Origin of the sequence: Nocardia sp. NPDC057272, assembly GCF_042668615.1 — a bacterium.
GTDB lineage: Bacteria > Actinomycetota > Actinomycetes > Mycobacteriales > Mycobacteriaceae > Nocardia.
In genome coordinates this window covers 228,560-343,902 of sequence record NZ_JBHUYK010000002.1, presented here as the reverse complement: position 1 = coordinate 343,902, position 115,343 = coordinate 228,560, and the positions used below count along the sequence as shown (strand labels likewise).

The window sequence follows — 115,343 nt, the reverse complement described above, 5'->3', positions numbered from 1 at the left end:
CCGGGCGGACAGCTCGAGGAGATGGGTGATCTGGTCGAGCATCACCGCGTCCCCGCCGTAGGTGCGGCGCAGGCAGGATTCGGACAGGATCGCGTGGAACTCGGGTGCGCCCCGCGCGAGAAGGATTCGCTGACGGGCGATGCGGGCGTGGACGTAGTCGTCGACGGTGACCGCGTCCGGATCGTCGGGGTCGGGTTCCAGTGGCTCGTGCAGCGCGCGGATGTAGCTCTCGTGCTGGAGTAGCCCGGGAACGATCTCGGCGGCGGTCTCGCGCAGCCGATCCGCCACGGCCTCGAGGTCGACGAGCAGTCGCAGTTCCTCGATGTAGGCGCGGCGGTAGCCGGAGTTCCAGAATCCGCGGCGATGGCTGTCTTCGCGCAGATCGAGCAGGATCGAGATGTAGTCCTGGTCGGTGACGCCGAGCTGCCTGACCAGCTCGTCGAGCGCCTGGGCGCTCAGATTGCCGGTGCCGCTGATCACCGCCGCGATGCGGGACTGGCTCACCCCGATCATCTTTCCCGCGTCGGCCTGGGTAGTGCGAGACCGGCGCAGGAGCGCGTCGATCTCTCGACCTAGCAGCACTTTTCGTGCGGTTCGTGCCATGGATCCCACCGTATCGGGCTGCTGGGCGGCGGCTGCCACCTGTTTCGCAATCCTGATTATCAGGTTAGATTATCAACCACGATTATTTGGCGAACAAGTCAGAGGGTGTATCCGAACTGCGACATACCCTGCGGCGCAAGAAGAGTGGGGCCCACTCATGGACGTCACCGACCCCGGAACCCTCCGCGGCACTCTCGATGCCGGAGCCGCGAACAGCTGGGGACAGCGGCTTCGGACCTATCGTCGCGCTCGATTAGGGCTCAGCCGTGGGGATTTCGCCGAGTTGATCAACGACCGAGCTCGCCGCGACAGTGTCAATGTCGCGTGTTCGGAACGACACGTCGCGCGCTGGGAACTCGGTGAGGTTCGCAGGCCCAGCAAGTCCTATCGCGTTCTGCTGGCCGCGCTCGGCGCACCGGTTCCCGAGATCGACTCCGTCCTGTCATCGCCGGGCCTGAATGTCGGGTTCGCTCGTGAAGTGGTGTCACGGTCTGCCGAATCCGTCGGTGCCGGTACGCGTCGCGGCGCGGATGCGACTCTGCTGGAGGCTCTCGCGACCGCGGTTGTCGGTTCCGCTGACATCCTGACGCCGTGGTTGCCTTCCCTCGATGTTTGCGAGATGCCCTGCGACGCAGAACTGCTCGATATCGATGCGGTGCGCAGCGCCACCTCGGGATTGCGGGAACGCGACCAGCGACACGGTGGCGGCTCGGTCGCCCGCACCGCCGTCGATCTCCTGAAATCGACGACCGCGCTGCTGGCCGGATACCGCGGACATACGACGCTCGCGCACGCGCTGCTGGTCGCCACCGCCGATCTGGCCCGGCTGATCGGGTGGGCATACCACGACATCGGTGATCAACATCGCGCCCGCCAATACGCGACGATGGCCTTGGTGTCCGCGCGGCGAGCGGGCGCGGACAGCCTGGTCGCGTCGACGCTGTACGTGCTGGGGCGGATCAGCTTGATCGAACGCGACCCGCGCGCCGCTCTGCGGATGTTCCAACTCGGCCAGCTGCCTGCCCAAGACGCCACCGGCGGTGGGGAATCGGCGCGCTTGTATGCCAACGAGGCGTGGGCACACGCGATGATGGGCGACGTCGGCCGGATGCGGACCGCGCTCGCCCGCGCCGAAGACGAGATCGCCCGGGTCGCAGACCATCCCGTCGATCCGTGGACCCGGGTGTTCTTCACGCCCGGAGAGTTCACCGGGATGCGATCGGTGATCTACAACGAGTACGCCCTGACAGCCCGCGGACAGACCGCGCAACACTACACAGCCGAAGCCGTCGACGCCGCTCGCGCTTCGTTGGCCGCGTCCACGCCGGGACGACCTGCCCGCAGCATTCTGTTCGACAACATCACGATCGCCACGGGCACCTTCCGTCTCGGCCAGATCGATGACGCGGTCTCCTTCGCGACGGCTTCGCTGGCAATGACCGGTCAGGTCGACAGCGGGCGAGTCGGCGACCGGCTGGGGCAGCTGGTACACGCCGCGACCCTCGCGTCCTCGCGATCCGATGTTCGCGATCTCTGTCAGACGATCCGGCGGGCAGTCCGCACCACCCGGCACACTCCGCACCAGCTGACCGAACATCGCCTCGCGACCGCGTAGCAATGTCGACGCAACCCGACGATGTCATCCTCGCACAGCGACATTTACGACATGCCCTGTCGAATGTCATTGTCGCAGAGGTTATTCGGCGATGTACTCGGTTCATGACTACGACGACGCCGAGACGTGGCCATCGGGCAATGGACAGACGCCGGTGAGCCGGGTGTGTGTAGCTGTGACGCACGCAGGCGGCTCCGCCGCGAAGCCCGACAGCCGCGCTGGGGAGAACACACGCGTTCGGACCGCGGAGGGATTACTGGAGGCCCGTCAGCTGCTGCTCGCCGTCGCCGGGAACCTGCAGGGCGGGTCCCCGCTGATCGGATGGGCGCGCGAGCTGGCGGATCTGCACGCGACTCTGTTCACCGCGTCGGTGTCGACCACCCGACGGCCCGCCGACTTCGACGCGCCCACCACCAGCGGCCGGATCAACACCGTCATCGGCCTGATCGACGAGTGGTCGGCCTGTCATCTTCCTCGCCCCACTTCGGGCCGCCGCCACACCCATTCCCTCGGCGAGGTGATCAGCCACGTGGCGGACACTTACACCCACGTTCAGTGGACACTGCGCCACACCAAGAGCGCCGAACACCAGCACCACGCCGCACTGCGCTTTGCTCAAGTCCAGGAAGGTTATGCCGATCTGGTCGAGGAGATTCGAGCCTTACGCGTCGCGCTACCGCTGGGCCGGGGCAACCAACCTGCCTTATAGCGGGCCAGGCGATAACTTACGCGGTGCGCGGGGCGTTTCGATCTGCCCTGTCGACCGACTCGGCGATCTCGTCGTCGAGACTCGACCACAGCGCACGCGGCAGGTTGTGCTCACAGGGACAGGTTCGGATCATCTCGAGCTGGAGCGTGTGGTGCGCTGGGTGGGATTGTTAGCGTCGGCGCATGGATCTGGGACTGGTTGGAAAACGGGCGATCGTCACCGGCGCGAGCAAGGGAATCGGTCTCGCTATCGCGCGGGGGCTCGCGGCAGAGGGTGTGGATGTGGTGCTCGCGGCGCGATCGGCGCAACCGCTGCGCGCAGCTGCGCAGGAGATCGCTCGGCAGTCGGGGCGGCGGGTGATCGCGGTTCCGACCGACACCGGCGACGACGAACAGGTGAAAGAACTCGTCGCGCGCACCGTCGCCGAGCTCGGTGGCGTGGACATCCTGGTGAACTCCGCTGCCACACCGTGGAGCGCGGGCGCCGGCGGCGATCTGCAAGCCACCACCGACGAGATCGTGCGCAGGGAAGTCGAGATCAAGGTGCTCGGGTACCTTCGCACCGCGCGTGCTGTCGCACCCCACCTGGTGGAGCAGGGGTGGGGTCGCATCATCAACATCAGCGGACTCGGTGCGCGGCAGGCCAATTCGATCGGGCAGACCATCCGCAACGTGAGCGTCTCGGCGTTGACCAAGAACCTCGCCGACGAGCTGGGGCCGCACGGGGTGAATGTGACAGTCGTGCACCCGGGTCTCACCCGCACCGAACGACTCACCGAACGGCTCACCCGCCAGGTCGAACAAGACGGTGGCGACGTGGCCGAGCTGGAAACACAGCTGGTCAAGAATTCGATTCGTCGGATCATCGACGCGGGTGAGATCGCCTACGTGGTGACGTTTTTGGCCTCGCCACGCAGCATCGCCATCACCGGCGATGCCATCGCGGCCGGGGGCGGCGTTCCCGGGCCGGTCTACTACTGACGTTCGGATGTGATCGGGCCGATTCTATTGCTTCACCGCGGCCGGGTCGGCCCGCGATACAACCCATCGATCTCGCCGCTCCAGGCGAACCCGGGAGACCAGCGATGACCAGCACCGTCATACCCACCGTCGTTGCCAGCACCACCTCCCCGTTCTCGGCGACTGCTGCGCCGAGCGCCTTCTTCAGCAACGAGGACTACCACCGGTTCCACGCTCACGCGGGCACCTACGACGCTGGAAACACCTTCTTCACTGAGGATTTCGAGGAATTGCGCGACGCTGGGTACCTGCGCGGCGCAATACGGTGGTCCGGGATTGACACTCAGCGAATTGTCCAGGGAGCAAAAAAAATTGGCGTATTGTGCGCCCGTGACCGCGCTGACTGTCTCCGGCGCCGAGGACTTCAGCTGGCTGCTCGCCGCGGTCCGCGACGGTGAGGTGTTCGCGGCCGGTCACGGTGAACGCGGAAACGATGTGGGGCTGGATGATTCGGTGGTGAGCGCCCGTCCCCAGCCCGACGGCTCCTACCTCGTCGACGGCCGCAAGACCTTCACTTCGCTCGGCCCGGTGTGGACCTCGGTGGGCATCCACGCCCGCGACGACTCCGACCCGGCCGACCTCGACGTCGTCGGCCGCACCGGCCTTGGTCTGCTTCCCTGACACCGCTGTGACCGGAAGGTTCGCCCGCGACCGTCGCGACACCGAATCACACCCGCACGAATATGGGTGTGATTCGGCATGTGTCGGGGGTGTCAGCAGTCCCCGGTGCCCGCATTTCCGGGAGCGCCGTTGACCAGTCCTGCGCCGCCGCTGCCCGCGGTGCCGCAAGCGCCGAGGGTACCGTCGCCGGTCTGTGCCCCGCCGTTTCCGCCGTTTCCGCCCGCCCCGCCTGTTCCGAGGATTCCGGTGCCACCGTTGCCGCCGTGCGCGCCCGCTCCGCCGCTGTTGTTGGCGCCCGAGGCGTCGCCGCCGTTGCCTGCCTTGCCGCCCGCGCCGCCGGTGTCGACAGCGAGAGCGTTGCCGCCGACGCCACCGTTTCCGCCGGGTGCTCCGTCCGTGCCGGTTGCGCTGGTCGCGCCTGCCCCGCCGTTGCCGCCTTCGCCACCGGCGCCGCCGGATCCGCCGTTGGGACCACCGAGTCCGCCGTTGCCGCCCAGCCCGCCCGCACCCAGAACGCCGAGTCCACCACTGCCGCCGTTTCCGCCCGCGCCGCCCGCGCCACCGCCGTAGCCGATGCCGCCGTTCCCGCCGTCGCCACCCGGACAGTTCTCGGTGCCCTGGCTGCCGTTGCCGCCGCTGCCGCCGGCGGGCTGCGAGGCGGTGCCGGGAGCGCCGTCGGCGCCGTTCATGGTCTGGCAGGCAGCGAATACCGGCGGCGCCACGGCGATCATGGTGCTGGTGGTCAGGACGAGACCGCCGAACAGTGCGGCGATACGGGTGCGTGCGCTGAGAGTTCCGGTCACAATAGTGCTCCTCTATTTATGTGCACTGCGGCCGATGTAGCGAAATCGGCCATGGGGCGCGCTTCACCGATCATTCGATTCGGTCGGATCAGATATGAATGCGCCAGCGCGTCGCGGCTCATTCGCAAGCTCATGGTGTAATGGAGAGGAAATATCTCGCTCGTCTTGATCGACGATGAAGGCAGAAAACTGCGGTAGATGTGGTGGGTTGCCGGGCTCAGGTTGTTAGCCGTAATCCATTGCTACCGAGTTATTTACGTACGACGGAATCGGGTGGTCGCCGGCCTGTGAAGACGTTTCGGCGCCGACAATGAAGCGCTAGCATTTGCGAATATGATCCGCGCTCTGGCTTGTCTGCCCGGCATGTGATTGCGATGACATTGTCGCTCATGCTGGAGCGCCGAATGGAGCCTACGCGTATTTCGTGACGTTTGCTACCACCTGTGGCCCGATGTAAAGCTGAGCTTCATTGTCGAATTATATTTCTCTAGAACAGGTCGGACTGGGACAAGGTCGTGTGTAGGCGGCGGCCATATCAGTTGTCCTTCGCGGGTCCGGTGGCGGGCGCGACGAGGTGCGCTGCCGCGACCGACATGCAGTGGACGGATCGCAGACCGGGATGCCGACATCGTTGGGGCCGAGGATGTTCGACGGCGATCAATGGGGAGGAAAATAAAAGACTGTTTCTTGCCTGGTGGGCTGGCTAGGGTCCGTGTCCATGAGTGGTGAAGTGATCATCGTGACCGGTCCACCTGCTGCGGGAAAGACGACCGTTTGCCGCCTTCTCGCCGACGCGGCGAGCGCCCCGACGGTTCATCTCGAGACCGACCTGTTCTACCGGTCGATCCGCACAGGATTCGTCCTGCCGTTCCTTCCGGATGCGCACCGGCAGAACGAGGTGGTGATCGAGGCGATCGTCGCGGCCGTCGCGGCATACGCGCGCGGCGGGTACGACGTCATCGTCGACGGGATCGTCGGCCCGTGGTTCCTCCCGCCGTTTCGGGCACTCGCCGACCGCGGCGGGCCGACCGTTTCCTACGTGGTCCTGCGACCCGACTTGGCCACCACCGTGTCGCGCGCGAAGCGACGCGTCGGAGACGAGCTGAAGGATCTGGCGGCGATCACCGGCTTGCACGGCGCATTCTCCGACATCGGCGACCTCGAGCAGTACACGATCGACACCGGCGGTCTGAATCCGAACCAGACTGCCGACCGGACGAGACTGCTCCTGGCTACCGGCACGCACCGGCTGACCTGATGTGAGACAGCCTGATTCGGCCGGCCCTGCCTGCGTGACGGTCAGGGCCGGCCGAGGGGGAGAAGGCTTGCACCGGAGGGGGCAACGCCGGGCAGCCGGTAGCCCCGTCGATCTCAGAGCTGCGATTGCACCTCGGCGGCAATGAGTTCCAGGTGGTCGAGATCGGCGAGATCGAGGATCTGGAGATAGATCCGGCTCGCGCCGATCTCGCGGTACCGGGCGATCTTGTCGACGACCTCGGCAGGCGTGCCGGCCAGGCCATTGCTCTTGAGTTCGTCCACCTCGCGGCCGATCGCGGCGGCTCGGCGCGCCACGTCGGCATCAGTACGCCCGACGCAGGCGACCAGGGCGTTGGAGTAGATCAGTTCGTCGGTGCGCCCGGCCGCGCGCACCGCGGCGCGCACCCGGTCGAACTGGGCGGCGCTGTCGGCGATCGAGGCGAACGGCATGTTGAACTCGGTGGCATAGCGGGCCGCCAGGCGCGGGGTGCGGACCTTGCCGTTGCCGCCGATGATCACGGGTACCGGGTCTTGCACGGGCTTGGGTAGGGCGGGGGAGTCGGTGAGCTGATAGTGGGCGCCTTCGAAGCTGAACGTCGCCCCCGGCTTGGTCTCCCACAGACCGGTGATGACGGCCAGCTGCTCCTCGAGCAGGCCGAACCGGTTGTCCGGGAACGGGATTCCGTAGGCGGCGTGTTCTGCGGCGAACCAGCCGCTGCCCAGGCCGAGCTCGATTCGCCCGTTCGACATCTGATCCACCTGGGCGATCTGGATGGCCAGCGGCCCCGGCAGCCGGAACGTCGCGGCGGTGACCAGGGTGCCCAGCCGGATGCGGGAGGTGTCCCTGGCCAGCCCGGCCAGGGTGATCCAGGCATCGGTGGGGCCGGGCAGGCCTGAAGCATCGCCCATGGCGAGGTAGTGGTCGGAACGGAAGAACGCGTCGAATTCGAGCTCCTCGGCGGCGCGCGCCACCGACAGCAATGTGTCGTAGTCGGCGCCCTGCTGAGGTTCGGTGAAGATGCGGAGGTCCATGATCACCATCGTGCCCGATGCGCACAGGTCCGGCGCGGCGGTGGCCTGATCTCCGGGAACGGTCGGTGCTAGCGGCTGTCCTGCGGGTCGGCCGGGTGGCGGTGGCCCGGTGGCGGGGTGAGTTCGTCGACCACCACCAGGTTCCCGCCGGACTGTTTGGCCTGGTACATCGCCGCGTCGGCGGATTGCAGCAGCCGGTCCGGAGTCGGGCATGGACATCGCGGACAGATCGATGCGTCGAAGACCGCGACACCGACGCTCGCGGTGACCGCCACCGTGGTCTCCGCTGGTTCGGCGATCACCCGGCACAGCCGTTCGGCTTCCTTGCGCGCGGCGGGCGCGGCGATCGGAGCGGCAACCACGAACTCCTCGCCGCCTGTGCGTGCCACCACCGCCATCTCTCCGGCGGCATCGCGCAGCCGCCGGGCGGTCCGCATCAAGACGATGTCGCCGATCCGGTGGCCCCAGGTGTCGTTGACGGTTTTGAACCGGTCGAGATCGAAGCAGATGACGCAGATCGTGGGATTGCGGTCCATCAGCTGGGGTAGCCGGTTCTCGAGGCCCCGGCGGTTCAGCAGGTCGGTCAGCGGGTCCGACAGCGACTCGGTGCGCAGAAGCGAATACAGGAGCTGGAAAGCGGGCACCGCGCTGACCACCGATGCGAGAAGCAACGCGACCGCGAGGGCCAGCTCGATGCTCCCACCGCCGGTGACGATCCGCACCGAGAACAGCACCGCCGACAGCAACGACCACATCGAATGCAGGGCCAGTGCCCTGGCGCTGTGGAAGAAGCTCAGGTAGCTGCCGGTACCGAGGAGCAGTACGGTGCCCATCGCCCCGAACAGCCTATCTTGCAGCTGGAGGAATTCCACTGTGAACAGCACGTCGGCGCAGGCGATCAGTACCAGCGACTCGGTCTTGCTCGGCCAGGGCAGCAGCCACCAGCGCGCCGCCCACAGGGTTCCGGCCAACACTCCGACCGTCGAAGCGATGCCGGGATGACCGGGCGGACCCACCGGGGTTCCCGCGATCACCGCCCCCATCACCGCGATCCCGGCACCGGCGATACCGATCAGGATCTTCAGCGGAACCAGCGCCGACCTCGCGGCCAGCGTGCGTACCAGCCATCGGTAGTCGACAGGGTCTTTCCACCAGGCCCGCAGCGTCTTGCCGTCGTTCATCGACTCACCCTCGGTCCCGATCGCATCGCCTACCTCGCTGGTTACGCGTGTGAGATTCCAGGAAATCCCACCAGCTGATCGGCAGTAGTCTAGGTCGGACCGTGTCGGGAACTTGACGGGCCGGTCGAGCCGCCGCGTTGCGATTGATGCGCGCTTCGGATGGATACGGGGTGGCGGTGCGAATGATTGTGACGCGCCAGCAGTCAGTGCACCGAAGGAGTCTTGGTGCGTGCGGCGAGGAAGTCGTCGACGATCCGGGCGCAGTCTTGCGGAGTCGAAGTCCGCAAGCCGATGAGCTTCGCGAAAACGAGTGGACCGAGCAATTGCGACAGCACGAAGTACGTGTCGAATTCGCCCAGTTGCCGGTGCGCCTCGGGGGTATCGAGCACCTGGTCGAACGGCACCCGATAGTGGTCGATGATGCGCTGGCGCAGCGAGCTGATGGCGGGGTTGTCGGCGTTGTGGTCCGAGCCGGTCGCCAGCCACGCCAATGTCGAGACCTGCAGTGGCGTGTCCCGGATCGCCTCGGCCTGGCGTTCCAGCAGGGCGACGAGGCGCTCGCGCAGCGGGCCTTCGGGCGGGGTCTCCACTGCCGAGGGCAGCAGCCGTTCGATCGTGGCGGCGCGTAGCTGCATCGCGTTGTCGAAATGCCGGTACAGGGTGGTTCTGGCGACCTTGGACAATCGGGTGACGCCCTCGACTGTCACCGCCTCCAAGCCGCCGTCCTGCAGCAGCGCCGCGGCGGCGTCGAGTAGCCGGGCGCGCGAGCGCACCCGGCGCGGGTCGACCTCGACGGCGTCAGTTCCGCTCATATCGCCCAGTATTCCTCTGTCGGTGGACTTTCCCCACGGCCTACCTCCCGCTTCATACTTATGCTACATATAGTAGCGAAGCGATACTAATAGTAGCGGAGGCCCGATGGTTCCCACCGGACGCGAACGATTGTCCGCTGCCCAGCGCTGGCTGCTGACATTGTCTTGTCTCGCGGTAGTTCTCGTCACCTCCTCGATGGCGGCGCTGTATACGGCGCTGCCGGAGATCGCGGCCGATACCGGCGCGAGTCAGGCCGAACTCACCTGGATCGTCGACGGCTACACGCTGGCACTGGCTTGTCTCGTACTGCCCGGGGGTGCGATCGGTGACAGGTACGGCAGGCGCGTAGTTCTCATCATGGGACTAGTCATCTTCTCGCTCGCCTCAGCTGCCCCCATGTTGCTGGACAGCCCGACGTGGCTGATCGTCGCGCGGGTCGTGACAGGGGTCGGCGCGGCTCTGGTGATGCCGTCCACGCTGTCGCTGCTGACCGCCGGTCTTCCGGAGGAACGGCGAGGCAGCGCCGTCGGCTTGTGGGCCGGCGTCGCGGGCGTCGGCGCGATCCTCGGTATCCTCGGCTCGGGTGTTCTGATCGAAAACTGGTCCTGGGCTTCGATCTTCGCCGGGATGGCGGTCGCGGGCGCGATGCTTGCGGTGGCAGCCTTCACGCTGCCCGAATCGGTGGATACATCGAGGCCCGCGATGGACCCGCTCGGCGCGGTCACCAGCGCTCTGGCAATCGGTGCGATCGTGGTCGCGGCGATCGAGGTGCCCGTACGCGGCTGGCTCGATCCGGTAGTGATCGGCGCGACCGCTGTAGGGCTCACCGTGACAACAGCTTTCGTCGCTATCGAAAGACGGGTCGCGCACCCGTTGATCGACATCCGGCTCTTCGCTCATCGGGGCTTCGGCAGCGGCACCGCGATAGTGACAGTGCAGTTTCTGGTCACCTTCGGCCTGTTCATGCTGATCGTGCAGTATTTTCAGCTGATTCTGGGCTACCGTCCGCTGATCTCGGCACTCGCGCTCGCTCCCATGGGCCTGCCGATGGTGGTGATCTCCGTGATCGCGCCCCGGGTGGCGGAACGGGTGGGCCTGCGAATCCCCGCCTGTGCTGGTTTGCTGGCGATCGGGGGCGGGATGCTGATGATCGCGCAAGTCGACTCGCACACTTCCTATGTGGACCTCCTCGGCCCGTTGCTGCTGATGAGCACAGGGATCGGGTTGTGCACCGCGCCGGCTACAGCCGCGATCGTCGACGGCACACCCGTGCAGAAGCACGGTGTCGCCGCCGCGGTCAACGACGCCGCCCGCGAGATCGGGGCCGCCATCGGCATCGCGATCGCGGGCAGCGTGCTCGCGGCGGGTTACGGCGAGCGCATCGCCCCCGCCCTGCCCAGCCTCCCCGTGGCAGCGCGTGAACCGGTCGGTGACTCGCTCGCGGCCGCGCTCGAGGTGGTAGAGCGCGCAGGTCCGCCTGCACAGCCGCTCGGCGATTTCGCGAAGTCCGCGTTCATTCACGGCATGCAGGAGTCCGCCACCGTACTGGGATTCCTGACTATCGGCGCGGCCGTACTCATCGCTATGTGGGCCCCGGGCAGACGCCGTACCGACAAGAAAGCCGAAACCGTGGCATCGCGGGCGTAGGTGAGTGTAGGACGATGAGGGCGTGAATGCTCCTGCGCCCGGACCTGTTTTCGATGTCATCGCCGTGTTGAACGGTGCGGTGGACCTCAGGTCCTATCCGCGTCGCAACCTGGTGCTGAGCTCACCGCAGACCGGCGGGTTGGTGTTCGGTTCGGCCGCGTATCAGCGCGCGATCTTCGAACCTGTCGTGCACCTGCTCAATGGTGTCGAGATGCTCGAATCGCAGGGGTGGCAAATGGTCACTGTGGTCGAACGGAACATCGACAACGTCTACTACATGCTCGCTTTCATGCGCCGGGTCTGACGCGGGTCCGGAGTGGACGCTCGCGCGATGTCGCCGTGGCCGGTGAGCTTGTGGCGAGCACTCCGGCCGACGTCGTGGCGATACGGTCATTCGGGGAGAGGTTCCGCCTCGCCGATGTGGCCCATGATCACCAGGGCCTGCCTCAGCAGGGTGGTCTGCTCGTCGGAGAGCTTGCTCAACTGCCCGGCGAGCCAGGCATCACGGGCCGAGACCTTGTCGGTCAGCAGTGACCGACCAGATCGCGAGACCGAGACGACGACCTGTCTGCCGTCGGACGGGTGGGGTTTACGCTCGATCAGTCCCAGCGCCGCCAACGCGTTGATCGTCCGCGTCATCGATGGTGGCCGCACCCCTTCTCTGATGGCGAGCGCGCCCGACGACATCGCGCCGTCGCGGACGAGCGTGGTGAGCGCTGAGCGTTGGACCAACGAGATCGGCTGGTCGGTGTGATGCAGGCGCAGTAGGCGATCGAGTCTCACAGTCAGCAAGGACAGCGCCCCGGCCACAGCCGCGGTATTCGAGTTCGGTGACACAATCATGAACTTTACGAACAAAATTGCCCGCTGTCCCGGCCTGCGGCGGTCCTCAACCGGGAGGGACAGCTTCCCGAAGCAGCTGTGCCAGTTCAGGACAGCCAATCGTCGAGGTGGGGGAGCTCGGTGGCCACTGTGCCGGTGAAGTGAGGTGGGCGCTTCTGGAGGAAGGACATGATGCCTTCGCGGAGGTCGGCACTGGAGAAGGCACAGGAGATGAGGCGGGCGTCGAGGGTGAAGACGTCGTCGGGGGTCTTGTCGCCGGACATGGCGACCAGCCCGCGACGGATGGCGGCTACGGAGACAGGGGCGACCTGGGTTGTCAGTTCCGCGGCAAGGGCCCGAGCGGCGGGCCGGAGGTCTTCGGGGGCGTGCAGGCTGGTGACCAGGCCTGCGGCGAGGGCCTCGTCGGCGCCGAAAACGCGACCGGTGATCATCCACTCCTTGGCTTTGGCCAGGCTGACGATGCGCGGCAGGAACCAGAGCGAACCACCCTCGGGGAACAGGCCCCGGCGGGCGAAGACGAAACCGAAGCGGGAATCGGTTGCGGCAAGGCGGAAGTCGGCGGCGAGGGTCATGGAGAGGCCGACGCCGATGGCAGCGCCCTGCATGGCGACGATGACGGGTTTGTTGAGGTCGGTCATCGGGCGCACGACCCGGGTGGACCATTCGACCCAGTCGGGATCGGTGACATCCTCGTCGGACCCGTCCGCTGTGAGATCCATGCCGACGCAGAAGTCACGCCCCTCGCCGACGAAGATCACCGCGCGAACGGCGTCGTCGCGGTCGGCTTCGGTGAAGGCAGCGCCGAGTTCGTCGGCCATCGCAGTGGTGAAGCCGTTGCGCGCCTCGGGACGGTTCAGCGTGATGGTGGCGACAGCCGCATCAACGCTGTAAACGATGGTTTTGTAGGACAATTCGACTCCTCGGTTCAGCGTTTGCCGGATGCGGCGGACACGAGCAGCTCGACCATGGCGGTGGCCTTGCCGGACTGTGGCGGGTCGCCGGTGATGATGTCGCTCCAGACGAAAGCTTCGCCGACGCGCACGATCGCGTAGGCGAGATCGCGGACTTCGATACGCGGATCGAGATCGGGCAGGTCGGTCAGTCGTGACGCGACCCAGTCGATCATGCGGCCCTGGACGACGGAGTATCCGGAAGTCAGTACGCGCAAGCCGTATTCCGGGTCGTCGGCGACGAATCGGGTCAGCGGTTCGAAGGTGCGGACCGTATCGGCGAGGGTGCCGAAGTGGCGGACGAAGCGCTCGGCGGGATCCTCGGACACGCTCGCGTCACGTGTCTCGACGCGACCGATCGCCTCCGCGATGATCCGCCACACCACTTCACCGATGACGACTTCCCGACTTCCCCACCAGCGATACAGCGTGGCGCGGCCGATCCCCGATGCACGGGCCAGCTGCTGCATATCGATCCGGCGGCCCTTGAGAAACCACCGGTGCGCGAGGTCGATCACGCTCTCACGCACCGGTTTCGCAGGCGTGCTCGATGCTGGGTCGTCCGGATCCGGCGACGACCTTTCGCCACTGGTCACCGTTACGGCCTCGTCAGCTCGGCGTAGCGGGCGAGGTGGTGGTCGGTGGATCCGAACTCGTGCTCGATCGCGGTCAGCCGTTTGAAGTAGTGGCCGACAGCGAGTTCCTCGGTCATGCCCATCGCACCGTGGAGCTGGACGGAGTTCTGGCCGATGAATCGCGCCGCACGGCTGACGGTGACCTTGGCCGCGGATGCCGCCCGCGCTCGAACCGCCGGTGCCGCGTTCAGTGCGTGGATCGCCAGATACGCTGCGGCGATCGCCTGCTCCAGCTCCATGTACATATCGACCATGCGGTGCTGCAGAACCTGGAAGCTGCCGATCGGCTGACCGAATTGCCGGCGTTGCTTGGCGTATTCGACGGTATCCGCCACCACCTTGCGCATGCATCCGACCGCTTCCGAGGCGATCGCCGCGATCGCCTCGTCGGCTGTGGCCTCGATCGACGACCATGCCTCGCCCTCCGCGCCGAGCAGCGCGGCCGCGGGCAATCGGAAATCGGTGAAGGTGATATCGGAGCCGACCCGGTCGTCGATCGTCCGGTAGGAGTGGATCTCGACCCCGGCCGGCGGATTCGCCGCATCGAACTCGCTGAGGAACAACGAGATACCGGATCGGTCGCGCCGGGCACCCGAGGTGCGCGCGCTGATGATCAGATGGGTCGCTACCGGCGCGCTGGTCACGACGGTCTTGCTGCCGTCGATCACCCACGAATCGCCGTCGCGGCGCGCGGTCGTCGAAAGATCGTGCAGCGCATGACCCGACGTCGGCTCGAGTGCGGCGAACGCGGTGCGCGCCGTACCGGCCACGATCTGCCGCACCAGTGCGTCGGCAGCCGCACCACCGCAGCGCTGCAGCAGACCCGCCCCGATGACGACCGTGTCGACATACGGTTCGACGACAAGCGCGCGCCCGAGTTCCTCGGCGATGATCATCATTTCGACCGGCCCGCCGCCCATACCGTCGACATCTTCGGGCAGGGTCGCACCGAGGATGCCCAACTCCTCGGCGAAACCGCGCCACACAGCGGGCTGCCACTCCGCGCCGGACTTGACCGCGCTCCGACTCTGCTCCAGGTCGTACCGGGCACCGAGGAATCCGGCCACCGAATCACGCAGGAGTTCTTGCTCTTTGGTGAAGGTGAAGTCCATCAGAGCCCCAATGCTGCCTTGGCGAGAATATTTCGCTGAATTTCGTTGCTGCCCGCGTAGATCGAGCCTGCCCGGTCGTTGAAGTAGCGCAGCGGTGCGACGGCCTGCCACTCTTCGCCGCTGCGGTAGCCGTCGGCCGGTGGCTGGAATCCGGCGATCGGGCCGCCGGGTTTCGTCGCGTGCGGTTGGTACACCCGCCCGCGCGGTCCTGCTGCCTCGAGTGCCAATTCGGTGATCTTCTGGCTCAGTTCGGTGGCCAGGATCTTGAGCATCGACGAGGCGGGGCCGGGGTTCTTGCCCTGCGCCAGCACCGACAGCGTTCGGTACTCGAGGATCTCGAGTACTTCGGTGCGAATCCGTGCCTCGGCCAGCTTCGCGGCGAAGGTGGCGTCATCTATCAGCGGATTGCCGTCCGGGCCGGTCTGCCCGGCTGCCGCGGTCGCGACTTCCTGAACCATGACCTGCAACATCGGCGACAGTGCCCCACCACGTTCGTGAACGAGCAGATACTTCGCCACGGTCCAGCCGTCGTCGATCTGGCCGAGCACGTTGCTTTTCGGCACTCGGACGCCGTCGAAGAAGACCTGGTTCTGTACCTGCTCGCCGGAGGTCATCACCAGCGGGCGGATCTCGATGCCCGGCGAGGTCATATCGATGAGCAGGAAGGTGATGCCCTGCTGCTTCTTCCCCTCGCGCGACGTGCGCACGAGGCAGAAGATCCAATTCGCCTCGGTCGCGTGGGTGGTCCAGATCTTGCTTCCGGTGCACACGAAGTCCTCGCCGTCGTCGACGGCGGCCATCGTCAGCGATGCCAGATCGGACCCGGATTCCGGCTCCGAATACCCCTGGCAGAAGAACACCTCACCGGTGAGAATCCGCGGCAGGTAGTACGCCTTCTGCTCGGTCGTGCCGAAGGCGACGATCGCGGGCGCGACCATTCTGATGCCCATCGGCGACAGCGCGGGCGCCCCGGCCTGCATCAGTTCCCGGCCGAAGATGTAGTGCTGGGTGAGGCTCCAGTCGCAGCCGCCGTATTCGACCGGCCATGCCGGTGCCGCCCAGCCGCGAGCGTGAAGAATGTGCTGCCACTTCATGCTGGCTTCGTGATCCGGATAGACGCTGGTCGCCAAGCGTCCGGCGCGGCGTAGATCGGGTGTCAGCTTCTCGTCGAGAAAGGTGCGAACCTCGTCTCGAAAGGAGAGATCCGCCTCTGACCAGTCGTAATCCATCAACCCTCCCGGAGGGATGTGCTCCATTGCGCCCATGCAGACCTGCGGTCGCGTGAGACACAATGTACTTCTGTCTCAGTCCGCAATCAAGGGATGTTGAGGCGTCAGAACCGAGAATGACGAGTCACTTAATCCCGCTGTCGCCGGTGTGGGGGCCGAGATATTCGTGGACTGCGCCGACGGCGCGGACCGCGCTCTCGACAGCGGCCTCCATCGTCGAAGGCATGCCGGTCTCGGTCCAGTCGCCCGCGAGGAACAGGCCCTCGATCGGCGTGCGCTGCGGCAGGCGCAGCTCGTCGAAACCGGGCTGCGCCGAGAAGGTCGCCTGCGGCTGATGGATGACGTGGGTGCGCAGCACCTGCGCCTCGGCGAACTCGGGGTAGTGCTCGGCCAGCGATCGTAGTGCCGCCGTGGTGAATTCGGCGTTGGGCAGATGGACGACATCCCACGAGGCGCTGACCGCCAGTGAATAACAGTGCCCTGCCTCGGTCTCGACGCCGTGCATGCCCGTGGTGTCGAAAACCCACTCGATGGTGGTGTCGCGCAGATTCTCCGCGAGCCTGCGCATCCTGAGTGGACGATCCAGCCACACGTACACGCTCGAGATCGGGGCGGGCTCGATCTTGCGCACAGGAGTGAAATGGTCGTACTGCCCGAGCCGGCCGCGATCGAGCAGTGTTGTCAGCGACCACGGCGGCAAGGTGAGAACCGCCGCGTCGACCTCGATGACCCGCCCGTCGGAGAGCTGCACCGCGGTGAGCCCGTCGTCGACGATCTCGATATCGGCGACTCCGGCACCGATGACGATCTCTGCGCCGTGTGCCTTCAGATAGCGCTCGGCGGGTGCGACGAACAACTCGTGCAGGCTCACCCTCGGCCACACCGCGTCACCGGCCCTGGTGTTCCCCGACAGCGCGCGCTTGCCGATCCAGTGCAGGGTCTGGACGAACATGGAGGCCGACACTCGCTCGGTCTTCTCGTTGAGCAGGCCGATGACGAACTGATCGAGCACCAACGCGCGCAACGATTGCGGCGCGCCGATCTGCCGGAACCAGCGATCGACGGTCAGGTCGTCGAGTTCCGGTGCCGGGCGCAGCGCGGCGCGGGCGATCCGCGCCCAGGTGCGCAGGGCGGCGGGCCGTTCGCGCAGCGGGATCGGTGGCCACACCATCCAGGACAGCCCGACGGCGCGGCGCAGCGTGCCCGGCAGCCAGGCGGGCGCGCGCAGGGTCAGCAGCCGGTCGGGCCCGGTCCTGATCGCGAAAGGCGGTGCGTCCCAGAAGAGTTGCTCGCGCGTGCCGATGGTGTCGACGTAGCGCAGCAGCGCGTCGTAGCAGCCGGCGAACAGGTGCTGACCGTTGTCGACCCTGCCTTCGATGCCGGGCACCTCGAACGAGATCGTGCGACCGCCGAGGCGTCCTCGCTTCTCGACGAGGGTGACGCGGTGGCCTGCTTCCGCGAGCCAGACCGCCGTGGCCAATCCGGCCAGGCCCGCCCCCGCGACCAGGATGTGTGGGGATTCTTGCTGCCCCATCGGTACCTCCGGGCAATCGATGAATGTGAGAATGAATGAGAGAATTTTTCAGTCATACTCGCACAACGTCGATGTGTTCGTACAGGGTGGAAACCGCTCGTGCGGAACGGAACTCGCTGCCCGGCCGATCGCGGCTGAGGCGTAAAGCGCTCTCGTTCGAACGGGGTCAGCGCGTGCGCGGCGGTAGGAGTGTGCCGCGCGGTTGATCGGGGCGTCGGGCTAACTCCGGCGCCTCAGGAGGCTTTCGGGTCCCAGGATCTGCTCGACGACGGCGAGGAAGATCTCGGTCGATTCGTCGACGAGCTCGTCTCTGGTCAGGTCGAGTGCTCCGTTGAGCCAGCCGTACACGGTCTCGTACAGCCCACCGACGAGGTGCATGGCGGCGAGCTCGCCGTATGCGCCCGCGGCACCGGTGCTTTCGGGGCTGAGTTGTTTGTTCACCGTCGCCAGCACCAGCGCGGCGAAGCCGCGGATCGTTGCCGTGCGGCGTGCGTTGAGGGCGGGATTGAGCTGGGCTTCGGTGAAGGCGATGCGGATCAGCCGTGGATCGTCGGCGACCGCTTGCAGGCCCGCGGCGATGGCCGCGTGCACCTTGTCGCGCAGGGGATCGGGGGCGGCGCGCACACGGACGGCGATCAGCTCGGTCAGCTCACCGATGACCTGGTCGTAGACCTCGGTGACGACGGCGTCGAGGTTGGTGAAGCTCTCGTAGAAGTATCGCTCGGTCAGTCCGGCTTGGCGGCAGAGGCCGCCGACGGTGAGCCGGGCCGAGCCCTGGGTGCCGACGATCTCCCTGGCGGCCTCCAGGAACGTGATCCGGCGCTGCGCGCGCCGCTGTTCGGCAGGCACACCCGCGTACGCACGATCCTTGACCATGCGCCGAGTCTGCCACAAAGCCTTGTCAGATTTCCAAATCTGCTGCATCCTGTTGTCAGATTCGAGCGAGGAGAGAGAATCATGACCGAGGCATTCATCTACGAGGCGATCCGCACGCCGCGTGGGCGTGGCAAGAAGACCGGCGCCCTGCACGGCGTCAAGCCGCTCGACCTGGTGGTCGGGCTCATCGGCGAACTGAAGACCCGCCATCCCGGACTCGATCCGGCGGCGATCGATGACATCGTGCTCGGCGTGGTGTCGCCGGTCGGCGATCAGGGCGCCGATATCGCCAAGACCGCCGCCTTGGCGGCCGGGCTGCCCGACACCGTCGCCGGTGTGCAGCTCAACCGGTTCTGCGGCTCGGGCCTCGAAGCCGTCAACACCGCCGCCCAGAAGGTGCGGTCGGGCTGGGAGCAGCTCGTCATCGCCGGCGGCGTGGAGTCGATGTCGCGGGTTCCGCTGGGCTCCGACGGCGGCGCGTGGGCGATGGATCCGGTCACCAACTACGACACCTACTTCGTGCCGCAGGGTGTCGGCGCGGACCTGATCGCCACGATCGAGGGTTTCACCCGCGAGGACGTCGACGCCTTCGCGGTGCGCTCGCAGCGTAAGGCCGCCGCCGCCTGGTCGGGTGGCTACTTCGCCAAATCCATTGTCCCGGTGCGTGATATCAACGGCGCGGTGCTGCTCGACCACGACGAGTTCATGCGCCCCGACACCACGGTGGAAAGCCTGGCCGGGCTGACCCCGTCGTTCGCGGCGATGGGGGAGATGGGCGGCTTCGATGCCGTCGCGATGCAGCGCTACCACCACGTCGAGAAGATCACCCACGTCCACCACGCCGGCAACTCCTCCGGCATCGTCGACGGTTCGGCGCTGGTGCTCATCGGCAGTGAATCCGCCGGTGTCGCCGCGGGTCTCACGCCGCGCGCCCGCGTGGTCGCCTCCGCGGTGAGCGGCGCCGATTCCACGATCATGCTGACCGGCCCGGTCCCGGCGACCGAGAAGGTGCTGGCGCTGGCCGGGCTCACGGTCGACGACATCGACCTGTTCGAACTCAACGAGGCCTTCGCCTCGGTGGTGCTCAACTTCCAGAAGAAGCTGAACATCCCCGACGAGAAGCTCAACGTCAACGGCGGCGCCATCGCCATGGGCCACCCGCTCGGCGCGACCGGGGCCATGATCACCGGAACCATGGTCGACGAGCTCGAGCGCCGGGGAGCGCGGCGCGCGCTGATCACGCTGTGCATCGGCGGTGGCATGGGCATCGCCACCATCATCGAGCGCGTCTGAGCGTCGGACTCCGATACCGAAGGAAAAACGAAAAGCAATGACTGACAACATGATTGCCTGGGAACTCGGCGCCGATCGGGTGCTCGTGCTCACGATGGACGACCCGAACCAGTCGACCAATACGATGACCGAGGCGTTCGCGCGTGACCTCACCGCGACCGTCGACCGGCTCGAGGCCGAGCGCGACAGCTTCGACGGGGTCATCCTCACTTCTGGCAAGGACACGTTCTTCGCCGGGGGTGACCTGAACCTGCTGATGAACGCGACACCGGAGACCGCCCCGCAGATCGCACTCGGCCTCGACACCTACAAGGCGGCGTTCCGTCGGCTCGAGACGCTGGGCAAGCCGGTGGTCGCCGCGATCAACGGCACCGCGCTCGGCGGCGGTTTCGAGGTCGCGCTGGCCACCCATCACCGGATCGCACTCGACGCCAAGGGCAGCCTGCTCGGCCTGCCCGAGGTCACCTTCGGTCTGCTGCCCGGTGCCGGTGGTGTCACCCGGACAGTTCGGCTGCTCGGTATCACCAGCGCGGTGCTCAACGTCGTCGGCCAGGGCCAGCGGATGAAGCCCGCGAAGGCGTTGCAGGTCGGCATCGTTCACGAAGTCGCCGCCACCCGCGAGGAGATGTTCGACAAGGCTCGCGCCTGGATCGCGGCCAACCCCGAGGCCGCGCAGCCGTGGGATGTGAAGGGCTACAAAGTCCCCGGCGGCACCCCGTCGAGCCCGGCGGTGGCGGCCAATCTGCCCGCGTTCCCGGCGAATGTGCGCAAGCAGCTCAAGGGTTCGCCGATGCCCGCGCCGATCGCGGTGCTCGCGACCGCGGTGGAGGGCGCGCAAGTCGATATCGACACCGCGTTCGCGATCGAGACCCGCTACTGCACCAACCTGATCTGTGGCCAGGTCTCGACGAACATGATCAAGTCACTGTTCTTCGATCTGGGCACGATCAACAAGGGCGGCAGCCGCCCCGAAGGCTTCCCCGTGCGCACGCCGGAGAAGGTCCTCGTGCTCGGCGCGGGCATGATGGGCGCGGGCATCGCCTATGTGCAGGCCCGCGCCGGCATGCAGGTCGTGCTCAAGGACGTCACGATCGAGGCGGCCGAGCGCGGCAAGGCCTACTCGGCCAAGCTGCTCGACAAGGCCCTGCGCAAGGGCGCGATCACCCAGGACAAGTACGACGAGATCCTCGGTCGCATCCACCCGTCCGCGGACCCCGCCGATGCTGCCGGTTGCGACTTCGTCGTGGAGGCGGTGTTCGAGGATCCGGGCCTGAAGAAGAAGGTGTTCGGCGAGATCGAACACCTGGTGAACGCGGACGCGTTGCTCGGTTCCAACACCTCGACCCTGCCCATCACCGACCTGTCCACGGGCGTGCAGCGGCCGAAGGACTTCATCGGACTGCACTTCTTCTCCCCGGTGGACAAGATGCCGCTGGTCGAGATCGTCGTCGGCGAGCAGACCAGCGACGAGGCGATCGCCCGTGCCGTCGATTACACCCTCGCCATCAAGAAGACCCCGATCGTGGTCAACGACAGCCGCGGTTTCTTCACCAGCCGGGTGATTGGCCAGTTCATGGACGAGGCGATCTCGCTGGTCGCCGAGGGCGTGCATCCGGCCTCGGTCGAACAGGCCGCCACCCAGGCCGGGTACCCGGTCGGAGCGCTGGCGCTGGCCGACGAGATCAATATGAAGCTGGCGCAGAAGATTCGGCGCAGCCTGAAGGAGAACCTGCTCGCCGAGGGCAAGAACTGGGTCGACTCGAAGGCCTACCCGCTCGTCGACGCGATGGTCGACGACTTCGAGCGCCCGGGCCGGCTCGAGGGCCGCGGCTTCTACGAATACGATGCCGACGGCAAGAAGCTGGGCCTGTGGCCGGGACTGGTCGAGAAGTACACCCGCGACGATCACGGCATCGCGTTCATCGACATGCAGGAACGGATGCTGTTCGCCGAATCCCTCGATACCGTGCGGTGTTTCGACGAGGGCGTGCTGCGCACCGTGCCCGACGCGAACATCGGTTCCATCTTCGGCATCGGGTTCCCCGCCTGGACCGGTGGCGTCATCCAGTACATCAACCAGTACGCGGGTGGTCTGGCCGGCTTCGTCGCGCGCGCCGATGAGCTGCGGGCCGCCTACGGCGACCGGTTCGAGGTCCCGGAGTCGTTGCGAGTCAAGGCCGCCGCCGGGGAAACTCTCGGCTGACGGTCACCGCGACGAACAGAACCCCCCGCCGCCCGGGATACCAGGCGGCGGGGGGTTCTGTGCTGGAACGGGCTACAGCGAACGGGCGATCAGTTCCTTCATGATCTCGTTCGTGCCCGCGAGAATACGAAGCACCCGCGCACTGGTGAAGATCTCCGAGATCGGGTACTCGGTCATGAACCCGTATCCGCCGAACAGCTGCAAGCATCGGTCGGCGACCACGCTCAACTGATCGGTGAGCCAGTATTTGGCCATCGACGCCGTTGCCACGTCGAGCTCGCCCGCGAGGTGGTCGGTGAGGCAGTCATCGAGGAAGACGCGACCGATTCTGGCGATCGTGGCGCACTCGGCGAGCTCGAACTTGGTGTTCTGGAAGCCGAGCAGCGATTTTCCGAACGCTTGCCGATCCTTGGTGTAGGCGATGGTCATCGCGACCGCGGCCTCCATCGACGCCACGGCCATCACCGCACAGACGAGTCGCTCCTGCTGGAGCAGTTTCATCATCTGATAGAAGCCCTGGCCCTCGGCCTCGCCGAGCAGGTTGCCGACCGGCACCCGCAGGCCGTCGAAGAACAGCTCGGCGGTGTCCTGGCCGGTGCCGCCGATCTTGGACAGGGTCCGCCCTCGGGTGAAGCCGGGGGTGTCGTCACCGACCTCCGCGACGATGAGCGACACCCCGGCGGCGCCCTTGTCGGGGTCGGTCTTGGCGGCGATGATGACCGCGTCACAGAGCGCGCCGTTGCTGATGAACATCTTCGAACCGGTGATGACGTACTCGTCGCCGTCGCGCACTGCCCTGGTCTGAATGTTCTGCAGGTCCGATCCCGTTCCCGGTTCGGTCATCGCGATCGAGAGCAGGCACTCGCCGCTGACCACCTTGGGCAGCAGGCGTGCCTTGAGCTGTTCGGAGGCGAACTCGACGAGATAGGGCGCGATGATCCCGGAGTGGATCGCGAGGCCCATGGAGGTGTCGCCTGCCTTCGATTGGGCCTCGATGATCGCCGCCTCATGGGCGAAGGTGCCGCCTCCGCCGCCGTACTCTTCCGGAACAGACGGGGCCAGCAACCCGAGCTTGCCTGCTTTGAGGTAGAGGTCACGGTCGGGGTGCCCCTGCTGTTTGTACCGCTCGGCGCCAGGAAGCACCTCTTTCTCGAAGAACTTCGTCGCGAGTTCGCGAACGGCCTCGATCTCATCGTCTACCCAGCCCGCGTGTGCGGTCATCAGTGCCTCCCAGGACGCAATCTGCCTCAATCTGCGGAAACAGCTTGTCAGATATATTGGCACGACGTCAATAGGGAATCCTCGGCGGTCGGGGTGGCTGTGATCAGCGGCGACCCCGGGTGCGCCGGTAGGCGGCCGGGGTGGTGGCCGTCCAGCGCTTGAAGGCACGGATGAAGGGGCCCGCCTCGGTGTAGCCGAGCCGCACGGCGATCTCCTCGACCGAGAGCGCGGTGGCGGTCAGCATGTCCTCGGCCAGACCGCGCCGCGCCTCGTCGAGCAGGACGCGGTAGCTGGTGCCGTCGGTGGCGAGATGCCGCCGTAGCGTGCGGCCGGTGGTGCCGAGGTCGTGGGCGACCGCGTCCAGGGACGGCGGTATCGCGATCCCCGCGATACCGGTGCCTGCCAGCAGGTGGTCGCGAACCTCGGCCGCTATCCCGGTGCGGGTGGTCCGGCGGTCGATCAGTTCACGGCATTGCGCCAGGCACAGGGCCAGCGTGGCCTGATTCGCCTGCGGCAGTGGCTGATTCAGGGTGTCGGCGGTGATCGTGATGCTGGTTTCGGTCTGCCCGTATCGGGGGTTCACGCCCAGGATCGCGGCGATGTCGTCGCCATAACCGGGTTCCGGGAACGCGAACCGCGCATGGTGGATATCCACCGGTCGGCCGAGCAGGTCTTCGAGCACCCGATGCATCGCGAAGGTGTCGCGTTCGACGAGGAACTGCTGGACGTCATCAGGGATCTGATCGTGTCGGATCCGGGCAACCATCTGCTGGTCGTGGAACTCCACGACCGGTGTGCAGAACGCGAAGCTCAACTGGAAGTAGCTCAGCGCCAAGGAGATCGCCTCGCCGAGAGTGGGACTGGTGATCCAGGCGTAGCCGTAGATACCGAAGGCGCTGATGCGGTAACTGCGTCCCACCTCGATGCCGAGCGCGGGTCGGGGTCCGAGTTCGCGCAGCAGATTACGCACCACCAGCAGTTCCGTGCGGGCATCGATCTGGCGGTCGGCGGAGTCGAGGTCGGCGACGGTCAGGCCCGTGCCGGCGAGGATCGACGTGGCATCGGCACCGTGTTCGACGGCGAACCGGTGCATCACGGCGACGCTGGCGACACCCCGGGGGAAGTCCCACGTGTCCACTGCTGGCTCCTGTCGCGCGCGCATGCCCTCCATTATGGCCTGAAATGTCAATTTTCTGTCCGCGGGCATCCTCGTTCTCGCGTCGACGGCGACCTACCGTTGACCGGAGAGATCACTGACATGAGGAGCTGGGCTATGCGCACTCGGACAATGCCGTCCGCTGTCATCATCGGCACCGGGTTCGGCGGCCTCGGCATGGCGATGGAACTGCTGCGCCACGGCTTCGACGACCTCGTCATCTTGGAGCGAGCGTCGGAGGTGGGGGGAGTGTGGCGGGAGAACACCTACCCGGGCGCCGGATGCGATATACCCTCGCCGCTCTACTCGTACTCGTATGCGCCGAAATCCGATTGGCCCAAGCGATTCTCGGGACAGCCCGATATCCACGCCTATCTGCGGGACGTGGCGCGCGACAACGGCCTGCGCGAGCGGATCCGGTTCGGGTCCGAGGTGACCGAAGCCGAATTCGACGATACGAGCGGGAAATGGACGGTGCGTACCGCCGACGGTTACGAGGCAACCACCGACGTGCTGATTTCCGCGGTCGGTCAGCTCTCGCGGCCCGCGCTGCCCACCATCGCCGGCATCAGCTCGTTCGCCGGACCCGCCTTCCACTCCGCGGAGTGGGACCACAGTGTCGACCTGACAGGCAAGCGGGTCGCCGTTGTCGGCACCGGTGCCAGCGCGATCCAATTCGTGCCCGCGATCCAGCCGCAGGTGGCGGCCCTGACACTGTTCCAGCGATCGGCGGCGTGGGTGCTGCCCAAGCCCGATGTCGAGTACAAGGCGTGGCATCACCGGATGTTCGCGACGGTGCCGCCGGTCCGCCTCGCCGAGCGATTCGCGGTCTGGGCACTGTGCGAGTTTCTGTCGCTGGGCATCGCTGATGTCACCGCGATCAGGGGTCTGGTCACCAGGATCGCCGTGAACCATCTGCGCAAGCAGGTCACCGACCCACAATTGCGCGCGAAACTGACGCCCGACTACCCGGCCGGCTGCAAGCGTGGGCTGTTCTCCAACAACTATTATCCGGCACTCACCCAGCCGAACGTGCGGGTGGAGACGACCGAGATCGCCGAAGTCGTGCCGACCGGGGTGAAAACCGCCGACGACGTGCTGCACGAGGTCGACGTGATCATCTACGGAACCGGATTCAAGGGCACCGAATTCCTGTGGCCGATGGCGATCCGCGGCGCGAACGGACGCAAGCTCGAGGACGAGTGGCAGGGCGGTGCTCGCGCCTACCACGGCATCACGGTGCCCGGATTCCCGAACATGTTCATGGTGTACGGACCCAATACGAACCTGGGTGTCGGCTCGATCGTCTACATGATCGAATCGCAGGCTCGCTACATCCGCCAGGCGCTCCAGGAACTGTCCCGCCATCCGGCGCACACCCTCGATGTCCGGCGTGCGGTGGCCGAGGAATACGACGTGAAGCTGCAAGCCCGGCTCGCCCGTACCCCGTGGGGTCTGTGCTCGAGCTGGTATCGCAACGCCGCGGGCCGGATCACCAACAACTGGCCGGGCGCGGTCCTGAGTTATCGACTACAGACCCGATCCCTGCGCCCGGAGCACTATCACCTGACCACCAACACGACAACACCTGCGGGCCAGTGATATTCGCGGACCGGAATTCGAAAGAGGCTCATCGATGAAGCTGACGAACGGCACCGTGGCCGAGGTAGGCGAGAAGGTGCGGGCGGTGCGCCGGCTGCACCAGACCGGCCTGATCGACCTGTGGCGACCGCGCCGGATCAAGCGCATGATCGCGCTCAACAACTCCTACGGCCCACAAGCGGCGATGATCAGCGCCGGGGCGGCCGATCGGCCCGACGAACCCGCGCTGGCAGACGAGCGCGGCGTGCTGACCTACCGCGAGCTCGACGAACAGTCCAACGCCCTGGCCCACGGTTTGCTCGGGCAGGGCCTGCGCGGCGGCGAGGTGGTCGGCGTGCTGGCCCGTGACCATCGTGGCCTGGTGCTGGCGATGGTGGCGGCCGGCAAAGCAGGTTTGCGGCTGGCCATGCTGAACACCAGTTTCGCCAAGCCGCAACTCACCGAAGTCGCTGTGCGGGAAAAGGTTCGCGCGATTCTGTTCGACAGTGAGTTCGCCGGGCTCGTCGATGCCCTGCCCGAGACGATGCCGCGGATCCTCACCTGGGTCGATGCGGAACACACGCTGCCACCGCGCGCGGTGACCATCGACATGCTGGTGTCGGCGAACAGCAGTGACCCGCTGCCCCCGCCGGATCGGCCCGCGGGCTTCATCATCCTCACCAGCGGCACCACCGGTCTGCCCAAGGGCGCGCCGCGCACCAAGGTCTCGCCGTTCGCCACCGCCCTGGTCGTCGACCGGGTGCCGTTCCCTCGCGGTGGGGTCGTCATGATCGCGACCCCGGTTTTTCACACGACCGGTATGGGGACCTGGACGATAGCCAGCGCGCTCGGTGCCGAAATCGTGCTGCGGCGCCGTTTCGACGCGGAGGCCACCTTGGCGGCGATCGAGCGGCATTCGGTCGAGATGCTGGTCGCGGTGCCGACCCAGTTGAACCGCATTCTCGCGCTCGGTCCCGAGGTTATCGCCGAGTACGACACCTCGACGCTGCGCACGGTTTTCGTCGGCGGCGCCCCGCTGCCGCCCGACCTGGCGATCCGATGGCAGGACGCCTTCGGTGACGTGTTGTACAACGGGTACGGCTCCACCGAGGTCGCGATCACCGCCGTCGCCCAGCCGCACGAATTGCGTCGTGCGCCGGGCACCGTCGGGCGGGCACCGGTCACCGCGCGCATCGCGCTCTACGACAGCGACGATCGCCGAATCACCGCAGCGAACGTCTCGGGGCGAATCTTCGCCCGCACCGTCGCCCCGTTCGAGGGGTACACCGACGGGAAGACCAAACAGATCATCGACGGATACATGTCGACCGGGGACATGGGCCATTTCGACGCCGACGGGCTGCTGTTCATCGACGGCCGCGACGACGACATGGTGGTCTGCGGTGGCGAGAACGTCTATCCGCTGGAGGTGGAGAATCTGCTGGCGGGTCGCGCCGATATCGCCGATGTCGCGGTGATCGGTGTCGACGACGCGGACTTCGGACAGCGACTGCGCGCCTTCATCGTTGCCGCCACAGACGACAAACCGGACGCGCAGGAGATCAAGAACTACGTCAAGGACAACCTCGCCAGGTACAAGGTGCCCCGTGACGTGGTGTTCCTCGACGAGATGCCACGCAACCCCACCGGCAAGATCGTGCGCAGGGCGCTGACCGAGTACGTCGTCGACGGACACGTGGGGCGGTGAGCGTCATGACCGACTACGACTACGACGTGATTGTGATCGGTTCCGGCTTCGGCGGCAGTGTCACCGCGCTGCGGCTGACCGAGAAGGGCTACCGCGTCGGCGTTCTCGAATCCGGGCGGCGATGGAATCCGGAGGATTTCCCGAAGTCCAACTGGAACCTCCGCAAGTCGCTGTGGATGCCACGACTCGGCTTGACCGGGCCGCAGCGGATCAGCGTTCTCGGCAAGTGCGCGGTGTTCAGCGGGTCGGGTGTCGGTGGTGGCTCGGTGATCTACGGCAACACCCTGTACGAGCCGCTGCCCGCGTTCTACGAAGACCGCGCCTGGTCACACATCACCGACTGGAAATCGGAGCTGGCGCCGTTCTACGACCAGGCCAAACGGATGCTCGGCGTGCAGACCAATCCGCGCGTCGGTCCCAAAGACGAAGTGCTGCTGAAGATTTCCGAGCGCCGCGGGGTCGGCGAGACGTTCCACCGCACGAACGTCGGGGTCTTCTTCAACGAAGGAGCGCAGGGCACGGAGGTGCCCGATCCGTATTTCGGTGGTGCCGGGCCGACGCGCGCGGGCTGCATCCGCTCCGAATGCCTGACCGGCTGCACGCACAATGCCAAAAACACCACCACGGTGAACTATCTGTACCTGGCCGAACGCAACGGGGCCGAAGTACACCCGCTCACCACGGTCACCTCGGTGCAGCCGGACGGCAACGGCGGCTACCTCGTCGAGACCATGCGGTCGGGCGGTATCGTCCGCCGGAACCGGCGCCGGTTCACCGCGGGCCAGGTCGTCTTCGCCGCGGCTGCGTTGGGTACCCAGAAGTTGCTGCACCGCATGCGAAACGATGGTGTGCTGCCCGGTTTGTCTCCCCGGCTCGGGGAGCTGACCAGAAGCAACTCCGAGGCAGTGGTCGCGGTATGCAGTCGTAGTCGATACGACCTGTCCCAGGGGGTGGCGATCACCTCCTCGATTCATCCCGAGCCGCACACCCATATCGAGGTGTGCTCATACGGTAAAGGGCAGAACGCGCTGTTCACCCAGGGCCTGCCGATGGTCGACGGCGGCGCGTTCCGGGTGCTGCGGCTACTGCTCATGGTGGCGGCACATCCGCTCGAGTTCATCCGGCTGAAGAATGTCCATCGTGCTGCCGAGCGCTCGGTCGTGCTGCTCGTGATGCAATCGCTCGACAACTCGCTGACCTCCTACTTGAAGGGGCGGCGTCTCGTCACCAGACAGGGCTCGGGGGAGCTGAATCCCGAGTGGATCCCGATCGCGCACGACATCGCTCGCGAGTACGCCGCCGAAATCGATGGTGACGCGGGAAATCTGGTCACCGACCTGCTGGGCATTCCGGCCACCGCGCATTACATCGGCGGCGCCACCATCGGTGACTCCGCCGACACCGGCGTGGTCGACCCGTGGCAGCGGGTCTACGGGTATCCAGGCCTGCACATCGCCGACGGCAGCGCGGTCACGGCCAACCTCGGGGTGAACCCGTCGTTGACCATCACCGCTCAAGCAGAGCGCGCGATGGCGTTCTGGCCCAACAAGGGTGATGTCGACCCCCGTCCCGCACTGGGTTCTGCCTACGTCCGCCTCGCACCGATCCTGCCCAAGCGGCCCGCTGTTCCCGCCACCGCGCCCGCGGCACTGCGCTACTCGGTTCGGGGTTGACCGCACCATCGCCCAACCACCACGACGCCCCGCAGCGCTTCGGCGCTGCGGGGCGTCGGTGCGTAGCGGCACTGACCGAAAGCCACCCGCTGAGTTGATTAGTCGAATATCATCTCACTGTATCATTGCCTTAGTGGCTCTCAGAAGAAGGAGGCGCAGCACTATGCGTCAAGTGTCAACGGTGACCGATCCTGTGACGGCGAGCGATCGCGACGGAGTCCTGCGGTGTCGATACGGCACCGTCGAGGACTTCGATATCGAGCGATTCCTCGACGGGATCGGCGCCTTCGCCGGGGCGGGCGCGAATGTGATCGTGCAGCTCGCGAACCGGCCGGTGGGCTACGGCGTCGTCGAGAGCACCGTCGAGTCCGGCCGCGCCGACGTCCATCCGTGGAAGCGGTTGCGCACCACGCTGACCTACATCGCGGTGGCGATGCTCGGCACCGAGGAGGACCGGGACGTGTATCGACAGGCCGTCGGTAGCGTCCATCGACGCGTTCGTTCGGCGCCGGGCGCCGAGGTGAAGTACAACGCGTTCGACCCCGAATTGCAGAAGTGGGTCGCGGTCTGCCTGTGCTGGGGAGTCATGGACACCCACGAGCGCCTCTACGGGCCACTGGACAGGGCCACCAAGGAGGTCTTCGTGCAGTACGGGGCCAGGTTCGGCACCGGATTGCAGATGAGGCCCGACATGTGGCCTGCCGACCTGGCGGCTTTCGAAAGCTACTTCGAGGCGGGGCTGGCGAGGATGCGGATCGACGACGTGGTCGCCGAGTATCTGCGCAAGCTGGTCGGTTTGCGCAATGTTCCCAGGCCGCGTCGGCTGGCCGATTTTCATCGTTTCGCCGTCACCGGACTGCTGCCCGAAACCATGCGCGCACAGCTCTACCTTCCGTGGACCGACGAACAGGAGCGGCGGCACCGGCTGATGTTCCGTGCCATCGGGGCCGTCTACGGACGGCTTCCCGTCCGTGCGCGGATCGTGCCGTACTCGACGGTGCTCCGGGACATGCGGCGGCGTCAGCGGCTCGGCCGCCCACTGGTCTGACAGAGTCGAGGTTGCGGGCTACCGGCAGACCACATTATGTTCGGGCTCTTGTCAGCTGAGGGGAATGGGATATGGCCGAGTCGATCAGGTTGCTGGCACGTATTCGCGGACACGGCGGTGTCGAGCGCGATAACGCCGATGTCCTGAACGGCGCCTTGGCCGCGTTTCTGGACTTCGGGATCAAGCGAACCAGCATGGCGGAAGTAGCCCGCCGTGGCGGTCTGTCCCTGGCGACCCTGTACCGCCGGTTCGGGGGGAAGACCGACGTGGTCCAGGCGGTGGGGCTCTGGCAGGTTCGCCACCTGCTGGAGCAGGCCGACGCCTCGATGCGCCGGCAGGCCGACGAGGGTGCCAGTGCCGAAGACCAGATCGTCGAACTGTTCGTCGCCTTCGCCCTCGGCTTGCGGAACAACCCGTTGCTCGACCGCCTCCTCGCCACCGACGCCGCCACCGTACTGCCCTACCTCACCACCGGTGGGGCGCCGGTGATCGAGCTCGGTCGTGACTTTCTGGCCGAGTTCATCACTCGCTTGCAGGAAGCGGGCAAGCTCCCCGCCTACGACCCGCTCCCCGTTGCCGAGTTGGTGGCTCGTACCGCGCTGTCGCTGGTGCTGACGAGGCCGACGGTCATCCCACTCGACGACGAGGCGGCGGCGCGCCGGTTCGCCCGCGATCACATCGCACCCGGGTTCCGTCCGCTGGACGTGCGCACGGTGACCCAGGACACCGGCGCACCTCGCTGATTCCCTCGCGTGGGGCAGCGATCACCGCTTGCCGCGGACGGATGAGTCACCGGCTGGTGAGACATCCGTCCGCGGCGAGACCCGCCTACCTGCCGAAGCGGCGCCGACCGCGAGCGCCGGTCGCGCGCATCGCGTTCCGCATGAACCCGAAGTTCTTGAGGCTGTACGGGTACCAGACGAGTTCGGACTTCTGTGTCGGCAGTGCCGGAGCTGTGATCGCCTGCTTGCGGCAGTACTTGCGTACGCCGTCGGCACCGCCGAATCGGTACCCGGTGCCGGACTGGCCCCAACCGCCGTGGGGGAGCGCGAAATTGAACAGATTGATGGTGGCGTCGTTGATATTCACCGCGCCGACGGCCAGTCGCCGCGCGATTGCCTGCCCGCGGGACTTGTTGCCCGTCCACACCGAGGCCGACAGTCCGTACTCGGAGTCGTTGGCGAGCCGGATCGCCTCGTCCGCATCGGCGACCTTGATGACCGGGATCGTCGGGCCGAACGTTTCCTCGGTGATGCACGACATCGAGTGATCGACGTCGACCAGCACCGTCGGTTCGAAGAAGTTTCCCTCGCCTGTCGCCTTGCCGCCGGTGAGCGCTCGCGCGCCTTGGGCCAGCGCGTCATCGACGTGGCGGGTGACGATGTCGAGCTGGGCCTGGTTGGCGAGGGGACCGACATCGATGTTTCCGCTGCGGTCGTCGCGGCCGAGCCTCAGCGTCTTGACATGGGCCACCAGCTTGTTCACGAACTCGTCGTACACCGCGGCCTCGACATACACCCGCTCCACCGACACGCACAGCTGTCCGGCGTTGGTCAGTGCGCCGAAGGCGATGCCGTTGGCCGCGCGGTCGAGGTCGGCGTCGGCCAGCACGATCGCCGGGTCCTTGCCGCCCATCTCGAGGCTGTAGGGCAGCGTGCGTTCCGCGCAGGCGACCGCGATGCGGCGGCCGGTGTTACCGGAGCCGGTGAACTGGATGAAATCAGCGTTGTCGACCACCGCGGCACCGGTGGCGCCGGATCCGGAGACCACCGTGAACACCGGCGGCGCACCGATCTCGGCCCAGCCGCGGGCGAGGGCGAGCGGCGTCAGCGGGGTCACCTCCGAGGGCTTGAGCAGCACCGCAGTGCCTGCGGCGAGCGCCGGAACGAGGTCGGAGGCAGGCATGGCGAGGGGAAAGTTCCACGGCGTGATGATGCCGACCACCGGATACGGCGTGTAGGTGGTGGTCAGCTTCTTGACCCGCATCAACGGGGTGTGGGGGCTCACCGCGGTATCGGCGAGAAACTTCGCGGCGTTTCGCGCGTAGTAGCCCAGGAGGTCGACAGTGAACGCGACCTCGACTTCGGCCTCCACCCGGGGCTTTCCTGACTCGTCCTGAATCGAGTCCGCCAGCTCGTCGCTGTGGTCGAGCACCCAATCCTGCAGCTTGAGCAGCCACTGCTTGCGCCCGGACGCGCTGATCGAAGCCCACCGCGGCTGGGCTGTGCGCAGCGCGGCCGCGGCCGCGGCGACCTCCTCCGGGGTCGACACGGCGACGGTGCCGACCAGTTCTCCGGACGCTGGGTTGCGAACAGCCAGTTCAGTGGCATCGACGGTGGGTGTGGCGGAATCAGACACATTTTCTCCTGGATAGCCGTATCGGACTACCAACCACCTTAGACAGAGTGAGATGTTTTGTATATCACTCTGTCATTTCGATGATCGGCTCCGATCTGCGGGTCGAGACGGGTCCGCCATGTTCATCCGCTATTTGTCCGTGTTCGCAAATATCCAGACCGGTGGAAGCCGTGTTTGACTGCTTTATGTTACCGAGCATTCTCTCACTGGTGAAGAGGAAGAGGAATCGAAATGGTGATCAGGAAAGCTGTGGCGGCCTGTGCGGGGTTCGCGGCTGTGGTGGCCTCGGCAGGTGCCGGTATCGCTGACCCGAATATTCAGCTGCCCGGTGTGGTCGACGATCAGATGACCAACTGTGGCGCCCTGGGACCGCGTGCACTGGCCGGCTGGATCGGATCCGACTACCAGCTCCCGGCCCGCACGATGGACGAGACCTTCGGGACGGCTCCCGCGCAGGAGTGGTGCACCACCGACGTCGGCTACTCGAGTCTCGGGTTCGGTCCGGAAGGGGTGACGTTCGGCGTACCGCGGACCACCGATGGTCTCTTCCCCTACAACAACGCGGAGTTGGTCGCCCGGCCCACTTTCACCTCCGGTCAGACCATGACGATGAACATCAAGGGTGCTCCCGACATGGTCGGCCACAACGGGACGACCGGGTGGGGTGTATCGAACCGGCTGATCGACCCACGGGCATTGCTCGATCTGGAGATCGCCTGGTTCATGTACAACGGTTCCCATGGCGCGCTGGGTGCCACGGCCGACGCGTTGAGTCCGGTGGCGAACTTGCTCGGTGCCGATATGCCGCACGGCTTCTTCCTGATGGTCAAACAGGCGGGCACCTTGGTCCCCCAGATCAAGCTGCTCGACGAGAGCATCATGTCGCGCGATCACGCCTACGCGGTCGAGGTGGGCGACGAATACGTCGACTTCTTCGTCGACGGCGAGAACGTCGGCACCTTCCGGAATCCGCCGTCGGGCAAGGCCATCGATGTGCTCGGCAACCCCGCACCGCTGGCCGGTCAGGTGTGGTTGGACGGCAGTTTCTGGTTTCCGCTGCCCATTCCCGAATACAACGCGCAGCCACAGACTTTGACGGTGACCAGGTATCGCCAGGGCCCCTCTGAGTCGACACCGCTGTTGTAGCGAGGGGCCGGGCAGGCGGGCGCCGTCTCCGTCTGCCCGGACCCTGCGGAGTGGTCCGTGGATCATGCGTCTACGCGGGCCGCGGTGACCTCTCCGCGCGCGCCGACGCAACGTAGCGAATCCTCGGCGGCGCTATCGTCGCCGCCATCCGGAGGCCGGTGGCGTAGGAACGGAACGCGGCCCGATCTCCCGGTCGTGCCGGCACGCCGAGTAGTTCCCTGGTGCGAGGGTGTAGCAACTCGCGCACGGCGACGGATGGCAGCAGTCGCGGGACCCAGCTGGTCGGACGCAAGACCTCGGGTGCGAGCGTGCGACCAGCCGGGGTGAGACGCAGTTGCTGCGCGCAGGTCCGGTCGAAATAGTCGCGGAAACCCGCCCAGTCCGGTGGCATGGCCCGCGCGGAGACCCCGAACCGCAGATACCATTCGCAGCACTCCGCATAAAGGCGTTCGTGGTCGCGATCGGACATCGGCGCCATGAAGGTATTGATCGCGACTACCAGCGTCTCCACGTAGGTCGCGTGCTGGAAGTGGAACAACTCCGGATTCAGCGCGTGAAAGCGCGTGCCGTGGTCGTCGCTTCCACTGATGTGCCCATGAATGTTGACCATGCGGTGGCGCTGGTCCCGTTCGTCATAGGCCATGGCGATCGTCTGCGAGACGGTCCGCGCCTTGTGATACCACAGTCGCATCGCCATGTGCTCGTCGAGAGCTGTCGCGATGGCCGGGTGAAGGATCTGTAGCCCTACCGCACGCGGTAAGGCGAGCAGGAATCGTCGATCGCCGACGTACCGGCGAAGCAGTGAGGTTCCTCGTTGGCGGTGCACCGACGACTTCCTCAACCGTGCGTCGGGCAGTACGGTGCGGCGGGTGCGGGTGGTGTGGGTGGTGTGGTCATCGTTGACCCCGTTCGAAGACCGGCGGCTACCAGCGCGCCTATGAGAGAATGATTCCCAAATCCTCTCATTACCTCTATGGACTGTCAACGGCTGATGAGCCTCCAGGTATGCGTGAGGAATCAACCTTCCGCCACGCGATGAAAACTGTTGTGACACAAACCATATGACGATCGGTGTTCTTCGACGTGGTGCCTCCGATTCCCGGAAATCTCGCGCGGTTCATTCCTGCCCGGCGCTCCGCGAGTTCGTTCGCGCCGTCCCCGGACTACGATTTCGACGCGGTGCTCACCGAAGCGTTCGACGGCGCCGACGCCGCGCTGCGCGGGCTCGAACTGCGATGGCCGGTCGTCCACGTCCGCGGCGCATCGGCCTTGCCGGCCGGCGACCTGATGGAAGGTCTTGTCCCACAGGGGCATCTGCTCGAAGCCCAGGGCTATGTCGTGTTCAGCGCACCGGTCGCCGATGACGACGCGGTGATCGACAGGGCGCGCACGGATGATCACCGTGCCCGCTGAGAAGGGGAGATGAATACATGCAACCGACATTGCCGTCGAGCGTCGAGCGCGGACAGCGAGGACAGTGCGCGCGTGTGCTGTCCGACGCGTGCACCGACGACGCCATCTGGAACGAACTCCGTCCACGCTCCGCGTGCCGGGCGAGATCGGCCCTGTACCTGTTCCCGGGCGATCGCGGGGTCCTGCGATGATCGAACGGTTCGCCATGATCGCGATCCGGACGCCGAAACTGGTTCTCGCCGTGGCGGGTATCGCGTTCGTGCTGTGCGGTCTGCTCGGTGCGCAAGTGACCGACCGCTTGTCGGTGGGCGGGTTTCTCGACCCCGACGCGGAGTCCTCACAGGCTGAGCAGGCGCTGGCCCGCGACTTCGACATCGCGGGAATGCAGCTGATCTTCACCGTCGAAGCACCCGGTGAAGTTCTCACCGGCGCCGGGGCCGATCGTGCGAACGACATCGTGGACGACCTGCGCGTCGACGACCGGGTGTTGTCGGTCGATTCGCCGTGGACCGACCCGAACAGTCTCGCCCGGCTGATCGACCGGGATGGACACGTCGGACTGATCGTGGCGGGTCTGGCCGGCGACGACAACCAGGCGCAGAAGACCGCGGCCGACCTGGCCACTCGGCATACCGGGACCACGGGCGAGATCACCGTCACCGCGGGCGGACAGGCGATGGCGTTCCAGGAGATCAATGAACGCGCCGAGCGCGACCTCGCGTTGGCGGAATCGCTCGCGATCCCGCTGACATTTCTGCTGCTGATCTGGTTCCTGCGCAGTGTGGTCGCCGCGGCGATTCCGGTCGCGGTGGGAGTAGTGGCCATCGTCGCGACCACCGCGGTGCTGTTCGCGCTGACCTTCGTGTTCGACCTGTCGGTCTTCGCGCTCAACATCACCACCGCTCTCGGGCTGGCGCTGGCGATCGACTACTCACTACTGATCATCGGGCGGTTCCGCGAGGAGATCGCTCGTGGTCACGACCAGCACACCGCCATCTCGCTGGCCATGCGGCGCGGTGGGCGGGCCGTGCTGTTCTCCGGTGTGACGGTGGCGATCGCGTTGATCGGAATGTCGTTCTTCCCGATGAACTTTCTGCGTTCCATCGGGTACGCGGGCGTCGCCGTGGTCGCGCTGTCGGTCGTGCTGGCGCTGACGTGTGTGCCCGCCCTGCTCGCACTCCTCGGTGAGCGGATCACCCGAAAGCCGTTGCGAGAGGCGGCCGCGGTCGAGTCGATGTTCCTGTACCGACTGGCGGTGGCGGTGCAGAAGCACCCCGTTCTCATCGCGCTGCCGGTGCTGGGAATTCTGCTGATCGCCGGCGCGCCGGTCCTGGGACTCCAGGTCGGTTTGCCCGACGATCGAGTCCTGCCTGCCGCCGCGCAGGCACGCCACGTCGGTGACACGATCCGAGAGCAGTTCGACGCCAACGCCACCGGCACCGTTCACATCATCGTCCACCGCGAAGGTGCCGACACGGCGACGGCCGAGTACGCGGCCGCGCTGTCGCGGGTGCCCGATGTGGATGTGGTGCTCGCGCCGTCGGGGACCTATGCGGGCGGGCAGCCGGTGGGGCCCGGCGATCCCGGCGCTGCGCGCGCCGAGAGTACCCATCTGACGATCGCCACCTCACTCGATCCGTACTCACCTGCCGCCGCGCGGCAGCTCGATGAGCTCGACGCGGTCGCCGCACCCGGCGACACGGTGTTCGGTGGTTTGGCTCAGCAGAAGCGCGACACGGCAGCCGGGATCGCAGCGGCCTTCCCGAAAGCCCTGGCCTGGATCGCTGTCACCACCTTCATCCTGCTGATGCTGCTGACCGGCAGCCTCCTGCTGCCGTTGAAGGCGCTGGCGCTCAACGTTGTCTCACTCACGGCGACCTTCGGTGCGATGGTCTGGGTGTTCCAGTCGGGACACCTCGGTGGATTCGGCACCGAGATCACCGGTTTCACCGTCGCCACGGTCCCGGTCCTGCTGTTCTGTGTGGCGTTCGGGCTGTCCATGGACTACGAGGTCTTCCTGCTCGCGCGCTTCACCGAGGAATGGGAGACCTCCGGGCACACCAGGGCCGACAACGATCGGGCAGTCGCCGTCGGGCTTGCCCGTTCCGGGCAGGTGGTGACCGCGGCGGCGGTGATGATGATCGTGATCTTCGCGGCGATCGCGACGAGCGGGGTCGCGATCATGCGCATGCTCGGCGTCGGATTGGCGCTGGCTGTGCTGGTGGACGCCACGTTGATCCGCATGATTCTGGTCCCCGCCTTCATGCGACTGGCAGGCACCTGGAACTGGTGGGTACCGCGTGGGGTGCAGCCGATCCTCGAGAAGGTTCGGCTGCGCGAATAGTGTCGATCGCCCAGGTAGCGCCGGCCTCCTGCGCTACCTGGGAGCGACCCGTATCGAACGAGGGTCAGGCGCTCAGCGCCTGCCAGATCATCACGGCCGTCGCGGCGTCCATCACCAAGTGCGGGAACAACGCCCGCGCCGGTCGCCGATGGGCGATCTGCCACGTCAGTGCGCCGAGCGTGACGACAGCGTCGAGGGTGAAGATCGCCACGAATGCCCAGCCGAGCAGCGGGACCGGCAATGAGTTCTCCGCTCCAGCATGGACATGATGGTGGTGCTGCTGCCCGAGGGCCGCGTAGAGCATCGCGAACGCGGCCACACAGTGGTAGATCGCGGCGCCGACGTCGTCGATGCGGCGAGCGATCGTGACCGCGACCCAGGCCGACATCGCGATCGCCAGCACCGAGAAGACGGCACGCCAGACCGTGGCGGGTAGGTCACCAGCTGTCGGCGTCCACATCACCGCCATCGCGACGAGCATGACGACATGGGCGAGTTCGGTTGCCCGACCGTCATATCGACCGGTCGCCGGTGTGCCGGAACGGGCGTCGACCGCGGCGACGAGCGCCGCGGCCGAACACAGGCCGACCGCGATCCACCCCACCGGTGCGGGCAGTGCGTGGTTCACGCGCTCAGACGGGGCTGACGCGCACCACGTGGCGTCCACCGAGGTCCACTTCGATCACAGCGGTACCGTCGGCATCGGCGATCACCGCGGCCTCGATGGCACCGGTGACCTGGTATGAGCGTTCAGGAATCAGCCGTTGCAGCCCGAGCCGAACACGCCGCGGGCCGTCGCCCGGCCGCAGCACCAGATCGAGCGAGGTGCCGTCGGTCACCGCTTTGGCGACCAGGACATCCGGGTAGGCGGCATCACTGAGGATCGGACCGGTTCGCCACTGTCGCGGGACTTCGCCCCGGATCAGGTCGCGCAGCCCGTCCGGGCGGGCGAAGCGAGCCAGGACGTGATGCGCGTTGGTCACCGTCGACGCGCCGGCGTAGCGCTGGGCACCCGCTCGGTCGACGAGCCGATTGTGTTCGGCCAGAGACCGATTCAGTGCGTCGGCGAGGTCGGTCTCGCCCATTTCGGCAGCCGCGGTCGCGACGAACACCCTGGTCATTCCGTCGCCGTTGACCACGTTGTAGTTGCCGAGGTCCACGCGCGATCGAGAAGAACCGCGCAACTGTACTTCGGTGCCGTCGAACCGGACGAAGCGCTGCCGGATGGTGTTCCAGGTATCACGGGCCAGATCGGGCATGGTCGCGTTGAGCCACGCCACCATGCCCGCGTCGTAGGCGAGTACCGGTGCGCTGATGGTGAGCTTGGGACCGAGCCTGCCCGGGATGAACCGTCCGCTGCGCGTGCGCCAGCCGTCGTGGAGGTAGCTGTGCCGGATCCGGTCGACCAGGTCGCCGGTGAGTTCGGTGCCGTGCAGCCGGTCGTGCATCACCAGGGTGTTGAACGCGAAGGCATTGCAGATCGGATAGATGAGGTGGGGCTCGCAGGGGTACTGCGGACAGTCCTTGCGAACCAGCATGTTCGTACGAATCGCGCGGGTGAGCCGCTCGAAGTCGTAGTCGTGCACGCGAGACTTGCTCCACCGCAGGCGAAGTGAACCGGGCTGGTCGAAGGTGGTGTCGGCGTTGAGCGTTTCGTAGAGGCCGAGCATCACCCCGAAATAGCCGGTGTACATGACGTTGGCATGGCGGATCGGGTCGGTGTTGAGCCGGGCGTACCCCACCAGGCTCTCCGTCGCCCAATAGGACCACACGCGCTTGTCGCACATCTTCACGATGGCATTGCGCTGGGCCTCGGCGAGATAGCCGGTGAAGGCCGGGGTGCGCGTGTACTGGGCCATCGCGAGTCCGTAGCCGATGAAGTTGAGCTGATAGCGCAGCGCGCTGGCCGCGATCTGCTCGATCCGGTCGAACCCGTCGAAACGGTCGAGCGGTTGCAGGGCCAGATCCAGGACGAAGCGCTGGAACGCCAGATCCTCCGGACTGGATTCGGTCACCGTGGGCATCGTGATCGCGTCGCTCATCGCGCCGCCTCCGTTCGTTGAGCCGGCCCTCGGCGTCGCGCGGGAGGAGCGAAACTCGCGGTTTCGGTCTCCGTGGCCGGGCGACGGCGCAGGCGCCGGAATCCCGCGACGAGGTAGCTCGCCAACAGACAGCAGGGCATCGTTACCTCATCCGATTCTGTGCGGGCGGCCTTGATTCATTCTGGTGCACATTGACACCACAATGATGTGGTGTCAATGTGCACCAGAAATCGCGGACGGTCAAGGGTCAGCCGTCGAGCAGGTGAGGTAAACCGGCGTGAAAGCGGTCCGCGTCGATGGCTTTGGCGGCAGCGAATGCGGGCAGGGAGACCAGCGGGAAGATCTGGGCGCGGGGACTCGGGTCGTCGGCGGCGTCGAGGATGGCGTTGGCCGCCGCGCGACCGGATTCGTTGGCGCCCTCCATGGTGGCCAGATCGATGTGGTGTCGGACGTGATCACCGCCGAAGTAGAGGTTGGGAATCGCGCAGTGTGCGTCGGGGCGATCGTCGTAGGACCCGACTGTGTTGACCAGCAGCGGGGTTTCGTTGTGGATGGTGGTTCCCGACCAGGTGATGCCGGGGTCCAGATGCCAGGAGTGGATGTCTTCGTCGCGTAGCCAGTCGGTGCCGGTGTTGAGCCAGGCTTTGAGCTGCGCCCAGGTCTCGGTGGCGATCTCGGCGGCGGTGCATTCCTTGGCGGTGCGGCCGAAGTGGATTCCGGGTGTGTCCCAGTCGGAGATGTCGACCGACAGGCATTCCAGCACCGAGCCGTCGCCGTAGGTGGCAGGGAAGTCGCCCACCCACATGGGGGCTTGGCGCAGGGCGGTGAGGGCCCAGGGGGAGCCCAACGCGGCGATGTGTCCCTCCGGGATGTCGGTGGGGCGGCGCAGGTAGTACTGGATGCCGACCATCCAGTCGGTGACCAGGTTTCGCATCCCGCCCAGGCGCGGATCTGCCTCGATGATCGTGTCGTCGAGGAGATCGACCGCGCGGTCGACCGGCATGGCGCACAGATAGTGGTCGGCTGTCACCGTCGTGGTCCCACCTGATCCGCTGATCGTCGCGGCGGCGATGCGACCGCCGGCCATCCGCAATGCGGCCAGGCCCTGCCCCATGACGAAGCGGACGCCGAGTGTGCGCAGGTAGTCGACCCACGGATCGATCCAGGCGATGTTGGTCGGGCGGTTGAGGATTCGGTCGACGCCACCGGCGAACTGCGCAACCGTGCCGGAGGCGGCGAGCACCAGCGCCTCGCCGATCGTGCCGATGGTTCGTGCCGAGCTGGTCTGCGGTTTCGCGGCGACGGTGATCCGGGTGAGCGCGTTCACCAGGTACTTGCGGTAGGCGGGCGACTTTCCCTCGGCCTGCATGATCTGTTCCCAGGTCACGTATTCCCACTGGCCGAAGCGTCGTTCGGTGCTGGAGGTGAACCACACGAGCATCTGCTTGGCGAAGAACGCCAGCTCGTGTGGTGGCAGGTCAGGGATGAAGCCGAGCGCGCCGATGATACTGTTCTGCACCAGTTCCGGCGTCAACTGGCTCAGTCCACCGAGCTCGACCGGGGCGAAGACCGGCGGAAGGTCCTGGAATCCGGCGACCGTGCCCTCGACCCGCACCAGGTTGTCGAGCACACCGTTCGGATTGCCGGGAAACGGGATTCGGCTCATCGTGTCGGGAACATGCTGATAGCAGCCGGGGAAGAAGCGGAACCCGTGTTCACCTGGCAGAGGCTGACGGCCGGGCGACGCGGTCCCCGGCACGCCCATGCTGCGGGCCTTTCCGCCGAGGAAGGCGGGCTCGTAGACGGTGATGTCGTAGCCTCGTTCGGCCAGCTCGTGCGCGGCGCTGAGCCCGGCCATGCCGCCACCGAATATCGCCACCGACTTACCTCCGGAGCGCAATAGTGGCGAACGCCGGCCGGTCGTCGCTGCCGCGAGGGCCGGGGGAGTCGCGGCTAGTGCGGCTCCTGCGATGAGCCCGGCGCGCAGCGCGGTGCGGCGGGTGATCGGTGCTGACAACGGTGTCGGCTGATCAGGCATGGTGTTCTCCTGGACCTGCGGTGGTGAGGGTGAAAGGCGGGCTCGGCGGTGGGCGGTCATCGGATGCTGTGCCGCGCAGGGTTGTTCGCGTGGTTCGCCATTCGCTGGTCGAGTCGCGGATCTCGCGTGCCATGTCGGCCAGGACGGCGGGCAGATGTGCCCACTGATGGACCGAGGCGCGCAGCGCGAGGCCCAGTGCGCGGGACGGGGTATACAGCTCGGCGGGCCGGTGGGTGCGGGAGAAGATGCCTGCGGTGATCTCTGCCAGTTCGGGGTCGTCGGCGGCGGAGCGGTAGAGCTCGATCTCCAAGGGCCGCAGCGTTTCACCCCGTGCCAGCCGGTTCGTCCAGTGGAAGATCTCGCGGCATTCGACGACGCGGCGGTGCTCCCACTCCGACAGGGCGGCGTCGAGAGCCCGCGGGTCGTCGAGAACCTCGTCGACCGACTCGGCGAGCGTGCGTCCATAGTGCAGGGCGTCGCGGATGCCCTGCGCGGTGACGGGATCTTTGAAGTGTCCGGAGTCGCCGGGTAGTGCCCAGCCCGGCCCCGCGGAACGGCGGAAGTACGAGGAAATGCCGGTGGCGGAACGGATCCGGCCCACGCGCTCACAACCGCGCAGCCGGCCGGTCAGATCCGGAATCCGGGCGAGGGCTTCGGCGTAGCGTCGTTCGGCCACACCGGGACCCCGTCCGAGGTCGCTGACCGAGGGCGGCTGTACCAGGCTGAGCACCAGGCCGTCGTCGCACGGGAAGGCGGTGCCGAGGTCGGCACCGACCCGCCACTGGGCGGCGATGTGCCGGGGAGCGTCGGCGGCGTCGCGCCAGTAGGCGAAATAGCAGTCGCGCCCGCTCGGCACGCTCAGAAACGGTCGCTCGGCGCCCACCGCGCGGGCGATCGTGCTGCGCCGCCCGTCCGCGCCGACGACGAGCGCGGCGCGGATCTCCCTGGTCTGGCCCGCGGCGTCGAGGTATCGCACACCGGCGCAACGGTTCCCGTCCCAGATCACCGAGGTGACCCGGCAGCGCGGCCGCACCTGCGCGCCCGCATTCACCGCGGTGCGCGCCAGCACGGCGTCGAGTCCGGTGCGGCGCACGCACATCGCGTAGTCGATGCCGTCGACCGAGGGAAAGCCGGAACCGACACCGTGGCCCGCGGCCTGTGCGTAGGCCCTTGTCAGTCGTGGTGCACCGAGTGCCTCGACGGCGGTCAATGCGTCGAGGCGCTGGAGCTCGGCCAGCCCGGCCGGCCAGAGCAGGTGGGTGGACAGGGTGTCCGACGGCAAGGTGGCGGCGTCGAGCACGACCACCGCGCGACCCGCCCTCGCCAGCGTCGCCGCGGTAGCCGATCCCGCGCAGCGCGCGCCGACCACGACGACGTCGGTCCGTTCGACCGCAGCGACAGGGGAATCGACCATGAGAACCACCTCGGTCACTGAGTCTCGGACAGTGTGTCCGATTGATGATGAGGCGGGCCGCGTTCAGGTGTCAACAGTCAACCGGGACAGGGGGATTGCCGCGGCCTGTACCCCGCCACCATGGCGGCCCGCTGGTCTACGGGCACAATGGGTCGCATGGGCAATGCCAGCGCACCCGGTGCGGCATCGGCGACGGATAGCCGATGCCCTCACTGACCCGTGTCCCGCGATCGGCGCGCAAACCCACCGATGACCGGCGGGCAGAATTCGAACGGCGTGTCCTGATCGCGGTCGAAGACCTGCTGGCAGACGGCACGCCGTTCACCGAGATCGCCGTGCAGAAGATCGCTGCGGCGTCCGGGTCGGCGAGATCTACCTTCTATCGCTACTTTCCGGACAAGAGCAGGCTGCTGATCCGGATGGCGGAGTTGGCCACGGCCGATCTGTTCGCCGCGGCGGAGACGTGGTGGAGTGCCGAGCACACCGATCAGCAGGCCGGAGTCGTGCTGGCCATGCGCGCGATGATCGGCGGCTTCCGCGACCATCGCTATCTGCTGCTCGCCCTGACCGAAGTGGGTTCCTACGACCGGGAGGTCGGTGCGTACTGGCGTTCCCGAGTGGCGACCTTCGCCGAACTGGTGCGTGCCCGGCTGGCGGCCGAACAGACAGCGGGCCGCGTCGGGCCGAAGCTCGATCCCCGAGCCACCGCCCTGATACTCACCTCGATGGTCGAACGCACGATCTCCGTTGCCTTCGCCGCCGAAACCGGTATCGGCGAGGAGGAATTGGCCGAATCACTCGGTCGCGCGATCTGGCTCGTCATCTACGGAGACGCGCCTTAGTCGCTTTCCTTCGGTGAGACAGCATCCTCGGCTGCGGGGGTGGAGCGTTTGCGGCGCGGTGTCGTTTGTTCGATGCGGGGATCCTCGGTCACCGCATAGTGTTTCACGTATTCGGACAGGAACGCCTGGACCGTGGCGGTGGCCGGGATGGCCAGCAGCGCGCCGACCGCTCCGAGCAGCGCGCCGCCGGCCAGCACCGACAGCAATGCGATCGCGGCGTTGACGTCGACGGTGCGCGCGGTGATGCGAGGCTGCAGTAGGTAGTCCTGGAACCACTGGTAGACAACCGCGAACACGATGATCCATACCGCGTCCATCGGGTCGACCGTCAGTGCCACGAAGACCGGAACGATCGCGGCGATGTAGGTGCCGATGGTCGGGATGAACGCGGAGATCACGCCGAACCAGACACCGAGGGCGATGGGGTTGGGCAGGTGCAGGATCGACAGGAATACGCCGTGCACGATCGCGGAGATGATCGCCAGCAACAATCGAGAGAACAGGTAGCCGCCGGTCTTGTCGATGGCGAGGTCCCAGGCGTGCAGGAAGGTCTGCTGGCGTGTCGGCGGCAGGAGCGAGCACACCGTGCGCCGCACCTTCGGGCCGCCCGCGGTGAGGTAGACGCTGAACAGCGCGATGGTCAGGACCTGGGCCAAGCCGCCCAGGACCGTGGTCGACACGCCCCAGGCATTGTCGGCGGCGGTGTGCGCGTAGCTCTCGAGCAGGTCGGATTCGCGCAGCAGCCGTTGACTCAGGTCGTGCGTCGTGAAGTGCTGTCCGAAGGTGTGATTGACCCAGTCCACGCCCTCGTCGAGCAGCCGTGGCGTCTCATGGACCAGGTTGGTCGCCGTCTCCACGAGCAGGGTCACCAGTGCGGCGAGAAAGGCCAGCACGCAGAGGAAGGTGGCGATGAATACCAGGCCGGTGGCGAGACCACGCGGCACCCCCCGCCGCACCAGCAGTGCGACGGGCGGCTCCATCGCCAGTGAGATGAAGAACGCGACGAACAGGATGATCAGGATGCCGGTCAGCCGGTGGAACGCCCAGTCCGCGAGCAGGAACAGCCCGAAGAACACCAGTGCCAGCACCATTGCCCGAGGTAGCCACGTCGGCATTCTGGTTCGCGCGGGCGCCTGCGGAGCGCTGTCCTCGGGGTCGATGTCCACGACTCTCAGTGTCGCCCCGGGTCGGTCCTTTTCCCGGGATCAACGCGGCGTCGACCTGCCGGAAGAGTCGGCCCGCTACCCGGGGGAAATAGTTGCAGTTCCTGAAAGATTGCAGTGTGTGCAAAGTGTGGACGTGACTCAGGAGCCGGTCAAACAGGTCGCAGTCGGTCTGCGTGAACAAAAGAAGCAACGGATCCTGCTCGATCTATGCCTCGCCGCGCGGCGGTTGGCGGTCGAGCACGGGCTGGACGCGGCGAACGTCGACGACATCGCCACGGCCGCGGGCGTCTCGCCGCGCACGTTCTTCAACTATTACGAGACCAAGCTGGACGCGGTGGTCGGCCCGATCGGTGAGATCGGTACGTCCGAAGCCAGGCGCGAATTCGTCGCAGGCGGTCCGACCGGTGTGCTCATCGAAGATCTCACCTGGCTGCATGCCGCGGGCTTCCAGCCGGAAAGCGAAGTGCGCGACGGTATCTCGCTGGTCACGAAGCTGGTGATTGCCGAGCCGAGAGTGCTCGCCGCCTTCATCGCCTCCGGCGCCCGGATGGAAGCCGCCATCGCCGAACTCCTCGCGGCCAGGTGCAGGGCCGAAGTCGACCCCGAATTCGCATCGCTCACCGCGGGAATCATGACAACCATCACCATGCGGGCGGCGATGTCGCTGGCCATCGCGGCGAACGCGACCACCTTGCTGATCCTGATCACCGACTGGGGCGGAAAGCAGTACGCCTGGGGCTCCACGGTGATGGTGTCGATGATCGCCGCCCTCGTCAGCGTGGTCGCGGCTTTCGTGCTCACCTCGCTGATCGGATTCCTCGTCGGCCTGGTGATGTTCGCGGCGATCGGCTTCATCCCGACCTACCTGCAGATGGCCAGCGGTACCTCCGCGTCGGTGTCGGGGCTGCTGCTGATCCCGATGATGACCGGCATGATGCTCACAAATGGGTGGCGCGCTGGGCATCGCGATCTTCGGTTCCATCTTCACCGGCAGGCTGACCGAGAACCTCACCGGCGCGTTCCAGGCGAACTGGCAGGAAGCGGCGGCGGCGAAAATCGATCCGAGCGCACTGATTCCCTCGGTGGTCAAGAACCTGCCGGACAACCTGCACGACGCGATCGTCAGCGCCTACGTCGACGCGCTGGTCCCCGGGTTCTGGTACCTGATCCCGGGTGCGGTGCTCGCGTTCGCGATCGCGTTGTTCATCCCGCATCTGACACTGTCCGACGAAGCGGGAATGGTCGCGCGTGGTGAAGCGGTGATGGCCGAGACCGAGCCGGACCTGGTCAAGGAGAGCTGAGCGGGCCACCCGCCGATCTGGCCGACGCTGCGGCGAATGTACAAGGCCCGCTGACGATTCCGTTAGTACGGACTTATCATTCATGTCGGACACCGTGCGACGTCGCAGCGCCGATCAGAGGAGCGAGTCAGTGACTACCTATACCGAGCAGTGGTCAGAACTGTTCGGAATGACGCTCGACGACTGGCTGTGCACCGGGACCGTGAACGAGGTGCATCCGGACCTGAGCTGGGATCGGGTGCGCCGGCACGCGGTGGCGGAGATGAACAAGCGGCTGGCGGACAGCTGGAGCGCCGGCGTCGACGAGGCGGGGGCGATCAGTAGCGCCTCGCTCGAGCTCTTCGACGAGGGGCACATGAAAGCGATCGCGACCGAGGTGCGGATCGCGACGATCGACAGCGTCGCCTGGATGTCGCAGCTCAGCGTCAGGCGTCAGGCGGACAGGTCTGCGGGAGCTCGCTGACGGGGGCGGCAGAGGATGCCGATCACCTGTTGGTCGTGGGGGTTTCCGTCGAGGTATCGCCGCGGCGATGCGGGCGGTGAAATCGCCGCCGCGCTGGTCGGGCTCGCTGCGGTGTTGATCGTGACGATGCTGCGCAATCACACTCGAGAAACCTAATAGTTGTATCGTGTGGTGCGAATAGGTACTCCAGGGCGGAGGGGAGGAGGCGCGGTGGGCGACAATGTGGAGCCCGTCGATGCGTCACCGCCCACGCAGCGTGTCGTTTCTGTGCTGGAACTTCTCGCCGACGCGGATGAGCCGCAGACCTCGGCGCAGATCGCCGATTGTCTCGCGCTGAGCCGGTCGACCGTCGGCAACGTGCTCTCGGCGCTGCGGGCGCGCGGGTGGGTCAATCGCCGCGGTGATCTGACCTACGAGTTGGGTCCCGCGTTCATGCGGACCGCCGAGCGGGAACGAAGCAAGCTCACCGAGGACTCGTCGTTGCACGCCGCCCTGCAGGGCTTGGCGGAGGACGTCGATTGTGGTGTCGCGCTGGTTGTTGTCGACGGCGCCGAGATCCTGTTCAGCGCTGTCGTCGAGAATCGTGGACGAATTCCCGCCGGAATCTCGGTCGGCACCAGATTGCCGCTCATCCCGCCCGCCGCGGCGACGATCGTGGCCCATTCCTCCGACCTGCTCCGGCAACCATGGCTGGCGGCGGCCGAGCCGGGAGATCGCGTGAAATTCGAGCAGCTCCTCGGCGACATCCATGTCGTCGGCGCCGCGGTCTGGGGGGTCGACTCCCGCAGCGTCGCCACCCTCGATGTCCTTGCCGACGTGGTCGACCATCTCGCCCACGATCCGGTCAGTCGAACGCTGCGCGAACGGGTGCTCGCTCTGCTCGGGGAGATCAGCGGCACGGCTTATCGTCCTGCCGAGCTCGACACCGATATGGCACTGCCGATCAGTTACGTGTCGGCACCCGTCTTCGGCTCCGACGGGGATGTGCTGGCGGAGCTGATCGTCGGCCCGATGCGGGCCGCGGTGAGCAGGGCCGAACGCGACCGTTACCTGGCTGCGGTGATCGCGGCGGCGAAAGTGATTCCCGGCCTGCGTTGACGCCGCCGAGGGCTGTCGCAACCCCCGTGATCGTCGTATGAGCGGGGAGCAGCGTGCTGATCGGTACGTCCGGCGATCTCAGGTCTTGCTAAGTGACACACGTTCCACTTATGGTCGTGGTATCGCTATCTGCATCGGCGGATACAAATATTTGCATCAGGAGGCCCTGTGTCAACGCCGACGCTGCTGGACCGGACCGACATCGAGGGTGTCGACTTCGCCTTCCAGGATGACCCCGACGTGCACGCCACACTCGCGAGGCTGCGGGCCGAGCGCGACTACGCCGTCGTCCCCTTCGCCGGCGTTCGTGCTGTCCTGCTGCTCACTCATGACCTGGTCAGCGCTGCCTTCAAAGACGAATCGACCTTTCCCGCCGCCGCGATCTACCGGATGACGACCGGACCGGTGCTGGGCAAGACCCTGCAGTGCATGGAGGGACAGGAGCACCGGATCGCGCGCGGTGTCGCGACACCGTCGTTTCGGCGCAACAGAGTCGCGGACTTCGTGCAGCCGCTGCTGGAACCGCTGGCACACGAGTTGATAGACCGGTTCCAGGGCAACGGTTCAGCCGATCTGGTCGCCGATTTCACCACCAAGTACCCGGTGCTGGTGATCAGCCGACTGCTCGGGCTCCCGGTCGAGGACGAGGCGACGGTGCACCGCTGGGCCCACGACCTGTTCTACTTCCCGCTCGATCCCGAGGCGGCCATGCGCGCCTCGCGGGAATTCACCGACTACGTCACGCCGATCCTCGAACAACGGCGACGCGAGCCGGGCGACGACCTGAACTCGAGGCTGGTCACCGAGTCGGCCGAGAGTGAGTTCCTCGACGACGAGCAGATCCTGTCTTTTCTGCGGCTGCTGTTTCCGGCCGGCGCCGACACGACGATGCTCGCCTTGGGTAATACGTTGTCCGCCTTGCTGACCCACCCCGATCAGCTCGCACTCCTGCGGTCGGACCCGGAGGAATGGACGCAGTGGGCGATCTGGGAGGGCATGCGCTGGGAGCCGCCCGTCGGGCTGTTGCCGCGTGCGTGCCCGGAAGCGGTGGACTGGCACGGCATTTCGATTCCGGCGCTGACACCGATGATCTTCTCCATCAACGCCGCCCATCGCGATCCGTCGGTGTACGAGCGACCCGACGAGTTCGACATCACCCGCAAGAAGATGTCGATGCTGTCGTTCGGGCAGGGTGTGCACAGCTGCGCAGGGAACTGGCTGGCGATCGCCGAACTCGACACCGCGTTGCGTGTCCTGCTCGAGCGTTTGCCGGATCTGCGGTTGCAGCCCGGCGCCGAGGACGCGGCGAAGGTGACCAGTCAGGTCGGGGTGGCGCTGCGTGGACCGAACGCGCTGCCCGTGCGGTGGCGTCGATGATCACAGGCGCTACCTCGGTGCCGGTCGCCGGCTGACGATCTCCGATTTCGCCGATGGAAAGGACTACACCACAATGACATTCAACGCCGAAGCGCACTCTCCCGATACTCTGATCACCGAATTCTGTGCGAAGTGGGGCCACGGTAACGCAGACGAGCTCGCAGAGTACTTCACCGACGACGCGACCTATCACAACATTCCACTCCAGCCGATCACCGGCAGGGAGGCGATCCGGGAATTTCTGCGTGGATTCCTCGACACATTCGGCGGCATCGACTTTCACGTCGGCCACCAGGTGTGTTCCGGCAACATCGTCTTCAACGAGCGCGTGGACACCTTTACCGTCAACGGGACGACGATCGATCTCCCCGTAGCCGGTGTATTCGAAGTCGTGGACGGCCGAATCCACGCGTGGCGCGACTATTTCGACATGGCGCCGATCACGGCCATGCAGAATCAGTGAAGGCGGGGTGCTAGCGGCCGCTCTCCATCGTCTGCTTGAAGATGGTCAGGCCGTGGTCCATTGCTGCGCCCATCGGGGCGGCGAGGTCGTCGGGTTGCACGTCGTGGATCCAGACGAATCGGCTGTGGCCGTCACCGTGGGAAAAGACCTGCATCGACGCGTTGTCGTGGGTGGGGCGCATGGTGTCGCCGATGACGGAGTAGGCGATTCGGCGTGCTTGCTCGTCCAGGGCGATGAGGCGCTCGCGGACGACTGTTCCGTCGGCGAAAGTAGCGGTCCTGACCCCGGGCTCGACGAGTTGGCTGTCGGTGACGAATCCCGGCGCCATCCGGACGGGGCCGTCGGTGAAGTCGCTGATGACCGCCCACACCTGTGCGGGGTCGGCGTCGATGAGGATCTCTTTGTGCACGGAGGCCATGCTCTGTGTCGCTTTCTGTCGGGGGTGTCTGTGAGGAGGCGTTGTCAACGGAAGTCGCGGAAGCCGGCGCGCAGGTCGTCGGTGATCAGGTCGGGTTCCTCCATGGCCGCGAAGTGGCCGCCGCGATCGAATTCGGTCCAGCGCACGATGGTGTGGTTGCGTTCGGCGATGCGACGGACCGGGACACCGAGGTCGTTCGGCAACACGGCCACCGCGACCGGCACCTCGGTCGCGGGCTCGGGCAGGCCCCACGTCGCGGCGCCCTCGTAGTAATAGCGCGCCGAGGAACCAGCGGTGCCGTTGAGCCAATAGATCATGACGTTGGTCAGCATCGTGTCACGGTCGACGGCATCCTCGGGGACATCGGTCGAATCGGTCCAGTCCTTGAAGCGCTCGACGATCCAAGCCAGTTGCCCCACGGGGGAATCGGTGAGCGCGTAGGACAGTGTCTGCGGGCGGGTGGCCTGCAGCATCGCGTACGCGCCGAGTTCGTACTGGGCGCGCTGAGCCAACTGGAGGGCCCGCTTCTCGGCCGGGTTGTCGAGATCGGCCGTCTCGGGAGTGACGGTGGCCGAGGCGATCATGGTCACGTGCAACGCCACGAGGTGGTCGGGATCGATCACCGCCAGTTCGCGCGAGATGGCAGCACCGGTGTCCTCGCCGTGGGCGGCGTAGCGCTCGTAACCGAGTCGGCGCATCAGCTCGGCCCAGGCTCGCGCGGCCCGGCTGGTCGACCAGCCGATGGCGGGACCGGACAACCCGAAGCCCGGAATCGTCGGCACTACCACGTCGAACGCGTCCTCGGCCCGGCCGCCGTGCGCGACCGGATCGGTCAGCGGCCCGATCACGTCGAGGAACTCCACGATCGATCCGGGCCATCCGTGGGTGAGGATCAACGGCATCGCACCGGGTTCGGCCGACCGGACATGGAGGAAATGCACAGCGTGACCGTCGATCTCGGTTCGGAACTGCGGGAACGCGTTGAGGCGTGCCTCCTGCGCTCGCCAGTCGTAGGTGGTGCGCCAGTACCGCACCAGTTCCTGGGTGTAGTCGAGCGGAATACCCTGCGCCCAGCCGACTCCGGTCACACCGTCGGGCCAGCGGGTGTCGTCCAGACGTCGATGGAGATCGTCGAGCTGGGACTGCGGGACGTCGATGCGGAAGGGAGTGATTGCTTCGCTCATGAAAGCCACGCTACGAGACAGCTAGGACAGTTTCTGCCCTAGCAGTGGGGAAGAATGCGAACTGTGTTGGAAACCTCGGCTCGCCTCCTCGAACTCCTGTCGTTGCTGCAAACGCCCCGCGCGTGGACCGGTGCCGATCTGGCCGAACGCCTCGAGGTCGACGCTCGCACGGTCCGTCGCGACATCGACAAGCTGCGTACCCTCGGCTACCCGGTGCACGCGGTGGCCGGCACCGCCGGATACCGGTTGGGCGCGGGCACCAAGCTGCCACCGCTGCTGTTGAACGACGACGAAGCGGTCGCCATTGCCCTCGGACTGCGCACGGCCGCGGGCGGATCGGTCACCGGCATCGAGGAGAGTTCGCTACGAGCGCTGGCGAAACTGGAGCAGATTCTGCCGTCACGGCTGCGACACCGGGTCTCGGCGTTGCACGCCGCGACCGTCACCGTGCCCGACGGAACCGCGACGGTCGACCCCGAGGTACTGACCGCGATCGCCGCCGCGATCCGCGACCACGAACAGCTCCGGTTCGACTACCGCACCCACGACGGCACCGAGGTCCGGCGAACAGCCGAGCCCCATCGACTCGTGCACACAGGGCGGCGCTGGTACCTGGTCGGCTGGGACGTCGAGAAGCAGGACTGGCGCACCTACCGCGTCGACCGCCTCCGCCCGCGAATCCCCACCGGGCCACGCTTCACCCCACGCGAGGCGCCCGAAGTCGACCTGGGCGGTTGGGTATCGCGCGGTGTCAGCACCTCCGCCTACCGCTATCAGGCCCGCATCACGCTGGAGGTGCCGGCGGCCGTGGCGGCCGATCGCATCCCGCCGACTGTCGGGGTGATCGAAGCGATCGACGAAGGGCACTGCCTGCTGCGCACCGGCTCGAACTCGCTTGACGAAATAGCGGTCTACACCGCGCTTTTCGGCTTCGGATTCCACGTACACGAACCGCCCGAACTGATCGAACACCTGCGCGCGCTGGCCGACCGAGTCACCGCGGCCATCACACCACGCGACGACCCGCGGGGTTCCGGGCACAGCGCATCGGGCTGAGCGACGGTGTCGTCCGTTTTCCGCCGGATCCGAAGCGGCGCGATTCCTATCGTCGGTGCCATGGAAAGCGAACGGATTCCGGAGATTCCGACCGCGGCGTTGCGCGCGCCCGTCGTGTGGTTCATGGCGCTGGCCGCCGCGCTGGCGACCGCGAGTGTGTATCTGCTGCAACCGGCCGTCGCCGAGGTCGCCGGATCGCTGGACACCTCCGCGGCGGCGATCGGCACCGCGTTGGCATGCGGCCCGATCGGCTATCTGGCGGGGCTGGTGTTGCTGGTGCCGCTGGTGGACCGGTTCGCACCCCGGACTGTGGTGGCGGCGCAGTTCGCGGCGCTGGCGCTGGCTTCGGTCGCCGGTGCGGCGGCCCGTTCGCCGTTGACCTTGGGGATCGTCATCGGTGTGGTCGGCGCGGGATCGGCTGTCGGAGCTCAGTTGAGTTCGGTGGCAGGGCGGTTCGCGGCGCCTCAACGGCAGGCCACGGTTCTGGGGATCGTCACCGCGGGCATTTCGGCCGGAATCCTCGCCGGGCGTATCGTCGGTGGCTGGCTCACCGAGGTGATCGGTTGGCGGGCAATGCTGCTGGTGTTCGTGGTGCCCTGTGTCGTGGTGGCGGCAGTGTCGTATGTGGTGCTGCCCGCGGTGCGTGGGCGGACAGCTGCCGGATATCTGGATACGGTGCGGGGGATGCCCGGGCTCTTCGCCCGCTTCGCCGCGTTGCGCTGGGCGGCAGCGCGAGGCGCGCTGTGGTTCTTCGCGTTCTGTGCGGTGTGGGCTGGGCTCGCGGTGGCGCTGTCGCAGCCGCCGTACTCGTATACCCCCGACCGGATCGGGCTGTATGCCTGCGCAGGGCTGGCCGGCGTCTTCGCCACCAGGATCGCCGGCAGCTGGACCGACCGAGTCGGCCACCGGAAAGTGATCCTGGTCGGGCTCGCGCTCGCTCTGAGCTCGGTCGTGGTCTTGTCCGTCGCGCTGTCGAACACCGTGGTGACGCTGATCTGCCTCGGCCTCTTCGACGCCGGACTGTTCGCCGCGCAAGTTGCCAATCAGAGTGCCGTGCTGGCCATCGACGCCTCCGCGCCGGCCCGTTTCAACAGCGCCTACATGTCCGTCTACTTCGTCGGGGGAAGTCTGGGCACCGCGTTCGGGGCCGCAGCGATCGGCTGGTTCGGCTGGCCTGGTCTGGTCACTGCCGCCGCGACGGCGACGGCAACGGCGGCCGTCGTTGCCCTGGCCGATCGGACGCGCACCGGTTCGGGTGTGTTCGAGGAAGGGGTCGGCAAGAACGACCGGGACCGTGCGGAGGTTTCGCGCGGCCGCTGAGCCGGATGCGCGCGGCGCTAGGTGCTCGGCTCGGGCGCCGCCCCAGAGTCGGATGTCGGCGAGGCCACCACGGCCTCGCCGGTGTCGGCCTCGGCGCCGTCGGGGTCGTCGGCGTCCGGTCCCGCTCCTGTGGCGATGTCGATCTGCTCACCGATGTAGCGGATGATCACCGCGATCATCGCGACGACGGGCACGGCGAGGAAGGCCCCGGTGATGCCGTAGAGCGAGCCGCCCGCGGTGACCGCGAGCAGCACGATGACGGCGTGGAGTTCCATGCTGCGGCTTTGCAGGACCGGTTGCAGCACATTGCCTTCCAGCTGCTGCACCGCGATGACGATGCCGAGCACGATCAATGCTGTGGTGAGCCCGTTGCCGACCAGCGCGACGAGGACGGCCAGCGCACCGGCGACGAACGCGCCGACCATCGGGATGAATCCGCCGATGAAGGTGATCACCGACAGCACCAACGCCAGCGGCACATCGAGGATGAACAGCGACGCGCCGATGAGGACGGCGTCGACCATGCTGACGATCGCCTGGGTCCGGATGAAGCCACCCAGAGTCGCCCAGACCCGCTCCAGGATGGCTTCGACGTGGCGCCCGCTGCGGTTGCCGAACACCTGATGCATCCAGGGCAGAAAACGCGGCCCGTCCTTCAGGAAGAAGAAGACCAGCACCAACACCAAGAAGACGGTGATCAGGACCGATGTCGCGGTGGACACACCGGTGAACACGCCATTGGCGATCTGCGCGCCGCTGGACTGGAGTCGTCCGACGATCGCCTCGACCGCGGAATCGAGTTGCTCGTCGCGGATGCGCAGCGGTGGTCCCTGGATCCAATCGCGAACCTGGTTGACCCCGTCGGTGGCCTTGTCGGCGAGCTGAGGCGCTTGATCGGCCACCGAGGGCACGATCAGCGCCACGACCCCGGCCAGCAGTGCGACGAACCCGAGCAGCGTGATCGACGCGGCGAGCGCCGGTGCCAGCTTGCGCCGGGTCAGCCAGCGGGTCAGTGGCCACAGGATCGTGGTCACCACGATCGCCAGTGCGACGGGCAGGAGCACCACCCACAGCCGGGCGGTGATCGTGCCGAGCACCCAGGCCCCCGCCGCGATCGCCACGACGCACAGCGACCATTTGGCCAGCCACAGGATCCCGCCACCGATCACATCTCCGCGATCACGCGAAGGCTTGTCGTTCGGTTGCGCCCTACTGGTCTTCTTCACCGGCCCGCTCACGTCGCTCAGTCTGGCACGCCCGCCGCGTCCACCGGAACTTGTCGGTGTCACGGCCTAGCGTTTCGCCCATGTCGGAAACCATCACTGTCGGCGGCATCACCATCGACAGCAACGATCCCGCCGAACTGGCCGAGTTCTGGAGCTCCGCACTCGGTTACACGGTCCTCGTCGACTCCGGGGACTACGTCATGATCACTCCGCCCGGCGTCGGCTTCGGGGAGGGGCGCTACCTCGCGTTCCAGCTGGTTCCCGAGACCAAGGTGACCAAGAACCGGGTGCACATCGATTTCCAGACCACGGCTCGCGCGGCCGAGGTCGCCCGGCTGACGGCGCTGGGGGCCACGGTCCACGGCGAACACTCGCTGCCCGGTTTCGGCTGGACCGTGCTGCAGGACCCGCACGGCAACGAGTTCTGCGTCGTCGCCGCCGAGAGCTGAGCGAATTGGCACGCTGTGCACAATGGCATGAAGTGCGCCATGTGCGCTCACATCGCGGGTGAGCGGATCAGTCCGCCGCGGGCTCGGCCTCGGCGCGATCGAGTTCTTCGTCGAGCGCGATGGCGGCGGCGATCAGGGCCAGGTGGGTGAAGGCCTGCGGGAAGTTGCCCAGCTGCTCGCCCGAAGGACCGATCTCCTCGGCGAACAGGCCGACATGGTTGGCGTAGGTGAGCATCTTCTCGAAGGCATAGCGGGCCTGTTGCAGCCGACCGGTCCGGGCGAGGGCTTCGACATAGAGAAAGCTGCACAGGTTGAAGGTGCCTTCGGTGCCGCGCAGGCCGTCCGGTGATGCCTCGGGGTCGTATCGGTAGACCAGGCTGTCGCTGACGAGCTCCTTGTCCATCGCGTCGAGGGTGCTCAGCCACATCGGGTCGGTGGGGGACAGGAATCGCATCCGGGGCATGAGCAGCAGCGAGGCGTCCAGTACGTCGGTGGCGAAGTGCTGCACGAACGCTCGGCGTTTCTCGCTCCAGCCGCGGTCGATGATCTGCCGGAAGACGGCGTCGCGTTCGGCGGTCCAGCGGACCACGTCGGCGGGCCTGGCGTGCGCGTTCGCCATGCGGATGCTGCGGTCGAAGGCCACCCAGGTCATCAGGCGGCTGTAGGTGAATTCCTGGCGGCCGCCGCGAGTTTCCCAGATGCCCTCGTCGGGGCGATCCCAGTTGTCGGCGAGCCAGTCGATGAGGCCGCTGAATGTCCGCCAACCGGCAATGGCGGCCATATCGGTCGCCTGCGCCAGCGCGTCGGCCGCCTCGCCGTAGATGTCGAGCTGGATCTGGTCAGCGGCGCCGTTGCCGACCCGCACCGGTGCCGAACCCTGGTATCCCTCCAGGTGGGGCAGCGTTATCTCGTCCAGGTGCGGGTCGCCGTCGACGCGGTACATGATCTGCAAGGGTTCGCCGGAGGCGGTGCCGCCCGCGTCGACCCGGTCGCGTAGCCAGCGACGGAAGGCGTAGGGCTCCTCGGTGAAGCCGAGGTCGCTCAGCGCCCGTACCGACAGCGAGGCATCCCGGATCCAGGTGTAGCGATAGTCCCAATTGCGTTCGCCGCCGATCTGTTCGGGCAACCCCATGGTGGCCGCGGCGATCGGCGCGCCGGTCGGGGCATAGGTGAGCAGTTTGAGGGTGATCGCGGAGCGATTGACGATGTCGCGCCAGCGCCCGCGGTAGGTGGACGAGCGCAACCAGGTCTGCCAGAAGCGACGGCACTGGTCGAACTCGTGGGCGATCGTTGCCCACATCGGTGCCGAGGAGAAATCCGCCCCGGCGGGGGCGGTGGTCAACACGACCGCCGCTCGCTCACCGGCGGACAAGGTGAATCGCGCGGTGATGTCGGCGCCGTCGGGGTGCAGCGCGATCGGGTCGGTGGATTGCAGATGCAGATCGGCGATGCCGGAACGGAAGACGGCGGTTCGCTCATCGACTCGGTCGAGGGTGTGGCTGGCGCGTGCGTAGTCGAACCGCGGGCGGCATGCGAGAGCGAACGTGAAGCTTCCGCGCACCACCCGCGCGACCCGCACCAATCTGTGCCGGTCGGCGGGTTCGGTACCGCGAATCGGCTCCATGAAGTCGGCGACCTCGCCCACGCCGTCGGGCCCGGAGAACCGCGTCAACAGGATGGCGGTGTCGGGCAGGTACAGCTGCCGGATGGTCACCGGGTTGGTGGTGTCGACGGCGAGTGAGCAGTGTCCGCCCTTCTCGCTGTCGAGCAGGGACGCGAACACACTCGGTGAATCGAATCGTGGCGCGCACCACCAGTCGATCGTTCCGGCGGCCGATACCAGAGCCGCTGTCTGCAGATCACCGACGATGCCGTGCTCGTCGATCGGCGGGTACGAGTTCACGAACGCTCCTCGCCTCGGACCGCCGTTGGCGCGGTCGGCGAGATCCAGCCAACCAGCGCAGGGCGGCGTGAGCCTCATCCGGGACGGGTGAATACCGCCGCCGCGGTGGCGAGGTTGGCGCGTTCGGCACGAGGTTGGCGCGTTCTGTTCTTGTCGTGGCCGCGAGGTAATTCGACACTTACGTTCGAATGGTCGGTGAGTGAACGATGGGAGTGTGCGGTGACGAGGGAGAGTGCCACTGTCTACGTGATTTCCGCGCTGGAGTCGAAAGGAACAGCGACCCGCGATGACTTCGATGTCGCCGGCATCGTCGCCACGTTCCGTGACCTCATCGACGGGTGGGACTTCCGCTTGTTGGAGCGCGAAACGTTCTGGCAGATCGCCTCGACCTACCTCAGGACGTGACGTTGCGAACCGGACGCGAGCCCACCGACCAGCGTCGGGCAGCCCGGCGTAGCGACCCCGCATCGGAGTAGCCGAGCAGTTCGGCCTGCTTGGTGCCGCTCAGCGAGCCACCGGATGTCGCTCGCGACAACCGTGCGCTGCGGGCCCGGTCCAGTTCGGCCCGCCAGGTCGTGCCCGATTCGCCCAGCCGTCGTTGCAGTGTGCGAGGGCTGATGTTGAGGATCTGGGCGACACTGTCGAGGGAGACCGTTCCGGCCTCGATAGCCTCGTCCAAGGCGTCGGCGACTCGGGCGGGCCAGGCCGAGGCAAGGGTCGGCGGCGGTGGCAAGGCGGCGGCCAGCGGTTCCAGGACCGCGGCCAGGACAGGGTCCGCGGTGGTCAGGGGAAGGTCCAGGTCCGCGGAGCGGAAGGTCATCGAGTCGGCCGGGGCGTCGAATTCCAGCGTGGCGGAGCCGAACACGGCTCGAAAGCCGTCGACGTGCGCGGGAGCGGCTTGGCGCAGCGAGACGCGAACCGGGTTCAACGGATCCTCGACCACCCGGCGCGCGCGGCTCAGAACGGCCGACAAACCCCACAGCTGGGTGTGGTCCCTGCCGCGACCTTCGCCATCGAGCATCTCGAGGTACAGGGTGGACTCGTCCTCGGTTTCGGTGACCAGGTCGAATCGGTGATTGGTGGTGACCGCGGTGATGTAGGGACCGCACGTCGCCAGCCCGGCGCCCAGGGTCGGCGCGGACGCGAACAGATAGTCGTACAGCCCGAGGCTGGACAGCTCGTAGCGCCGGGCCACTTGGAGGGCGACGTCGGGACCGAGGCGATGTTCACCGACCTCCCACAGCCGGGAGAACGTCGCACTGGGTAGATGCACGTCGTGGCCGGTCATCGACCAATCCGGCACCCCGGTGTCCCGGATGAGCTGCGCCCGATCGAGCCCGGCCGCGCCGAGCTGGGAAATGACGAAACGGTGCAGCAAGCTCTGGTCGGTAGCCATGACGTCTCCTCGTGGCAGCATGCCGATCTGCGAACGTCTACCTCAGCCGCGGGCGTCGACCGATAGGGAGAGTCTGTCGGCGAACGTCTCGGCGCTTCGCGATCGGCACCTCGTGTTTGATCCGGTTCTACCAGTTCCGCGCAGGTCGCGAAAGCAATCGCGATTCTGGTCGGCAATCATGCCAGCGGTCGTGCGATGAGCTCCGACCGCCTCCGGCGAACGGTGGATGCTCGGTACTCGAGCGTGCCATGGTGAGTTATGACCGTGGAGCTGTGCCGCCTGACCGTCCGTGTCGACACCGCGCGGTGGAGCGAAACCGTGCTCACGGAGGTCGATCTGGTGGTGCCTGCTGGTCAGATCACCGCTGTGCTCGGTGGCCCCGGCGCCGGAAAGTCCATGGCCGCTTCGGCTCTCGCGGGACGATTGCCCGCCACCGCGCAGTCCAAGGGCCAGGTCTTGGTCGACGGTGTGGCTGTCGACGATCAGCGATGGGCGGCCTTGCGTGAGGGCGTCGTCGGCTATGTGCCGCAAGAAGGTGTGACGGCATTCGACTCCGACAAGACAGTGAGCGCCCAATTGCGGACGTTGGAGCGCCGCCATCGAGCGTGGAGTGTCGAGCGAGCATGCGCCGCGGCACAGTATCCGGCCGAAGCCTCGGACCTTCTCCCACATCAGCATTCGGGAGGTCAGATCCAGCGTGCCGCGCTCGCCGCCGCGCTGCTGCCGGCTCCGCGCGTGCTCATCGCGGACGGACCGACCAATTCCCTCGACCGGGCGACGGCGTACGGCGTGTGGAGATCATTGCGCGATTACGCCGACTCCGGTGCGGCGGTACTCGTGGTCAGCAACGAGGTGCAGGTGCTGACTCACGGCGGCGTCGCCGACCGGATGGTGATCCTGCACGCGGGCCGGGTGCTCGCCGCGGGAACGACCGCGGAGCTCGGGAAGTCGACCGACACGTTCGTGCGGACCCTGCTCGGGTCGTCCTTCTGACGCCGCGCCCCGGTTGGCAGCTCAGTCGGTGCCGGTCACGAAAACGCGCTCCAGCAGGGCGAACAGGCAATCTCGATCTCGGTCGCTGAGCTTTTTCAGGCCGTCTTGCGTCGACTGCATCTTCGCGCGGATCCTATCGGTGACACGCTCGCCCTCGGCCGTGATGACCAGGTGGGTGACGCGCCGGTCGGACGCACTGGCTTCGCGGCGCACGAGGTCGCGCTTCTCCAGCCGGTTGATGATCCCGGTGACGTTGGACGCGTCGCAGGACAAGGTCTCGGCCAGGGCGCGCATAGCGACAGGCCCTCGGCGCAGCACCGTCAGCGTTTTGCCCTGACTCGCCGTGAGGTTCTCGCTCGCCGCCGCCGCGGTGAAGTCTCCGTAATAGACACCGAGCGCCACCGAGAGCAGCTCCATGAGCTGGGCCGTATCGACGCGCGCAGCTTCTTCCATGGGAGTCAGCTTATCCGCAGAAACTTGACTATCTCAAATATCTGCCTCTAGCGTGTGGGCATTGCTTGAAGTTCTCAACCTTCGACTTTGTCAAGTACCTCTGAGGAGCACCCAGTGATCGTCACCCAGTCCGAGGCCTCCCGCACGGCCGAGATCCTGTCGCGGCCCGTCACGCTCAACGGCCTGACCGTCCCGAACCGCATCGTGATGGCGCCCATGACGCGGATGTTCTCGCCCGGCGGCGTTCCCGGTGACGATGTCCGGTCCTATTACGCCCGCCGCGCCGCCGCGGGCGTCGGTCTGATCGTCACCGAGGGAACCTACGTCGGCCATCAGTCGGCGGGGCAGAGCGATCGTGTGCCGCGGTTCCACGGTGAGGAACAGTTGGCGGGGTGGGCGAAGGTCGCCGAGGACGTCCACGCGGCAGGCGGCACGATCGTGCCGCAGCTGTGGCATATCGGCATGGTGCGCAATCAGGGCGAGCAGCCCTATGTCGACGCGCCCGCCGTCGGCCCCTCCGGCATTCGCGTCGACGGCACCGAAGGCACCGGCAAGGCGATGACCCAGCGTGACCTGGACGACGTCATCGGCGCCTTCGTCGAGGCCGCCGCGGCGGCCGAGCGCATCGGTTTCGACGGCGTCGAACTGCACGGTGCGCACGGTTATCTGCTCGACCAGTTCCTCTGGGAGCGCACGAACCGCCGCGACGATGTGTACGGCGGTGACGCGGTGGCCCGCACGAGGTTCGCGGCCGAGATCGTGGCCGCCGTCCGCGCGGTCGTCTCGCCCGAGTTCCCGGTGATCTTCCGCTACTCGCAGTGGAAGCAGGAGGCCTACGACGCCCGCCTGGCCGAGACGCCGCAGGAGCTCGAGGCGATCCTGGCCCCGCTCGCCGCGGCCGGTGTGGACGCCTTCCACGCCTCCACCCGCCGCTACTGGCTTCCGGAGTTCGACGACTCGGAGCTGAACCTGGCGGGCTGGACCAAGAAGCTCACCGGCAAGCCCACGATCACCGTCGGATCGGTCGGCCTCGACGGTGATTTCCTGCGTGCGTTCTCGGGCCAGGGCGCCGAGCTCGGCAGTCTCGACAACCTCCTCGATCGCATGGAGCGCGACGAATTCGACATGGTCGCCGTCGGTCGAGCCCTTCTCCAGGACCCGGAATGGGCCGCCAAGATCCTGGCGGGGCGGAGCGACGAGGTGAAGCCCTACGACGGGACGGCGCTGAAGACGCTGAGCTGAGCGATTCTCGCCGAGGCGGCGCCGTCAGCCGGTGACGGCGCCGTGTGCGGCCGAGCTGACGAGCTTGCGGTACTTCGACAGCACCCCCGAGGTGTACCTGGGCGGCAGCGGCTCCCAGCCGACCTTGCGGGCGGCGAGTTCGTTCTCGTCGATCTCGACATCGAGGATGCGGTTGGCGACATCGAGCACGATCGGGTCGCCGTCGCGGACGAACGCGATCGGGCCGCCGTCGACCGCTTCGGGTGCGACATGCCCCACGCACAATCCGGTGGTGCCGCCGGAGAACCGGCCGTCGGTGAGCAGCAGAACGTCCTTGCCGAGGCCGGCGCCCTTGATCGCGCCGGTGATGGCGAGCATCTCGCGCATGCCGGGTCCGCCCTTGGGGCCCTCGTTACGGATGACCACGACATCACCCGCCACGATGGTGCCGTCCTCGAGTGCGTTCATCGCAGCCCGTTCCCCGTCGAACACCCGGGCCGTGCCGCGGAAGACATCGGAGTCGAAACCGGCGCTCTTCACCACGGCGCCTTCGGGTGCGAGCGAGCCGTGCAGGATGGTGAGCCCGCCGGTGCGGTGGATCGGCCGGTCGAGGCGGCGGATGACGTCACCGTCGAGGCCGAGCTCGATGTGGGCGAGATTCTCGGCCATGGTCGCGCCCGTGACGGTCATGACGTCGCCGTGCATGAGACCGGCATCCAGCAGGGCCTTCATCACGACGGGGATGCCGCCGACCCTGTCGACGTCGTTCATGACATAGCGGCCGAACGGCTTGAGGTCGCCCAGGTGGGGCACCTTGTCACCGACCCGGTTGAAGTCGGCGAGGGTGAGGCCGACACCGGCCTCGCGGGCGATGGCCAGCAGGTGCAGCACGGCGTTGGTCGACCCGCCGAGCGCCATGACGACCGTGATGGCGTTCTCGAACGCCTCCATCGTCATGATGTCGCGGGCCGTGATCCCCTTGCGCAGCAATCCGACGACGGCCTCGCCGGACTTCTCGGCGAAATCGTCACGGCGACGGTCCGGGGCAGGCGGCGCAGCCGATCCGGGCAGGCTCATCCCGAGGGCCTCGGCCGCCGAGGCCATGGTGTTGGCCGTGTACATGCCGCCACACGCGCCTTCGCCGGGACAGATCGCCCGCTCGATGCGGTCGACCTCGGCGGGGGTGATCAGACCTTTGATGCAGGCACCGACAGCCTCGAACGCGTCGATGATCGTGACGTCCTTGCCGTCGATATTGCCGGGCAGGGTCGACCCCGCGTAGAGGAATACGCTCGCCAGGTCCAGTCGCGCGGCGGCCATCAGCATGCCCGGCAGGCTCTTGTCGCAGCCGGCGAGCAGCACCGAACCGTCGAGGCGCTCGGCCATCATCACGGTTTCGACCGAATCGGCGATGATCTCACGGCTGACCAGCGAGAAGTGCATCCCCTCGTGGCCCATCGAGATGCCGTCGGAGACCGATATCGTGCCGAACTCGAGCGGGAAACCGCCCCCGGCGTGGACACCGCGTTTGACCGCCTTGGCCAGCCGGTCGAGCGACAGATTGCACGGCGTGATCTCGTTCCAGCTCGAGGCCACACCGATCTGCGGTTTTACCCAGTCCTCGTCACCCATGCCGACCGCGCGGAGCATGCCACGAGCGGCAGTTTTCTCGAGACCATCGGTGACATCGCGGGAGCGTGGCTTGATGTCGACGGGCTGATCGGTGTCGTGTGCCATAGCGCAAGCCTACGAGGCCGGGTCATGAAATCGCCACGGCGGCGCAGCTGAGGCGGTGCGAACTAGTCCGCGGCCATGGGCGATGACGACGCCCCGATAGCGCTCAGGTCCGCGGGGCCCCGGGTGTTGGCGAGGGAACTGACTGTCGCGGTACCGAATACGCCTTTGCGGTCATAGATCGCCGCAGTGCCCAGCGCGATGCCGTCCTGTGCCAGCCGGTCCAGGCCGACCAGCCCGGCTTCCTCCCCTTCCGGAAGCCTGGTCAACGTGAGCGTGGCATCGGCGTTGATGTACTCCAGGCCGTGGCTGCCGAGGTTGGTGACCACGTTCGTCACATCGGCGAGGCCCGCGACGAACTGGAACGGCGTCGGTTGCTCACCGGCCACGACCGCGATCGGGCGGTGCCAGATCCCCGTGCGGGCCGCGTTGTGGTGGGTGCGGGCATCGGGACTCCAACCTTGCTCCTCGCTGAAGTACACGCGATCCCGATCGGGCGAGGGTTCGCGGTCGGCAGGCGGCGGATCCGCGGTCGTCTCCGGCGACCAGCAGATGCCGTCCGGTGTCGGGCCGGGGCGCAGATACAGCGCGCCGGCCCGCGCCACGGGGCGGCCGTCTTGGATCAGCACCGCATCGAACAACGACAATCGGCGGCCGTCGCGGATCACCTCGACACGAGTTGTGCAGGGCCGCATGAACACCGGGCGGAACAGGTCGAGCGTCCACCGCACCGGCCGCAAGTCGCTCCGGTCGCGAACGATGAGCTCGCGCTCCACCGCGCGCGCCAGGACCGCGCCGACAGCCATCCCGCGCAACTGCCCACCGATCCATCCGCTGCTCGCCTCGGGTTCGGGATGGAGTACCTCGGTGCCGCTGATCGGATCGGATTGTGCGCGAAAGAATGCATGACTCACCGGCGGACTCCTTAGGCATGGGCAGTCTCGCCGAACGCGCGGCACCGGTGGCGCGCGACTGACAGATGCCCGGATCTGAGAGTCGGCGATTTATCCATGATGCGGCCATCGGGAGGGGGCGGCTACCCGGCCGTGCAAGATCACAGCCTGCGTTAGGCTCGGATATGGCCCACCGATCTGTCGTTCTCGGTGCGATGCTCATCGCGGTGTCGTCGCTCTGCGCGTGCACTGTGTTCGGCCGCGGCGAGAATGATCCGCCTGCCGCGCGTGACGCGGATGTGTTGGTGTCGATCGCTGAGTCGGCGGGGTTCCTGGAGACCGGCCGTGTCGGGAGCCGACGCGTTCCCTTCTTCGAATTGCGGCGCGACGGTACGGTTTTCACCTACGTGGACGACGGTGCCGAGCAGAGCGTGTTCGGCGTGTACTGGGCCCAGCTCACCGAGGACGGCATCGAGCAAGTTCGCGCGTGGTTCGGCGAACTCTCCTTCGACGATGCCCACTACCGCGAGTTCTCGCCGCCGACGGACCAGCCGACGACGGTGGTGTACGCGAACTTCGATGGGCCGGTGGGTGTCTCGGTCTACGGCCTGGACACCGACTCCCGCACGCGTTCCGGCAATGGTGAGGTGCGCAGGCTGGGGAACGTGATCGATCGTTTGCGAGCACTGCCCGATGACGAGCAGCTCACGGTGCGGCGTCGTGCGCCGTACACGCCGACCGCCCTCGATATCGCGTTCCAGCCCGCAGTCTCACCGGATGACGAGCCGTTGCCTGCGCCGACCAATTGGCCTTTCGCCATCCCGCTCACGCAGCGCACCCTGGGTGTCGGCGGCTACGGCAGAGCCCTGTGCGCCACTGTCGACGGCTCCGAAGCTGCCACGATCGTCGAGCTCATGGCCGGACGCGACGAGGACACCCCACCACATTGGACCACCGGGGCGGCACCCGGGTCCGGACATCCCACCTCGGTCCTGGTGACTGCGAATGCGCTGCTGCGCGGTCAATCCGGGTGCAGTGCAGTGGCATCGAGTCCGGTGTCGTCGAATCGTGTTGTCGTCGAGCCGCTCCAGAACGTGGTACTCGCCGATCCGTCGGGCTGGCGGGGCCGCTATCCGGCCGACCGGTTCACCACCGCGACGAGCCTGGAAATCTATGCTGCGGTGCCGATTCTGGTCCGCGATCTCGAGGCCAGAGAGGCGATCGAGGACACGGACGGCACCGGCGACAGCATCGGACTCCACGTGCCGACCGGCTCGGACCTGACCTGGTACGACTACGAAGTCGTGGCCGCCGAGGCGGGCGGCTCCCGCTACCTCGACCTGTCGGCCCGCTACCAGGGCATGGCTCCCGATCCCTGGGAGCCACCGACCTGGCACGCCCGCATCGCACTCGGCCCCGAGACCGTCACCAACCTCGACCTGCACTGATCCGCTGCGAACCCGTCGCTCCTGTCGGATGTCGGATCCACACATTGGGCTCCACATAGACCGCGACACCGTGCTCGACCGAACACGACATCGGGGCCAGCGCTGTGGGCACGAGTACCTGCCCGCTGGTGTCGAACGGCAGGCCGGTCCACGCACGCCATTCCTCCAGCGTCCCAGGAATAACCATGGATCGCGGTGCGATCTTGTCGATCGTGCCGCCGGCCCGGACGTGTACGCGCAGCCACGGGTCGACCGGCAGCCCATCCGCCCTCGTCAGCCCGGCGTAGACACTCATCGGTTGTTCGATGTCGGCTTTTCCGTTGGGGCGCACGGGCGCCACGAGCTCGGCGAATCCGAGCCGAGCGGCGTTGTCCCGCAGAGCGGCAAGGATTTCCGCGCTCAGCCCGGTGCCCTGCCTGCTCGGTTCGATGACGATCTCGATCGCGGACACCGTGTCTGGCTGTGCGCCGGTCGCCGAGGTGTGGATGCCGCGGCGAATCGCACCGTCCCAGCCGTCGTCGGGGAGGTCGGCCGCACCGAGCCAAAACGGGACGGAATAGGCCCGGCCCACCACCTCGCCTGCCTCGTCCTGGCAGACCAGGATGTAGTCGGCGAACCGATCCAGCATCGAGTAGTACAGGTTGCCGACGGGGTCGTGGCGCATGAATTCAGGCCAGGAGTCGGCCATTCCGGTGAAGGCGTCGTACAGATCGGGGCGGTCCGCGAGAACCGAAATCGTCAGCGGCATGGATCTACGATGCCTCACCCGGAGCCGCGGGATCGAGCGAAATCAGGTCAGTTCGATCGGACCGCGGAGTTGACGGGCAACCGCGCGGAACCAGCCGAGGTGGTAGTGAGCGCCTTCGGAGTCGAATCGGGAGCGCAACTCGTACCAGCGCAGACCGGGGTGGCGGTGGTGCACATCGTGCAGATTGAAGCTGAGAGCGAAGCGCTCGAGTGTGCGGGGCAGGCGCAGATTCATTGCCGCTCTGGGTGATTCGAGGTCGGTGCCGTAGTGGTAGGCGTTGTCGGAGAGGGAGATGATGAGGGCGCGGCCGCCGATCGCGGCGAGCAGCATCCAGCCGTGTGCGCCATAGGCGAGGAACGCGGCGGTGTGGAGGACGACGATCGCGGCGGCGTCGGTGCGGAACTTGCCCAGAACCGCCGGCTGGGCGACACGCTCGAGGACGAGACCACCGACCGAATCGGGTGCGTCCACTCGACGTCCCAGTGCACGAATGGTTCGCTCGGGCATCGGCGCGAGCAGTAGCGCGAGCACTTCGAGCAGGTACAAACCGCCGAACAGTTTCAGATAGAACGGGGGAGCGGCGGCCCGCCGAGTGGTCGTCGCCGGGTCGTAGATCTCGCTGCGCTCACGGACCCGGCTGTATCGATGGTGGAGCAGGTGGCCCACTTTCAGCATCGCGAAGGGTGATCCGTACACCACCGCCAGAATGCGTCCCATCCGGTCGTTGCGGGTCCGATTCCGTAGCAGCGACCCGTGAACGGCCTCGTGGATCAGTGACCAGAACGGCGTGATGGTCAGCGTCAGCGGCACCAGGGCCCAACCCCACGCCGCATCCAGTGGGAGCAGTGCCAGCGGGATCACGAACAGCTGGGTGACGCCGATTGTCAACGCCAGCACGATGAGTCGCACATTCACCAGGTCCCCGCCGGCAGCTCGCGGCACATCGGACGGGCGCGGGGTGCGAGTTCGAGTCATGGTGCAGCGGTGCTCCGGGTAGATCAGGCAAACTCCGCCTCTATCCTGCCATCAGCGCACCCATATGTGGCAGGCCCGAAGGTGCCGTGAACTCGGTGTTCGCCGACAATTCAGCAGGGATGCACCCGCATCCCTGCCTGCCGCACCGGTATGGCTAGGTGTTCTGCTGCTCCGGTTCGATATCGAGCTGGAGGGGGAACTGGCTCACAGTCCATGCGGCCACCGCGGTCGACGCCAGGACGTGGAGCAGGTAGATCGTGCAGACCAGGCCGATGCCGTAGTCGCGCATCCACGCACCGAGGGGAATCAGGGCCACCAGGTCGAGGCCGAGCATCAGTAGCGACAGGAGCAGGGCAGGCGCGGCCCAGGACGGCGGGGCCGGTTCGGCGGAAGAATCGGTCGTGGGCAGGGAGTCGAAAGGGTTCTCGGTGGCCATGGTGTCCTCACAGGCAAAGCCGGGGGCTGGACGCTGCGTGCTAGCTGATCTGTCACATATTCGGGGTCGCAGGCGGCCCGGATCGGCGCGCGAGGTGAAAATCTCGGCATCCGCAATCGATGGGCAACATGGCACAAGCGCCCGTCACGCGGCAGCGGTCGGCTTTCGGAGGCCGGTTGCCTCGCGATGTGGCAACCCGGGTCCGATCAAGGCGGATCGGGGCTGTGGTCGACTGGAATCCGGTGTGGTCACGGAATTGCCGCCGGTGTCGGGCGCACGAACGCTCCCGTTGCTTTCCCCCTTCTACTGTATACACGATTCCGGGCCCTCATGAGGCGCTGAATCCTGGTCCATAATCGCTCGCGTTAGACCGAAACCACCAGGTGAGGAGTAGCGGGATGGCCTATGTGCTCGGGTTCGACGAGATCGATCGAACAATGGTCGCGATTGTCGGCGGTAAGGGTGCGAACCTCGGTGAGTTGTCGCGGATCGACGGTGCCGAGGTGCCGGACGGGTTCTGCGTGACGACCGATGCCTTCGATCGGACGGTGGCGGGGGAGCCGGCGCTCGATGCTCGGCTCGACGAGGTGTCGCGCCTCGAGTCAGGTGATCGGGCCTCGATCTCCCGGCTGAGCGCGCAGCTGCGGCGCATGATCGAGGAGCTGGTCGTGCCGGACGCGGTCGTGGAGGCGATCCTCGCCGCGCATACTCGGCTCGGAGCAGAGGACGCCTGTGCCGTGCGATCCAGTGCGACGGCCGAGGATCTGCCGGGCGCCTCGTTCGCCGGCCAGCAGGACACCTTCCTGAATGTCGTGGGATCGGCGGCGATCGTCGAGCATGTCCGCCGGTGCTGGGGTTCGCTGTTCACCGAGCGAGCGGTCACCTATCGACTGCGAAACGGCTTCGACCAGAAGAAGATCCGGATGGGTGTGGTCGTGCAGCGGATGGTGTTCGCGCGCGCCGCCGGCATCCTGATGACGGCCGACCCCCTCACCTGCGACCGGACGGTCGTGTCCATCGACGCCGGTTTCGGTCTCGGTGAGGCGCTCGTGTCGGGTCTGGTCAATGCCGACGTCTACCGGGTTCGCGACGACCACATCACCGACAAGACGATCGCCACCAAGAAGATTCGCGTGGAGCCGGTCCCGACAGGCGGCACCCAGGTGCGCGAGATCGCGGGAGAACACCGGAACGAGCCGGTCCTCTCCGATGAGCAGGTGTTGCGGCTCGCGCGGCTCGGCCGCCGCATCGAAGCGCATTTCGGCAGCCCTCAGGACATCGAATGGTGTTCGGACGGTGATGTTTTCCGCGTCGTGCAGAGCAGACCGATCACCAGCCTGTTCCCGATTCCCGCCGCCGACGACCGGGAGAACCACGTCTATGTGTCGGTGGGCCATCAGCAGATGATGACCGACGCGATGAAGCCGCTGGGGCTCTCGGTGTGGCAGCTGACGAGCAACGCGCCGATGCGCGACGCGGGCGGCCGGTTGTTCGTCGATGTCACCGCGATGGTGTCCGTCCCGGCGAAAGGCGCCGCCTTGGCGGCGGGACTCGGCAAGTCCGACCCGCTGATGGGGGACGCGCTGCGCACAGTGCTCGAGCGCGGTGACTTCGTTCGTCCAGTGCCAGAAGAGGATTCCGGCGCACCGGCGGCGCCGTTCGGTACCGCCCCCGTGCCGATCGAAACCGATCCCGATATCGTCACCGCGCTCATCGCGCAGAGCGAGGCATCGCTGGCGGCCATGAAGCGCGACATCGCGGATCTGTCGGGACCGCCGCTGCTCGATTTCATCCGGACCGATATCCAGCAGGAGCTGCGGCGGGTCCTGTTCGCTCCCCAGGGTTTGCAGGTGATCATGGCCGCGATGGAGGCCACGGAGTGGCTCAACGATCGATTGCGGGAATGGCTGGGCGAGAAGAACGCCGCCGACGCACTCACCCAGTCGGTCCCCGGCAACGTGACATCGGAGATGGGTCTGGCGTTGCTGGATGTCGCCGATGTGATCCGCCCGCATCCGGAGGTGGTGGCTTACCTGGAGCGGATCGAGGGCGACGATTTCCTGGACGGTCTGGCCGATCACCCGGGCGGAGACGACGCACGAGCCGCGATCGAGAGGTTCCTCGGCAAGTACGGCATGCGCTGCACCGGCGAAATCGACATCACCCGGCCGCGCTGGAGCGAGAGTCCCGCCACGCTGGTACCGACGATTCTCGGCAATATCAAGAACTTCGGGCCGGGCGAGGGCAGGCGTCGCTTCGAGGACGGCCTGCGCGAGGCCGAACAATCGGAACAACAGATTCTGCGACGCCTGCGCGCCCTCCCCGAGGGGGAGCAGAAGGCCGCGGAGACCGCGCGGATGATCGAGCGTGTCCGCACGTTCTCCGGATATCGGGAGTACCCGAAATACGGCATGGTCAGCCGCTACTTCGTCTACAAGCAGGCGCTGCTGCGCGAAGCCGAACGGCTGGTGCGGGCCGGTGTACTCGACGAGTCCGGCGACATCTTCTTCCTGAGATTCGACGAGCTGCAGGAGGTCGTTCGCACGCAACTGGCCGACCGGGGCCTCGTCGACGAACGACAAGACGCGTTCCGGTCGTATCGGTCGCTCACCGCGCCGCGAGTGCTCACCTCCGACGGTGAGGCCCTCGCCGGGGCGTATCGGCGTGAGGACCTTCCCGCCGGGGCACTGCCAGGCTTGGCGGTCTCGGCCGGGACGATCGAAGGGCGCGCCCGCGTCATCGCCGACATCGCGCAGGCCGACCTGGCATCCGGTGACATCCTGGTCACCGCCTACACCGATCCGAGCTGGACCCCGCTGTTCGTCGGGATAGCGGGACTGGTGACCGAAGTGGGCGGCCTGATGACCCACGGTGCGGTGATCGCCCGCGAATACGGCCTCCCCGCCGTCGTCGGCGTGGAACACGCCACCGAGCTGATCCGCGACGGGCAGCGCATCCGCGTGAACGGCACCGACGGGTACGTCGAGATCCTTGCGGAGCGGTAGGCAACTGATCGAGGGGGAGTGACCTGCTCGGCAAGAAGTATCCAGGAGGCATCAAGCCATGCGCGTAGGTGTGGTCGGTCTGGGAATGGGCTTGTATCTGGCGACGTGGTGTCGGCGATTGGGTATGGAGGTGGTCGCCGCCTGCGATCGTGACCCGGCCCGGCGGGCAGCAGCGGCCGTTCACCTGTCATCGGCGGCCGTGTTCGAGGATTGGCGCGTCCTGCTGGAGTACGACCTCGACGGGGTGGTCCTCGCCAACGACTTCGACGAGCACGCCCCCTTGGCCGTCGCCTTCCTCGACCGCGGAATCCACGTGCTCTCCGAATCCGCCGCGTGTGCGGACGAGCGGCAAGCGATCGCGCTGCTCGCGGCCGAACGACGCTCGGCCGCGACGTACTCGTTCGCCGAGAACTACGTCTTCCATCCACATGTCCAGCTCCTTCGAAAAGCCGTCGAAGCCAGGGAGATCGGACGGGTGACGCTTGTCGAGGCGGACTATCTGCACGCGATGTCGCCCGATGATGTCTCGAGCCTGATCGGCGATCCGAATCACTGGCGTGGTCGTATCGAGCCGACGGCGTACTGCACGCACACCCTGTCGCCGATCCTCGCTCTCACCGGCGAGCTGCCGACCGAGGTGACGGCCTTTCCGGTCGACACCACCGATTCCAGGTCCGCGGTGGTCATGGTGGTCCGGCTCAGCGGCGGTGGTCTGGCCGTGACCCGGCACGGATTCCTGCAGGGCGAACCGGACAGCCACTGGAGCTAGTTCTCGGTGCGCGGTACCGAGGGGCTCGCCGAATCGGTCCGAGCACCGGGCGCTCGCGCCTGGTCGGTGCGCGTGCGCAAAGAAGGCTGGACCACTGGTGACGGCGTCACCCGCGACGAGGAACGCGCACCCGCCGCCGTGACGCTGCCGGACGGCACCCTGGTCGAACCGAAGGCTGAGGGCACGGTCCGAATCCTCGAAGGCTTTCGTGCGTGTGTCGAGCGGGGTGCGCTACCGCTGGTGCCCGTCGGCCCGGCGGTCGCGGCGTCGCTGGTCGGTGTCGTGGGTGCGCGCTCTCTGCGCAGCGGGTCGTGCCCGGTGTCGATGCCGAATCTGTTCGTGTGATTGAAGATTCCGTGCCAGGCAAACGATGGGTCAGTCTCGCGGCGGTCGTCGTACTGTCGGTCGGGCCGCTTCGATGCGGGCGGCGAGGTCGACCAGGTCGCCCGCGGGGCCGGATGGTGGGGTGCTGCGGTGCCAGATGGCGCGGAACTTTCGGGTCAGAACCAGCGAATCGGCCAGGTCGACCTCGTGCAGAGTGCCCGCACGGAGTTCGTGGGCGACGATCAGCCGGCTGACCACCGCGGGGGCGAGTCCGCTGCGGGTGGTCGCGAGAATGGCTGCGGCGGAACCGAGTTCGGCGGCGGGCCGCGCGGGGGTGCCGTGGATCTGTAGCGCGGCCCAGACGGTGTCGCGTGTCCCGGATCCCTTCTCGCGCCACACCAGCGGCGTATCGGCGAGTTCGCGTCGGCTCACCGGGCGCGTGCGGGTGGCCCACGGGTGGGTCGGTGCGACGACCACGACCAGCTCGTCGGCCACGAGTACCCGGCTCCCCAGCCCCGCGGGTGCCTGCGGGCCCTCGACGAATCCGAGCACGACCTCGCGATCGCGCACCGCCGTGGTCACCTGCTGGGAGTTCGCCACGTCGAGTTCGACGGCGAGCTCGGGCCGGAGCTTGCGCAATGCCGCCAGCCACTGCGGAATCCGGTGGTCGGCAATGGTTTTCGAGGCGATGACATGCAGTTGTGGTGACAGTTCGCGGTGCAGGTCCGCGACACCGTCCATCAGGGCGAGTCCCGCGGCCAGTACCGGCCGACCCAGTTCGACCACGGCCGCACCGGCATCGGTCAAGGCCGAACCGGTGGGTCCGCGATCGATCAGCCGTAGCCGTAGCCGCCGTTCCAACGCGCTGATGCGCATGCCGACCGCGGGCTGGCTGATGCCGTGTCGGCGCGCCGCGGCGCCGAGGCTGCCCAGCTCTGCCACCGATACCAGGAGATCGAGCACCTCCAGCGCAGGTGTTCCGGGCGGCAAGCTCATAAGGAAACCTTACGAGGTGGTGGATATCGGGGGCTACCCGCCCGCGAGCGCGCGCACCAGGATCAGCACTGCCGCAAGTTGCGGGCCAGTACAGCTGAGGAGCACAACATGACGTTCGTGGTCGGCGCCGCCTGCGTGGACATCCTGGATCGGGCCTGCATCGAGGAGTGCCCGATCGACTGCATCTTCATCGGCGATCGGATGGCCTACATCCAGCCCGACGAGTGCATCGACTGCGGCGCGTGCGAACCGGCCTGCCCGGTCGAGGCGATCTACTACGAAGACGATCTGCCGCCCGGCCAAGAACAGTTCGTCACCGAGAACGTCCGCTTCTTCCACGAACCGCTACCCGGACGGGCCGAGCCACTCGGTCAGCCGGGCGGCGCGAGTTCGGTCGGTGTACTCGGCGTCGACACGATCTATGTCCGGGAGTTCCAGGCATAGTTCCGGCGGGTTGGACCGGAATGGCAACGAGTTCGGTGAATCGAGGGGGTAAATCCCGCAGGTCGGCATAGTTGTACGCCAGAATGTCGCCATGCGGACATTCGCCAAGGTGTTGCACGCTGTCACTGTCGGGGTTCTGATCGTCGCCGCTGGTCACGGTGTTGCGGCTGCCGCACCCTCCGGGAGTGCTGACGGTCTGCTGCCGTGGCCGGCCGCCGGGCCAGACGGTGTTCAGGCCTCGGGCGCGGCGTTGGCGGAGGGGCTCACCGGGACGGTGGTGTGGTCGCGCGAGGCGAACACCCCGGTCCCGATCGCCAGTATCGCGAAGGTGATGACGGCGGTGGTCGTGATCGTCAGCGGTGACCTCGAACGGCCGGTGACGGTGCCCCAGGAAGCGGGCGCCTACTGTGCCAGGGAAAACGGCAGCACCGCGGGACTGGTTCCCGGTGAGGTGCTCACCGCGCGCCAACTGCTCTACGCGCTGCTGCTGCCGTCGGGCTGCGACGCCGCCTACACCGTCGCCGAATCGTTCGGTCCCGGCCAGGGTGGTTTCCTGGCCAGAATGAACGACACCGCGCGGGTGATGGGTTTGGCCGGAACGCATTTCAGTGACCCGGCCGGTATGCCGTATCCCACCGATCACTCCACCTATTCCACCCCGGCGGACCTGGTCGCACTGGGTGTGCGGGCGATGAACCTGCCGCTGTTCCGCGAGATCGTCGGCGCGCGGGACTTCCACGTTCCCGCCGGACCCGCCAACCGCGAGCACCACTGGGAAACGACCAACCGCATGCTCGACGAATATCCCGGCACCATCGGCATCAAGACAGGCAACACCGACGCCGCGGGACACTGCCTGATGTTCGAGACGGTGCGCGCCGGCATCCCGCTGATCGGTGTCGTCCTGCACAGCTCCGACCACAGCAGCGCCGCCGCGCGGCAGGACGCCGAGCGCATGCTGAACTGGGCCTACGACCCGATTCTGCGCGTTCTGCAACCAGTCGGGGGCTGACGACCGGCGCGATCCCGGCGCAACGCTTAGCATTCGGGATGTGCGCGGTGGCAGATGGTTTCGGGTCCTCGTTTGCCTGGTCGTACTGGGCACCAGTGGGTGCGTGGGCGCGGTGGACCGGGCGGATTTCGAGGATCAGCTGCGAGCGCGCGGCGGCGGGTTGGTGAGTTCGTTGCCGCAGGAGGCCATCGCGGCGCTGAGCCGGCGAACCGGTGCCATCGACCTCGAAGCGAACGTCATCATGCTCACCCCACCGAATTCGACCCAGTTCCGCCTCACCTTGAACGACCAACCCGCCCAGATAACCCGATATCTGTCCGGCGACGAGGTACTGGCCGCTCGGGAACCCACCGTGCGCCTGCGCGTTCGGCCACCTGATCGATCCCGGCAGCTCGACGACTACTCCTTCGCTCTCGGCGCCCTCAGCGCACCACGTCCGGTTCGGGTCTCCGCCGCCGACGACCTCGACGGCGAGGATTTCGCCGTCAGCGAGGTACCCGGTCTGTCGCGAATCGAAGATATCGTCGACGCCGCCCTCGCCCGAAGCGCGCTGCCCGACGGGCAGGTGACCGTCATCGTGGTGAGCCGTTTCGGCCGCGAGATCCGCATCGTCGCCAATGTCTTGTCGCCACGCTCGGAGATGGTCGCCGAATTCGACCGGACCGGCACCTTCCTTCGAGTGCGGCAGGTATAGCGAATGCGACGCGTCCTGATTTCCGCGGTGTCACTCGCCTGCGCCGCCGCCTTCCTCACCATTCTCATCGCTGTTGCCATCTGGCCGGGCGAAGCGAAACTCACCGCACCCCTGTTCTGCTCACCACCGGCTACCGAGCCGGTCGTCGTCTCGGACACCTTCCACGACTCCGAAGGAACCTCGACCAACTTCACCCTGTATTGCGTCAGTGACCGCGGGTTTCTCACCGACGAGGGCTTCGCGCTCCCCGTGCTGGCGCTCTTCGTCGCCCATCTACTGATCTTGATCGCCCTGTTCGTCCTCGCCGCCCTGATCAGCCGCATCGGACAGCGGACCGAGCGATCCGATGGGCAGGTCGAACGGTTGCGAGACAGCTGACGCCGGAAGGCCGCCGTCACCTTCCAGGTCGACCTGCAGATCCACCGAGAAGTGGTCGATCGGTAGTGGATTCCCCGACTCGGTCATCGTCAGATTCTCCGAACCGAGCCCGACTCGGTGCAGGAAGACCACGGTGACAGTGGCGGCGGCCCGTGCCCGGTCGGTCGGCCACATCCGGGTGGCGCTGCCGTCACCGCAGTCGACGAAGCCGAGCCGGTCCAGGTGTGGGCGGGTGGCCTCGGTGGTGAAGGCGCGCAGGCGGATCTCGGTCGGCGACAGCTCGAGTTGGGCGTAGCGATCCGGTGTCTTGTCGCGGTCGAAGAAGTGCAGGACGAGCGGTTCGGGACCGGGGCCCAGCGCTCGCATGGCGAGGTGCACGCTGCCCAGCAGGTCGGTCAGCAGACCACGCAGGTGGCCGAGGGTGTAGACGCTCCAGATCTCGCTGCCGCGCCCGGCCGAACCGGCCGACCAGGTGAAGCTGACCTCGTAATCGTCGGCGCTCGTGACCGAGACATCGTGCTCATCGTTCGGGACCCGGTCGGCTTCGTCGATGAGATCCGGGTAGTGGTACTGGGTTCTCCAATTCCCCCACCTGCGTTGGGCATCCGCATCGAGGGACTCGATCCGTAGCGACACCGTGCCGTGGTCGGAGAGCTCGAGGATGCGCAGGGCGTCGCCGTCGACCCAGCCGACGCCGAGATCCGACAGGCCGCAAAACCATGTCGGTGCACCCCACGTTGTCACCGTCAGGTCCAGGTAGTGACGGAACTGTTCGGGCTCGATGGTCGCGACGGCGATGGACAGGTGCGCGCGCTGCTTACCGTCGGCACCGCGGTCGTCGTCGATGCGGCCACCGGACGGTGTTCCCGGGATGACCACCACGCCGTCACCCGGACACAGCCACCCCGCAGTACCGCACACGTGCTCGATGTCGAGCCGGGTGACGGTGCGGAAGTCGCTCGCGCACAGCTGCGTCAGCAAGTCGGCGAACCAGGCATCGGGCACGGTGTCCATACCCGAGCACGCTAGCGCTGAGCACCGACACGAAACCGTTTCGACGTGTCACCGAAACTGTTGCCCCGCTTGGCTATCGGGCCGGGAGACAGACGGCCTCAGTCGATCGCGGGGACCTGCTCGGCGGGGATCGGCGCAGGCGGTGGGGTGCCGTCGCCGAAGGGGCGCCCACCCAGTTCCTCACGGTGGTGCGGGGTCAGCCAGTTCGACAGGTCCGGCCCCGCGGGGACGATGCCGGTGGGATTGATATCGCGGTGCACGACGTAGTAGTGCTCTTTGATCTGCCCGAAGTCGATGGTGTCGCCGAAGCCGGGAGTCTGGAACAGGTCGCGGGCGTATGCCCACAGCACCGGCATCTCGCTGAGTTTGGTGCGGTTGCACTTGAAATGGCCGTGATAGACGGGGTCGAAACGGGCGAGTGTGGTGAACAGCCGCACATCGGCCTCGGTGATGGTGTCGCCGACCAGGTAGCGCTGAGTGCTCAGCCGCTCGGTGATCCGGTCGAGTGCGGCGAAGAGCCGGACGTAGGCGGCGTCGTAGGCGTCCTGATCACCGGCGAACCCGCAGCGGTAGACGCCGTTGTTGATGTCGCGGAACACGTCTCGGTTGATCTCGTCGATCTGCTCGCGCAGCGGTTCGGGGTACAGCTGCGGTGCGCCGGGCCGGTGGTAGGCGGCCCATTCGGTCGAGAAGTCGAGGGTCATCTGCGCGTAGTCGTTGGTTACGACCTGCCCCGTGACGATGTCGACCATCGCGGGCACGGTGATGCCGCGCGGATAGTCCGGAAACCGGGCCAGATAGGCATCGCGCAGACGGTGGATGCCGAGCACCGGATCGACCTCGCCCGGATCCAGATCGAAGGTCCAGCTGAGCTTGTCGTGGGTGGGCCCGCACAGCCCGAGCGACAGCACCGGCTCGAGCCCGAGCAGCCTGCGCACGATCAGCGTGCGATTGGCCCACGGACACGCCCTGGCCGCGACGAGCCGGTAGCGCCCCGGTTCGACGGGATAGCCTTCACGTCCGTCGGCGGTGATCCGCGTGGTGATGTAGTTGGTATCGCGGCGGAACTCGCCCGCCTCGACGTAGGTGCCCGCATCGGCATCGCTCACCGCCCCAGTCTCGCACACCCCGCGCGCTGGACGGCTCGACGCCGTGCACCGCTGGTCGCCGACGTACCGATCGTGGCCGGCCCGGAGCTACCGGGCCTAGCATCGCGGGGGCAGCTCGACACCCTCAGGGAGGAACCCGCCGATGAGCCTTCGTCAGTTCGAGTACGCCTTGGCGGTGGCCGAAGAGGGGTCGGTGACGGCGGCGGCGGAGATGTTGCACGTTGCTCAGCCGTCGGTGTCGCAGCAGATTCGCGGCCTCGAGCGGGAACTCGGCGTGAAGGTGTTCGCTCGCACGCCGACGGGACTGGTACTCACCGTGGTCGGTCGTGCGTTCCTGCGCGAAGCGGAGGTCGCGGTGAACGCGGCGCGGCGGGCACGGGCGACGGCGCGGGCGGGCGCCGACGAGCTGGTGGGTGAGCTGGTGGTCGCGGCGCAGATGGGCTTCGGCACTCGTCAACTGCCGCATGCGCTGCGCCGCCGCTAGCCCGTCGTCGCTGTCGTCCGCACCGATCCGGGCCCGGCGGAGGCAGCCCTGCTTGAGCTCCTTCGCCGCCAGACCTGGACCGAGGCCGCGTCAGTCCCGCCGGCGCGCTGACCGGCTTCAGCCCCGGGGGAATTCGGCCCCCGTCGACGAACAGATTGGTTCCGGTCAGCCAGCTCGCGCGGTCGGAGACGAGGAACAGCACCGCGTCGCCGATGTCGGCGGGCCGTCCGTCGCGCCCCAGCGGCGGCGTGCCGATCGCGGTGACGGTGTCGCCCGCCGTCGCGTCCATCCTTGCCCACAACTGCCGGGTCTCTTCACCGCCGGGGGTGGCGGTTCTGCCCGGCGACACGGTGTTGACCCGGATTCCGGCGGCGGCCAGGTCCAAGGTGAGTCCCCGGCTGTAGGTCTGGAGTGCGGCTTTCGCGGCCACGTAGTGCAGGAACTGTGGTGCCGCGGTGGAAACCGCGGCCGAGGAGACGTGCACGATCGCGCCGGAACGCCGTTCCCGCATACCCGGCACCAGCAGCGAATCCAGCCGCACCGAGGCGAGCAGGTTCAGGTCGAGCGCGTCCTGCCACTCGTGGTCGGGGATGGCCGAAGCGTTCGCGTGCGGTCGCGCACCACCGGCGTTGTGTACGAGGATGTCCACCCCGCCGAGCACCTCGTGCACGGCTGCGGCGAGTGCCTGTGCGCCGGCCGGTGTTCGCACGTCGGCGGTCACGAAGGCGGACCCGTCCGGAATTGTGTTCGTCGCCGATCTGGCGGTGGTGAGCACCTGGGCGCCCGCGTCCAGGAGCTGGCGTACGACGGCCGCTCCGATTCCGCGGGAACCGCCCGTGACCAGAGCTCGTTGTCCGGTGAGTTTTCGCGTGTGCGAAACATTCTCGATCGTGGTCATGCCACCGGTCCTCTCGATTGCGTATTCGCCCGACAGGCAGGGGATCGACGTGTGCGGCGCGCGAAGCTTCGATGAAATCGCGGTGCCTCCCTCGTCGAGCTGTTTCGCGGTATGTCCGGAAAACAGCGCGAGGCAAAGACGAAATGTCAGCAGGTGGCATAGGGAATTCCTCTGTCGGCCCGGTACTTCCGCCGGTGCGAGTCCCGCTGCTGTCGTCGGCCGGTGGCCGTCTGGCGTCCGGCTGAACCCGCCAGTACCCTGTGCCCGTGAGACCGATGGGCAATGCGCCGGGCGGGACGGCGCGACCGCGTGTCGCTCTGACCGCAGTCGCTGTAGTGGTATTTGTGACCTTTCTCGACACCACCGTCGTCAGCGTGGCGCTGGGGGATATCCGGCGTGATCTGAGTGCGGACGTGACCGCACTGCAGTGGGTGGTCAACGCCTACACCGTGGTGTTCGCCGGGCTGATGCTCGCCGGTGGGTCGCTCGGGGACCGCTGGGGTCGCAAGCGGGTGATGATCGTCGGCCTGGTGATCTTCTGTGCCGGGTCGGTGGTGTCGGCACTCGCGAGCAGTGTCGCGGTGCTCATCGCCGGTCGCGCGATCATGGGGCTCGGTGCGGCGGCGTCGGAGCCGGGCACACTGTCGGTGCTTCGGCACGTCTTCCCGGACGACCGCACGCGCGCGAAGGCGATCGGGGTGTGGGCGGCGGTGTCGGGGCTGGCGTTGGCGGCGGGACCGGTGCTGGGCGGCGTGCTGGTCCATGCGTACGGGTGGCGCTCGATCTTCTGGTTCAACCTGGTGATCGCGGCGGTGGCGCTCGTCGTCGCGCTGTGGTCGGTCCCGGAGAGCGCCGACCCCAGCCCCGAGCCGATCGACTGGGCAGGCGCTCTGCTCGGCGCCACGGCTTTCGGGTCGGTGATCTATGCCGCGATCTCCGGTCAGGATCGCGGCTACACCTCGCCCTCGGTGCTCGCGTTCTTCGCGATCGGTGGACTCGCGTTCGCCGGGTTCATCGCCGTCGAAACACGGGCCCGCGCACCTATGCTCAACTTGCACTACCTGCGCTTTCCGGCAGTGCGTAGTGCGCTGATCGTCGCCTTCGCCGTCTACTTCGGCATTTTCTCGATCTTCTTCTTCACCGCGTTGTATCTGCAAGTGATGCAGTCGTACTCGGGTGCGCGTACGGCCACGGTGTTCGCGCCGATGGCCGCCATGATCGTGATCGGCTCGCTGGTCGCGGGGTTCTGGGTGGCGCGGCGCGGCGCGCGCACACCGATGATTCTCGGCTGTGTGGTCGGCGCGGGCGGGATCTTGCTGACCCGCCATATGCTGTCCGGTGAGCTCCACGATCCTTCGCTGTCGGCCGCGATGGCGGTGGCGGGCTTCGGCTTCGGGATCGCGGTGGTGCCGTTGACGTCCGCTGTGATGTCGGGAGTTCCGGCGGAACACTCGGGAATGGCTGCCGCGGTGACCAATACGATGCGCCAGGTCGGCTCGGCGTTCGGTGTGGCCGTGCTCGGTGCGCTGGTGAGTGGATTCCTGTCCTCGGACCTGAAGGCGCGCATGAACGAGCTGGGCCTGCCGACCTCGCTACAGCCCGACGCCATTCAAGCCGTGGAACTCGGGAAGATCCCCGAGGGCGTCGATATCGGCCCGTATCTGAAATACCTGTCGAAGGTTTCCGAGGTGCTCAATGCCGGCAAGGCGGCATTCCATCACGGACTCGACGTGGCTCTGCTCGTTTCGGCGGTGATGATCCTCGCCGCGGCGGCATTCACCGCCCTCGATGCGGCACGCCACCGGACGGATATCACCTAGCTCCGGTGCCACCAGCTTGCGGTGCCACGAACGCACTCGCGAGCCTTGATTCGAAGGGTCCGGCCGGCGCGCGGCGCGCCGCCCGGAGCCGATGTCAGGCGCTGACCGAGGCCGTCACTTCCCGCGTCAGCCGCGATGACCACGGGCACCAGAAACAGCCGGGAAGGAAGGCGCCGCACGCCTCGTCGAGGTAGTCCTCGGTGTACTGGATGCTCGAATCACATACTTCGATGGCCATGGTGAAGAAGGTGATGGTGTCGGGGTCCAGGTGGAAGCTCCACTCCGGGTTGTAGCTCTGCTTGGTCTTGCGGATCTTGCCCATGACGTGGGTGGACATCGTTTCCTCGCCGGACAGGATCCGGCGTGCCTCGGAGATCCGCTGTTCGTTGTTGAGCTGGAAAATGAATTCTTTTCCGCTGTAGTCGGTGAATGCAAAGAGCGCCATGACATTTCCCCTTGGTCGATGTGTTCGGCTAGCGGGAGTCGAGCGTGTTGCGAGGTCGAGTGTATCGGCGGATTCGCGGCAACATGAGCGCATTGCGAATGAAACCCGTTGGGAAACAACGGGTTTAGGGAATCAGTCGGTTTCTGTCTGCGAAACGGGGCAATAGGGGAGCGCCTATCGGCGCGTCCCTGAGGCGAGCTCGTCTCGACGAGGTGATCGCCGCCCCGCCTCCGTCTTCGCTGTGGTGATCAACTCGCGCACCGCGATGGCACCCCGGGCGACCGCCGCCGCGACCCGCCCGTCCGCGCCGATCAGCACCGCCGACGGCGTTCCCCGGACCCGATAGCGGAGAGCGGCCTCATTGCCCTGTTGCACCAGGACCGGGATATCGCCCACCTCCTGCGCACGCCCCCAGGCGGTATGTTCAGCGAGATCGCCGTTGCCGACCAGCACGACGGTCAACGTTTCCCGCACGCGCGAGTGCCAGCGCGGCAACTCGCGGGCCAGCGCCGCGCACATTTCGCACCCCGGATGGACGAACACGAGCAGGATCGCCTTTCCCGGCGCGAGCAACGACGCCAGATCGATCCGCCCACCCTCGGCGGCCAGCAACTCGAACTCCGGTGCTACCGCACCGACCGGCAGCCCCTCGGCGCCGAGGGTCGACAGGGCCTGTTCGTCGACCCGCCGACGAAGTGCGTGCAACTCCCCGAGCGTCCAGGTCAGCACGACCGCCAGCATTACGATCAGCACGAGACCCACGCCGGCCTCGACGGGCAAATCGGCAGGGACCCGTGGGTATCGGATCGCGCCGACCGTGACCAGGGCGGCGAGCGCCAGCAGCAGGCCGTTACGCACCAGTGTCGCGGGCCCGATGGGCGCCGAACTCGCCGCGCCGAAGCAGGAGCAGCTGGGATGCTCGCCGCGCAGCAGTAATCGCACGATCGCCGCGGTGAACCCGGCGAGCAGCAGCGCGGACGCCGCGCCCGCGATTCCCGCCGTCCACGGCAGCATCAATCCCGCGGCCACCAAGCCCTCGGCCACCGGTAACCCGATCGCCGCCGCGGGAACCCACCTGATGTCTGTCCCGAAGTCGACCAACGCCTTCCGTGTCGCGGGCCCGTCCGCCAGCTTCCCCCATGCCGACAGTCCGAAAGCCCCGGCCAGTACCAATCGCGAACCCCACACTCCGTATTCGATCAGCATTCCGGCACCATCCCACAGCCGAAGCGGTCTGAAAGATGATTCGCTGGAACAGCTTTCACCACGCGAGTTCTTCGGTTACCACGGCGAGTCGCGTGGTCGTCGGCACGGTGGCGTGCTGTGTGGTGGCGGGTGCTCGCCCCGAACAGTAACCGTGTTACTCTCTGTCGGCGCTGGTGTGACAGGCATCATGATCTGCCCCTCCGGCGACTTGGGTCACCGCGGCGACGACGCCGATCGGTGATGACGACGGAGAGGTTCTCGATGAAGCGACAGGATCTTCGACGGGTGTGGCCGCGTGCCGGGCGCGTCGTCGCGGTCATGGTCTTGGCCGGTGCGATGGCGGCGACCGGGGTGGTGACCCGGACTGGGGAGGCCGTGGCCGAGCCCGTCGGTGCGTTCTACACACCGCCGGACCGGATCCCGCAGGAACCGGGCGCGATCATCAAGACCGCACCGATGACCTTGTTCGTGACACCGCCCACCGAGCAGGGATGGCCGGGCAAGGCGCAGCACGTGATGTACACGTCTCGATTGCAGGACGGGTCGCCGGTAGCGGTGAGTGGGACATACCTCGAGCCGACCGGGCCGTGGCAGGGCGTGGGACCGCGTCCGACGGTGGTCATCGGCCCCGGCACGTCGGGGCAGGCCGACCGTTGCGCGATGTCGGTGGCGTTCTCGACCGGGATGGCGGTGTCCACCGAGCCGTTGGGGATCTCGGCGAACCAGGAGCTGCCGTCGTCGGTGGTGTGGAGCGGGCTGGGCGCGCGTGTGCTGGTGACCGACTACGTCGGCCTCGGCACACCCGGCATCCACACCTACGCCAACCGGTTCGAGAGCGGGCACGCGATTCTCGACGGGGTGCGCGCGGCCAACAATCTGGGCGGTGCCGGACCGGAGACGCCGGTCGTGCTCTGGGGTTACTCCCAGGGCGGTGGCGCCACCGCGGCCGCCGCGGAGATGCAGCCGAGCTACGCGCCGGAACTCAATCTCAAAGGCACCTGGGCAGGTGGGCCGGTTGCCGACCTCACCGCGATTCTGGAAAAGATCGACGGTGCGCTGATCGGCGGCGCGATCGGGTTCGCCGTCAACGGCATGCTCGCTCGCTATCCCGAGCTGCAGCGCGCGGTCGACCAGGTCACCAGTCCGGCCGGTCGCGCCATGCTCGAGACCCTGAGCGACTCGTGCATCGCCGACGTGATCATGCATCACCCCTTCCTGCAAACCGCGTCACTGACCAAGGACGGCCGACCGCTGTCCGCCCATCTCGCCGAATTGCCCGAAGCCACACCGGTATTGGCGGAACTGCGGATCGGCAACTCCACCCCGGCCACGCCGGTCCTGATCACCAGCGGCCGCAACGACGACACCGTCCCGTACGGACAGGCCCGGCGACTCGCCGAAGACTGGTGCGGCAAGGGCGCCACGGTCACCTTCCGCACGAACGAGCTCCCGCCGATCCTGCCCGGCACCACCATCCCGAATCACTTCGGGCCGGAGATCATCGACGGCTTCGGGCCCGACAACGCGTTCACCTATCTACTCGATCGTCTTGCGGACAAGCCGGTCTCCGGCTGCAGCATCGACTGAACAAGGATCTGTGTGTGAAAGCCATTTCGCGCCGCTCGATGCTTGTTGCCGCGGCAACAGCGAGCGGAATACTTCTCGGTGCCCGCCCCACGGGCACGCCGGCTCCGATCGCCCTGCGGTCCAACACTGTTCCGCTGACCTACGAGGAACACCGGGTGGTGGTGATCGGGTCGGGATTCGGCGGCGGCGTCAGTGCGCTGCGGTTGGCGCAAGCCGGTGTCACGGTGACGGTTCTGGAGCGAGGTCAGCGGTGGCCCAGCGGCCCGAACGCCGAGACCTTCCCACGCGCGTCCGCCCCGGACAAGCGATTGCTGTGGTACCGGTCGAGCCCGAACCTGTTCGGGCGACCGCTCGTGTTCGACCCGTACGCCGGGCTGGTGGAGGCGGTGCCCGGGGTGAACATGACCGCGCTGTGCGCCGCCGGTGTCGGTGGCGGATCGCTGGTCTACCAGGGCATGTCGCTGCAGCCCGCCGAGGCGGTGTTCAACGCGCACTTTCCCGAAGAGCTGGACTGGGCGACGATGGATCGGGTGCACTATCCGCGAGTGGCACGGATGCTCGGCCTGGCCGAAGCTCCCGACGAGCTGATCGCCGCCGACAGCTACCGGGCCGCACGGGTTTTCGCGGAGCGGGTGCGCGGGGCCGGGATGCCGCTGTCGAAGATCCCGATGCCCATCGACTGGAACTTCGCGCTGGCCGAGCTGCGCGGGGAGATGAAAGCCTCCTACACCAACGGTGACGGTGCGATGGGAGTCAACAACGGCGGCAAGCACTCCGTCGACGTCACCTATATCGCCGCCGCCGAAGCGACCGGCCGTTGCCAGGTGCAGACCCTGCACGAGGTGACCGATCTCGAACGCGCCCGCGACGGCCGCTGGACCGTGCACGTGCAACGTCTCGACACCGCGGGTGCCGTGGTCGAGAACAAGGTGCTCACCGCGGGATCGGTGATCCTGGCCGCGGGCAGTCTCAACACCACCCGGCTGCTCGTGCGAGCCGGAGCCAAGGGCCTGATTCCCGACCTGCCCGACGGGCTCGGACAGAACTGGGGCACCAACGCCGACCGCATCTATGTCTGGTCGGACCCGACCGCGAAATTCGGTGCGGAACAAGGTGGTCCGGTGGTATACGGCAGTAAGAACTGGGACGATCCGCAGGCCGCGCACACCGTGATCCAGGCCTCCATCCCGCCGATGTCGGTGGACCCGGCCAGTACGATGCTCGTCGGCTACGGCGTCAGTGACAGTCGCGGGGCGTTCACCTACGACGCCGCCCGCGACGACGCGATTCTGCACTGGCCCCACGACGGCGACCAGGCCATTCAGAACAACCACATCGACCCCGCCGTGCGCCGCATCGCGGGTTCGACCGGGATGCTGCTGGACACCAACTCGCTGTTTCCCTCGACCTGGCATCCGCTGGGTGGGGCCAGCATGGGCGCGGTGTGCGACCTGGACGGCCGTGTCCATGACCAGCCGGGGCTCTACGTGCTCGACGGTGCGCTGTTGCCGGGCAACGCCGCCGCGTGCAATCCGTCGATGACGATCGCGGCGGTCGCGGAGCGGGCAATGGACAACCTCGTCGCCGCGGATGTGGGAACGCGTATCTGAGGTCGAATCGCCTCGATGGCGCGACGAGACGATCGACTACTGTGGCGTGGTGGCCAGAAAGGGCGAAGGTGATCCCGCGCGCAAGATCACCGAAACCACCCTGTCGTTGCTCGAATCGGAGGGGTATGACGCGGTTCAGCTGCGCCGGGTGGCCCGCGTCGCCCAGGTGTCGCTGACCACGGTCTACAAGCTGTACCCCACCCGCGACGAACTCGTCCTCGCCGCGGTCGCGCAGTGGATGGCCACGAACACCTACACCGAACTCGACCCGCCGCGAGCCGACGAGTCGCTCGCCGACGTGTTGAAGCGGGTGACCCGCTACGTGTTCGAGCCATGGGAGCGTCACCCACGGATGCTCGCCGCCTACTACCACGCCCGCTCCGGTCCGGGCGGGCAGCGCCTCGACGCGCAGGGTTTCGCCGCGGTGTTGCCCGCGGTGAGCACGATGTTCGCCAGCCTCGACGAGGACTACGCGGCCGATCTCGCTCTCGTGCTGACCAATATGGTCTATGCCATGCTGGGACGTTTCGCGCACGGTGATCTCGCGATCACCGAGATTCTGCCCGCACTCGAACGCGCCATCGGCCGGCTGACTCAGAACAACGCTCCGTTCGCCGCGGCGGCCGAGCGGACCGCCGGTGCGGGGGCGACCCCGTTCGAGTGGGTGCCCGGTTTCAGCTCGCCTTACTCCCCGGGCGCCGAGGCCGACGAGCCGTAACCGGTGTGAAACGTTTTCACGGCGCACCGGAGCAGTTCAAGCTTTGGCAATCGCGACACGGGACTCTGAGGGTTCGGCACCGACGCCGATGCCCAGTAGGAGGAGTCCGAGCGAATGGATCGCCTGAACCACGAGTTCAGTCGGCGCAGCGTGCTGTGCGCGGCGGGGGCGGCGATCGCGCTGACCGCGGTGGCGCAGCCGACACAGGCGGGCACGATCACCCGGAAGTGCTCGGTCGACAGCGGTCCGGGAGAGCGCGCGGACCTGGCCGAACAGGCGATCGTGCAGCGGCATGTGCACTCGCTGCTCGGTCTGCCCGACTATCGGCTGGGAGTGCTCGCGTGGCCCGCGGACCTGACCGAAAGGTCCTTGCTCGGGCGATGGTGTTACTGGTGGCAAGCACACCTGCTCGACTGCGCGATCGATGCCGCGCACCGGACCAGCACTCCCGACCGCGTTGATCGGGTCGTCGCCCTCGCACGCGGTATCCGAGCCCGCAACATCACCGGTTGGACCAACCGCTATTACGACGACATGGGGTGGTTGGCAATCGCCCTCGAGCGTGCCGAGCGACTGCTCGACGTCCGGTTCGGCGACGCGATCGGGAATCTGCGGGGGGCCTTGCTCGAAGGATGGAACCCGGATGTGGGTGCGGTGCCATGGCGCAACGGCGACGACTTCTACAACACGCCCGCGATCGGCCCGACCGGCATCGCGCTGGCGCGCCTCGGTGAACTCTCCCGTGCCGGCCAACTGGCCGATTTCCTGCACACGCGATTGCGTGACACCGAAACCGGCCTGATCCACGATGGGGTCCACGAGCCCGGCGGGCAGGTGGACCGCACCGTGCACACCTACTGCCAGGGTGTGGCCATCGGACTGGAAGCCGAATTGGCGCTGCGCACAGGCGAATCGGTTCATCGCCACCGTGCTGCCGCGGTGATCGCCGCGGTCGAGCAGCGGCTCACCGCCGCGGGAGTGATCGTCGCCGCCGCCGGAAACGATTCCGGGCTCTTCATGGGAATCCTCGCGCGTTTTCTCGCCGAAGCCGCACTGTCGCTGGACAACACGACCGCGGCGAATATCGTGCACGCCTCCGCCCGGGCGGCCTGGGATAACCGTGCTGAGGTGAACGGGCTGCCGCTGTTCGGTGCGGACTGGACCCGCCCGGTCACGGTGCCCGAGCATCCGGGGACCTTTCTCCAGCTGGCGGACGCGTCCGCGGCATCGTCGGCGAACCTGAGCCGGGACCTCTCGGTGCAGCTGAGCGCATGGATGCTGCTCGAAGCGGACTACCGGCTCACCGCGGCGGGCCGCTGACCCGCCCGGCACCGGAACGCGCACGCGGGGTATCTCGACGGCGGGTCGGCTCCGGTGGGCCGCGCGCCGTGGCCGAGCAACACACTCGATCGGCGAACTCGGTTACATTCGAGGAGATTCACCCGGCGAGAGGGGGCCTCGACATGTGGATGCTGCCGTCAAGCGACGCCGACTGCTTCGACGAGGCAATGCTGTTGGCGTGCGCGCTGATCGGCGCTGATCCGATCTACATCGACGCCAATGTGCAACTGCTGGAACAGTATTCGCGCACCGCCGACGCCGACCTGGCCGCTGTCTCGGAGGACCCCGAACGTGGCGTAGAGAACCTGTCCGCGCATCTGCGACACCTCGACCGTGACGGGCGGGTACGCGAGGGCTGGGCGCAGGTGCGCTCGGACCTGTCCGGGCGCCTGCACGACGCGCCGCCGCCGGAAGCCGCGCACTGGCGCACGCTGGACGTGGACCTGGCGCGAACGCCCGCGCGAGATCGGCTCGCCGCGTTGGCACCTCGCGCGTGTCAGGTATCCGATGTCCGGCTCGCGCCGCTACAGCGGTTCATCGGCAACGCGGTCGCGATCACCGCCCCCGGCGCGCGATCGCCGCTGCGGGCCGGATTGCTCACCCTCATCCGCGATTTGCGCCTGGGCGAGCTCGCCCGTGCAGGTATGGACCCACTCGAGGTCGTCACCGCGCAGGAGCATCGATTGGTCGGTGCGGTCTGGGAACAGCGCGAACTCGGTCTGGTCGACGGCGCCACCGCCGCCGACGCGCTGACCGCGATCATGCTCGCCGGGGCCATCGCCCACACCGCAGACCCGCTCACCGGCATCGGGCTGTGGGCTCGGCAACTCGCGTACGCGGACGCGAATTTCACTGCCGGCCAACCGATCACACCGCTTGTCGAACGAGCGATCCGCGACGGCTATGAGGAAATCGTGGAGCAGCTGGCCGAGGGCTTCCTCGACTGCGGCGAGCAGATGCGCGACATCGCCGTCCACCAGCCGACCTACGACCGCGGTGGATTCGCCAAAGCGCTCTACGACACCTACCCGTATATGCACGCCGCGCGAACAGTCGCAGCGACGCTCGCCTCGACCACCGGGGACGAGGCGCACACGCGCACCCATCAGGTCGCCGACGAGTGGGCCGTCCGTGTCGTCGACGGGATGTTCCATCAGTGGCTCGACCTCGACGACGTGGGATTCGATCAGGAACGCCGCCTGATCGCCGCGGCCGTCGCCGCCGGCGACCAGCGTCGGGTCCGGCGTATCCTGCTCGACGGCGAGACAGCGCTGCGCCGCCCCAAATCCGCTCGGGCCCACCTGCTTCCGGCAACGAAAGGCGATACATGAGTGACCTCGAGGCTTCGGCCGCGGCGATCGCGGACGAACTGGCCGCCGACCTGCCCCGCCTGCAACCGTCGGGGGAGGTGCGCTTCGACCCTGCCACCCTGGCGGCCGTGGTCGGCCTGTGGCTGCTCAAGAACGTGGCCGACGGCATCGCCGAGGCGATCAAGGAAGGGTCTCAGTCCGCCACTCAGACCCTCGCGCAGCGCATCGGTGTCGCCGTTCGTCGCCGTGTGCGCCGCGACCTGCCCGAGGCCATGAACTCCGGCACCGACGACACCGCGCTGGACAACACCGTCGCCGCGACCGAATCGGCGTGGGCCGACGCCCGTTCCGCCCGAACACCCGAGATCCCCACCGCCGACCTCGTCGAGGAGGCGACGCTCAATGTCGCGGCCGCTCTGATCGAAGCGGGTCTGCCGCCCCTGCCCGCCGACCGTGTGGCAGCCGTCCTGCGCGCCGAGATCCGGCGGCTGCTCGACGAGGAGTGAAGCAGCTCAGGGCATTTCGACGGTTTCGGCCCTGGCGATCTCGTTGATCGCGCGCTGAACGGCATCACCCGGGGGTGTCCGGGCGAGATCGGCCAGATACTCGATCAGGAGGACCGCCGCGGGTTGGGGGTTGTTCCACGCCCGGTCGGGCTCGGCCGACTCGTCGATCCCGAGTGCCCCGGCGAGCGCGCTGAAGACCGCGGCGGCGTCGAGTCGGGGCAGCCACGTCGCCGATCGGCGGACCACCGATTCCAGCACGGCGCGCACATCGTCACCGGTGAGACCATCCGGATGCGCGATCTCGAGCAGGTCCCGAACGATCGCCGCCAGCACCGAGGTGACCTGGTCGGCGGGGAGTTCGGACAGATCCGCCGTGGTCGCGCCGAACCCGGCTTCGTCGGCGGCCCTCGCCGCGCTGACGGCGGCCTCGACGGCGGTCGCGATCGCGCGGGCTGACGTAGGCCAGTCGGACGGCCACATGGGTAGTTCTCCTCGCGGGTCGGTGCACGTGCCTGCCCTGTCTGCGTATGCCGGGCTGGTGTCAGCGTAGTCAGTGCCGGTCCGCGTCCCGCACGCGTGCCATCAGGTCTGACCACTCCCTCGCACGGACCGGGTCCGGGTCCGACCCGGTGACCGTGTGGAACCCGAGGCTGATGAGCTCGTTGCCCGGCGATCGATAGTGGCGAGGTGACGCGATCGCGTCCGCGTGATCGGGTAGCGCGCTACTCACGCGCGCCGGCAGGTCAGCGGACCACGCTTTCCAGGACAGGCGACGGATCCCGCCGTCGTCGGCTCCGACACAGGAAGCACGACCGCCATGATCATCGACGACACTCTCCGACCGGTCATCGACACCGACGACACCGGCGAATTCCATTCCGGCCCGGAGGCGGGCTCCGTGCTGATCGGCAGCGTCGCGCACGGGGTGCGCGAACTGCGCTACGCGGCGGTCGACGACCTCGCGATCTTCGAGGGCGACATCGTGCTCGGCACCCTCGACGAGATCGATGCCCGCCGTCGACAGGAAGGCGTGGTGATCTCCGGTGCGGTGTTCCGCTGGCCGAATGCCGTGGTCCCCTTCGAGGTCGACCCGGCCCTGCCCGCACCGCAGCGGGTCGTCGACGCGGTCGCGCACTGGAACTCACGCACCAGGATCCGGTTCGTCCCGCGTACCGGCGCCCACGGCGACTTCGTACGGTTCGTGCCCAGCACGTCGAGCCGGTCGCCGGTCGGGCGGCGAGGCGGACGGCAGACGATCGAACTCGCCCCTTCCGCGCCCGTGGGCACCGTGGTCCACGAGATGGGGCACGCGCTCGGACTCTGGCACGAGCAGAGCCGGGAGGACCGGGGCAACTTCATCGCGGTGCGGCTCGACCGGGTCGACCCGGCGCACCGGCACAACTTCGATCAGCACATCACCGACGGTGACGACGTCGGCGGCTACGACTTCGGCTCGATCATGCACTACCCCGCGACGGCGTTCAGCACCACCGGGCAGGCGACGATCCTCGCGCGCGTGCCCGTACCGCCCGGCGTGACGATGGGCCAGCGCTCCGCGTTGTCGGCCGGCGATGTGAACGCCGCCCACACGATCTATCCGTGACATCGCGCAGGTGCCCGCGCGGTGAAGTCGAGTGGTCCACTACTCGTGATCGGCACCGCGCACGCGCCCACGCTGAATACCCCAGCACACATTCTCCGGGCGAGGTGACCCATGGATACCGAGAGCGACGCTCGTACCACCGCATGGCACGAACAGATGGACGCCGCATCGCAGCGATTCGACGATACCGAGGCGCAACGCGATGAGGTGACCCGCCTGCGGGCGGTGACCGAGTCCGATGTCGTCGACACCAAGGAACAGATTCTCGCCCGCGCCGACCGGCTGCTCGTCACCGGCGAAGTCCCCGCGCAGGCGGTGATCGAACTCGGCAGGCAGGACCCGGTCGACAGCATCCGCTCGCTCGAACGGGTCATCGGCTTCGCCAACGAGTTGCAGGCCGCGAACTTCCTGACCCGCGGTGCTCGGGCCGCCGCGGCGGTGGCGCGCATCTCGTTGGCCGACAACGGCCGTGAGGTGCCGATGGGTACCGGTTCGATGGTGTCGCCGCAACTGCTGCTCACCAACAATCATGTGCTGCCGACGCGGGGGGCGGCCGAGTCGGTGGTGGTCGAGTTCCGGGCCGAGGTCGACATCGACAACGTCCCGAACCCCACCGTGCGCTACCGCCTGGCCCCCGACGACTTCTTCGTGACCGACAAACACCTCGATTACACCGTGGTGCGGGTGGCGCCAGGGCCCGACGGCGTGGCGCCCGGCGTCACCTTCGGCTGGAATCCGCTGATCGCCAAGCCCGGCAAGATCGTGATCGGTGAGGCGATGAACGTCGTCGGGCACCCCTCGGGCCGGCTCAAGGAGATCTCGATCCGGCACAACCGCCTCGACCTGCAACTCGACGACTTCCTGCACTACGCCTCCGACACCGAACCGGGGAATTCGGGCTCGCCGGTCTTCAACGATCAGTGGGAGATCGTGGCGCTGCATCACGCCGGAGTCCCGAAGAAGGACGACAAAGGCCGGGTGCTGCGCAAGGACGGCAAACTGTGGCAGTCCGGGGACGGCGACGACGCGATCGACTGGATCGCCAACGAGGGCGTTCGGGTGAGCGTGCTGTTGCACGATCTCGGATCGCGGCAGTTCGATCCGGCCCAGCGCGCCCTGCTCGACGAACTCGGGCTCGCGGCGGTCGCACCGAGCGAGGCGGCGACGGCACTGCCGGTGCCGCCACGGGGGTCGGCCCCCGAAAGCCTGGTGCGCGGCCTGCGTGGTCGGTCGACCGCGTTCGGTGGTCGACGCAGCGTGCTGTTCCTGCACGGACGCGGACAACAGGGCCGCGACCCGGTCGAACTGCGCCGCAACTGGACAGCGGGTTTGAACAAGGGACTCACCCTCGCCGGCCTGAGCCCCATCGACCCCGCCGATGTGTACTTCCCCTTCTACGGTGACCAGCTCGTCGAGAGCATGGACACCCGCGAGGCCGTCGACTCCGGTCCGGCACTCTACGAGAGCCTGGTCGCCGAGGCTGCGCGCCGAGCCGGGATGCCGGACGCCGGTGACCTACCCGCCGACCCCCAAGCGCGCGAGCTCTTCGGCGGGTTCGGTGCGGTGGTGCTGGGGCGGTTGCACGACCAGCTCAGCTGGATCGCCGCCCGCAGTGGCCTCGATTCCGCGCTCATCGGCGCCATCTTCAAAGACGTCGCCGCCTATCTCGACGACGAACGGGTCCGCAAGAGTGTGCTGGACACGGTGCTCACCGATGCGCCCACCGAGGGAGAACTGATCCTGGTCAGCCACAGTCTCGGCACCGTGGTCGCGATGGATCTGCTCACCCAGCTGCCCCGCGAACTGAACGTGCGACTGCTGGTGACGGCGGGCAGCCCGCTCGGATTGGACGGGGTGTATCGCAAGCTGCTGACGGGCGGGCCGAGCAGGCCCGAGCGGGTCGGTGAATGGCTCAACACCTGGTACGCCGGCGATCCGATCGCCATCGGCTGCCCACTGCGTCAGGCCTGGGGGCCGGATCTGCGCGATCTCCCGGTCGAGAACCCCAAGGAGCGGGCACACGACATCGCCGAATACCTCGCCCACGCCGCGGTGGCGGCCACGATCGGACACACGCTGTCCTCCTGAGCCACAACACGATTCGCACACAAGACACTCGACACAGGTAGGTGGATGATGACACTCGAACTCGGCGACCACGTCTGGTACTGGAACGGCAGAATGTCGTTGGACAAGAACATTCCGCGGGCCACCTGGTTTCCCGGCACGAATCCGCACGACCCCACCGATTACGGCGGCCACGGCAAGGAGATCTTCAACTTTGTGATCCACGCCGACGAAATCGCCCGTGGCAGACCGCATATGCGCAACCACGAGGGCAGTTTCGCGTGGCTGAACAACAATCCGGGCAATATCACCGGGGTGGCGGGAGGCCCGGACTTCGGGCAGTACCCCGGCAAGTTCAACTGGCACAACTTCTTGATCTTCCCCACCTGGGGTGACGGATACTTCGCGATCGCGCAATTGCTGCGATCGGCCTCCTATCGAGACCTGTCCATTCTGAAGGCATTCGCTCGCTACGCGCCCGCGTCCGACGGCAACGACCCGGTCACCTATGCCAATTCCGTCGCCGACGAGCTCGGAATCAGCGTCGACACCCGGATCGGCGATCTCGACGACGATCAGATGCGGGTCGTGCAGGACAAGATCCAGGAGATCGAAGGCGCGGTCCCCGGCGCGAGCCTCGCCTGGGACTCCGAGGAGGTGCCGCCGGAGATCGCCGCCGAACTGCCGCTGTTCCGCCGCGTCGCCCGTCCGCGGGCACTCGCCCGTTCACGGGGCGCGTTCACGATCGACTTCTCGGCGCCGGTCGATCCCTCGGGGTTCACCAGTGGACTCGGCGGCCCGCATCAGGGTGGCCACCAGGGCCCGAATTGGTACGTGGAGTACGGCATGGATCTGGGTGGGCTCGCGGGCACCCCGGTGTTCGCGGCGTTCGACGGTCACATCACCCGGTTCCACCCGCACGATCCCGCCACGGACAGCGGAAAGGTCTACGGCGCACAGATCTTCGTGCGCGCGCACAACGACATGATGGGTGCCTTCTACACGCACCTGGCCGATGTTCCGGCCGGCATCGGTCCGGGATCGACGATCTCGCGTGGCGATTTCCTCGGCACCGTGTTCGGCTTCGGCGGAATTCCCCCGCACCTGCATCTCGCGCTGGTCGAGATCATCGGTGGCGCACCGGGTGGTCAGTACACCGGCGTCGACCTGTACCAGACCTTCCTGGGTCTGGAGGTGTCCGATCCGGGCGCGGTGGTCTCGGTGACCTTCCGGCAGGACGGGGCTGCGCCCGAGGACGATCCGCGTGCCGCGTCGCGTGGGCGCAGCGAGACCGCGGCAGCGGCGGTCGACTGAGCCGACGTGCCGGCGTGAGGAGAGGCGAGGGCAGATGAGCGACGCGTTGCTGGTCCGACCGGCGGACCACCTGGTGATCGGGGTTCGCTGGTCGGGCTTCACCACCGACGGGACCGGTGTGCTCATCGCGGGGGAGCGCGCGCGGCTCACGCTCTGGTTTCCCCCGCAGCACGTCGGCGAGGAGTGCTCGCCCCCGCGGTCACCCGCGCCGCTCGCCCTGGCGGCGGGCACGACCGGAACGGTGGTGCCCGGGTGGCGCGGAATGCTCGCCGGCCCGAGCCGGGTTGTCGCCATCATCGCCGCAGGTCGCCGAATCCCGTTGACGGCGAACGGGATCCTGGAGGCGACGAGTGGTGTTCCGCTCGCGGTGGCATCGGCGCAGGACACCGCGCTCGAGATCCCGTGGCGCACGATCCTGGTGCCGGGTGCGGGTACCGCCGATGGCGCGGTCGTGTGCAGGCACAACTCAGCTGCCTCGACGACCGGTGCGCAGGCGATGTGGCGAACCCGGCTCGTCGATGCCGAAATGCCCGCTGTCGCCGCGCTGACGGATGCGCACCTGACCGTCCGGGTCGTCGAGCACGGTATCGCGAACACCCCCGATCCCGACTTCGGACCGGCGGCGCCGAACAACACGATCGGGGTGCCGCGTGCGGTCCGCACACGACTCGTGGCGGAGACGGCCGCGCGCCCGGCTACCACCGCCCGGCTCGAGCTCAGCGCTCTCGGCGCGACCCTGCACGCGCGAGGAAGCTGGGCGGCGTTCGAGTGGGAGCAGCGCACCGTGCTCGGCCGCGACATGCTGGTCCGCGCGCGCTTCGAGGGTGTGCTGTATCCGCTGGGCCATCGGGCCGAATACCTCGAGGTCGTCACCAGGGAATTCGACGCCACGGCGGGCGGGGCGGCGGTGCTGCGCAGGATCGGCGTGCTCACCGTGGTCGAGCCGGTGCGCCGCCCGCCCGACGACCCGGGGTTGCGCCGCCGATTCCCGCTCGGCGACATCGAGATCGAGCAGACGACATTCACCGATCTCGCCTCGCCGAATTCCGCGGTTCCCGGTGCGGGCTGGCAGCGGACCGCACTGCCTGGCATCGGCGAACAGTCCACCCATTTCCGGCCCACCACCACCGCCGGTACGCCGGTGCTGTTCCCGATTCGGTGCACGACCGGCACCGGCGTGGTCGCCTTCGGGCTGCCGCTGTTCTTCGTCGCCGAGATCGCCGTCGGTGCGGCGACCTCGCTCACCGACCGCGGTCTGGCCGAGCGCCTTTCGCGCGACTACGGCACGGAAGCGGTGGCGTGCGCTCCGACGCCGATCGACATCGCGGGCACGGGTGGGCGTGCCCGTAGCGATATCCACGAAGTGCACGGGGTGACGATCGCGGGCATCGCGAACCAGTCGCTCGCCGACGGATACCGGGCGGGCCTCGACCAGCTCGAGATCGCGTTGCCCGCGTTGCGGGTGTTGCGCGGCGACGACCGGTCCACCTCGGTGCGGCTGTCGGAGAAATACTTGCGCGACGGCGCCGCCGATGTGCTGATGGAGATGGTGTCGAACCAGACCCGCGAGATCGACTTCGCCCGCGACGCCGGACGATCGGGTGGCCTGGTCGCCCCGAAGTACGTCGCCGACGCCATCTCGCGGACTCTCGGACCGGTGAGTCTGGGAGCCCTGCCGCATCCTGCGACCGGGTTGATCGACCCCGCCGCGCTGTTCCCGTCGGATCAGGCCGCGCTACTGGGCTTTCCACTGAAGACACTGGTGACCCAGTTGCGCCTGCCGCCGGAGATCACCGCGGTGCCCCGGGCCGGTGCGGCGCCGGAGGTCAGGATGCAGTGGCGCGATGTCGCCCTCCGATCGACGGGCACGTTCGTGGCCCGGCCCGGCACCCGGCTCGATCTCACCGTTGTCGCCTCGCCCGACAAGAACGAAACCCTCTGCTCGGTCAAGGATTTCAGTCTCGAGCTGCCGCCGGGGCGGCAGCGGGTGCTGCGCCTGAGTTTCGCGGCCCTGACCGTCACCCAGCGCGGGGGATCGGCACCCGATGTCACCGTCGACGGGATCGGTGTCGAATTCGTCGGCCAGCTGACCCTGCTGAAGGAACTCCAGGACCTGGTGCGGCTCGGCGACACCGGCAAGCTGCTCGACATCACCACCCGCGGCATCGCGGTGCGCTACGCGGTGCCACTGCCGCCGGTCACCGCGGGCGCGTTCGTCCTGCGCAACATCGCCCTCACCGCGGCCATCGACATCCCCTTCGATGGCGACCCCGTCAGCTTCACCTTCGGCTTCGCCAGTCGGCTCAGCCCGTTCCAGCTCAGCGTGATGATGTTCGGCGGAGGCGGCTATCTCGAGATCGAGCTCGATCGCGACGGACTGCGCCGCCTCGAGGCGGCCTTGGAATTCGGGGCCTTCCTCGCGGTCGATTTCGTCGTCGCCTCGGGCGAAGTGCACGCGCTCGGTGGAGTTCGGTTCACCCTCGAACGCGGCGGCGCCGTGACACTGTGCGGCTATCTGCGCATCGGTGGCTGCGTCGAAGTGCTCGGGCTGCTCAGCGTGTCGGTCGAGCTGTGCCTGTCGCTGACCTACCGGCCCGAGCGCAACGCGCTCGTGGGCCGGGCGACGCTGGTCATCGAGGTCGACCTCACGCTCTGGTCGGACAGCGTCGAACTCGACAGCGGTGAATGGGTGCTCGCGGGCGGGGCGGCGCGCCGCCCCGCGCTGCGCGATCGGGATACGGCAATGGCGCAGTGGCTCGAGTACCGGGCCGCGTTCGCGGGAGTGGGGCGAGGGTGATGGACGAATCCGAATTCTTCCGGGTGGTGCTCGATGCCGAGCTGGCCCATGGGGTCGGGCGGGTGGCCACTAGCCACGACGGACAGTGGATCTTCGCGGGCACGTTGTGGTCGGTGGGGATCGGCAACGGTGCGGTGCTCGGCCTGAGCGTGATCGACGCTGCTGTCGGCAGGCCTGCCTGGACCCTGCCGGGACTGGCCTGCTTCGACGCTGTCTTCGCCCCCGACGGCGCCACGGTCGCGGTCTCGACACAGGGCCCGGACTCGCAGCTGCGCATCTCACTGCTGCGCAGCGCGACCGGCGAGCAGATCTGGACGATCGGCGGCGGCGGCTTCCTCGAGTTCGGCCCGGACGGGACACACCTGGGCGTTGTCGGCGTCCGCGATCAGGGCGCCGGCGAATCGGCGCACGTCTTCGTGCTCGATGCGGCCACCGGGGCGCTGCGGTATGAACTGCAAAGTGCGTTGTCGCGCCCCCGATTCCGTCGCGACTCCACACTGCTGTGTACCGGGTGCCCGTCCTTGGTCGACGCGCGCACGGGCGCGCCGAGGTGGGAGTTGGGCGACCACCAGAACATTCCGTCTGCCGCGGTGTTCACCAACGACGGCGACGCGGTGCTCGTCGCCAGCGCCGGGTGGGCGGAGATCGTGACCTACGAGTTCCAGACCGACGCCGACGGGGCACCCATCCAGCGCGGGGCGATCGACGTGCCCGAATTGGCGAACGCCAACCTCTGGTTCGACACGCTCGTCTTCGGCCCCGACCGCACCACGCTGGTGCGGGTCGGGAACCAGGATGTGGCCGTGCTGGCGGTGGTCGACGGCAGTGTGCGGCGCCGGCTGCCCACACCGTCGAACGGGCTGCCCTTCGCGAGCGAATTCCTTTCCGGGGGTGCGCAACTGGTCGTCAACGTGGCAGTGCCGCCGGTGCCGCAAGGCGCGGGCATCAGTGTCGTCGAGGCGCACGGCGAGGCGGTGGTCTGGTCCGATCCCGGACGCGACGTCGCCCACCTGGCGGTGACCGGAGACGGCGCACGGGTGATCGCGGGCGGCGAAACCAGTGTTCGCGTGTACGAACTCGGTACACCCGCACGCTCACGGCGCGATTGCCAGGCCCGCATCGCCGCTGTCGCCGCGAGCGACGGCGCCGCCGCAATCGTCGCGGCCGCCGCCGAATCCCGGCTCGTCGTCTTCCGCGCGACCAGCGGTGAGCTCATGCTCGAACGCGTGCATCCCGGCCCGATCGGCGCCGTCGCGGTCAGCCCCGACGGACACAGCGTCGTCACCGGCAGCAGCGACGGCAGGCTGCGCCACTTCGACACCCTGACCGGCGCGCGCTGGACCGCGCGCCACAACGGCCCGGTCAACGCGGTCACCTTCAGCGACAACGGAACCCGGGTGGCGAGTGCGAGCGCCGACCGCAACGCACGGCTGTTCGACCGGGTGCCCGGCGCCGACCCCGAGAACGTGGTCGCACTCTGGACGCGTCTGCACCCGCTGGCTGTCACCCACATCGCGATCGGTCCGGGCGGCGCCTGGGTCGCGACCGCGGCGCTGGATCGCAAGGTTCGCATCCTGTCCACGGCGACCGGCGAGGAACTGCATCCGCCGTTCGAACACGACGCCAAGATCCGGGCGCTGCGAGTCGGTGACGGGATGGTGGTCACAGCCAGTGACGACGGCAGCACCGTGGCGATCGATGCGATGACCGGACAGCGGCGATGGCGCATCGAGCACCCGGGGCCGGTGGCGGTCCTGGCATTGTCGGCGGACGGCGGCCTGCTCGCCACGGCGGGCACCGCCCACACGGTCGACATCTGGCGTATCGAGGGCGATCAGCGGGTCCTGGTGCAGCGGATCCCGGCCAGAGCCGCTGTCAACGACCTGGTGTTCGCCACGAGTGGTGAACTGGTGGTGTCCGTCGACGACTCGGTGGTGGCGGTTGTCGACCCCGTCACCGGACGCGAGATCGATCGCTTCCTGCACCCGATGCCGATGAGCCACTTGGCCTCCGGTGGCGATCGCCGGATCATCGTGGGCGCCTGCACCGACGATGTCGCGCGGGTATACGACGTGGGCGAGCGATGAGCGAGATCCTGTGGGTCGCAGTGCCCGACGGCCGCGACGGCACCGAGCTGTCGCTGCGGGTGCTGGTGGTGCCGCGGCTGTCGGAAGGCATGCTGAGCGATTTCGGGCTGACGGACTGGCCGTCCATCCTGACCGACCAGGTGGGTTTCCAGCTGCGGGTACGCACCGGGGCGGGGGAGCGGGTGATCGGTCGATCGCCGCGTCTCGTCGCCCGGGCGAAATCGTCGCTGTGGACCGAATTCTTCGGCGGTGACGCCGGTTTCGTGCGGCAGTGGGAAGACCGGACGGTACAGCCACCGCGAGTCTCCGACACGTCGAACACGGCACGAAAAGTCGCCGCCACCCTGCGCACCGTCACCCGCACCGGGGCCGAACGGTCACCGGAAGAGACCGAGGCCGCCGTCCGAGACCAGATCGCGCGGTGGAACGGTGCCGCGACGCCCCCGGTCCCCGACGAGATCGCACCGCCGCCACCGGTCGTCGCCGATTTCCACCGGACGGTCTCGAACCTGCGCGAACATCCTGCGGTCCTGCTCGAACTGGGGTTGATCTTCGAGCTGCGTTGCGAGGCTGCGGATCTGGATGCCGGTACTGCGCAATTGAGTGTGAGGTGTACCGATCCGCCGTTTCTGCGCAACCTCGTCAGTTCTCCGTGGACGCGCTACGAACTCACGCCGACGAGCTTCCGGCCCGCGCCGATGGCCGAGGGCTCCTCGGGCATCCGGGCGGGCTTGCTCGACCTGTCCGACTCCGCCTCACTCACCGACCCCGGCGCCCCTGCCGCGGCGCGACGGTGGGCCATCGCGACCTTCGACATCGACGGCGGTGCGGACGGTTTCCGGCAGGCGGCACACGATTTCGCGCTGAACCCGCCCGAGAACGCCACCATGCCACCGGTCCGAACCAGCGGGATCTCGCTGATCCGGCCCGGGCGCGCCCGGGAGTTCGCGGCACGCAGCGGTGCGGGGCGACGAGCCAGGGCGATCGGTGATGCCGTGTTCTCGGCCGAAGACCTCGTGCTCGGCTACCGCGTGGACATCCGTCGCGAGGGAACCCCGTGGCTGTCGCTGTGCGAACGCGACGCCGACTATCGCGTCAACGGCGTCGACATCGTGTCCGGGCGCGAAGAAGGCCACGTCAAGCCGTTCGCCGCGGTCCGCGGCGCCGACGGGCAGTTGCGTGCCGATGAGGTCGTTGTCCGGTGGGACGGCTGGAGTCTGGCGCTGCCCTTACCGAATCTGCGCGGCGACACCGCGGGCCCGGCCCGAAATCCCGCCCAGCCCATGCCGTTCGACTTCCGCTGGGCCTTCACCGTCCCGCCGCGGAGCCTGCCCGCGCTACGGTTCGCCGATCTGTATCAGATGCGGGTGCGGATCGCGGATATGGCCGGTGGCGGGCTCACCGCCGCCGAACTCGCCGACGCGACAGTCGCCAGCACCGGCGTGAGCTACCTGCGCCACGACCCGGTACCGCCACCCGAGGTACACGGACCCGCGGTACTCGCGCCGGGCGCGGCGATCGTGCGTCTGGTGATCCGCAGCGACTTCGACCGCACCGTCGGTCAGATCAGCGCTACCGACCCGGATTACCCCGTGGTCGACGCGCGCGTCCTACGTCCGCCGACCGCACCGTTCTCCCTGATCGAACAACACCGCGTACTCGACAAACTCACCGATGAGGAGTCGTTCCGGCTGGCACAGCGCGCGATGGACGCCGACGGCAGTGGCTCGGGCCTGCCCGACCCGGTGTCCAGCGGCGTGCAGGCACACGTGCGCGCGGGTCAGGCGGGCCTCGCCGTGCCCATCGGCGACCACAGCGCGTGGGCTCCGGGCTGGCCGGACTTCGCCTCCAAAACCCTGGAGCTGCACGAACAGTCCGGCGACCGGACGATTTCCGTGCGGTGGAGCGGCACCGTGCTCATCGTCGCGCTGGCCAAGGGTAAGGAAGCGACGATCGAGCTGAGCTCCACCCTCAACGGTGAGCTGTCCAACCACCTGGCCATCAGCGACTTCCTCGCCGGTGGCGGCGCGGGGGAAGCGGCGATCTCACCGGACAGCACCAAGGTCGGCCGCAATCCGGCGGTCACCCCACCGATCCGGGTCACAGTGGTGCATGCCGTCAAACGTCCACTGCGCCAACCACTGTGGGCACTGCCCGCGACCGCTGTCGTGCGCGGTGCGCACGATCCGACGGTGTTGCTCACGCCGACGTTCCCGCCCGTGGGCGCCGATGCAGGCCTCGACCCCGACAGCACCGGACGCCTCGAGGTCGCCGCGGCGTGGACCGAGATCAGCGACACCGGACCCGAAGCCACCGCCACCCGGCGCGCGGTACAGATCGCGCACCTGCACAGCCAGACGATCGCGCCCGGTGAACAACCGCAGGTGCGGATTCGACACGAATTCGGCGACACCAGACACCGCGTCATCGACTACACCCTCACCGCGGTCAGCCGGTTTCGGCAGTACTTCAAAGCCGGTGAACCCGAGTCCGCCTTCGCTGTCGGCCGCACGCAGGCGCCCGTCGTCGTTCCCTCCTGTGCGCGCCCGACAGCGCCGGTGGTGCTCGGTGTCGTGCCGGCGTTCGGCTGGCGCAACGAACGGATCGGTGCCGATCGGATCGAACTCACCAGGGACAGTGGGCGATTGCGCGTGGAGGTGGCACGCCCCTGGTACGAGACCGGTGATGGTGAGCAGTTGGCGGTGGTGCTCGCGCCGAGCGCTGACCCGTCGCCCGCCGTGCGCGAGTCCGTGAGCCGGATGGGACGTGATCCGCTGTTCGGCACACCGGCGACCCGGCCGTTCCCGCCCGCCGCGTGGTTTCCCGCGTCGACGGGGCAGGTCGCGGTTTTCGTGCCGGAGCTGGGCGAGGCGGTCACGATCGCCCCACATCCGGTTTCTCCCGGCGGTGACCGTTGGTTCGCGGACGTGGACATCGCCGCACCGGCAGGGGAGCGGTCCTACAACCCGTTCGTGCGTCTGGTGGTTGCCCGCTATCAACACAGGAGCCTGGACGGGATGAGCCTGTCGCCGCTCGTCGTCGCCGAGAGCGTGCCGCTGTTGCCCGATCGGAAGGTCGTCGTCGAACGATCAGGGTCCGACCTGCGGGTCACGGTGACCGGCACGTCACCGAATCCACTCAATCGGCTGACGGTGTTGCTCGAATCCTGCCCTGGCCGGCACACGCCCGGCTCGGTCGATGCCGTGGTCACCGATCCCGCCGAGTCACCGGAGGTCCCGGCGTGGCGGCCGGTGCCGGGACACGCCGTCGAGCGCACGGCCGACGGCCAGATCCCCCCGCTGCCGCTGCCGCACGAGAGCGGCCATCTGCGGTTGCGCTTGCGGGAGACCGAGAATCTTCCCGGCTCGGACGTCGCGGACCTGCCGGTCGACCTACACCTGCGCAATGTCTTCGTCGCCACGATCGTCCTACCGGCCACATGGCACCGACCGTGACGGTGCGGGGCGGGCCCCGCACCCTCGGCGGCTACGGCGTGAACGGGCGCTGATCGAGAAAATCCGCGCCCGCGTTGATCGTGAACAGATTGGGCACCTGGTCGGGCGGCATGATGTTCATGATCTGCCGGTGGAACTGCGAATACCCGGCGGTGAAGGTGCCGTTGCCCCAGACCTCGAGCAATGACCCGGTGAACTGCCCGTTGACCGGTCCGTCATAGGACAGCTGGGAATCCTGGCAGCCGGCGAGCAGCAGCACGCCCGCCTTGATGTCGGCCCGCGCCTGCGGCCCGCTCAGTCGCTGGACGAACGAATACAGCTGCCTGCGCCGCTTGTTGTCCTCGGTCTGGACCTCGCGCGGCATCGCCTTGGCGCTGCCCGCGACCACGGTGAGACCGGCCGGATCGTCGGCGCCCGCGCGTTCGGCCACGTCGATGATCGCGGCCCGCGCGTCGCGCGTGAACACGTCACGGACCACCGAGCCGCTGTGACAGCTGTCGGAGCACACGACCACGCGCACGCCCGCCGCGAACTGCCGCCACATCTGATACAGCTCGTCGTCGACGATCTGGCGATCGAAGGCCACCCAGGTCTCGTCCTGGCTGTCGTCCTCCTCGCCGTCGACATCCCAGGTCTGGCCGCCGTGGCCCGAATAGGTGATGAGCACGAGATCGCCGGGTTGCGCATTGTGCGCCAGCTGACCGATTTCGCCGATGATCGCGAAGGAGGTCGCCGCACTGTCGAGCAATTTCGTCGACGTGGCGAATCCCTGTGCGGCGGCCAGCGCGGCCATGGAATTGGCGTCGTTCACGCATCCGGCGAGTGCGCCGTCCCAGCCGCCGTACGCGGCGGGGTCGACCCGATTCAATCCGATATGCAAGGAATATCCGCTCACTGCCGTTCCTCCATCTAGAGAGATCGATGATCTGATGCCGAGAAATCGGCACCTCTCGATCCTCCTGCGGCCGTGCCGAACTCGATAGCGTGGCGGACTACTCGAATGCGCGACCCGACCGGCGCCACACCCGCGCGTATTGGGGTAGTGGATTACGCATTCGCACCCACGCGCCCGCGCGCGACGATAGCTCCAGACAGTTTCTCCGCCGAGAAAGGGCACCGAAATGTTGGAGACGGATACGGAGGACGCGGTCGTGGCAGCGAGCGCGGATACCGAAGAAGAGGTGTTCGAGTCGGCGAAAACCGGCTACGGCGCCGAAGAAGCCGACGTTCGGGCGATCGACCAGACCAATATCACGTCGATTTTCTGGGCACAGAAGATCTTGCGCACCCATGGAACGGGCGCCTGGGTATTCGGATTCCCGAACGCTGACGTGCGGGCGGACAGTCAGGTCTCGGTCAGTCTGACCGAGATCGACACGAACAACATTCCGTTCCTCGGACCTGCCACCACCCAGGTCCTGAATGTGGTTCCGCACGCCGACGGCACGATGACGGTGCGATATCACGTGGGGTGGAACAGCAATATCAGGGTGCTGTTCAACTTCATCATCGCCAATTGAGCCGCCGTGATGGCAGTGTCACGGATCCGCCGGAGGCCGGCTCCGATCGACAGCGTGGTCGATCCGGGCCATCCGGCCCCGTGACAGTCGCAGGGCAGGTCCGCGTCGCCGACGATGTCGATCAGGACCGGTCACCGACCCTCTGCCGAGCGTTATCCGAGCCGGTGCGCCGCCGCCAGTGCGGTGAGCACCTGCTCGGTTTTGGTATCACCCGACGCGATCGTCACGCCGAGCGTGCGCAGGGCGGCTTCGAGTTCGCGCCGGGCCTCGAGCGCGCGCAGGTGCAGATCGACGGGCGAGTCCCCCTGTTGTGGTGTGACTTTCAGCGACAGCTCGACCAGATCGAGTCCGGCGCTGCTCCACCGCTCGACATCGGCGCGCAGTGTCCCCACCGGCACCCCCGTCCACCGTGCCGAAGCGACCGGTCCCATCGCGCGCAGGTGGTCGACCGCGACGCCGGGTGGCGTGCAGCTGACCAGGAACTGCCGCTGAGCCGAGTGGAGCGCGTCGGTGACATCGACGCCACGGGCCACGGCCGCGCGCAGCGAACCGGCAGGCCGGGAGCTGATGGCCGAGGCCGACAGCATCCGCCGATCGGCCGACCAATCGCTTTCGATGCGGTACCGCACACCCGGCTCGGTGAAGGGTGCCGCCCAGCGGCCCGCCAGCTGGGAGCGCACGCACGGTCGCAGTTTGACGGTGAGATCGTCTTCCTCCGCGCCGCTGCGCAACCGGATGACGATGCGGCTCGACAGCAGCGTGGGTGCCCCCGCGGTACCCGGGTGCAGCGGCTCGGCGAACCAGATGTCGCGGTAGACCGCGGCGGTATCGGGACATCGGAGCCGGTGCAGTGCGCCCGCGACATCCCCGTCGAGGTTCACTTTGATCTCGATCGGCGTGATCACCCGGGCCCCCTTTCTGTCGCTGTGACGGGTGCTGCCCGCGGTGCGCGGGCTCCCTGGAAGCCAGATTCGCCCATCGACGGGCCACGGCGCGCGCGTAGTGCGCTACCCGATCAGGTCGTGCGTCCGGGTCGAGCGACGACGATCGACGACAGCGGCGCCGGATCCGCGCCACGGTGCCCGCGTGCGCGTGCCCGCGCGTAGTGGACTACTCGTGACAGGCCTGACCAGGTGCCGGAGACTGGATTCGATCGGTCCGGTAGGCGGGGAGCACGCGCCATTCCGTGGAGGTTCTCGATGGTCGACGCACAGCAGCAATCACTGGTCACTCGCGCATTGGTCACCGCCGCGGAGGCGCTCGACCGGCGTGTCGGCTGGTTCCGGTTACCGACCCCGTTGGGGTTGGCCGTGCTGGTCGGCCTGCGCAGCAGACTGCGGGCGCGCAACCTCTTCGACACGGGCCCGCACCCGGCCGGACCGCTGCCCCCGGACGACACCGGCGAACACCGCAACGCGCGCACCGTCGAGGGCACCTACAACAGCCCCGACGACCCGCGCGCGGGTTCGATCGGTTGCCGATTCGGCCGCAATGTCCCACTCGATCGCACCTACCCCGAGGATCCCGCGCGGATCATGGAACCCAACCCGCGCACGATCAGCAGGCAGCTGCTCACGCGCGACCGATTCCAGCCGGCCACCACCCTGAATCTGCTGGCGGCGGCCTGGATCCAGTTCGAGGTGCACGACTGGTTCGTGCACGACCCCGCCGAACAGGACCCCTTCGTCGTCACCCTGGACGACGACGATCAGTGGCCGCACCCCCCGATGACGATCCCACGCACCGTGACAGTGCCCGCCCCCGATGCGGGCGCCGCGCCGACCTACGTCACCGGGGAGACCCACTGGTGGGATGCCTCTCAGATCTACGGCAAGACAGCGGAATTCGCCGCTTCGCTGCGCTCGGGCAAACACGGCCAGCTCGTGATCGACGAACTCGGGCTCCCGCCGCTGGACGCCGAGCGGCTGGTGGCACTCGACCCCTCGGCGGCCAACGCCTGGGTGGGCCTGGCCCTGCTGCACTCGCTGTTCCTGCGCGAACACAACGCGATCTGTGCCCGCCTGACCCGGCGCTACCCCGACATGAACGACCAGCAGCTCTACGACACCGCCCGGCTGGTCAACTCCGCGTTGATCGCGAAGATCCACACCGTCGACTGGACACCGGCCGTGATCGCCCATCCCACCACCGTCGCGGCCATGCGCGCGAACTGGTTCGGCGTGCTGGGAGAGCGGGTTTCGCGGCGCTTCGGCCACTTCATCGGCAACGAAGTGCTGTGCGGCATACCGGGTTCCGCGCGCGACGACAGCGGAGTGCCGTACTCGCTCACCGAGGAGTTCGTCTCGGTCTACCGCATGCATCCGCTGATCCCCGACGCGCTCGTCGTCCGCAGCCTCGCCGACGACACCGTGCTGGCCGAGCACCCGCTGCCCGAACTCGGCGTCACCCACATCCGCGAACGGCTCGCCGAGACGGCGATGGACACGCTGCTCTACTCCTTCGGCCGAGCCAATCCCGGCGCGTTGACGCTGCACAACTACCCCGTCCACCTCCAACAGCTCGAGCGTCCGGGTCAACCGCTGCTCGATCTCGCGACCGTCGACATCCTGCGGGTCCGCGAGCGAGGTGTGCCGCGCTACAACGAGTTCCGGCGGCACCTGCGCCTACCGCCGGTCACCTCGTTCGACGAACTCACCGATGATCCGCGGTGGGCGCGCGAACTCGAACAGGTCTACGGCGACGTGGACGATGTCGACCTCATGATCGGCCTCTACGCCGAGCCCAAGCCGCCCGGTTTCGGCTTCAGCGACACCGCCTTTCGCGTGTTCGTGCTGATGGCGTCGCGGCGCCTGTCGGCGGACCGGTTCTTCACCACCGACTTCCGGCCCGAGGTCTACACCGAGGCGGGCTTGGCCTGGGTGCGTGACAACACGATGCGCAGCGTGCTGCTGCGCCATTTCCCGACCCTCGCGCCCGCGCTGGAGGGCGTCGCGAATCCGTTCGCCCCGTGGAGGAGCCCTCGATGAGCTATGTGAGCTACCGCGAGGACCTGGAACAACCGAGGCCCGACGAAGAACAGATCATCGACAAGATCATCGCGGTCCTGCGCGACAACAATGAACGCGCCTACCGCAAGTACAAGCGTGGATTGCGCGACGCTCATGCCAAGAGTCACGGCATCCTGCGCGGCGAACTGACGGTGCCCGCGGGCCTGCCGCCCGAACTGGCCCAGGGCATGTTCGCCACCCCGGGCACCTATCCGGTGATCGCGCGGTTGTCGAGCACCTCCGGGGTGATCCGCAGCGATCAGCTCCGCGGCGTCCGCGGACTCGGGATCAAGGTGCTCGGAGTACACGGGCCGCGCGCGCTGCCCGACGACGAGGCGAGCACGCAGGACTTCATCATGGTCACCCACCGCGAGTTCCTCTTCGCCGACGCGCACGCCTACCTCACCAAGGGGATGCCGACCGCGTGGGTGCTGGCCCGGCTGCCCGACGCCGCCCTGCGCGCGGGCAGCGACATCGTCGCCGCGCTGAACACGCACGTGCTGCGCCGGATCGGGCGCAGCGTGCCACCGAATCTCGGTGTCTTCGTCGCACCCAACACCCACATCCTCGGCGAGACCTTCTACTCCTCGGCGCCACTGCGCTACGGCGACTATGTGGCCAAGCTGCTCTACGTGCCGGTGTCGCCGGAAGTCGTTGCGCTGCAGGGTCAACCGGTCGACCCCGACGCGGGAGTCAACGCGCATCAGGACCTGATCGTCGACTTCTTCGCCGCGCACAGCGCCACCTACGAACTGCGCGCGCAACTGTGCACCGACACCGCCACCATGCCGATCGAGGACGCGACTGTGCCATGGCCCGAAGGCGACTCACCGCACCGCACTGTGGCGACCATCCGCTTCGACGTGCAGGATCCGTACACCCCGCAGCGGCGTGCCTACGGTGACGACGTGCTCTCGTTCAACTCCTGGCGTGGTCTGGACGCGCACCGACCGCTCGGCTCGATCAACCGGCTCAAGAAGCGCGTGTACGAGGCCTCGAGCAACTACCGCCACGACGTCAACAACGCGCCGCGGCTCGAGCCCCGTGACGCCACCGAGCTCCCGCCGTGACCATCGCGGCACCCACCCATCCGCCGCGCGCGCCCGCCGCGCCGGTCCACCCGCGCGTCGGCCGTGTCGCCGGGCCGATTCGTTGTGACGGGGCCGGACGGGAACTACACTTTCCATGTATGGGCGGACTCTGGCAGCTGCTCGATCGTCCCGCCGAATATGACGCCGTCCGTAAGGCTTTGACGAACCGCGACACCGGTGGCGTGATCCTCGTCGGTGCCGCGGGCGTCGGCAAGACCACCCTGGCCCGGATGGTCACCGCTGCGCTGTCCGAGCAGGTGCGCTGGGTGGCCTGTACCGCGTCGTCACAAGCCATTCCACTCGGTGCGTTCGCGCCCTGGATCGCCGCGTCGGTCTCGCGCGATCCGCTCGCGCTGCTGCATTCGGCCCGGGAGAACGTGCTCGCCCAGCCCGATACGGTGATCGGCGTCGACGACGCGCACCTGCTCGACATCCTCTCCGCCACGCTGGTGCACCAGATCGCCGTCGACCGCGGGGCCCGCATCATCGCCACCGTGCGCACCGGGGAACCGCTGCCCGACGCGGTCACCTCACTGTGGAAGGACGGATACCTCGAGCGAATCGAGTTGGCGCCGTTCACCAAAACCCAGTGCACCGAACTCGTCGAAACCGTGCTCGGCGGGACGCTGGAGGGGCTGAGCGCCGATGTGATGTGGGAGTCCTCGGGCGGCAACCCGCTGTTCCTGCGCAACATGGTCGAGGGTGGCGTCGAGGCGAGCACTCTGACCGACGTCAACGGCGTCTGGCAGTTACGCGGGCCCACCGCGGTGCCCTCGGGTCTGGTCGAGTTGCTCGGCGAGCGATTGAGCAGGGTGGGGGCGCCTGTGCTCGACGTGCTGGAGACGCTGGCTGTGCACGAGCCGCTCGACGTCGACATCCTCAGCGAGCTCGTCGGCGCCGACGCCGTGGACGCCGCCGAGGTCACCGGCCTGATCCGGGTCACGAGCCACAACGGGGTCGTCGATGTCCGGTTCAGTCATCCCCTGCTCGGTGAGGTGGTGCGCTGCCGTCTCGGCACGGCCGCCGCGCGCACCCGGCGCGGACGCCTCGTCGAGACGCTGCAGGACCGTGACCTGAGCACACCGGCCCACCGTATCCGCTTGGCGCGCCTGTGCGTGGACAGCGATCGGCCGATCGATATCGTCTTGCTGATCGACGCGGCCAAGGACGCGGTGTCGCTGGCCAATCTGCCGCTGGGCGAACGGCTCGCGCGCGCCGCGTGCGAGCGTGGCGGTGGGCTGCGCGCGGCCGAACTGCTCTCCCGCGCGCTGCTGTGGCAGGGCAGGCCCCAGCATGCCGACGAGATCCTGGCCCGGTTCGATCCCGACCGCCTCGATCCGCTGCAGCTGGTGCAGTGGGGTGTGGTGCGCGCCAGCTTGCGGTTCTGGTCGCTGGGCGATGTCGATCACGCCCGCGACCTGGTCGAAATGCTGCGCACCCGCGTCGAGTATCCCGCTCTTCGCCTGACGGTCGATGCCGCCGCGGCGGCGATGGCGGTCCACGAAAACCACCTCGACGAGGGAATCGAGGCTGCCGAGCGGGTGATCGCCGATCCGAACTCACCCCGCCAGGCCGTCGATTTCGCCGCGTTCGCCCTGGGTCTGGCGATGCCGGTGGCCGGTCGCGGCGCCGACTTCGCGCCGATCGCGGCCTGCGGCCGGGCGCAGCAGAAGTCCACCGACGGGATCATCCGGGTGATGGTCCGCTACGGCGACGTTCTCGCCCTGACCACCATCGGGGACCTCGACCTCGCCGAGCAGCGCGCGATCGAATACCGCGAGTTCTCCTCGGCAGGGCAGTTCGTCGGCTGGGCGATCGCGCGCATCGCCGACGGTGTCGTCGCCACCTATCGTGGGCGGTTCCGCGAAGCGATCACCGCCTTCGAACAGGCGCTGGCGGCGCTCAACGCCGAGAACTCGCTGCCGTGGAAGCTGCCGGCGCGGCTGCTGCTCGCCCGGGCCTACGCGGCGCTGGGCGAGGTCGAACAGGCCGAGCGGGTGCTCGGCGACGCCGAGGAGCACAGCGGGCCCCACATGGCCCTGCACGAACCGCAGCGCATCATCGCGCGCGCCTGGCTGGCCGCTGCCCAACACAGCGCGCACGCGGCGGTCGACCTGGCCCGCAAGGCCGCCGACCTGGCGCACAGCGCCGGTCAGTACGCCATGGAAGCCGAAGCGCTGCATCATGCCGCCCGGTTCGGCGATCGCACCCTCGCCCCCCGGCTCACGACCGTCGCCGGTCGTGTCCAGGGCCCGGTGGCGGCGATCTACGCCCGCCACGCCGCTGCCCTCGGCGCAGCCGACCCTCGCGCGCTCGCCGCGGTCAGTCGCGAGTTCGAGTCCGCGGGGCTCCTGCTGTCGGCAGCCGATGCCGAAGCGCAGACGGTGCCGATCTACGACCATGCCGGACAGCGCAGGCCCAGCGCCCAGGCGGCCGCCCGCACGACGGCCCTGGCCGCGCGCTGCGACGGCGCGGGCACTCCCGCTATCACCGCGGCAGCGCGCCCTCTGCCGATCACCGAACGCGAACGCGAGATCGCTGCCCTCATCGGCCGTGGCTTGTCCAACCGCGCGATCGCCGAACGGCTCTGTGTCTCGGTCCGCACGGTCGAAGGCCATATCTACCGGGCCTGTATCAAGCTCGACGCCACCGACCGCGACCAGCTCGCCGAACTCATCTGAGGCGGCATCCGGTCGCGCGTGCGCTCATCGGCTCGGCTCCGGCAACTGGCATTCGGAGACCTTCGGGTTCATACCGAGGTAGTTGAGCGGGCCCGCGAGCACCGTGAGGCCGATCGTGCCCAGATCGCCGCAATTGGCCGGGGTATTGGTGAAGTAGTCCCGCTGCATCGCCGCCGCTAGCCCGGCCCCGAACCAGACCAGCATCAGCACCGACAGCAAGAATTTCGCGGTTTGATGGGCCGGACTGGCCCGGATCTCCCGCACTTCGCGAATCTCTCGGTCCCGTCGATTCCGTCGACCGCGCATCGTCATCGCACCCTTCCCGCCGGCGAGCACCACACTGACACACCATGTGAACAGCGCCGACCCGGTGGACGCCGCCACGACACGCGCGAGATTCTGCTTTATCAACTGTGCAGCCCGGTAGCCGCAGAGTCAATGGACGGTATCGGTCGAAGCCTGCACCGCCTCGTCTCGGCACGGTGCAGGCGGGCCGAAGATCAGGCGACGGCTACCGGTTGGTCGTCGGCGGCCTTGGCACGCAGATCACCCAGCAGCCTGGTGAGCTTGCGGGAGACACTCATCTGCGACACCCCGAGGCGTTCGGCGATTTCGCCTTGGGAGAGCGTGTCGTAGAACCGCCAGACCAGCAATTGCCGGTCCTGCGGCGACAGTTGCGCCAGCAGCGGCGCGACGGTGATCGTGTCTTCGGTGAGACGGTAGCTCGGATCTACGTCGCCGAACGTCTCGGCGACGGTCATGCCGGGATCGCCGTCGTTGTCGCGGGCGGGAGTGTCGAGGCTGCGGGTCTGGAAAGCGTTGGCCGCCACGAGGGTGCGGGCGATGTCGGTGACCGGCACGTCGAGCTCGGCGGCGAGTTCGTGGGCGGTGGGGGAGCGCTGGAGCCGACGGCTCATCTCCTCGGTCGCTTCCCTGACCTTGCCCTGGAGTTCCTTCTCGCGACGGGGAACGTGCAGTGGCCAGATGTGATCGCGGAAATGCCTGCGCACCTCACCCATGATGGTCGGCACCGCGAAGCCGAGGAACGGTGAACCGGTGGTCACGTCGTAGCGGTCGACCGCCATGACCATGCCGAGCCGCGCGGTCTGGAGCAGGTCGTCGAAGATCTCGCCACGGCCGGCGTACTTGCGAGCGATGTGCTCGGCGAGCGGTAGACAGACCTCGATGATCCGGTCGCGCAGGGCGTCGTGTTCGGGGCTGCGGGGATCGGTCAGCGCCCAGCGCGCGAAGAGGGGTTCGGCGTGTTCGTAGGTGCGGTCGGTGGTCTTGGACATGCGGATCAGCTCCTGGCCTTCGAATGCGCTCCGGATCTGCGGAGATGAACCTAAAGTGCGTGCAGGTCCAGCATTCGGAACGTCATCATCATTCCCGCGCCGAGGCCGACGGCGCCGAAGATCGCGGCGGGCAGCGATCCGGTGAGTGCGGCCAGGCCGAAGAGGAAGAACACGCAGGTGGCCAACATGATGGTGGTGCTGGTCAGATCCATGCTCGGCGTACTCGTTGTCCGATTACGTGAGTTGGTCATAGATCAAGGGTTCACCAACGCGTCGGTTATTAAACCGTTATTGGTCGACTGGGGTTGACAGAACGACCTTTCGGATTTAGATGTTTAACCCGACGTGAAATGGGAAATATCAGTTCACGTCGCGCACGCGCAGATCCCGGGCGAGGTGGTCACGCTGTTCGACGACCAACCGACGCAACGAACTCGGTGCGTCGGCATTCCCGGCCAGCCACCGGTCGACCCCGTCGAGGGAGTCGGCGGCGGGAAAGAGCCCGACCACGATGCGCCGGGCGATCTCGATGCTCCGCTGATCCCATACCGTGCGCAGTGCCGCGAAGTAGTCGACGTCGTAGCGCGCGATCAGGTCGCGGTGGCGGCCGGCGCGGAACCCGTCGATGGTGGCGTCGAGGTGGTCGTTGGTCAGGGTGGTGTCGCTCAGCGCTGAATTCCATGCCGCGGCTTTGACGTCTGTTCGCGGGCGGGCCGCGAGTGCGCGCAGGTGAGCGGTTCGCCCCGATGCGGTGTCGTCGCGTTCCCCCTCGGCGTCCAGGTCGGCGACCGTCGCCGCATCGGTGGCGGCCAGCGCCGTCCACAGCGCCCAGCGCAGATCGGGATCCAGGGCCAGACCGTCCGGTGACCGGTCGAGCAGGATCGCCCGGATGTCGGTGGCACGGCGCCCGTCGACGGTGGCGGCGGCCGCCACCGCGCGCGCCCACGCCAGCTGCGCGCCGGAGCCCGGTGCCGACGAATGCAGTGTGGCCCAGCAGGATTCGAGCCACTCACCGCGCCACCGATCCCGCGCCGGATCGGGCAGATAATGCCCGATGGTGAAGGACGCGTTCGCCAGGACGGCGGTGAGCAGCGCCATGTTCGTTTCGGCGGGCGCGAAATCACGAGCCATCGACAGGTAGCGTTCGGCGTGGAGTTCGCCGTCGCGGGTGGCGTTCCACAGCGCCGACCAGATCAGTCCGCGCGCCAGCGGGTCGGTGACCCGATTCAGTGAACTCTCCACGGTGGCGAGCGAATCCACGTCGAGACGAACCTTCGCGTAGGTGAGATCACCGTCGTTGAGCAGACGCAGTGCAGCGGGTGCGAGAGTCACCGGTGTGCGAGCGTCGACGAGGTCGAGTTCCACGCGCTCGCGAATCACCAAGTCACCCTCGGCATCGAAGTCGTAGAGCCCGACAGCGAGCCGGTGCGGGCGCGGATCGGTTTGCACGATCGCACCGCTGTCGAAGGTCAGGGTGGACACCCCGGTCGTTTGCAACCAGGCCCGCGCCCAGCCCGCCAGATCGCGGCCGGAATCCGCCGACAATTCGGCCAGCAGGTCGTCGAGAGTCGTGTTGCCGAATGCGTGCGTGCGGAAATACCGGCGTACACCCGAGAAGAACTCCTCCCGGCCGACATAGGCGACCAGCTGTTTGAGCACGCTCGCGCCCTTGGCATAGGTGATGCCGTCGAAATTGAGTTTGGCGGCCTCGAGGTCGGTGATATCGGCGACGATCGGGTGCGTGGTCGGCAGCTGATCCTGCAGATACGCCCAGGCCTTGCGGCGGTTCGCGAACGCCACCCAGGCGTCGGTCCACTCGGTGGCCTCCGAGCTCGCGAGCGCGCCCATGTAGTCGGCGAAGGATTCCTTGAGCCACAGGTCGTCCCACCACACCATCGTGACCAGATCGCCGAACCACATGTGGGCCATCTCGTGCAGGATCGTGTTGGCCCTGCCCTCGTACTGCGCGGCGGTGGCCGCGCCACGGAACACGTAGGCCTCGGTGAACGTGACCAGCCCGGGGTTCTCCATCGCACCCAGGTTGTATTCGGGGACGAACACCTGGTCGTACTTGCCCCACGGGTACGGGTAGTCGAAGTTCTCGGCGAAGAAGTCCAGACCCTGCTTCGTCACCTCGAAGATCGTGTCGGCGTCCAGGTATCGGGCCAGCGAAGCGCGGCAATAGATCCCGAGCGGGATCGTGAGTTGACCTCGCGTCCACGACGATTCGACGCGATGGTACGGGCCGGCCGCGACGGCGGTGATATACGTCGAGATCGGCAAGGTGGGGGAGAACTCGACGTTCTGGAGCACGCCGTTGTCCTGGATGGCCGCGAACGGCCGATTCGAGATCACCTGCCACCCGGCCGGTGCGGTCACCGCGAATGTGAACGGCGCCTTCATATCCGGCTGTTCGAAGCAGGCGAAGACCCTCCGCGCATCCGCCGGCTCGTACTGGGTGTAGAGGTAGGTCTGGTTGTCGACCGGATCGAGGAACCGATGCAAGCCCTCGCCCGAACGGCTGTAGGCACCGGTGGCCCGAACCAGGACCACGTTCGTTTCGGATAATCCCCCGACCACGAGCCGGGCACCGTCGTACTCGACCGCGACCGCCACGCCGTTGACGGTCACCGATTCCACGGACAGACCGATGAAGTCGAGCCACGTCTGCTCGGCGGTGGCATCGAACTCGACGGTGGTCGTCGTCGCGAAACCGTCCCGGGACTGATCCGGGGCCGCCGACAGATCGAGTTCGACGCGATAGGCGCGCACGGTGATCGCCGCCGATCGCGCGGCGGTCTCGGAGCGGGTCAGGTTCGCGGTAGTCACGCCACGATCCTGCCAGCCGCCCCGCCGCCGTGCCTCGCGCTCGACGCGACCGCTACTCCACGGTGACGCTTTTCGCGAGGTTGCGCGGCTTGTCGACGTCGCGGCCGAGCGCGATGGCCGTGTGATAGGCGAGCAGCTGCAGCGGAATCGTGAGCAGCATCGGGTCCAATTCCGGTGCGACGCGCGGGACCCGGATCACTTCGTCGGCAGCGTTCGGCGGCAGGTCCGCGTTCGTGACGGCGATCA

101 protein-coding genes and 2 pseudogenes (2 of these 103 running past the window's edge) are annotated in these 115,343 nt (G+C 67.4%); 56 read left to right on the top strand and 47 right to left on the bottom strand.

Annotated features, from left to right (window positions below):
- Window positions 1-603: the 5' portion of a helix-turn-helix domain-containing protein gene (locus ACFULV_RS04570; protein ID WP_378653099.1), read on the bottom strand. It extends 291 nt beyond the left edge of the window; the window shows 603 of its 894 coding nt (coding positions 1-603); the start codon lies at window positions 601-603; its stop codon lies beyond the left edge, outside the window.
- Between the two features lie 157 nt (window positions 604-760).
- On the opposite strand from ACFULV_RS04570, the gene ACFULV_RS04565 reads away from it, so the two are divergent.
- The 4 genes from ACFULV_RS04565 (at window position 761) to ACFULV_RS04550 (ending at window position 4,567) form a co-directional block, all read left to right on the top strand.
- Window positions 761-2,218 carry a hypothetical protein gene (locus ACFULV_RS04565; protein WP_378653097.1) on the top strand — a complete coding sequence of 486 codons (1,458 nt, stop codon included), beginning with the start codon at window positions 761-763 and terminating at the stop codon, window positions 2,216-2,218.
- A gap of 91 nt (window positions 2,219-2,309) precedes the next feature.
- Window positions 2,310-2,927: a hypothetical protein gene (locus tag ACFULV_RS04560; protein ID WP_378628703.1), complete on the top strand. Its 618-nt coding sequence runs from the start codon at window positions 2,310-2,312 to the stop codon at window positions 2,925-2,927.
- Window positions 2,928-3,109: 182 nt separating this feature from the next.
- The gene (locus ACFULV_RS04555; RefSeq protein ID WP_378653095.1) at window positions 3,110-3,907 is read left to right on the top strand and encodes an SDR family NAD(P)-dependent oxidoreductase; all 798 of its coding nucleotides are present in this window, start codon (window positions 3,110-3,112) and stop codon (window positions 3,905-3,907) included.
- A gap of 369 nt (window positions 3,908-4,276) precedes the next feature.
- The gene (locus tag ACFULV_RS04550) at window positions 4,277-4,567 is read left to right on the top strand and encodes a hypothetical protein (RefSeq protein WP_378653092.1); all 291 of its coding nucleotides are present in this window, start codon (window positions 4,277-4,279) and stop codon (window positions 4,565-4,567) included.
- Window positions 4,568-4,659: 92 nt separating this feature from the next.
- Here ACFULV_RS04550 and ACFULV_RS04545 read toward each other — a convergent pair whose 3' ends face one another.
- Window positions 4,660-5,370 (bottom strand): hypothetical protein, encoded by a 711-nt coding sequence (locus ACFULV_RS04545; protein ID WP_378653091.1) that lies wholly within the window; start codon window positions 5,368-5,370, stop codon window positions 4,660-4,662.
- A 718-nt stretch (window positions 5,371-6,088) separates the two neighbouring features.
- Here ACFULV_RS04545 and ACFULV_RS04540 point away from each other — a divergent pair.
- Window positions 6,089-6,628: an AAA family ATPase gene (locus ACFULV_RS04540; RefSeq protein WP_378653089.1), complete on the top strand. Its 540-nt coding sequence runs from the start codon at window positions 6,089-6,091 to the stop codon at window positions 6,626-6,628.
- 113 nt (window positions 6,629-6,741) lie between these two features.
- On the opposite strand, the gene ACFULV_RS04535 is transcribed toward ACFULV_RS04540, so the two are convergent.
- The 3 genes from ACFULV_RS04535 to ACFULV_RS04525 form a co-directional block, all read right to left on the bottom strand.
- The gene (locus ACFULV_RS04535; RefSeq protein WP_378653087.1) at window positions 6,742-7,659 is read right to left on the bottom strand and encodes an LLM class F420-dependent oxidoreductase; all 918 of its coding nucleotides are present in this window, start codon (window positions 7,657-7,659) and stop codon (window positions 6,742-6,744) included.
- 68 nt (window positions 7,660-7,727) lie between these two features.
- Complete coding sequence (locus tag ACFULV_RS04530) at window positions 7,728-8,840, bottom strand: GGDEF domain-containing protein (protein ID WP_378653085.1); 1,113 nt, start codon at window positions 8,838-8,840, stop codon at window positions 7,728-7,730.
- A gap of 203 nt (window positions 8,841-9,043) precedes the next feature.
- Complete coding sequence (locus tag ACFULV_RS04525; protein ID WP_378653083.1) at window positions 9,044-9,652, bottom strand: TetR/AcrR family transcriptional regulator; 609 nt, start codon at window positions 9,650-9,652, stop codon at window positions 9,044-9,046.
- A gap of 106 nt (window positions 9,653-9,758) precedes the next feature.
- Here ACFULV_RS04525 and ACFULV_RS04520 point away from each other — a divergent pair, with 106 nt between their 5' ends.
- The gene (locus ACFULV_RS04520; RefSeq protein ID WP_378653081.1) at window positions 9,759-11,300 is read left to right on the top strand and encodes an MFS transporter; all 1,542 of its coding nucleotides are present in this window, start codon (window positions 9,759-9,761) and stop codon (window positions 11,298-11,300) included.
- Window positions 11,301-11,322: 22 nt separating this feature from the next.
- Window positions 11,323-11,604 carry a hypothetical protein gene (locus ACFULV_RS04515; RefSeq protein WP_378628719.1) on the top strand — a complete coding sequence of 94 codons (282 nt, stop codon included), beginning with the start codon at window positions 11,323-11,325 and terminating at the stop codon, window positions 11,602-11,604.
- Between the two features lie 86 nt (window positions 11,605-11,690).
- Here the strand turns inward: ACFULV_RS04515 and ACFULV_RS04510 are convergent, their stop codons facing one another.
- The 7 genes from ACFULV_RS04510 to ACFULV_RS04480 all read right to left on the bottom strand — a co-directional run bounded on the left by ACFULV_RS04510 (window position 11,691) and on the right by ACFULV_RS04480 (window position 18,479).
- Window positions 11,691-12,143: a MarR family winged helix-turn-helix transcriptional regulator gene (locus tag ACFULV_RS04510; protein ID WP_378653078.1), complete on the bottom strand. Its 453-nt coding sequence runs from the start codon at window positions 12,141-12,143 to the stop codon at window positions 11,691-11,693.
- Between the two features lie 86 nt (window positions 12,144-12,229).
- Window positions 12,230-13,054: an enoyl-CoA hydratase-related protein gene (locus ACFULV_RS04505; RefSeq protein ID WP_378653076.1), complete on the bottom strand. Its 825-nt coding sequence runs from the start codon at window positions 13,052-13,054 to the stop codon at window positions 12,230-12,232.
- Window positions 13,055-13,068: 14 nt separating this feature from the next.
- A complete protein-coding gene (locus ACFULV_RS04500; RefSeq protein WP_378653073.1) occupies window positions 13,069-13,689 on the bottom strand; it encodes a QsdR family transcriptional regulator in 621 nt (206 codons plus the stop codon).
- Between the two features lie 2 nt (window positions 13,690-13,691).
- Window positions 13,692-14,840 carry an acyl-CoA dehydrogenase family protein gene (locus ACFULV_RS04495; RefSeq protein ID WP_378653071.1) on the bottom strand — a complete coding sequence of 383 codons (1,149 nt, stop codon included), beginning with the start codon at window positions 14,838-14,840 and terminating at the stop codon, window positions 13,692-13,694.
- The gene (locus tag ACFULV_RS04490; protein WP_378653068.1) at window positions 14,840-16,069 is read right to left on the bottom strand and encodes an acyl-CoA dehydrogenase family protein; all 1,230 of its coding nucleotides are present in this window, start codon (window positions 16,067-16,069) and stop codon (window positions 14,840-14,842) included. Before ACFULV_RS04490 ends, ACFULV_RS04495 begins: the two co-directional genes overlap by 1 nt.
- A 124-nt stretch (window positions 16,070-16,193) precedes the next feature.
- Window positions 16,194-17,603 (bottom strand): hydroxysqualene dehydroxylase HpnE, encoded by a 1,410-nt coding sequence (gene hpnE / locus ACFULV_RS04485; RefSeq protein ID WP_378653066.1) that lies wholly within the window; start codon window positions 17,601-17,603, stop codon window positions 16,194-16,196.
- A gap of 219 nt (window positions 17,604-17,822) precedes the next feature.
- On the bottom strand, window positions 17,823-18,479 hold the full coding sequence (locus ACFULV_RS04480; RefSeq protein ID WP_378630038.1) for a TetR/AcrR family transcriptional regulator: 657 nt from the start codon (window positions 18,477-18,479) through the stop codon (window positions 17,823-17,825).
- Between the two features lie 78 nt (window positions 18,480-18,557).
- On the opposite strand from ACFULV_RS04480, the gene ACFULV_RS04475 reads away from it, so the two are divergent.
- Together ACFULV_RS04475 and ACFULV_RS04470 are read left to right on the top strand one after the other, a co-directional pair.
- Window positions 18,558-19,772 (top strand): acetyl-CoA C-acetyltransferase, encoded by a 1,215-nt coding sequence (locus ACFULV_RS04475; protein ID WP_378653407.1) that lies wholly within the window; start codon window positions 18,558-18,560, stop codon window positions 19,770-19,772.
- Between the two features lie 37 nt (window positions 19,773-19,809).
- Window positions 19,810-21,975: a 3-hydroxyacyl-CoA dehydrogenase NAD-binding domain-containing protein gene (locus tag ACFULV_RS04470; RefSeq protein ID WP_378653063.1), complete on the top strand. Its 2,166-nt coding sequence runs from the start codon at window positions 19,810-19,812 to the stop codon at window positions 21,973-21,975.
- A 72-nt stretch (window positions 21,976-22,047) separates the two neighbouring features.
- On the opposite strand, the gene ACFULV_RS04465 is transcribed toward ACFULV_RS04470, so the two are convergent.
- Together ACFULV_RS04465 and ACFULV_RS04460 are read right to left on the bottom strand one after the other, a co-directional pair.
- Complete coding sequence (locus ACFULV_RS04465) at window positions 22,048-23,196, bottom strand: acyl-CoA dehydrogenase family protein (protein ID WP_378628737.1); 1,149 nt, start codon at window positions 23,194-23,196, stop codon at window positions 22,048-22,050.
- A gap of 103 nt (window positions 23,197-23,299) precedes the next feature.
- On the bottom strand, window positions 23,300-24,334 hold the full coding sequence (locus tag ACFULV_RS04460; RefSeq protein WP_378653061.1) for an AraC family transcriptional regulator: 1,035 nt from the start codon (window positions 24,332-24,334) through the stop codon (window positions 23,300-23,302).
- A gap of 135 nt (window positions 24,335-24,469) precedes the next feature.
- On the opposite strand from ACFULV_RS04460, the gene ACFULV_RS04455 reads away from it, so the two are divergent.
- From ACFULV_RS04455 to ACFULV_RS04435, 5 genes are all read left to right on the top strand, one after another.
- Entirely contained in the window at window positions 24,470-25,954 is a 1,485-nt protein-coding gene (locus tag ACFULV_RS04455; protein WP_378653058.1) for a flavin-containing monooxygenase, read from the top strand.
- 34 nt (window positions 25,955-25,988) lie between these two features.
- Window positions 25,989-27,641, top strand: a complete 1,653-nt coding sequence (locus tag ACFULV_RS04450) for an acyl-CoA synthetase (RefSeq protein ID WP_378653056.1) — start codon at window positions 25,989-25,991, stop codon at window positions 27,639-27,641.
- 5 nt (window positions 27,642-27,646) lie between these two features.
- On the top strand, window positions 27,647-29,314 hold the full coding sequence (locus tag ACFULV_RS04445; protein WP_378653054.1) for a GMC oxidoreductase: 1,668 nt from the start codon (window positions 27,647-27,649) through the stop codon (window positions 29,312-29,314).
- Window positions 29,315-29,495: 181 nt separating this feature from the next.
- Entirely contained in the window at window positions 29,496-30,362 is an 867-nt protein-coding gene (locus ACFULV_RS04440; protein ID WP_378653051.1) for an oxygenase MpaB family protein, read from the top strand.
- Window positions 30,363-30,433: 71 nt separating this feature from the next.
- Entirely contained in the window at window positions 30,434-31,105 is a 672-nt protein-coding gene (locus tag ACFULV_RS04435; protein WP_378628748.1) for a TetR/AcrR family transcriptional regulator, read from the top strand.
- A gap of 85 nt (window positions 31,106-31,190) precedes the next feature.
- Here the strand turns inward: ACFULV_RS04435 and ACFULV_RS04430 are convergent, their stop codons facing one another.
- A complete protein-coding gene (locus tag ACFULV_RS04430) occupies window positions 31,191-32,720 on the bottom strand; it encodes an aldehyde dehydrogenase family protein (protein WP_378653049.1) in 1,530 nt (509 codons plus the stop codon).
- Between the two features lie 231 nt (window positions 32,721-32,951).
- On the opposite strand from ACFULV_RS04430, the gene ACFULV_RS04425 reads away from it, so the two are divergent.
- Window positions 32,952-33,866 carry a hypothetical protein gene (locus tag ACFULV_RS04425; protein ID WP_378653047.1) on the top strand — a complete coding sequence of 305 codons (915 nt, stop codon included), beginning with the start codon at window positions 32,952-32,954 and terminating at the stop codon, window positions 33,864-33,866.
- Between the two features lie 70 nt (window positions 33,867-33,936).
- Here ACFULV_RS04425 and ACFULV_RS04420 read toward each other — a convergent pair whose 3' ends face one another.
- The gene (locus ACFULV_RS04420) at window positions 33,937-34,692 is read right to left on the bottom strand and encodes an oxygenase MpaB family protein (RefSeq protein ID WP_378653045.1); all 756 of its coding nucleotides are present in this window, start codon (window positions 34,690-34,692) and stop codon (window positions 33,937-33,939) included.
- Between the two features lie 353 nt (window positions 34,693-35,045).
- Between ACFULV_RS04420 and ACFULV_RS04415 the strand changes: the two genes are divergently transcribed.
- On the top strand, window positions 35,046-35,279 hold the full coding sequence (locus ACFULV_RS04415; protein ID WP_378653042.1) for a hypothetical protein: 234 nt from the start codon (window positions 35,046-35,048) through the stop codon (window positions 35,277-35,279).
- Window positions 35,280-35,466: 187 nt separating this feature from the next.
- The gene (locus tag ACFULV_RS04410) at window positions 35,467-37,623 is read left to right on the top strand and encodes an MMPL family transporter (RefSeq protein ID WP_378653040.1); all 2,157 of its coding nucleotides are present in this window, start codon (window positions 35,467-35,469) and stop codon (window positions 37,621-37,623) included.
- A 64-nt stretch (window positions 37,624-37,687) separates the two neighbouring features.
- Here the strand turns inward: ACFULV_RS04410 and ACFULV_RS04405 are convergent, their stop codons facing one another.
- The 4 genes from ACFULV_RS04405 to ACFULV_RS04390 form a co-directional block, all read right to left on the bottom strand.
- On the bottom strand, window positions 37,688-38,251 hold the full coding sequence (locus ACFULV_RS04405; RefSeq protein ID WP_378653037.1) for a DUF5134 domain-containing protein: 564 nt from the start codon (window positions 38,249-38,251) through the stop codon (window positions 37,688-37,690).
- Between the two features lie 4 nt (window positions 38,252-38,255).
- Window positions 38,256-39,665 carry a hypothetical protein gene (locus tag ACFULV_RS04400; protein ID WP_378653035.1) on the bottom strand — a complete coding sequence of 470 codons (1,410 nt, stop codon included), beginning with the start codon at window positions 39,663-39,665 and terminating at the stop codon, window positions 38,256-38,258.
- Between the two features lie 247 nt (window positions 39,666-39,912).
- Window positions 39,913-41,703, bottom strand: a complete 1,791-nt coding sequence (locus tag ACFULV_RS04395) for an FAD-dependent oxidoreductase (RefSeq protein ID WP_378653033.1) — start codon at window positions 41,701-41,703, stop codon at window positions 39,913-39,915.
- Window positions 41,696-43,117 carry an NAD(P)/FAD-dependent oxidoreductase gene (locus tag ACFULV_RS04390; RefSeq protein WP_378653031.1) on the bottom strand — a complete coding sequence of 474 codons (1,422 nt, stop codon included), beginning with the start codon at window positions 43,115-43,117 and terminating at the stop codon, window positions 41,696-41,698. The genes ACFULV_RS04395 and ACFULV_RS04390 overlap by 8 nt, the downstream gene beginning before the upstream one ends.
- 203 nt (window positions 43,118-43,320) lie before the next feature.
- On the opposite strand from ACFULV_RS04390, the gene ACFULV_RS04385 reads away from it, so the two are divergent.
- Window positions 43,321-43,959 carry a TetR/AcrR family transcriptional regulator gene (locus ACFULV_RS04385; RefSeq protein ID WP_378653028.1) on the top strand — a complete coding sequence of 213 codons (639 nt, stop codon included), beginning with the start codon at window positions 43,321-43,323 and terminating at the stop codon, window positions 43,957-43,959.
- On the opposite strand, the gene ACFULV_RS04380 is transcribed toward ACFULV_RS04385, so the two are convergent.
- On the bottom strand, window positions 43,956-45,125 hold the full coding sequence (locus ACFULV_RS04380; protein WP_378653026.1) for an AI-2E family transporter: 1,170 nt from the start codon (window positions 45,123-45,125) through the stop codon (window positions 43,956-43,958). The two genes, ACFULV_RS04385 and ACFULV_RS04380, sit on opposite strands and share 4 nt — an antisense overlap.
- Between ACFULV_RS04380 and ACFULV_RS04375 the strand changes: the two are divergent.
- Window positions 45,118-45,399, top strand: a pseudogene (locus tag ACFULV_RS04375) (hypothetical protein); the annotation flags it as partial. The gene ACFULV_RS04380 and the pseudogene ACFULV_RS04375 sit on opposite strands and share 8 nt — an antisense overlap.
- Before the next feature lie 38 nt (window positions 45,400-45,437).
- Here the strand turns inward: ACFULV_RS04375 and ACFULV_RS04370 are convergent.
- Complete coding sequence (locus ACFULV_RS04370) at window positions 45,438-45,980, bottom strand: hypothetical protein (protein ID WP_378653409.1); 543 nt, start codon at window positions 45,978-45,980, stop codon at window positions 45,438-45,440.
- A gap of 89 nt (window positions 45,981-46,069) precedes the next feature.
- Here ACFULV_RS04370 and ACFULV_RS04365 point away from each other — a divergent pair, with 89 nt between their 5' ends.
- The 5 genes from ACFULV_RS04365 (at window position 46,070) to ACFULV_RS04345 (ending at window position 49,827) form a co-directional block, all read left to right on the top strand.
- Window positions 46,070-46,426, top strand: coding sequence for a hypothetical protein (locus ACFULV_RS04365; RefSeq protein WP_378653408.1), 357 nt, complete (start codon window positions 46,070-46,072; stop codon window positions 46,424-46,426).
- 82 nt (window positions 46,427-46,508) lie between these two features.
- On the top strand, window positions 46,509-46,889 hold the full coding sequence (locus tag ACFULV_RS04360; RefSeq protein WP_378653023.1) for a hypothetical protein: 381 nt from the start codon (window positions 46,509-46,511) through the stop codon (window positions 46,887-46,889).
- A 210-nt stretch (window positions 46,890-47,099) separates the two neighbouring features.
- Window positions 47,100-47,987 (top strand): helix-turn-helix domain-containing protein, encoded by an 888-nt coding sequence (locus ACFULV_RS04355; RefSeq protein ID WP_378653021.1) that lies wholly within the window; start codon window positions 47,100-47,102, stop codon window positions 47,985-47,987.
- 168 nt (window positions 47,988-48,155) lie between these two features.
- Window positions 48,156-49,364 (top strand): cytochrome P450, encoded by a 1,209-nt coding sequence (locus ACFULV_RS04350; protein ID WP_378653018.1) that lies wholly within the window; start codon window positions 48,156-48,158, stop codon window positions 49,362-49,364.
- 73 nt (window positions 49,365-49,437) lie between these two features.
- The gene (locus ACFULV_RS04345; protein WP_378653016.1) at window positions 49,438-49,827 is read left to right on the top strand and encodes a nuclear transport factor 2 family protein; all 390 of its coding nucleotides are present in this window, start codon (window positions 49,438-49,440) and stop codon (window positions 49,825-49,827) included.
- Window positions 49,828-49,837: 10 nt separating this feature from the next.
- Here the strand turns inward: ACFULV_RS04345 and ACFULV_RS04340 are convergent, their stop codons facing one another.
- Window positions 49,838-50,245, bottom strand: a complete 408-nt coding sequence (locus ACFULV_RS04340; protein WP_378653013.1) for an SRPBCC family protein — start codon at window positions 50,243-50,245, stop codon at window positions 49,838-49,840.
- 44 nt (window positions 50,246-50,289) lie between these two features.
- Window positions 50,290-51,429, bottom strand: a complete 1,140-nt coding sequence (locus ACFULV_RS04335) for an epoxide hydrolase family protein (RefSeq protein WP_378653011.1) — start codon at window positions 51,427-51,429, stop codon at window positions 50,290-50,292.
- 63 nt (window positions 51,430-51,492) lie between these two features.
- Between ACFULV_RS04335 and ACFULV_RS04330 the strand changes: the two genes are divergently transcribed.
- Window positions 51,493-52,485 (top strand): helix-turn-helix transcriptional regulator, encoded by a 993-nt coding sequence (locus tag ACFULV_RS04330; RefSeq protein ID WP_378653008.1) that lies wholly within the window; start codon window positions 51,493-51,495, stop codon window positions 52,483-52,485.
- Window positions 52,486-52,545: 60 nt separating this feature from the next.
- Window positions 52,546-53,805: an MFS transporter gene (locus ACFULV_RS04325; protein WP_378653005.1), complete on the top strand. Its 1,260-nt coding sequence runs from the start codon at window positions 52,546-52,548 to the stop codon at window positions 53,803-53,805.
- A 17-nt stretch (window positions 53,806-53,822) separates the two neighbouring features.
- On the opposite strand, the gene ACFULV_RS04320 is transcribed toward ACFULV_RS04325, so the two are convergent.
- Entirely contained in the window at window positions 53,823-55,043 is a 1,221-nt protein-coding gene (locus ACFULV_RS04320; protein WP_378653002.1) for an AI-2E family transporter, read from the bottom strand.
- A gap of 68 nt (window positions 55,044-55,111) precedes the next feature.
- Between ACFULV_RS04320 and ACFULV_RS04315 the strand changes: the two genes are divergently transcribed.
- Complete coding sequence (locus tag ACFULV_RS04315) at window positions 55,112-55,480, top strand: VOC family protein (protein ID WP_378653000.1); 369 nt, start codon at window positions 55,112-55,114, stop codon at window positions 55,478-55,480.
- 67 nt (window positions 55,481-55,547) lie between these two features.
- Here ACFULV_RS04315 and ACFULV_RS04310 read toward each other — a convergent pair whose 3' ends face one another.
- Window positions 55,548-57,383: a glycoside hydrolase family 15 protein gene (locus ACFULV_RS04310; protein WP_378652997.1), complete on the bottom strand. Its 1,836-nt coding sequence runs from the start codon at window positions 57,381-57,383 to the stop codon at window positions 55,548-55,550.
- 219 nt (window positions 57,384-57,602) lie between these two features.
- Here ACFULV_RS04310 and ACFULV_RS04305 point away from each other — a divergent pair, with 219 nt between their 5' ends.
- Entirely contained in the window at window positions 57,603-57,788 is a 186-nt protein-coding gene (locus tag ACFULV_RS04305; RefSeq protein ID WP_378652994.1) for a hypothetical protein, read from the top strand.
- Here ACFULV_RS04305 and ACFULV_RS04300 read toward each other — a convergent pair.
- A complete protein-coding gene (locus ACFULV_RS04300; RefSeq protein ID WP_378628798.1) occupies window positions 57,778-58,779 on the bottom strand; it encodes an AraC family transcriptional regulator ligand-binding domain-containing protein in 1,002 nt (333 codons plus the stop codon). The genes ACFULV_RS04305 and ACFULV_RS04300 overlap by 11 nt on opposite strands.
- A gap of 258 nt (window positions 58,780-59,037) precedes the next feature.
- Here ACFULV_RS04300 and ACFULV_RS04295 point away from each other — a divergent pair, with 258 nt between their 5' ends.
- On the top strand, window positions 59,038-59,772 hold the full coding sequence (locus tag ACFULV_RS04295) for an ATP-binding cassette domain-containing protein (protein ID WP_378652992.1): 735 nt from the start codon (window positions 59,038-59,040) through the stop codon (window positions 59,770-59,772).
- Between the two features lie 21 nt (window positions 59,773-59,793).
- On the opposite strand, the gene ACFULV_RS04290 is transcribed toward ACFULV_RS04295, so the two are convergent.
- Window positions 59,794-60,225, bottom strand: a complete 432-nt coding sequence (locus ACFULV_RS04290) for a MarR family winged helix-turn-helix transcriptional regulator (RefSeq protein WP_378652989.1) — start codon at window positions 60,223-60,225, stop codon at window positions 59,794-59,796.
- A 114-nt stretch (window positions 60,226-60,339) separates the two neighbouring features.
- On the opposite strand from ACFULV_RS04290, the gene ACFULV_RS04285 reads away from it, so the two are divergent.
- Window positions 60,340-61,467: an NADH:flavin oxidoreductase gene (locus ACFULV_RS04285; RefSeq protein ID WP_378652987.1), complete on the top strand. Its 1,128-nt coding sequence runs from the start codon at window positions 60,340-60,342 to the stop codon at window positions 61,465-61,467.
- 24 nt (window positions 61,468-61,491) lie between these two features.
- Here the strand turns inward: ACFULV_RS04285 and ilvD are convergent, their stop codons facing one another.
- Window positions 61,492-63,183 (bottom strand): dihydroxy-acid dehydratase, encoded by a 1,692-nt coding sequence (gene ilvD, locus ACFULV_RS04280; RefSeq protein ID WP_378652985.1) that lies wholly within the window; start codon window positions 63,181-63,183, stop codon window positions 61,492-61,494.
- Window positions 63,184-63,245: 62 nt separating this feature from the next.
- A complete protein-coding gene (locus ACFULV_RS04275; protein WP_378652983.1) occupies window positions 63,246-64,094 on the bottom strand; it encodes an acyl-CoA thioesterase domain-containing protein in 849 nt (282 codons plus the stop codon).
- Window positions 64,095-64,258: 164 nt separating this feature from the next.
- Between ACFULV_RS04275 and ACFULV_RS04270 the strand changes: the two genes are divergently transcribed.
- The gene (locus ACFULV_RS04270) at window positions 64,259-65,521 is read left to right on the top strand and encodes a hypothetical protein (RefSeq protein ID WP_378652980.1); all 1,263 of its coding nucleotides are present in this window, start codon (window positions 64,259-64,261) and stop codon (window positions 65,519-65,521) included.
- On the opposite strand, the gene ACFULV_RS04265 is transcribed toward ACFULV_RS04270, so the two are convergent.
- From ACFULV_RS04265 to ACFULV_RS04255, 3 genes are all read right to left on the bottom strand, one after another.
- On the bottom strand, window positions 65,499-66,269 hold the full coding sequence (locus ACFULV_RS04265) for a hypothetical protein (RefSeq protein ID WP_378652977.1): 771 nt from the start codon (window positions 66,267-66,269) through the stop codon (window positions 65,499-65,501). The two genes, ACFULV_RS04270 and ACFULV_RS04265, sit on opposite strands and share 23 nt — an antisense overlap.
- Before the next feature lie 42 nt (window positions 66,270-66,311).
- On the bottom strand, window positions 66,312-67,244 hold the full coding sequence (locus tag ACFULV_RS04260) for a fatty acid desaturase family protein (protein WP_378652975.1): 933 nt from the start codon (window positions 67,242-67,244) through the stop codon (window positions 66,312-66,314).
- A 154-nt stretch (window positions 67,245-67,398) separates the two neighbouring features.
- A complete protein-coding gene (locus tag ACFULV_RS04255; RefSeq protein WP_378652972.1) occupies window positions 67,399-67,680 on the bottom strand; it encodes a hypothetical protein in 282 nt (93 codons plus the stop codon).
- Window positions 67,681-68,078: 398 nt separating this feature from the next.
- Here ACFULV_RS04255 and rph point away from each other — a divergent pair, with 398 nt between their 5' ends.
- From rph to ACFULV_RS04240, 3 genes are read left to right on the top strand one after another with little or no spacing between them, the layout of a single operon-like run.
- On the top strand, window positions 68,079-70,685 hold the full coding sequence (gene rph / locus ACFULV_RS04250) for a rifamycin-inactivating phosphotransferase (protein WP_378652970.1): 2,607 nt from the start codon (window positions 68,079-68,081) through the stop codon (window positions 70,683-70,685).
- 58 nt (window positions 70,686-70,743) lie between these two features.
- Window positions 70,744-71,454, top strand: coding sequence for a Gfo/Idh/MocA family protein (locus tag ACFULV_RS04245; RefSeq protein WP_378652967.1), 711 nt, complete (start codon window positions 70,744-70,746; stop codon window positions 71,452-71,454).
- A 6-nt stretch (window positions 71,455-71,460) separates the two neighbouring features.
- Window positions 71,461-71,799: a hypothetical protein gene (locus ACFULV_RS04240; protein ID WP_378652965.1), complete on the top strand. Its 339-nt coding sequence runs from the start codon at window positions 71,461-71,463 to the stop codon at window positions 71,797-71,799.
- 30 nt (window positions 71,800-71,829) lie between these two features.
- Here the strand turns inward: ACFULV_RS04240 and ACFULV_RS04235 are convergent, their stop codons facing one another.
- On the bottom strand, window positions 71,830-72,774 hold the full coding sequence (locus tag ACFULV_RS04235) for a LysR family transcriptional regulator (RefSeq protein WP_378652962.1): 945 nt from the start codon (window positions 72,772-72,774) through the stop codon (window positions 71,830-71,832).
- 108 nt (window positions 72,775-72,882) lie between these two features.
- Between ACFULV_RS04235 and fdxA the strand changes: the two genes are divergently transcribed.
- From fdxA to ACFULV_RS04215, 4 genes are all read left to right on the top strand, one after another.
- Window positions 72,883-73,218: a ferredoxin gene (gene fdxA / locus ACFULV_RS04230; RefSeq protein ID WP_378628822.1), complete on the top strand. Its 336-nt coding sequence runs from the start codon at window positions 72,883-72,885 to the stop codon at window positions 73,216-73,218.
- A gap of 91 nt (window positions 73,219-73,309) precedes the next feature.
- Window positions 73,310-74,230 (top strand): D-alanyl-D-alanine carboxypeptidase family protein, encoded by a 921-nt coding sequence (locus ACFULV_RS04225; protein ID WP_378652961.1) that lies wholly within the window; start codon window positions 73,310-73,312, stop codon window positions 74,228-74,230.
- 40 nt (window positions 74,231-74,270) lie between these two features.
- Window positions 74,271-74,924, top strand: a complete 654-nt coding sequence (locus ACFULV_RS04220) for a hypothetical protein (RefSeq protein ID WP_378652958.1) — start codon at window positions 74,271-74,273, stop codon at window positions 74,922-74,924.
- A gap of 3 nt (window positions 74,925-74,927) precedes the next feature.
- Window positions 74,928-75,302 (top strand): hypothetical protein, encoded by a 375-nt coding sequence (locus ACFULV_RS04215; RefSeq protein WP_378652956.1) that lies wholly within the window; start codon window positions 74,928-74,930, stop codon window positions 75,300-75,302.
- Here the strand turns inward: ACFULV_RS04215 and ACFULV_RS04210 are convergent.
- Together ACFULV_RS04210 and ACFULV_RS04205 are read right to left on the bottom strand one after the other, a co-directional pair.
- On the bottom strand, window positions 75,198-76,316 hold the full coding sequence (locus tag ACFULV_RS04210; protein WP_378652953.1) for a hypothetical protein: 1,119 nt from the start codon (window positions 76,314-76,316) through the stop codon (window positions 75,198-75,200). The two genes, ACFULV_RS04215 and ACFULV_RS04210, sit on opposite strands and share 105 nt — an antisense overlap.
- A 98-nt stretch (window positions 76,317-76,414) precedes the next feature.
- A complete protein-coding gene (locus ACFULV_RS04205) occupies window positions 76,415-77,425 on the bottom strand; it encodes a glutathione S-transferase family protein (RefSeq protein ID WP_378628833.1) in 1,011 nt (336 codons plus the stop codon).
- A gap of 142 nt (window positions 77,426-77,567) precedes the next feature.
- Here ACFULV_RS04205 and ACFULV_RS04200 point away from each other — a divergent pair, with 142 nt between their 5' ends.
- The gene (locus ACFULV_RS04200) at window positions 77,568-77,909 is read left to right on the top strand and encodes a LysR family transcriptional regulator (protein WP_378652951.1); all 342 of its coding nucleotides are present in this window, start codon (window positions 77,568-77,570) and stop codon (window positions 77,907-77,909) included.
- Window positions 77,910-78,096: 187 nt separating this feature from the next.
- On the opposite strand, the pseudogene ACFULV_RS04195 reads toward ACFULV_RS04200, so the two are convergent.
- Window positions 78,097-78,807, bottom strand: a pseudogene (locus ACFULV_RS04195) (oxidoreductase); the annotation flags it as partial.
- 344 nt (window positions 78,808-79,151) lie between these two features.
- Between ACFULV_RS04195 and ACFULV_RS04190 the strand changes: the two are divergent.
- Window positions 79,152-80,627, top strand: coding sequence for an MFS transporter (locus tag ACFULV_RS04190; protein ID WP_378628838.1), 1,476 nt, complete (start codon window positions 79,152-79,154; stop codon window positions 80,625-80,627).
- Between the two features lie 94 nt (window positions 80,628-80,721).
- On the opposite strand, the gene ACFULV_RS04185 is transcribed toward ACFULV_RS04190, so the two are convergent.
- Together ACFULV_RS04185 and ACFULV_RS04180 are read right to left on the bottom strand one after the other, a co-directional pair.
- Window positions 80,722-81,072 carry a calmodulin gene (locus tag ACFULV_RS04185; protein WP_378652948.1) on the bottom strand — a complete coding sequence of 117 codons (351 nt, stop codon included), beginning with the start codon at window positions 81,070-81,072 and terminating at the stop codon, window positions 80,722-80,724.
- Between the two features lie 174 nt (window positions 81,073-81,246).
- Window positions 81,247-82,278, bottom strand: coding sequence for a peroxiredoxin family protein (locus tag ACFULV_RS04180; protein WP_378652946.1), 1,032 nt, complete (start codon window positions 82,276-82,278; stop codon window positions 81,247-81,249).
- Window positions 82,279-82,539: 261 nt separating this feature from the next.
- Between ACFULV_RS04180 and ACFULV_RS04175 the strand changes: the two genes are divergently transcribed.
- The 6 genes from ACFULV_RS04175 to ACFULV_RS04150 all read left to right on the top strand — a co-directional run bounded on the left by ACFULV_RS04175 (window position 82,540) and on the right by ACFULV_RS04150 (window position 89,350).
- Window positions 82,540-83,865 (top strand): lipase family protein, encoded by a 1,326-nt coding sequence (locus ACFULV_RS04175; RefSeq protein ID WP_378652943.1) that lies wholly within the window; start codon window positions 82,540-82,542, stop codon window positions 83,863-83,865.
- A gap of 14 nt (window positions 83,866-83,879) precedes the next feature.
- Entirely contained in the window at window positions 83,880-85,475 is a 1,596-nt protein-coding gene (locus tag ACFULV_RS04170) for a GMC oxidoreductase (protein WP_378652941.1), read from the top strand.
- Between the two features lie 49 nt (window positions 85,476-85,524).
- On the top strand, window positions 85,525-86,193 hold the full coding sequence (locus ACFULV_RS04165; RefSeq protein ID WP_378652938.1) for a TetR family transcriptional regulator: 669 nt from the start codon (window positions 85,525-85,527) through the stop codon (window positions 86,191-86,193).
- Window positions 86,194-86,307: 114 nt separating this feature from the next.
- Entirely contained in the window at window positions 86,308-87,513 is a 1,206-nt protein-coding gene (locus ACFULV_RS04160) for a glycoside hydrolase family 76 protein (protein WP_378652936.1), read from the top strand.
- A 149-nt stretch (window positions 87,514-87,662) separates the two neighbouring features.
- Complete coding sequence (locus tag ACFULV_RS04155; protein ID WP_378652934.1) at window positions 87,663-88,865, top strand: hypothetical protein; 1,203 nt, start codon at window positions 87,663-87,665, stop codon at window positions 88,863-88,865.
- Window positions 88,862-89,350, top strand: a complete 489-nt coding sequence (locus ACFULV_RS04150; protein WP_378652933.1) for a hypothetical protein — start codon at window positions 88,862-88,864, stop codon at window positions 89,348-89,350. The genes ACFULV_RS04155 and ACFULV_RS04150 overlap by 4 nt, the downstream gene beginning before the upstream one ends.
- Window positions 89,351-89,356: 6 nt before the next feature.
- On the opposite strand, the gene ACFULV_RS04145 is transcribed toward ACFULV_RS04150, so the two are convergent.
- A complete protein-coding gene (locus ACFULV_RS04145; protein ID WP_378652931.1) occupies window positions 89,357-89,830 on the bottom strand; it encodes a hypothetical protein in 474 nt (157 codons plus the stop codon).
- Between the two features lie 337 nt (window positions 89,831-90,167).
- Between ACFULV_RS04145 and legP the strand changes: the two genes are divergently transcribed.
- The 6 genes from legP (at window position 90,168) to ACFULV_RS04115 (ending at window position 102,673) form a co-directional block, all read left to right on the top strand.
- A complete protein-coding gene (gene legP, locus ACFULV_RS04140) occupies window positions 90,168-90,953 on the top strand; it encodes a Dot/Icm T4SS effector Zinc-dependent metalloprotease LegP (protein WP_378652929.1) in 786 nt (261 codons plus the stop codon).
- Window positions 90,954-91,064: 111 nt separating this feature from the next.
- Window positions 91,065-93,041, top strand: a complete 1,977-nt coding sequence (locus ACFULV_RS04135) for a trypsin-like serine peptidase (protein ID WP_378652927.1) — start codon at window positions 91,065-91,067, stop codon at window positions 93,039-93,041.
- Between the two features lie 45 nt (window positions 93,042-93,086).
- Window positions 93,087-94,334, top strand: coding sequence for a peptidoglycan DD-metalloendopeptidase family protein (locus ACFULV_RS04130; protein WP_378652924.1), 1,248 nt, complete (start codon window positions 93,087-93,089; stop codon window positions 94,332-94,334).
- A 34-nt stretch (window positions 94,335-94,368) separates the two neighbouring features.
- A complete protein-coding gene (locus tag ACFULV_RS04125) occupies window positions 94,369-97,131 on the top strand; it encodes a hypothetical protein (protein WP_378652921.1) in 2,763 nt (920 codons plus the stop codon).
- Window positions 97,131-99,218, top strand: coding sequence for a WD40 repeat domain-containing protein (locus ACFULV_RS04120; RefSeq protein ID WP_378652919.1), 2,088 nt, complete (start codon window positions 97,131-97,133; stop codon window positions 99,216-99,218). Before ACFULV_RS04125 ends, ACFULV_RS04120 begins: the two co-directional genes overlap by 1 nt.
- Window positions 99,215-102,673, top strand: coding sequence for a hypothetical protein (locus tag ACFULV_RS04115; RefSeq protein WP_378652916.1), 3,459 nt, complete (start codon window positions 99,215-99,217; stop codon window positions 102,671-102,673). Before ACFULV_RS04120 ends, ACFULV_RS04115 begins: the two co-directional genes overlap by 4 nt.
- 31 nt (window positions 102,674-102,704) lie before the next feature.
- Here the strand turns inward: ACFULV_RS04115 and ACFULV_RS04110 are convergent, their stop codons facing one another.
- On the bottom strand, window positions 102,705-103,568 hold the full coding sequence (locus ACFULV_RS04110) for a caspase family protein (RefSeq protein WP_378652914.1): 864 nt from the start codon (window positions 103,566-103,568) through the stop codon (window positions 102,705-102,707).
- Window positions 103,569-103,824: 256 nt separating this feature from the next.
- Between ACFULV_RS04110 and ACFULV_RS04105 the strand changes: the two genes are divergently transcribed.
- The gene (locus ACFULV_RS04105) at window positions 103,825-104,193 is read left to right on the top strand and encodes a hypothetical protein (protein ID WP_378652911.1); all 369 of its coding nucleotides are present in this window, start codon (window positions 103,825-103,827) and stop codon (window positions 104,191-104,193) included.
- A gap of 152 nt (window positions 104,194-104,345) precedes the next feature.
- Here the strand turns inward: ACFULV_RS04105 and ACFULV_RS04100 are convergent, their stop codons facing one another.
- Window positions 104,346-105,098, bottom strand: a complete 753-nt coding sequence (locus ACFULV_RS04100) for a hypothetical protein (RefSeq protein WP_378652909.1) — start codon at window positions 105,096-105,098, stop codon at window positions 104,346-104,348.
- Window positions 105,099-105,392: 294 nt separating this feature from the next.
- On the opposite strand from ACFULV_RS04100, the gene ACFULV_RS04095 reads away from it, so the two are divergent.
- The 3 genes from ACFULV_RS04095 (at window position 105,393) to ACFULV_RS04085 (ending at window position 110,973) form a co-directional block, all read left to right on the top strand.
- A complete protein-coding gene (locus ACFULV_RS04095) occupies window positions 105,393-107,180 on the top strand; it encodes a peroxidase family protein (RefSeq protein WP_378652907.1) in 1,788 nt (595 codons plus the stop codon).
- Window positions 107,177-108,271 (top strand): catalase family protein, encoded by a 1,095-nt coding sequence (locus ACFULV_RS04090; RefSeq protein WP_378652904.1) that lies wholly within the window; start codon window positions 107,177-107,179, stop codon window positions 108,269-108,271. The genes ACFULV_RS04095 and ACFULV_RS04090 overlap by 4 nt, the downstream gene beginning before the upstream one ends.
- Before the next feature lie 119 nt (window positions 108,272-108,390).
- Window positions 108,391-110,973, top strand: a complete 2,583-nt coding sequence (locus ACFULV_RS04085; RefSeq protein ID WP_378652903.1) for a LuxR C-terminal-related transcriptional regulator — start codon at window positions 108,391-108,393, stop codon at window positions 110,971-110,973.
- Between the two features lie 24 nt (window positions 110,974-110,997).
- Here ACFULV_RS04085 and ACFULV_RS04080 read toward each other — a convergent pair whose 3' ends face one another.
- From ACFULV_RS04080 to glmS, 5 genes are all read right to left on the bottom strand, one after another.
- Window positions 110,998-111,312, bottom strand: coding sequence for a hypothetical protein (locus ACFULV_RS04080; RefSeq protein ID WP_378628876.1), 315 nt, complete (start codon window positions 111,310-111,312; stop codon window positions 110,998-111,000).
- Window positions 111,313-111,473: 161 nt separating this feature from the next.
- The gene (locus ACFULV_RS04075; RefSeq protein WP_378652901.1) at window positions 111,474-112,268 is read right to left on the bottom strand and encodes a SigB/SigF/SigG family RNA polymerase sigma factor; all 795 of its coding nucleotides are present in this window, start codon (window positions 112,266-112,268) and stop codon (window positions 111,474-111,476) included.
- A 50-nt stretch (window positions 112,269-112,318) separates the two neighbouring features.
- A complete protein-coding gene (locus ACFULV_RS04070) occupies window positions 112,319-112,519 on the bottom strand; it encodes a hypothetical protein (protein ID WP_378628880.1) in 201 nt (66 codons plus the stop codon).
- 109 nt (window positions 112,520-112,628) lie between these two features.
- Window positions 112,629-115,097: an aminopeptidase N gene (gene pepN / locus ACFULV_RS04065; protein WP_378652897.1), complete on the bottom strand. Its 2,469-nt coding sequence runs from the start codon at window positions 115,095-115,097 to the stop codon at window positions 112,629-112,631.
- A 52-nt stretch (window positions 115,098-115,149) separates the two neighbouring features.
- Window positions 115,150-115,343, bottom strand: partial view of a glutamine--fructose-6-phosphate transaminase (isomerizing) gene (gene glmS, locus ACFULV_RS04060; RefSeq protein WP_378652895.1) — the 3' end only. It continues 1,639 nt past the right edge of the window; only the last 194 of its 1,833 coding nucleotides appear in the window; the start codon falls outside the window, past its right edge; the stop codon is at window positions 115,150-115,152.

Bases quoted from the DNA above. Each gene is read 5' to 3' on its own strand.
- ACFULV_RS04480 (WP_378630038.1), bottom strand. From the start codon at position 18,479: ATGGTCAAGGATCGTGCGTACGCGGGTGTGCCTGCCGAACAGCGGCGC.
- ACFULV_RS04315 (WP_378653000.1), top strand. From the start codon at position 55,112: ATGTCGGAAACCATCACTGTCGGCGGCATCACCATCGACAGCAACGAT.
- ACFULV_RS04370 (WP_378653409.1), bottom strand. From the start codon at position 45,980: ATGAAGCCGATCGCCGCGAACATCACCAGGCCGACGAGGAATCCGATC.
- ACFULV_RS04210 (WP_378652953.1), bottom strand. From the start codon at position 76,316: ATGGACACCGTGCCCGATGCCTGGTTCGCCGACTTGCTGACGCAGCTG.
- ACFULV_RS04470 (WP_378653063.1), top strand. From the start codon at position 19,810: ATGACTGACAACATGATTGCCTGGGAACTCGGCGCCGATCGGGTGCTC.
- ACFULV_RS04265 (WP_378652977.1), bottom strand. From the start codon at position 66,269: ATGCCGCTGACGATTTCGGTTCTCGCGGACCGCCCCGATCTGTACGAC.
- ilvD (WP_378652985.1), bottom strand. From the start codon at position 63,183: ATGGCACACGACACCGATCAGCCCGTCGACATCAAGCCACGCTCCCGC.
- ACFULV_RS04360 (WP_378653023.1), top strand. From the start codon at position 46,509: ATGTCGGACACCGTGCGACGTCGCAGCGCCGATCAGAGGAGCGAGTCA.
- ACFULV_RS04345 (WP_378653016.1), top strand. From the start codon at position 49,438: ATGACATTCAACGCCGAAGCGCACTCTCCCGATACTCTGATCACCGAA.
- ACFULV_RS04495 (WP_378653071.1), bottom strand. From the start codon at position 14,840: ATGGACTTCACCTTCACCAAAGAGCAAGAACTCCTGCGTGATTCGGTG.
- ACFULV_RS04225 (WP_378652961.1), top strand. From the start codon at position 73,310: ATGCGGACATTCGCCAAGGTGTTGCACGCTGTCACTGTCGGGGTTCTG.
- ACFULV_RS04535 (WP_378653087.1), bottom strand. From the start codon at position 7,659: ATGGACCTCCGCATCTTCACCGAACCTCAGCAGGGCGCCGACTACGAC.
- ACFULV_RS04525 (WP_378653083.1), bottom strand. From the start codon at position 9,652: ATGAGCGGAACTGACGCCGTCGAGGTCGACCCGCGCCGGGTGCGCTCG.
- ACFULV_RS04235 (WP_378652962.1), bottom strand. From the start codon at position 72,774: ATGAGCTTGCCGCCCGGAACACCTGCGCTGGAGGTGCTCGATCTCCTG.
- ACFULV_RS04325 (WP_378653005.1), top strand. From the start codon at position 52,546: ATGGAAAGCGAACGGATTCCGGAGATTCCGACCGCGGCGTTGCGCGCG.
- ACFULV_RS04135 (WP_378652927.1), top strand. From the start codon at position 91,065: ATGGATACCGAGAGCGACGCTCGTACCACCGCATGGCACGAACAGATG.
- ACFULV_RS04085 (WP_378652903.1), top strand. From the start codon at position 108,391: ATGGGCGGACTCTGGCAGCTGCTCGATCGTCCCGCCGAATATGACGCC.
- ACFULV_RS04095 (WP_378652907.1), top strand. From the start codon at position 105,393: ATGGTCGACGCACAGCAGCAATCACTGGTCACTCGCGCATTGGTCACC.
- ACFULV_RS04385 (WP_378653028.1), top strand. From the start codon at position 43,321: ATGCCCTCACTGACCCGTGTCCCGCGATCGGCGCGCAAACCCACCGAT.
- ACFULV_RS04425 (WP_378653047.1), top strand. From the start codon at position 32,952: ATGGTGATCAGGAAAGCTGTGGCGGCCTGTGCGGGGTTCGCGGCTGTG.
- ACFULV_RS04365 (WP_378653408.1), top strand. From the start codon at position 46,070: ATGGGTGGCGCGCTGGGCATCGCGATCTTCGGTTCCATCTTCACCGGC.
- ACFULV_RS04510 (WP_378653078.1), bottom strand. From the start codon at position 12,143: ATGATTGTGTCACCGAACTCGAATACCGCGGCTGTGGCCGGGGCGCTG.
- ACFULV_RS04390 (WP_378653031.1), bottom strand. From the start codon at position 43,117: ATGGTCGATTCCCCTGTCGCTGCGGTCGAACGGACCGACGTCGTCGTG.
- ACFULV_RS04565 (WP_378653097.1), top strand. From the start codon at position 761: ATGGACGTCACCGACCCCGGAACCCTCCGCGGCACTCTCGATGCCGGA.
- ACFULV_RS04490 (WP_378653068.1), bottom strand. From the start codon at position 16,069: ATGGATTACGACTGGTCAGAGGCGGATCTCTCCTTTCGAGACGAGGTT.
- ACFULV_RS04200 (WP_378652951.1), top strand. From the start codon at position 77,568: ATGAGCCTTCGTCAGTTCGAGTACGCCTTGGCGGTGGCCGAAGAGGGG.
- ACFULV_RS04300 (WP_378628798.1), bottom strand. From the start codon at position 58,779: ATGGCTACCGACCAGAGCTTGCTGCACCGTTTCGTCATTTCCCAGCTC.
- ACFULV_RS04530 (WP_378653085.1), bottom strand. From the start codon at position 8,840: ATGAACGACGGCAAGACGCTGCGGGCCTGGTGGAAAGACCCTGTCGAC.
- ACFULV_RS04520 (WP_378653081.1), top strand. From the start codon at position 9,759: ATGGTTCCCACCGGACGCGAACGATTGTCCGCTGCCCAGCGCTGGCTG.
- ACFULV_RS04175 (WP_378652943.1), top strand. From the start codon at position 82,540: ATGAAGCGACAGGATCTTCGACGGGTGTGGCCGCGTGCCGGGCGCGTC.
- legP (WP_378652929.1), top strand. From the start codon at position 90,168: ATGATCATCGACGACACTCTCCGACCGGTCATCGACACCGACGACACC.
- ACFULV_RS04270 (WP_378652980.1), top strand. From the start codon at position 64,259: ATGGCCCACCGATCTGTCGTTCTCGGTGCGATGCTCATCGCGGTGTCG.
- hpnE (WP_378653066.1), bottom strand. From the start codon at position 17,603: ATGGGGCAGCAAGAATCCCCACACATCCTGGTCGCGGGGGCGGGCCTG.
- ACFULV_RS04090 (WP_378652904.1), top strand. From the start codon at position 107,177: ATGAGCTATGTGAGCTACCGCGAGGACCTGGAACAACCGAGGCCCGAC.
- ACFULV_RS04160 (WP_378652936.1), top strand. From the start codon at position 86,308: ATGGATCGCCTGAACCACGAGTTCAGTCGGCGCAGCGTGCTGTGCGCG.
- ACFULV_RS04465 (WP_378628737.1), bottom strand. From the start codon at position 23,196: ATGACCGCACACGCGGGCTGGGTAGACGATGAGATCGAGGCCGTTCGC.
- ACFULV_RS04150 (WP_378652933.1), top strand. From the start codon at position 88,862: ATGAGTGACCTCGAGGCTTCGGCCGCGGCGATCGCGGACGAACTGGCC.
- fdxA (WP_378628822.1), top strand. From the start codon at position 72,883: ATGACGTTCGTGGTCGGCGCCGCCTGCGTGGACATCCTGGATCGGGCC.
- ACFULV_RS04450 (WP_378653056.1), top strand. From the start codon at position 25,989: ATGAAGCTGACGAACGGCACCGTGGCCGAGGTAGGCGAGAAGGTGCGG.
- ACFULV_RS04120 (WP_378652919.1), top strand. From the start codon at position 97,131: ATGGACGAATCCGAATTCTTCCGGGTGGTGCTCGATGCCGAGCTGGCC.
- ACFULV_RS04255 (WP_378652972.1), bottom strand. From the start codon at position 67,680: ATGGCCACCGAGAACCCTTTCGACTCCCTGCCCACGACCGATTCTTCC.
- ACFULV_RS04245 (WP_378652967.1), top strand. From the start codon at position 70,744: ATGCGCGTAGGTGTGGTCGGTCTGGGAATGGGCTTGTATCTGGCGACG.
- ACFULV_RS04180 (WP_378652946.1), bottom strand. From the start codon at position 82,278: ATGCTGATCGAATACGGAGTGTGGGGTTCGCGATTGGTACTGGCCGGG.
- ACFULV_RS04215 (WP_378652956.1), top strand. From the start codon at position 74,928: ATGCGACGCGTCCTGATTTCCGCGGTGTCACTCGCCTGCGCCGCCGCC.
- ACFULV_RS04455 (WP_378653058.1), top strand. From the start codon at position 24,470: ATGCGCACTCGGACAATGCCGTCCGCTGTCATCATCGGCACCGGGTTC.
- ACFULV_RS04400 (WP_378653035.1), bottom strand. From the start codon at position 39,665: ATGAGCGACGCGATCACGATGCCCACGGTGACCGAATCCAGTCCGGAG.
- ACFULV_RS04395 (WP_378653033.1), bottom strand. From the start codon at position 41,703: ATGCCTGATCAGCCGACACCGTTGTCAGCACCGATCACCCGCCGCACC.
- ACFULV_RS04295 (WP_378652992.1), top strand. From the start codon at position 59,038: ATGACCGTGGAGCTGTGCCGCCTGACCGTCCGTGTCGACACCGCGCGG.
- ACFULV_RS04260 (WP_378652975.1), bottom strand. From the start codon at position 67,244: ATGACTCGAACTCGCACCCCGCGCCCGTCCGATGTGCCGCGAGCTGCC.
- ACFULV_RS04445 (WP_378653054.1), top strand. From the start codon at position 27,647: ATGACCGACTACGACTACGACGTGATTGTGATCGGTTCCGGCTTCGGC.
- ACFULV_RS04130 (WP_378652924.1), top strand. From the start codon at position 93,087: ATGATGACACTCGAACTCGGCGACCACGTCTGGTACTGGAACGGCAGA.
- ACFULV_RS04540 (WP_378653089.1), top strand. From the start codon at position 6,089: ATGAGTGGTGAAGTGATCATCGTGACCGGTCCACCTGCTGCGGGAAAG.
- ACFULV_RS04115 (WP_378652916.1), top strand. From the start codon at position 99,215: ATGAGCGAGATCCTGTGGGTCGCAGTGCCCGACGGCCGCGACGGCACC.
- ACFULV_RS04075 (WP_378652901.1), bottom strand. From the start codon at position 112,268: ATGTCCAAGACCACCGACCGCACCTACGAACACGCCGAACCCCTCTTC.
- ACFULV_RS04410 (WP_378653040.1), top strand. From the start codon at position 35,467: ATGATCGAACGGTTCGCCATGATCGCGATCCGGACGCCGAAACTGGTT.
- ACFULV_RS04340 (WP_378653013.1), bottom strand. From the start codon at position 50,245: ATGGCCTCCGTGCACAAAGAGATCCTCATCGACGCCGACCCCGCACAG.
- ACFULV_RS04155 (WP_378652934.1), top strand. From the start codon at position 87,663: ATGCTGCCGTCAAGCGACGCCGACTGCTTCGACGAGGCAATGCTGTTG.
- rph (WP_378652970.1), top strand. From the start codon at position 68,079: ATGGCCTATGTGCTCGGGTTCGACGAGATCGATCGAACAATGGTCGCG.
- ACFULV_RS04555 (WP_378653095.1), top strand. From the start codon at position 3,110: ATGGATCTGGGACTGGTTGGAAAACGGGCGATCGTCACCGGCGCGAGC.
- ACFULV_RS04335 (WP_378653011.1), bottom strand. From the start codon at position 51,429: ATGAGCGAAGCAATCACTCCCTTCCGCATCGACGTCCCGCAGTCCCAG.
- ACFULV_RS04185 (WP_378652948.1), bottom strand. From the start codon at position 81,072: ATGGCGCTCTTTGCATTCACCGACTACAGCGGAAAAGAATTCATTTTC.
- ACFULV_RS04290 (WP_378652989.1), bottom strand. From the start codon at position 60,225: ATGGAAGAAGCTGCGCGCGTCGATACGGCCCAGCTCATGGAGCTGCTC.
- ACFULV_RS04070 (WP_378628880.1), bottom strand. From the start codon at position 112,519: ATGACCAACTCACGTAATCGGACAACGAGTACGCCGAGCATGGATCTG.
- ACFULV_RS04125 (WP_378652921.1), top strand. From the start codon at position 94,369: ATGAGCGACGCGTTGCTGGTCCGACCGGCGGACCACCTGGTGATCGGG.
- ACFULV_RS04560 (WP_378628703.1), top strand. From the start codon at position 2,310: ATGTACTCGGTTCATGACTACGACGACGCCGAGACGTGGCCATCGGGC.
- ACFULV_RS04435 (WP_378628748.1), top strand. From the start codon at position 30,434: ATGGCCGAGTCGATCAGGTTGCTGGCACGTATTCGCGGACACGGCGGT.
- ACFULV_RS04145 (WP_378652931.1), bottom strand. From the start codon at position 89,830: ATGTGGCCGTCCGACTGGCCTACGTCAGCCCGCGCGATCGCGACCGCC.